Below are 110,724 nucleotides of genomic sequence, written 5' to 3'. Positions count from 1 at the left end.
TTGATGCCGGCCACGCCGCCGGCCGTGCGGCCCTGGGCACGGACGGCGGACGCCGGGAAGTGCAGCAGCTGCGCCGAGCGGGTGATGAAGACCAGTTCATCGGTCTCGTTCGCGGCCACCGCAGCACCAACCACCTCGTCCTTCGGCTTGAGCGTGACGGCTTCCCAATCGTCCCGGTTCAACGGGTAATCCGGGTTCACGCGCTTCACCACGCCGTTGCGGGTGCCCAGTGCCACTACTCCATTCAGCGGCACCAGGCCAACCAGTTTCTCGCCCTTGGACAGGGTCATGAACTCCTTCGCGGGAACCCCGCCGGCCAGGTTCGGCAGCCCGGCGGTGGAGGGCAGGGCCGGCAAATCCAGCACCTGCACGCGGATCATCCGGCCGCTGGAGGTCAGCGCGCCTATCTCGCCGCGCGCCGTGGTCTTCACCACGGAGCGGAAGACGTCGTGGCGCACCCGCTGGCCGCTTTCAGCCAGCGGGTCCTGGTCCGAGGTGCGGGCCACCTGGCCCGAGGTGGAGAGGATGGCCCAGCAGGGGTCGTCCGGGATTTCCAGCGGCAGGACGGCTTTGGCCCCCTTGCCGGTGGCGCCGGCAGCAGCGGCGGCGACGGCGGCGCCCTTCAGCGGGGAGGCAGCCTCGGATTCCAGCAGCACGGTGCGCCGCGGCGTGGCGTACTTGGCCGCTACCTCGCCCAGCTCGTCCGAGACCAGGGAACGCAGGAGCTCTTCAGAGCCCAGGATGGCTTCCAGCTCCTCGATGGCCTTGCGCAGCTCGTCCTGTTCCTTCTCCAACTCAATGCGGGAGTACTTGGTCAGCTGGCGCAGCCGCAGTTCCAGGATGTGGTTGGCCTGGATCTCCGTCAGGTCGTACACGGCCATCAGCCGCTGGCGGGCCTGAGCGGTCTCATCCGAGGACCGGATGATCTGGATGACTTCGTCAATGTCCACAATGGCGATCAGCAGGCCCTCTACCAGGTGCAGCCGGTCCTTCTTCCGGCCCAGGCGGTAAGCAGTGCGGCGGCGGACCACGCCGATGCGGTGGGCCACGTACACCTGCAGCAGTTCCACCAGGCCCAGGGTGCGCGGCTGCCCGTCCACCAGGGTCACGTTGTTGATGCCGAAGGAATCCTCCATGGGCGTGAACTTGTACAGCTGCGCCAGCACGGCATTGGGATTGAACCCGTTTTTCAGCTCGATCACCAGCCGCAGCCCGTGGCTGCGGTCCGTCAGGTCCACAATGTCGGAAATGCCCTGCAGCTTCTTGGACGTGACGGCGTCCTTGATTTTTTCGATGACCTTTTCCGGGCCCACCATGTACGGCAGTTCCGTCACCACCAGGCCGGTGCGGCGGGCGGTCAGCTGTTCCACTTCGACCTTGGCGCGGGTCTTGAAGGATCCGCGGCCCGTGGCGTAGGCATCCCGGATGCCCTCCAAGCCCACGATCCGTCCGCCGGAGGGCAGGTCGGGGCCGGGGATGAACCGCATCAGTTCATCCAGCCCGGCATCGGGATTGGCGATCAGGTGACGGGTGGCGGCAATGACTTCGCCCAGGTTGTGCGGGGCCATATTGGTGGCCATGCCCACGGCAATGCCCGTGGCGCCGTTAACCAGCAGGTTCGGGAAGGCGGCGGGCAGCACTTCGGGCTGTTCCAGCTGGTTGTCGTAGTTGGGCACAAAGTCCACTACGTCTTCATCGAGGTGGTCCGTCATGGTCAGCGCGGGGGCCGCCAGCCGGGCCTCGGTGTACCGGGCGGCGGCAGGGCCGTCGTCGAGCGAACCGAAGTTGCCGTGCCCGTCGATCAGCGGCAGGCGCAGCGCCCAGTCCTGCGCCATGCGCACCATGGCGTCGTAAATGGCCGTGTCACCGTGCGGGTGCAGCTTGCCCATTACCTCGCCCACCACGCGGGCGGACTTCACATGCCCGCGGTCCGGGCGCAGCCCCATGTCGGACATCATGTACAGGATGCGGCGCTGGACGGGCTTCAGCCCGTCCCGCGCATCCGGAAGGGCGCGCGAATAGATGACCGAGTAGGCGTATTCGAGGAACGAGCCTTCCATCTCGGTGGTGACATCAATATCGATGATGTTCTCGGCGATCACTTCGCCGGGTGCGGACTTGGAGACGGGTTGGCGCCGGGCCATGCTGTGTCGAATCCTTGCAGTGGTAGGAGGTGGGTGGCAGGAGGTGGGTGGTTGGGGACTACTCTGAGTCTATGGTGGAGCAGGGACATTACCCCGAATATTGGGAAGCCGACGTCGTGTTGCGGGACGGCGGCACCGGCCATCTGCGGCCGGTTTCCCCTGCGGACGCAGACGCGCTGCAGGCCTTCCACATGCGGCAGTCCCAAAGCTCCATCTATCTTAGGTTCTTCACCTACAAGGCCAAGCTCACCAAAAAGGAGCTTGAGCGCTTCACCAACGTGGACTACCGCAACCGGGTGGCGTTCGTCATCACCATTGGTGACGAAATTATCGGCATCGGCCGTTATGACCGCCTCGACGACCCCACCGAGGCCGAGGTTGCCTTCAACATCTCCGACGGCCACCAGGGCCGCGGCCTGGGTTCCATCCTGTTGGAGCACCTTGCCGCCGCCGCGCGGGAAAACGGCATTCGCCGGTTCTCGGCCGAAGTGCTGCCGGAGAACCGCAAGATGATCGGTGTCTTCGCCGACGCCGGGTACGAGGTGCGCCGGCATTTCGACGACGGCGTGATTGCCCTGGACTTCAACATCGACCCCACGGAGAAATCCCTGGCGGTGATGGAGGCCCGCGAGCACCGCGCCGAGGCGCGCAGCGTCGCGGACCTGCTCTCGCCGTCGTCCATTGCCGTTATCGGAGCCAGCCGCGAGTGGGGATCGGTGGGTTACCAGCTGCTGGAGCACATCATTGAGGGCGGTTTCAAGGGCTCCGTTTATGCCATCAATCCCGAGGCCTTCGAACTGGCCGGAATGATTTCCTACAGCCGGATCGCAGACGTTCCGGAAACGGTTCAGCTTGCCGTGATCGCAGTGCCGTACGACCAGGTCCTGGAGGTCGCCGACGAGTGCGCGGCTGCCGGCGTCAAGGCGCTGCTTGTGGTCACAGCCGGGTTCGGGCCCAAGGGGCCGGAAGGCCTGGCCCGGCAGCGCGCCCTTGTCCGCCGGGCCCGTGCGCACGGCATGAGGGTGGTGGGGCCGGCATCGCTGGGCCTGATCAATACCCGTCCCGAGGTAGCACTGAACGCGTCCATGGCTCCGGCGCTGCCGCGGCGCGGGGGATTGGGGTTGTTCAGCCAATCCGCGGCCATCGGGGTGCTGCTTTACGCCACTGCGCAGCGCCGCGCGCTGGGGCTGTCCTCCACCATCTCGGCCGGCAACCGGGCCGATGTGTCCGGCAACGATGCCATGCAGTATTGGGAGGACGACGCCGACACCAAGGTGGTGGCGATGTACCTGGAGTCGGTGGGCAACCCGCGTAAGTTCTCCCGCCTGGCCCGCCGGCTGGCTCGCACCAAGCCGGTGATCGTGGCGAAATCCGATGTCACCGGCCTCCAGCTGCCGCCCGGCCACGCGGTGCGGACCACCCAGGCACCGCCCGGCGCGTTGGATGCCATGCTGCGCCAGTCCGGCGTCATCCGGGTCAGCACCAATGAACAGCTGATCGACGTGGCGCAGATCGCCGTCAGCCAGCCGCTGCCCCGCGGCCGCAGGATGGCCGTCTTCAGCAACTCGGTGGCACTGGGCCGGGTGCTGGCCGACGCGTGCACCGGACTGGACCTGGAAATCACGGCACTGGAAGCCGAACTTGCCCTGGACACCGGCAGAAGCGTGGCCCTGCCGCAGCTGCGCCGGACCGTCATAGGGGTCCTTTCCGACGATGACGTCGACGCCGGCGTTGTGGCCATCCTGCCCACCCCCGGGCTCACCACCGATGCCATTGCTGCCGTGCTGGCCGAATGCGTGCAGGAGACCGGGAAACCGCTGGTGGCGGCGTTCACCGGAATTGTTGACCCGCGGGCGCACGTGGAAGGCATCCTTGCCGCCGATACCGACGTACCCGGTGAGGGTCTGCCGTGCTTCAGCAGCCCCGGTGCCGCGGTCAGCGCACTGGCGGCCGTGGTGCGGTACACCGAGTGGGCCAACCGCGACCACGGCAGCTTCGTGGAGCCGGCCGGGGTGGACACCGAGGGTGCCGCAGCTTTCATCACTTCCCTGATGGGCCGGGTCGAAGGGGACCGCCTGACCCGTTTGGACCAGGAACATACTGCCCGGCTGCTGCAGTTCTACGGGATCTCCGTGCTGCCGTCCGTCAACTTTTCCACCCCTGAGGAAGCCGTGGCCGCCGCGGACCGGCTGGGCTGGCCCGTGGCTGTCAAGACCAGGGAAGGGCATCTGCGCCACCGCCTGGATCTTGGGGGAGTGCGGCTGAACATTTCCAGCCCGGAGGCACTGCGGACCAACATTGAGCAGATGCGCGGCGCGCTGCAGCGGTACGGGGATTTCGAGATGGAAATCCAGTCCATGGCCCCCAGCGGCCAGGGGTGCCGGATCCGTGCCATTGAGGATCCGCTGCTGGGGCCGGTCATCTCCTTCGGCCTGGCCGGGGATGCCACGGGCCTGCTCGATGACTGGGCGCACGGCGTGCCGCCGCTGACGGACCGCGACGTCGCCGAGCTGGTGCGTGCCCCGCGCGCCTCCGTCAGGCTTTTCGGTTACCAGGGCCTGCCTGAGGCCGACACCCCGGCACTGGAGGACCTTATTGCCCGGCTGGCGGTCCTGAAGGACGAACATCCGCAGATTGCCTTGATCGACATCAACCCGGTGCTGGTCTCCGCCGACGGCATCACGGTGCTCAGCGCCGACATTCGGCTGGGCAATCCGCAGCGCCGCACCGACAGCGCGCGGCGGGCAATGCGGGACTGACTTTTCCCCTGTCCGCGCGCCATTTAGGCGCTGGGGGGCGGTCTGGGGGAAACTGGAAGCATGTCGCCGTTACTTTCCGCTGAACGCCGCAGCCTTGATGCTTCCATGGAACGGGCAGGTTTCTACCCGACGCTCCTGGCCGATGTGGTCCATGACGCCCTGGACGGCCGCGAACCGCTGTCCCACCTCATCCACTTGGAAACGCACTTTGAGCGCACGGAGGTACACCGCCACATCACCGTGCTGGTCCTGACCGAGGACATGCTGGTGATCACCCACGTGGATGACCAGCAGCTGGATGAAGCCGGCGAGCAGATGATGGCCCAGGTTTCCACCGAGTCCGTGCCGGTCACCCAGATCCGGTCCGTGGTGCTGGGTTACATGTACGCCCAGCCGCAGGACTACAAGCCTTCCGACCCGGTCCGTGAAATGACCCTGGCCATAGCCTGGTCCGGCGGCCAGCGGCTGGATATGGGACCTGCGGGATGTGCGGACCCGCAGTGCGAGGCCGACCACGGCTACACCGGCACCATTGCGCAGGAGGACATTGTCCTGCGTGTCAGCGCCGAGGCGGACGGGGCCCAGGCGGTGCAGAACGCCAAGGCCTTCGCCCGTGCCCTGCGCAAGGTCAATACCGACACCACCGCCGCGCCGCGCCCGTTCGACGGCGCCGACTCCCGGCAGCGGATGCCCGGTATCGGCGGCCGCTTCAACCGCGCCCACCCGCAGCGGTAAGCCAGCGGTGTCGGCTTCCACAATCCCTGAGTCCCTGCCCGCAGCACCGGCCTACGGAACCCGTTCGGTAGGCGACGTCCTGACCAGCGCCGCCGCAGTGCTGGGGGTGCCGGGCTACGAGAACCTGCTAAAGCTTCCGGCAGCCCGCCGCGTGTGTGTGGTGATGGTGGACGGGCTGGGTTTGTCTTTGTTGAAAAAGCGCGGTGGACATGCGCCCTTCCTGAAGGGGTTCCTGCCGAAGGCACGGACCCTGAGCGCATCCTTCCCCACCACCACCGTGGCTTCCCTCGCCTCCCTCGGTACCGGACTGCCTCCCGGCCGGCACGGGCTGGTGGGTTATGACGTCCTCGATCCCGGGCAGGACAAAGTGGTCAACATGCTCGGCTCCTGGGATGCCGGGGTGGACCCGCTGCAGTGGCAGCCGTATCCCACTGTTTTGGAAAAGGCCGCCGAGCATGTTTCCGTGGCCACGGTGAGCCTGCCGCGTTTCGCCGATTCCGCGCTGACGCGTGCCGCCCTGCGCGGGGGTACGTTCATTCCGGCCACGGGCGTCCATGCCCGGGTGTCCGCCGCGGTCGACGCCCTGGCCGGCGCCGACCGGATGCTGATGTACCTGTACTGGAACGAACTGGACAAGGCCGGGCACCGTTACGGTGCTGCGTCTTCCGAATGGGGCAACCAGCTCGAGGAACTGGACAGCGCCCTGAAGCGCCTGGTGGCCCGCGTCCCGGCCGGCACCCTGGTGGTGCTGACCGCAGACCACGGCATGGTGGACGTCCCGGTCTCCCAGCGCTTCGATTTCAGCGCGCAGCCGGAACTGGTGGACGGCGTCCGCCATACGGCCGGTGAGCCGCGCATGGTGCACCTTTACCTGGAGCCGGATGCCGCTGAGGGAACCCAGGACCGGCTCAAGACCGCATGGCAGGACGCGTACGGTACCCGGGCCTGGATCTTCACGCGTGACGAGGCGGTGCGAGCCGGCTATTTCGGTCCCGAGGTGGACGAGTCCGTGCTGCCGCGCATTGGGGACCTGATGGTTGCCGCGCGCGAGCCGATCGCCCTCTACGACACCCGCCGGGTGGCCGCCTCGGCGCTGGAGGTGAACGGCCAGCACGGGTCCCTGACCCGCGCAGAATGCGAAGTGCCGCTGCTGATCCTGGCTGCCCCTGAACCATCCACCCGCAAGCAGTCCCGGCCGCAGAAGGCACTTGGGTAGAAAGTAGTTATGGCAGAGCTGGTCTTTTTCTCGGGCACCATGGACTGCGGCAAGTCGACGCTTGCCCTGCAGATGGACTACAACCACAGTGCCCGGGGGCGCGGCGGAATACTGTTCAGCCGCAACGACCGGGCGGGGGAATCCATGATTTCCAGCAGGCTGGGCCTGCAGACCCCGGCCGTTGAGGTGCGCGACAGCACCGATTTCTGGGCGGAGGTCCTGCAGTGCCGGGATTCCGGGCACAACGTGGACTACCTCATTTGCGATGAGGCGCAGTTCTACAGCGCCGAGCAGGTGGAGCAGCTGGCCTACATCGTGGACGAAATGGACATTGACGTGTTCGCATTCGGTATCACCTCCGATTTCCGGACCCGGTTGTTCCCCGGCTCCCAGCGCCTGGTGGAACTGGCGGACCGGATGGAGGTCCTGCAGGTCCGGGCACTGTGCTGGTGCGGGCGCCGCGCCACCCATAACGCCCGTACTGCGGACGGTGTGATGGTTACTGAGGGGGACCAGGTGGTGGTGGGCGACGTCGAGTCCCGCACCGCCGCCGCGCCCGCTGCCGCCGTGCCCGCTGCTGGCGGGCCGCTGGATGAACCGCTGTTTGAGGATGAACCGCTGTTTGACGACATGCCGCTGTTTGACGCCGAGGAGCTGCTCGGCTCCCCGCAGGGCGCCGCGGCTTCGGCTGCCGGCGGGGGAGAGCATGCGGCCCCCGCAGCCGAACCCGCTGTGGGCTATGAGACCCTGTGCCGGCGCCACTATATGCGCCGCGTAACGGCGCAGCAGGCGGCGGCAACGGAAAGCGGAGACGCACCGGCGGACGTGTGCTCAGTGGAGCTGAAAACCGGACGGCACCGGCTGGCCTGAGGCGCAAGCGGGGGAAGTTAAGCGGGAGCACCGCCGGGATCGCATCCCGGCGGTGCAAAGAAGATACTGAACGGGCTAGTCGCCCTTGGTGCCGAACACGATCTCGTCCCAGGAAGGGACGGAGGACCGCTTGGGTTTGATGGCACGGCGTTCCGTGCCCTCGCCCTTGGCATCATCCTTACCGGCTTCCGGTTCCCGCTGGCCCCGCCCGCCGTTGGGCAGCCGGTCCCAGGGGAAGTCGCGGCCGGCGTTTTTGCGGGCCGCCGGCTCGGCGGCCGGGGCAGCTGCGGTTTCCTCCGGCGCGTCCTGCTCGGAATCCTCCGCTCCGCTTTCAGCGGCAGCAGCCTCCGGGGAAGCTGGCTCGGCTTCTTCGCGGACGTCCTCGTCCCGCCCGTTGCGGCGGCGGAAGGGGCGGGCCAGCACACTGATTTCGCGTGTTTGGCTGACACCGCCGGGAAGCGTAACGGGGTCAACCGTGTCGTCGGTGTCCGCCGGGTCCATGGCGGGCGCAAGGCTCAGCCGCCCGGTCCGGGGCCGGCGGCCGGCGTCTTCCTCGTCCTCCGGGCGTCCGTCCCGCGGATGCGCGGCAGGAACACTGCCTTTGGCCAGCAGCGCGGCCAGGGCGTCGTCGCCGTCTTCGTCGCTGCCTAGCCGCTGTCCGCGCCGGGTACGCAGCACTTCGAGGATGCTGTCAGTGTCATCGGAGGGTTCCTCCGGACTGCGCTCGGCTTCAAAGTCGAAGACACGGTCTGCGACGGCGGCCAGCCGGCGGGTGGGTACGGGAGTATCCAGGGGTTCCAGTTCGCTCAGGACCTGGGCCCAGCGGTTGGTGTTGGTGACGCTCTTGCGCAGGGGACTGAAGATCCAGCGGGCCGGAGGCTCTTCCCCGACGGCGACGCGCGATTTTTCGGTCAGCTCAAAGCGGGCCACCACGTCCCAGGTTCCGTCCGGACGGCGCCAGGCGTCCCATTCCACGGAGTCGGGATCAACACCGAACGAACGCAGCCGGTGGCGGACCATGTCCCCGAGGTTGACCGGATTCTCGCCGAAGGCGCTGCGGTAGCCGTCGTGCGTGGCGGACATGGGGGCGGCGACCTCAACAGCCTGTGCCTGCAGGGCCACGTATTCGCGTTCTGCGAGGACCGGACCTTCGTAGCGGCGGATGTGGGCCAGGTCGTGGCCGGAAAGCGCCGCCACTTCTTCGGCGCTGGCGCCGGACCGGATCCTGGACTGGATGTCCCGCGGGGTCATGCTGGGCCCGGATCCCGAGGAGGGATCGGGCTGCGGCGCGGAACGGTGCGTGGGACGAGAGGCGGCCACGCGGAGGGCTTCGTCGATTCGGAGACGGAAGGTTTCCCCGCCCTTGCCGCTTAACAGCAGATGTTCGCCACCTTCATGGACACCCACCAGCCGTAGATCCTGCATCAAAAAGTCCTCCACCCGATAGCAATTCCTTCTTGAAACAATGCCATCCCCGGCGGCGAAAACCTAAGCTTTGCGCGGGTGTGGCGCATTTCCGGCCGCCCGGCAGCGGTGCCGGGCAGGGGTGGCCGGGAAATTCGGTGGGGGCCGGTTCGCTTTTTGCTTCCCGTTAGGTAAAAATCTCTGCTTTACGGGCACAAAACAGGTATCCGTGGCGTTGATATCTCCGAGTCGCTGACACGGGTCCGGACAGCCGGTCCTGCGAGGGCTCAGGCAACGGCGAAACACCACTCAACCGGACGGTGAGATAAGACATTATGGCGACGGATTATGACGCCCCGCGCAAGACCGAAGAGGACACCGGCGAGGAGTCGATCGAAGAGCTGAAAACCCGGCGGACCGACCCGCAGTCGGCCGTCGTGGACGAGGATGAGACGGAAGCAGCCGAAGGGTTCGAGCTTCCCGGCGCCGATCTGTCCAGTGAGGAACTGCTGGTCCGGGTGATGCCTGCGCAGGCTGATGAGTTCACCTGCGCTTCCTGCTTCCTTGTCCGGCACCGGTCACAGATTGCCCTGGAGAAAAACGGAATGTTCTACTGCGTGGACTGCGAAGGATAGAACCGGTTCAGCGGTCCCCGGTGAGTGCAGCAACAAGCTTTTCGGGATGGCGGGTGGAGGTCAGCCAGTACGGGGTCCGGTCTGCCGGGTCGGTGATTTCCATCCGAACCACGGGCGAGATCCAGCCGCGGATGCACATATAGGCGGTGGCGTTCAGGGCCGGCCCGCGCTGCAGGGTGGCGTCTTCGCCGCGGAAAGCCTCCACCTTGCCGATGTAGCGGCGCTCAATCTGCGCCCGCCCCACCTGGAGGGTCTCGGGGGTTACCCGGATCAGCGGGGTGGACACAATGAGCAGCACCGCCATGATGATTGCAGCGACGACGGCGGCGGTGATTCCGGCGAAAAGGCTGATGGGGACAAACACCAGGATGCAGGCCGCGGCAAGGCCGGCGGCAATAAGCCAGATCCAAATCGAGGGGAACAGCCGTTCGGAGTAGAGCACGGCGTTGGGGGTCTTGGCAGCGGGGGATGACATACCCCCAGCTTTTCACCTTTCGCGGGGCATTTCATCCTGCGCCGTGCCGGTGGCTCCGGCCCGGGGTTCGTACAGGAAAACGCGCTAAAGTGAGTGCGTTGGTACCGGGCGGCCCGGCTCCATGCAGTGCAGCCGTGCAGCAGCGCAGTGCAGCAGCCCCCGCTGCCGTGGAAAGCAAGACAGAAGACATCCCAGAACACCTGCCAGTAGACATGGCAGAAAACACGTACGCCGAAGTGAAACCGGAGAAGCTGGTGCAAGGAGCAGGGACACCCCTGGAAGTACAGATCAAGATGCTCGACGACGGGCTGGAACCGCCGTCGTACGCGCATCCGGGCGACGCCGGCGCGGACCTTCGTTCGAGGATCGACTTCACGCTGGCCCCGGGGGAGCGGCTGCTCGTGCCCACCGGCGTCGCGCTGGCGTTGCCGTTCGGCTACGCAGCCTTTGTGCATCCGCGGTCCGGCCTGGCCACCAAGCACGGGCTCAGTATCGTGAACGCACCGGGAACGGTGGACGCCGGCTACCGCGGCGAGATTTCCGTGACCCTGATTAACCTGGACCCGGCCCGTCCGGTTAGCCTGAGCCGCGGCGACAGGATTGCCCAGCTGGTGATCCAGCGCGTGGAAACCGCCCGCTTTGTTCCCGTGGACGAGCTGCCGGACTCCGTCCGCGGCACCGGCGGGTTCGGCTCCACGGGCGGGTTCACGGCCGTACCGGCCTGATCCGGGCGGCCGCACAGCCGCCGAACCGTATCCCGTGCAGCGCGGGCGTTCCGGCAGGGTTTTTTGCGCGGACGGCTGCTGCTCGGGCTTTCCGCCGGTGAACCTGCGGACGGGCGCTTTCAAAGACTTCATTTCCCAAGAGACTTGCAGATAAGAGAGAAGGAACCTGGTTATGGCATTTGGCCGTAGGAAAACCAAGGCAGAAGAACCAGCCGGGACAGCCGCTGACAACGGCACGGCCGACGAAGGGACCGGGGATGCCGGAACCGGCGACGCCGGGCAGCCGGGCGGCACGGGGCCCTACGACCTGAGCGAACGCCCCTCCGAGGAGGGGTACATCGACCTGGGTGCGCTCCGGATTGCTGCCTCCCAGGGCCTGCAGCTGCGCCTCGAGGTTGAGGAAAAGACTCAGCGCGTTGTTGCCGTGACACTGGACCTCGAGGGGTCCAGCCTGCAGCTCCAGGCCTTTGCCGCACCCCGTTCCGAGACTCTGTGGGATGACATCCGCAGCCAGATCGGCAAGTCCGTGGGTTCGCAGGGCGGAACGGTCGATGAACTGTCCGGCACTTTCGGCACTGAACTTCTGGCCAAGGTACCGGCGCAGGCCCAGGACGGATCCAAGGGGTACCGGGTGGCACGCTTTGTGGGTGTCGACGGACCCCGCTGGTTCCTCCGCGGCGTGTTCGGCGGTCCGGCCGCCATGAACCCGGAAGCGGCCGGTCCGCTGGAGGAGGTCTTCCGGAACGTCGTCGTGGTGCGCGGCGAACAGCCGCTGCCGCCGCGTGACCTGCTGCAGCTGCGCCTGCCGCGCGATGCGTCTCCGCTGCCCCGTCCGGACGCAGGAACCGGAAAGCCCGCTGCGCCCGAGCGCGGCCCCGAAATCACGACGATCGGCTGAGCGTGGGAACTGCTTACGGTTCCACCCGCTGCATCAGCATCACCTCGCTGCCGGAACGCGGGCGCGCCTACTGCCGCGGTTACGTTTCCGCCATCACCGTGGTTCCCGCCACGGAATCTCCGCGGTTTACCGCCGTGCTGGAGGACCTGGCGGCCGAATACCGCGCCGCCGATGCGGGACCGCGCCCAAAGGTCAGCCTGGTCTGGCTGGGGCAGCGCAGGGTGCCGGGGATCGAGGCTGGAACCTACCTCGCTTTTGAGGGCATGGTTTCGGTCATCGAGGGCCGGCCCACGATCTTTAATCCGCGATACGAAATCATTGGACGCCCGGAGGCCGACGCATGATCACACCCGATCCGGACAGTCAGCCGGGCCGTGCCGACAACCAGCAGGGCCGTGCCGGCAACCAGCCGGACCTGAACCAGTTGGCTGGCCAGTACGCCGCCCGTGCCGGCGTTGAGCGCCGCAGTGACGGGCAGATTGACGTGCTGAGGTCGGTTGGCGGGGTGCGCGGCCTGGCCGAAGCTATTGTGCCCGGACTCCTTTTTACCCTGCTCTACACGGTGAGCGCGCCACTGAACGCGGCTCTCGGTGCCGCCGTGGCTGCCGCGGCGGTGTTCTCGGTGGCCAACCTGATCCAGCGGCGCCCGCTGGTGCAGTCACTCACGGGCGTGGCCGGGGTGGCCATCTGCGCCTTCGTGGCGTTGCGCAGCGGCGAGGGGGCCACATACTTCGTGCCCGGGTTCTACCTCAACGGCGCCTATATCCTGGCGTTCCTGGTATCCATCGCGGTGAAGTGGCCGGTGGCAGGGCTGCTGTTTGGCTTCATCCGCGGGGAAAACCTCGAGTGGCGGTCCGTCCCCGTGCGGATGAAGGCCTACACCTGGGCCAGCTGGATCATTGTGTCCGTCTTCGCGCTCCGGCTGGCCGTCCAGCTGCCGCTCTACCTTGCCGACAACGTGGCCGCACTGGGCACCATGCGCCTGGCCATGGGCGTACCCCTCTACGCGCTTGGGCTGTGGCTCGCGTGGGTGGTTTCCCGTCCTGCGGCCATTGTGCCCGCCGACTCCGCGGCGTCCGTGCCGGAGACCCCATCGGGGTCTTCCTCCGACCCGGAGTCCTGAGCCGCGTCCGCTGCACCGGCTGCTGACGCGCCGGTCAGGGCCGCGGGGGAGAGGATGGCCCGCAGTTCGTCCTCCGCGGCAATGGTCGTAATGAAGAAAAGTTCGTCGCCCGGTTCCACGACGTCGTCGCTGCTGGGCGTGATGGGTGCGTCGTCGCGCAGGATGGCCACCACGGTGGAATCCAGCGGCCAGTCGATGGAGCCCAGGGTGCGCCCGGTCAGGTGCGACCCGGTGGGGACAGTGAACTCCACCATGGAGGAGACCCCGGTCTGCAGGGTCAGGAGCCGAACCAAGTCACCGATCTCCACTGCCTCTTCCACCAGGGCGGTCATCAGCCGGGGTGTGTTCACTGCAACGTCCACTCCCCAGGAATCATCGAACATCCAGTCATTCTTGGGGTTGTTGACGCGGCCCACTGTCCGGGCCACCCCGAACTCGCTCTTGGCCAGCAGGGAAACCACCAGGTTCACCTTGTCGTCGCCGGTGGCCGAAACCACGACGTCGGCTTCCTCCAGGCGGGCGTCCTTCAGTGTGGTGAGCTCGCAGGCATCACCGATCAGCCACTGCGCCCCGCGCAGCCCGGTGCGCTCGGCGCACTCGGGCTTCTCATCAATCAGCAGTACTTCATGGCCGTGGGCGAGCAGCTCCTTGGCAATGGATGAGCCCACGCTGCCGGCGCCGGCAATCACAACTTTCACAGGGACTCCTTGATCGGTTCCTTGGACAGGACCTTGCTGATTTCGGCCGTCCGGTCCACGGACATCATGGCGTGCAGGACATCGCCCTGCTGGTAACTGCTGTCGGGGCGGGGGAGGATCCCTTCACCGAACCGGGTCACGTAGGCAATCCGCACACCGGCGGCAGCTTCGATGCTGCCCAGCGAACGGCCCAGCCAGCCCTCGTGCAGGGACAGTTCGCCCAGGATCAACCGGCCCGAGGACTCCCGGAAATCGCCGTTAATGCTCTGTTCGGGCAGGATCCGGCGCAGCACCTGGTCCGCGCTCCAGCGCACGGCGGCAACCGTGGGAATACCGAGTCGCTGGTAGATCTCCGCACGTCCCGGATCGTAGATCCGCGCCACTACGTGGCCCACGTGGAAGGTCTCCCGCGCCACGCGGGTGGCCAGGATGTTCGAGTTGTCGCCGCTGGATACTGCGGCAAAGGCGTAGGCCTCCTCGATGCCGGCGGCCTTCAGCGTTTCACGGTCGAAGCCGACGCCGGTCACCTTGCGGCCAGAGAAGCTTTGGCGCAGGCGGCGGAAGGCGCGCTCATCCTGGTCGATGATCGCGACCGAGTGGCCGGCCTCATCCAGGGTATGGGCCAGGCTGACGCCCACGCGCCCGCACCCCATAATCACGTAATGGGCCAACTTGCCCTACCTCGGTTTCAGTCTGGTTCCGGTGTGGTCCGGATTTGTTCGGTTTGGTCCGGTTTGGTCTGTGGTTCCGGCGTGCGTTCGCAGTGACCCGCCCGCACACGCGCGGAAATTGATTCAACGCAAGCTTAGTCCCGTCTCAGCTTCAAATAGCACAGCGCTCCGCTCTCGTGGTGAGATGGGGTTTTAGCCCCTGCAAGGAAGTAAACCTCCCCCCATGACCATTGAACTCACCATCGGTGCTCCGGCCCACGGCGGCCACTTTGTTGCCCGGCACGAAGGGCGCGTCGTTTTTGTCCGGCACGGACTGCCGGGGGAACGGGTTCGGGTGCGTCTCACGGAGTCCGGTCCGGACGCCAAGTTCTGGCGGGCCGACGTCGTTGAGGTGCTGGAGCCCGCCGCTGGCCGCAGGGAACATTTCTGGAAGGAAGCGGACGCACTGCGTGCTGCGTCACGCGGCAAGCTGCCCGTAGGCGGCGCCGAGTTCGGCCACATCGAGCTTGGGGTCCAGCGGCAGCTGAAGGCGGACATTTTCGCCGAGCAGCTGCGCCGGCTCGGCGGCACCGACCTGGTTCCCGAGGTTGAACCGGCCCTGGAAGAAAGCACCGACGGACTGGGCTGGCGTACCCGTGTCAGTTTCTCGGTGGCGCCCAGCGGCCGGCTGGCCATGCACGCCCACCGCTCGGATGAGCTGATCCCGGTGGAGGCCATGCCGCTGGCCACCGCGGACATCAATGCCCTGCAGCTGTGGGAGACGGATTTCACGGGCATGGACCGCGTGGAAGTCGCCGCTCCTGCTGCCGGCGGACAGCCGCTGGTCCTGCTGATCCCCGCACCGGGAACCCATCCGCGGACGCCGGCACGCATTGCCCAGAACCTGCCCGACGGCGTGTCCGTGGCCGCGTGGAACCCGGAAAGCCATGAGCTGACGCGCTTGAAGGGCCGCACCTGGGTGCAGGAAACGGTCCTGGGGCACGACTACCGGGTGACCGGTGCCGGTTTCTGGCAGATCCACCGCTCCGCGCCGGAAACCCTGGCCACCGCCGTATTGGACGGCCTGCAGATCCAGTCCGGCGAATCAGTCGCGGACCTGTACGCCGGTGCCGGGCTGTTCACGGCGCCCCTGGCTGCCGCTGCCGGGGAAGCCGGCAGCGTGCTCTCCATTGAGGGTTCCCCGGGCACCAGCCGGGACGCCCGCAAGAACCTCTTCGCCGCACCACAGGTGCAAATCCGCCAGGGCCGCGTGGACAAGGAGCTGCGCGATGCCGGGAACCTCGACGTCGTCCTCCTGGATCCGCCCCGCGCGGGGGCCGGAAAAACCGTTGTCAGCCAGATCGACGCCGCCGCACCACGGGTGGTCGGCTACGTCTCCTGCGACCCGGCGTCATTCTCCCGCGATTTGGGGTATTTCCGCAGCGCGGGCTGGGAACTGGACCGGCTGCGCGTTTTCGACCTCTACCCGCACACCCACCACATGGAGTCCTTCGCCGTGCTGCGAAAGGCCTGAGCGGCCTTCGCGCCGGGTCCGCAGGGCCCGGCGCGAAGCCCGTCACGGGGAGTCGTGGCGTATATCTCCTGCGGGCGTCCCTGTAAAGGCTAGGATGGGAGGCAGTTGTCCAGTCCTGCGCCGTAAAGGAAGTTTTCCGCATTGTGGGGGAAACATTTCCGCGGCAGGGGGCCTGTTGGCAGGGAAATGAACCACCGGTTTCCCTTGCCGGTCCTTTTATCCAACGGTTAGGGAAACCTAACTGGCGGGCAGTAGTGAGCTGGACAAAGATAACAAGGTGGCGAGAGGAGTCCTGTTATGACTAATGTGGACAGCTTCGGTTCCAAAGGCGTACTAGACGTCAACGGTTCCGAATATGAAATTTTCCGGCTGAATTCCGTCGAAGGCGCCCAGAGCCTTCCGTTCAGCCTCAAGGTCCTGCTGGAGAACCTGCTGCGCACCGAAGACGGTGCCAACATCACTGCGGACCACGTACGTGCCCTGGCGCAGTGGGACGCGGAAGCAGAGCCCAGCACCGAAATCCAGTTCACCCCCGCCCGGGTGATCATGCAGGACTTCACCGGCGTCCCCTGCATCGTGGACCTTGCGACCATGCGCGAGGCCGTAGCCGATCTCGGCGGCGACCCCAAGCGCGTGAACCCGCTGGCACCCGCGGAAATGGTCATTGACCACTCCGTGCAGATTGATGCCTTCGGCAACTCCGGCGCCCTCGAGCGCAACATGGAAATCGAGTACCAGCGCAACGGCGAGCGGTACCAGTTCCTGCGGTGGGGCCAGACTGCGTTTGATGACTTCAAGGTTGTTCCCCCGGGAATGGGCATTGTCCACCAGGTCAATATCGAATACCTGGCCCGCACGGTCATGACCCGCGAAGTTGACGGCGTCCTGCGCGCCTACCCGGACACCTGCGTCGGCACCGACTCCCACACCACCATGGTCAACGGCCTGGGCGTGCTGGGCTGGGGCGTCGGCGGCATCGAGGCCGAGGCAGCCATGCTCGGCCAGCCCGTCTCCATGCTCATCCCGCGCGTTGTCGGCTTCAAGCTGACCGGGGAAATCCCGGCCGGCGCCACCGCCACCGACGTAGTGCTGACCATCACCGAAATGCTGCGCAAGCACGGTGTTGTCGGCAAGTTCGTGGAGTTCTACGGCGAGGGCGTTGGAGCCGTTCCGCTGGCCAACCGCGCCACCATCGGCAACATGAGCCCCGAGTTCGGTTCCACCGCGGCGATCTTCCCGATCGACGACGTGACCCTGGACTACCTGCGCCTGACCGGCCGCTCCGAGGAGAACGTAGCCCTCGTAGAGGCCTACGCCAAGGAGCAGGGCCTGTGGCACGACCCGTCCAACGAGGTCAAGTACTCCGAGTACCTCGAGCTGGACCTGTCCACCGTGGTGTCCTCGATCGCCGGACCGAAGCGTCCGCAGGACCGCGTGGAGCTGACCAACGCCAAGACGCAGTTCCGCAACGACCTGAAGAACTACGTCCACGAGACGGTGGAAGCTGAAAACGGCACCGTTGACGAAGCCCTGGAAGAGACCTTCCCGGCCTCCGACGCGCCGTCGTTCAACGCGAACGCCACCCAGATCGAAGACCACGAACATGACCTGGTGGAGAAGGCCGACGCTCCGGCCGAACGCTCCACGAACGCGGTTCAGGTCTCCATGGCCGATGGCCGCAGCTTCGAGCTGGACCACGGTGCTGTGTCGATCGCCTCGATCACGTCCTGCACCAACACGTCCAACCCGTCGGTGATGATGGCAGCAGCAGTGCTCGCCCGCAACGCCGTCGAAAAGGGCCTTACCGCCCAGCCGTGGGTCAAGACCTCGATCGCACCGGGTTCCAAGGTAGTTACCGACTACTACGAAAAGTCCGGCCTGATCCCGTACCTGGAGAAGCTCGGCTTCTTCGTTGTCGGTTACGGCTGCGCCACCTGCATCGGCAACTCCGGCCCGCTGGAAGATGAAATCTCCACGGCCATCCAGGAAGCCGACCTCGCCGTCACTGCAGTGCTCTCCGGCAACCGGAACTTCGAAGGCCGCATCAACCCGGACGTGAAGATGAACTACCTGGCCTCCCCGCCGCTGGTAGTCGCCTACGCCCTGGCCGGCACCATGGACTTCGACTTCGAGAATGACCCGCTGGGCCAGGACGAAGCCGGCAACGACATCTTCCTGAAGGACATCTGGCCGAACCCGGTCGAGGTCCAGGAGATCATCGACGCCTCCATTAACAAGGAGATGTTCACCAACAGCTACGACACCATCTTCGAAGGCGACGACCGTTGGAAGTCCCTGCCCACCCCCGAAGGTGCAACCTTCGAGTGGGATTCTGAGTCCACGTACGTCCGGAAGCCCCCGTACTTCGAGGGCATGAAGGCACAGCCGGAGCCCGTCTCCGACATCGAGGGCGCACGCGTCCTGCTGAAGCTGGGCGACTCGGTCACCACCGACCACATCTCCCCGGCCGGTTCCTTCAAGTCCGACACTCCGGCGGGCAAGTACCTGCTGGAGCACGGTGTAGCCCGCAAGGACTTCAACTCCTACGGCTCGCGCCGAGGCAACCACGAAGTCATGATCCGCGGCACCTTCGCCAACATCCGCATCAAGAACCAGCTGCTCGACGGCGTTGAAGGCGGTTTCACCCGCGACTTCAGCCAGGCCGACGCTCCGCAGGCTGCCGTTTACGATGCCGCGATGAACTACCAGGCTGCCGGCACCCCGCTGGTTGTCCTGGCCGGCAAGGAATACGGCTCCGGCTCCTCCCGTGACTGGGCCGCCAAGGGCACCGCGCTGCTGGGCGTCAAGGCCGTAGTTGCCGAGAGCTACGAGCGGATCCACCGCTCCAACCTCATCGGCATGGGCGTCCTTCCGCTGCAGTACCCGGCCGGCGTGAATGCCGAGTCGCTGGGCCTGACCGGTACGGAGACCTTCTCGGTTGAGGGTGTCACCGAACTGAACAACGGGACCACGCCCAAGGCCGTAAAGGTCACGGCCACCCCCGAAAACGGCGACGCCATCACCTTCGATGCGGTCCTGCGCATCGATACCCCGGGTGAAGCCGACTACTACCGCAACGGCGGCATCCTGCAGTACGTCCTGCGGCAGATCTCCGCTAAGTAGCAGTACACGCACCAGCATCAGGGCCCCGATTCCCCGATCCGCCCGCAGGGGCGGAGGAGGGAACCGGGGCCCTGTTGCATTGGTACGGAACCATGCAGCACGTGCTGCGCGTTAGAGTTAACCATTGCGACGGTGGATGCAGTGCCGCCGATACCGACTCAAGGGAGGCACCCTGTTGGGACTTCTGGAAACAATCCGGGATCCTCGGGACCTCAGCAGGCTTTCGCTGACACAGCTGAAGCGGCTTGCTGAAGAGATCCGTTCGTTCCTGATCACGAACGTAGCGCAGACCGGCGGCCACCTGGGCCCGAACCTGGGTGTGGTGGAACTGACCATGGGCATCCACCGGGTCTTCGATTCGCCGCGGGACAGCATCGTCTTTGACACCGGACACCAGTCCTACGTGCACAAGATCCTTACGGGCCGCCAGGACTTCGCCACACTGCGCCAGCAGGACGGCCTGTCCGGATACCCGTCGCGCGCCGAATCGGTCCACGACATTGTGGAAAGCTCCCACGCTTCCTCCTCGCTGTCCTGGGCTGACGGTATTTCCCGTGCCCGGCAGCTCAACGGCGAAGGCGACCGGTACACCGTGGTCATGGTGGGCGACGGCGCCCTGACCGGCGGTATGGCGTGGGAAGCCCTGAACAACATAGCTGCGGACCAGCGCCGCCGCGTGGTGATTGTGGTCAATGACAACGGCCGGTCCTACGCGCCCACCATCGGCGGCCTGGCCGACTACCTCGCCTCCCTGCGTCCCACCATCGACGCCGTCCGCACCCACCACGCCTACGAAAACACCCTCGGCTGGTGGCGGGAGCGGCTGCAGCAGGGCGGTCCGGTGGGCCGTTTCACCTACCGCAGCCTGCACGCGGCAAAAAAGGGCATCAAGGACTGGTGGACGCCCCAGGGCCTCTTCGAGGACCTGGGCATGAAATACGTCGGCCCCATCGACGGACACGACATCGACGCCGTCGAACGCGCCCTGAACAAGGCCAAGAACTACGCCGGCCCGGTCATTGTGCACGCCATGACGGAGAAGGGCCGCGGATACGCCCCGGCCCGCGCACATGAGGCCGACCAGTTCCACGCCGTGGGGATCATTGATCCTGAAACCGGTGATCCGGTGGAGCCGGGCGGCAAGGAATCCTGGACGTCGGTCTTCGCCACGGAGATTGCCCGGATTGCCGATGAGCGCACCGACGTTGTGGGCATTACCGGCGCCATGCTGATCCCGGTGGGCCTGCACCGCTTTGCCGAGAAGCATCCGGATCGCGTATTCGACGTCGGTATTGCCGAACAGCACGCTCTCACCTCCGCCGCGGGCATGGCTTTCGGCGGTCTGCACCCGGTGGTGGCCCTGTACGCGACCTTCCTGAACCGGGCCTTCGACCAGCTGTTGATGGACGTTGCCCTGCACAAGGCCGGCGTCACCATTGTGCTGGACCGCGCCGGTGTTACCGGCCCTGACGGCGCCAGCCACCACGGTATGTGGGACATGTCCATGCTGCAGATTGTGCCCGGGCTGCACCTAGCTGCTCCGCGCGACGCCACCCGGCTGAAGGAGGAGCTGCGCGAAGCCGTGGCCATCTCCGATGCTCCGTCCGTGGTGCGGTTCTCCAAGGGCACGGTCGGTGCCGACGTTGAGGCCGTGGAGCGGACCGCTGACGGCGTGGACATTCTCGCGCGCCGCCCCGCGGGTGACAGCTCCAATGACGTGCTGATTGTCAGCGTGGGCGCCATGGCGGACATCGCCCTGGACGTTGCCGGCCGGCTGGGGGACCAGGGCATCAGCTCCACCGTGGTGGATCCGCGCTGGGTATTGCCCGTGCCGCGCTCCATCATCAGCATTGCCGCTGAACACCGCATCGTCATCGTGATTGAAGACGGTGTCCGCGCCGGGGGCGTGGGCTCCCGGATCCGGCAGGAAATGCGGGCGGCCGGCGTGGACACGGCCCTTAACGAAGTAGGCCTGCCGGTGGAGTTCCTGGACCACGGCAGCCGCAGCGAGGTGCTGGAGCGGGTGGGGCTCACCGCCCGGCAGATCGCCAACGACGTCGTCGCGCAGGTCCTGGGGACCAAGGTGCCGTTTGCGCGGCCGCTGCCCGGGCAGGACCTGCCCACGGGTCAGGTGCCGAAGATCCAGTAACCAAGCAGGGGTTCCGAAGGCGGGAGCCGGGATAAGGGAGAGACGCCATGACGGAAAACGTTCCAGCCCTCGCCGTCACGGGTGCCACCGGTGCCCTGGGAGGCGCCGTCGCCCGGCTCCTCGCCGAAGCCGGTGTCCGGCAGCGGCTGTTTGCCCGGCGCACTGCCCGGCTCCCCGAACTGCCGGACACTCCGGTATTCGCAGTCTCCTACCTGGACCGTGCGCAGGCGGTCAGCGCGCTGCAGGGAGTGCATACGCTCTTTATGGTGTCCGCGGCCGAAAGTCCGCACCGGGTCGAGGACCAGCAGACGTTCGTGGATGCTGCAGTGGACGCCGGAGTGGAGACCATCGTGTACACCTCCTTCATGGGTGCTGCACCGGATGCTGTCTTCACCTTGGCCCGCGACCACTACGCAACGGAGGAACACATCAAGTCCACCGGACTTGCCTATACGTTCCTGCGGGACTGCCTCTACCAGGACATCCTGCCTACGTTCGTCCAGTCCGACGGCGTCATCCGCGGTCCTGCGGGGGACGGGTGTTTCGCTCCGGTGGCACGTACGGACGTCGCCCGGGCCGCGGCGAAGATCCTGCTGGCGCCGGGGGAGCACCGGAACCGCACCTATACCCTCACGGGACCTGCGGAACTGACCATGGCGGACGTGGCGCAGGTGCTGAGCACCGTCACGGGCAGCAGTGTCCGGTTCGAGAACGAGTCCTATTCGGATGCCGTAGCAACGCGGGTCAAGAGCGGCGCGGCGCAGTGGCAGGCGGAGGCCTGGAGTTCGAGTTACGCTGCCGTTGCTGCGGGGGAACTGGCTCCCGTCAGTGCGGACGTCCTGGACCTCACCGGCACACCCCCGCTCGGCTTCGAGGATTACTTGCACCAAACCCGCCGTTAGGTACGTCTGCAGGGCTGCACCGGGGCCTGCCCACCGGATAGGGTGGAGGATATGAACGAAGGATCTATGCCGGATGTACGCCGCTTCCTCGCCGAATGCACGGTGGGTGACCTGGACGACGACGACGCAACGCCCGTAGCCGATCTGTACGGCATGTACATCATCTGGAGCGAACAGCAGGGCTTGGACCCGCTGGCGGTGCAAGCATTCTCCGCTGCCGTCCGCGAAGAAGGCATCGAGGCTGAACGCCGGCGCAGCGAGCAGGTCTATACGGGCCTGCTGCCCACCGGGGCCATTCCCATCCAGTACATCCTTGAAACCGACAAGGCCCCCAGCCCCAACAGCCCGCTGGACAGCTTCCCGGCCTAGGGACAGGGCTGGTTCGGCTGCCGGGTTGCGATTTTGCTGCCGGTTTGGGAAAAATCCTCCGCCGCGTACCGGCAGGGATTCCCAAACCGTGAGTATTTTCCCAAAGGGGAGGAAATATCCCCCCTGCCGACGGGTATAGCGTAGCTTTTATGACTTCCTACAACAGACTTGGTAATTCCGGCCTGACCGTTTCCACGGTCGGGCTCGGTTGCAACAACCTGGGCCGCCCGGGAACCCCCACCGAATCGCAGGAGGGTACCGACGCCGTCGTCCACGCTGCGGTGGACGCCGGCATTACGCTTTTTGACGTGGCAGACGCCTACGGGCGCACCCCGGGACTGAGCGAGGAAATGCTGGGCAAGGCGCTGGGCGACCGGCGCGATGAAGTAGTGCTGGCCACCAAGTTCGGCATGGACATGCAGGGCGTCAACGGTGCGGACTTCGGGGCACGCGGATCCCGGCGGTACATCGTCAAAGCTGCCGAAGCCTCCCTGCGCCGCCTGAACACGGACTGGATTGACCTCTACCAGTTCCACACGCCGGACCCGCTCACGCCCATCGAAGAAACCCTGTCAGCCTTGGATGACCTCGTCACCAGCGGCAAGGTCCGGTACATCGGGCACTCCAACCGGGCAGGCTGGCAGATTGCCGAAGCCGAGTTTGTGGCCCGGATGGGTGGCTTCACGCCGTTCATTTCCTCGCAGAACCACTACAACCTGCTGGACCGCCGGGCCGAGCTGGAAGTGACCCCCGCCGCCGAAGCCTACGGGCTGGGCGTGCTTCCCTACTTCCCGCTGGCCAACGGTCTGCTCACCGGCAAGTACAGCAGCGGCAAGGCTCCGGAAGGCAGCCGGCTCACCCACTCCCGGACCAACCTCTTGGAGAATGCGGACTTTGAGCAGCTGGCCGAGTTTGGCCGTTTCGCCGCCGAGCGCGGTCTGACCGAGGTGCAGGTGGCCTTCTCCTGGCTCGCTGCGCAGCCGTCGGTGGCGTCCGTGATTGCGGGAGCAACGAAGGTGGAGCAGGTGCGGCAGAACGCCGAAGCTGTGTCGTGGGTGCCGTCGGAGAAGGACCTTGAGGAGCTGGACCGGATCTTCCCGAAGACGCCGAAGGTTGCCTTGTTCTAGGGTCCGCCTGTTGCGTCACCTTGGTTGCCCGGAGGGTCCGGAGGGTCCGGAACGGCGGCAACGAAAATCCCTTGCTCGCAGAGCTCGCCGGGATTATTAAAGCCGCCTAACCCGGACCCTCCGGGCCTACGTGGACGGCGTCGCCTAGCCCGAACCCTGCGGGCCTACGTGGATGGTGTCGTCTAGCCGGGAGCGCCCAGGTCCTCTGGGCAGATCCGAAAGACGGGATCGCCTTCGGCGAGGCGCTGTGAGTGTTCGATGGCGTCTATGCCAATGGCCCAATTGATCCAGACCGCCAAGGCTGCCGCCGCAAGGAGCAGCAGGGACGGGGCCAGCCTTTCCCGATTCCATGGGCGGTAGCCCAGCGAGAGTATGGCTGCTGCAGCCGCCGTAACAGGCGGTACCAAGGAAAGAGCCAGGACCCACTTGCGGCGTGGAACCTGCTGACCGTAGAAGCAGGCGCTGTGTCGGGGACGCAGTTCAGACTCATACCCAAACGCCAGGAATGTAGTAAAAAGGGCCACCACCATGGCGAAGAACCCCACCGTCAGGAATGTCCCGGCGTCGATTCGTCTGCTCATGCGCAATAGTCAAGCACAGCTCCGGCCGCTCGCTGTTCGCAGGGTTCCCAGGGCGGAAAGCTCAGGCCGGCTTGGTGGCCTTGCCGTCCAGCCAAAGCGTTTCCGATTCGTCGCGGTGGGTTCCCGACGTACCCACGTGCTTCGTGCCGATTTCGGCACCGTTTTTGATGACGTGGACAATTGCCATCCCGTGGCCGCGACCGATTCCGTAGTCGGCTTGGAGCCATTCCAGGATTTCCCCGGCCTTGGTGCGTTCGCCGAAACCTTTGGCCGCCGCTGCATCCACCAGTTGGCGGGGCGTTAATCCTGTCTTGTCCTCAACCGCATCAAGGTAAGCCTGAAAGGACATTCTCTTTTACCTCTGTTCGTGTTTGCGCCGAAACTAGCGGGCGCGCTGCAGTCGGACCAGTATTACCAGGATCACCGCCGTGAGTGCCAGCAGGATCCCGGCGAGAGTCCAGCGCCATGGCGCGGACCAGGGGAGAAGTACCGTCAGCCAGCCAAGAACTGCCGTGGCAAGTATCAGCGCTACCACGCGCCGGCTTTGCCTGCGGTTTTCCTCCGACGTTCCCTTCACGGCCGGAAGGCTAGCGAAGAAGACCGTCCCTGCCCAGAGAGCCGGCGCTAAGCGGCCAGGTGCGCTGCAGGATGTCAGGCCCGCGGCAGCACACCCAGGAGCGCCGACGACAGGGCGATCCTTAGGGCGTCAGTGAGGTCTACGTGGAGGACACCCAGGGCGGGTTCCTCCGCATAGGCGGCAAGGAGGCTGGGGGGAGGCGGGACGTAGGAGGACAGTGCACCGGCAGTAACCAGTGCGATCAGGCAGAACTGCTGGGCTCCGTCCCCCAACTCTGGCAGGTGCCGGCACACGATGCCGGTCATGGCCTCGAGCCTGGCCAGGGAGGCCCGCTTGTGCCGCTTGGCCACCTCAACCGAAATGTTGTGCTCCAGGACGCCGCCCTGCGCCCCGAACAGGTCGCACAGTACCGGGCGTGCCCCCAGGGACCGGCTCAGGATTTCGGCCAGCTGATCGGCCCGCACTGCCGGTGCCGCTTCGGGCTCGATGCCCATTGAGAGCTCCTGTGCCAATTCGGTGAGCCAGGTGCCCAGGAAGTCATCGAGCAGTTCGAGCAGCACTGCTTCGCGGGAGTCGAAATAGCGCAGGACGTTGGACTTCGCCAGCCCCACCCGCCGGCTGAGCTCGTTGAGACTGACCCCGGCTACCGGCATCTCGTCCAGCATTGCCGCTGCGGTGTCCAAGATGGCCCGACGCCGGGTCTCTTTCTGCTCTTCGCTGCGCGCCCGTTGGAATGTCACGCGGCCAGCATACATTACGGACCGGCGGTCTATTGACGTGGGAATGCAGGGCGCTTACGCTCGTCCTACGTAACAGACCAACGGTACTTTAGGAGCCCCCCATGAACCTCAGCTGGAACGAGAACCACATCCCTGATCAAACCGGACGCGTGGCGATAGTGACCGGTGCCAACACCGGGCTGGGTTTTCAGACCGCCAGGATGCTCGCGGAACGGGGGGCGGCGGTGGTCCTGGCCGTACGCGACGTCGAGAAGGGCAAGCAGGCGGCTGCCCGCATCAACGGGGACGCGAGGGTTCAGGCCTTGGACCTGGGCTCACTGGAGTCGGTCCGGTCCGCTGCGGCGGCCCTGCGCGCGGACCACCCGCGGATAGACCTGCTGATCAACAATGCCGGCGTGATGTACACGCCGAAGCGGACCACCGCGGATGGCTTTGAACTGCAGTTCGGCACCAACCACCTCGGGCATTTCGCCCTGACCGGCCTGCTGCTGGACCGGCTGCTGCCGGTTCCCGGCTCGCGCGTTGTGACGGTCAGCAGTACCGGGCACCGCATCCGGGCCGGGATCCACTTTGATGATCTCCAGTGGGAGCGCTCGTATAGCCGCGTCGGCGCCTACGGCCAGGCCAAGCTGGCAAACCTGATGTTCACGTACGAACTCCAGCGCCGTCTCGAACCCCTTGGTACCACTGTCGCGGTGGCCGCCCATCCGGGCGTCTCCAATACGGAGCTCACCCGCAACACACCGGCAGCGCTTCGGGTGCCGGTCACCTGGCTCGCCCCGTACTTCACGCAGACTCCCGAGATGGGTGCCCTGCCCACCCTGCGTGCGGCTACCGATCCGGAGGTCACCGGCGGCCAGTACTACGGTCCCGGCAACCGCTCACAGACCCGCGGCTATCCGAAACCTGTCGCCTCCAGCCCTGCCTCCCATGACCAAGCGGTCCAGCAGCGCCTCTGGACCATCTCGGAGGAACTCACCGGGGTAACCTTCCCTCTGGCGCCGGCTAACCTGACCTGACCTGCGTTACGGACGCAACCGAACGCCCGATTGGACGATTAAACGAGAGCGCCGGACGGACCGGGTTAGGCGGCTTTAATAATCCCTGCGAGCTCTGCGAGCAGGGATTTTCGTTGCCGCCGTTCCGGTCCGCCCGGCGCGGACGGTAGGCGCGGGCGCCCGTTAGGGGCTAAGCAGCCACAGCCGCCTCGTGGAACTTCTTGCCATTAACCCGCTCGGACGCACCGACGCGGTCCAGATACGGGGTAATTCCGCCCAGGTGCATCGGCCAGCCGGCACCGAGGATGACACACAGGTCGATGTCCTCGGGTCCTGCCACAACGCCTTCTTCGAGCATGAGCCCGATTTCCTCGGCCAGGGCGTCCTGCGTGCGGCGCAGGACTTCCTCGGACGTGGAGGGGGTGTTGCCGAAGTCCAGCATCGCCAGGGTTTCCTCCGGGATGTACTGGTTGCCGTTTTCGTCCTTCTGCCAAATGGACTTGATGCCGGCGTCGATGATTTTCTGCTGGTTCTTGGAGACCCAGAAACGCTCGCCGAAGGCAGCGTGCAGGGATTCCTGCACGTGCTGGCCCACCGGCAGGCCCACCAGGGCGAGCAGGGTGAAGGGAGACATCGGCAGGCCCATAGAACGCAGGGCGTTGTCTGCCGTGGCGGCGTCGGTGCCCTCGTCGAAAACCTTGGTGATCTCGCCGAACATGCGGCCCAGGATGCGGTTGACCACAAACGCGGCCGCATCCTTGACCAGCACTGCGGTCTTCTTGAGCTGCTTGGCCAGCACAAAGGCGGTTGCCAGGACGGCGTCGTCGGTCTTGGGTGCGCGGACAATTTCCAGCAGCGGCATCACGGCCACCGGGTTGAAGAAGTGGAAGCCCACCACGCGCTCCGGGTGCTTGAGGTCCGCGGCCATTTCGGTGACGGAGAGCGAGGAGGTGTTGGTGGCCAGGATGCACTCGGGGGAGACCACGGCCTCCACCTCGGCGAAGACCTGCTTCTTGACCGAGAGCTCTTCGAAGACGGCTTCGATGACGAAGTCGGCGTCGGAGAAGGCTTCCTTGGAGACCGAGCCGGTAACCAGGGCCTTGGTGCGGTTGGCGGCGTCGGGGGAGATGCGCTTCTTGGCCAGGAGCTTGTCCACCTCGGCGTGTACGTAGCCCACGCCCTTGTCCACCCGTGCCTGGTCGATGTCCGTCATGACCACGGGGACCTTGAGCTGGCGGGCGAAGAGCAATGCCAGCTGGCTGGCCATCAGGCCGGCGCCTACCACGCCCACCTTGGTGACCGGGCGGGCGAGCTTCTTGTCCGGGGCGCCGGCGGGGCGCTTGCCGCGCTTCTGCACCAAGTCCAGGAAGGCGTACACGGTGGAGCTGAACTGGGGGGACTGCATCAGTTCGGCCAGGGCGTCGCACTCGGCTTCGCGGGATTCCTCGCGGGTCCAGGTCTTGCCCTTTTCGAGCAGGTCCAGCACCTTTGCCGGGGCAGGTGCGGCGTTGGAGGTCTTGGCCTCCACGAAGGCACGGCCCTTGGCGACGGCGGCGTCCCACGCTTCGCCGGCGTCGGCAGGCTCGACGGCGTTGGGCCGCTCCACCTTTTCTTCGCCGCTGATCACGCGGGAAGCCCAGGCCAGGGACTGCTCGAGGAAGTCCGCCGGCTCGAACAGTGCGTCGGCGATGCCGAGCTTGTAGGCGGCCGGACCGGCGAGGGTGCGGTTGTTGCTCAGCGGGTTCTCGATCATCACCTTGACAGCGTTCTCGGGGCCGATGAGGCGCGGCAGCAGGTAGACGCCGCCCCAACCCGGGACCAGGCCGATGAAGGCTTCGGGCAGGGCCAGTGCACCGGCGCCGGTGGACACCGTGCGGTAGTCGGACTGCAGGGCAATTTCCAGGCCGCCGCCCAGGGCCACACCGTTGATGAAGGCGAAGCTGGGAACGCCCAGGGTGCCCAGCTTGCCGTAGACGTCGTGGCCCAGGCGGGCCATGGCGTAGCCGGCTTCGATGTCGGAAATGGACTTCACAGCGGACAGGTCGGCGCCGGCCACCAGGTAGAAGGGCTTGCCGGTGACGCCCACACCCACAATTTCGCCGGCGTCGGCGCGGACCTTGAGTTCGTCCAGCTTTTCGCCGAGCTCAAGCAGGGTGTTCGGGCCCAGCGTGGTGGGGCGGGAGTGGTCGACGTCGTTGTCCAGGGTGATCAGCGCGAAGGTGCCGGCGTTGCCGGGGAGCGCGATGTCCGAGACGTAGGAGTGGGTAACAACCTCGGTGGGGAAGAGGCCCGCGAGGCGCTGGTAATCGGGAGCAGACATTACTTCGTGGCCTCCGTGGAATCGGTGTTGTAGTCGGGGTGGTTCGGGTTTTCCCAAATCACCGTGGCGCCCATGCCCAGGCCGATGCACATGGTGGTCATGCCGTAGCGGACGCTGGGGTCTTCCTCGAACTGGCGGGCCAGCTGGTTCATCAGGCGCACGCCTGAGGAGGCCAGCGGGTGCCCGACGGCGATGGCACCGCCGTAGCGGTTGACGCGGGGATCGTCGTCGGCAATGCCGAAGTGGTCCAGGAAGGACAGGACCTGGATGGCGAAGGCTTCGTTGATTTCGAACAGGCCGATGTCCTCAATGGACAGGCCGGTCTGCTTCAGCACCTTTTCGGTGGAAGGCACCGGGCCGTAGCCCATGACCTCCGGTTCGACGCCGGCGAAGGCATAGCCGACCAGGCGCATCTTCACGCCCAGGCCGAGTTCCTCGGCAGCTTCGGCGGAGGCGAGCAGCGCGGTGGTGGCACCGTCGTTCAGGCCGGCGGCGTTGCCCGCAGTGACCCGGCCGTGGGCGCGGAACGGGGTGCGCAGCTGGGCGAGGTCCTCAACCGTGGTGCCGGGGCGCGGCGGCTCGTCCACGGTGTTCAGGGTCCATCCGGTGCCGGGCTTCTTGGTGGCAACGGGCACCAGGTCAGGCTGGATCTCGTTGTTGGCGTAGGCCTTGGCGAGCTTCTCCTGGCTGGCGGCGGCGTACGCGTCGGTGCGCTCCTTGGTGATGTGCGGGAACCTATCGTGCAGGTTCTCGGCGGTGTTGCCCATGTTCAGGGCTGCCGGGTCCACCAGGCGTTCGGTCATGAAGCGGGGGTTGGGATCGGCGTCCTTGCCCATCGGGTGGTTGCCCATGTGCTCCACGCCGCCGGCGATGACGACGTCGTAGGCGCCGAAGCCGATGCCCGAGGCGGTGGTGGTCACGGCCGTCATGGCGCCGGCGCACATACGGTCGATGGCGAATCCGGGGACCGTGCGGGGCAGACCGGCCAGCAGGGCGGCGGTGCGGCCGATGGTCATGCCCTGGTCACCGGACTGGGTGGTGGCGGCGATGGCTACTTCGTCAACGCGTTCCGGAGGGAGGGAAGGGTTGCGGCGCATCAGCTCGCGGATGCACTTGACCACCAGGTCATCGGCCCGCATGCCGGCGTAGATACCCTTTTCGCCGGCTTTGCCGAACGGGGTCCGCACTCCGTCAACGAAAACTACGTCCCTGATCTGCCGTGATCGGCTTTGTGGGCTCACGTACTTACTCCTCTTTGAGATATGAAACGGAACAACGTCCGACTCGATGTTACTCATGAGTAACATAGGCCGCAAGGGACCCCCGCATTGTCGGTGGTGCGGGGCGCACCTGCCCCGGCAACAGACCCTATCGACATACCGCCGTCCAAGGAACCGTTGTACGGACGGTGCTGATACTTTGTCCGGATGGAATCCGTGGCCGACGCCGAACTGGCAGCATGGCTGGCGGTAGTCCGCTCCGGCGGCAGTTCGGAGCCCTCGCCGGAACAGATCAGGCAACTGCGGGTGCCGCGCCGCCGCCCGGCAGGTCCGGCGGTGCAGGAAGTGCGGGATCTGATGATCCCCGGAACCGTACCGCTGGCCGCCCGGTTGTACCGTCCTCACGGTTCAGCACTGCCGCTGACGGTTTTTGTGCACGGCGGAGGATTCGTCTTCGGAGGGCTGGAGTCCCATGACCGGCTGTGCCGGCGGCTTTCGCTGCTGGCCGGCACCGCCGTCCTGGCAGTGGATTACCGGCTGGCGCCGGAGCATCCCGCTCCCGCGGGGGTGGACGACGTCGTCCGGGCCCTGCGCTGGGCGGCGGACCGTCCGCCGGCGCTGGGGCCGCTGCTGCCCGGTGCCGGACTGGCCGGTGACAGCGCCGGCGGGCTTATTGCGTTCCTCGCAGCCCGCAGCTTGGCCGGTACCGCGGCCGAACCCCGCCTGCTGCTACTGGCCTACCCCAATGCAGACCTGACCCTGAGCCTGCCCGGCGTCCGCGGGAAAGGTGAGGGGTGGGGTCTTTCGGTGCGGGACCTGGCGTTCTACATCAAGCAGTGGGTGCCGGCAGCGGAACGGCTGGCGGAGTTCAGCCCAGTGCATCTTCTCCGTGCGGATCTGGCCAGGGGGCAGCACCTGCCGGTGCGGACGCTGCTGGCCACCGCAGAACACGATCCACTGCGGGAAGAGGGGCAGATGCTGGCACGCGAACTGGCCCGGGGCGGAACCGCCGTTGACTATGTTCCGCACCCGGGGCATCTGCACGGCTTCCTGACGCTGGATGCAGTGTCGCCGGCAGCCCGTACCGCAGGTGATGCCCTGCTGCTGCGGTACGGTGCGGCACTGGCTGCGGGCCGCGGCTGAAGTTCGCGGCGGAAGGATGGGCGAGCGGTCCTAGGGGAGGGTTTTTACCTGTGCGTTCTCCCGGCGCACAATCCGCCGACGCCACAGATGCACAAGGATCACGAGAACGATGGGTGGTCCAACCACTAGGCCGAATCCGACGAAAGTGCCGATCACGTATCCAACGCCTTCCCCGGCGGATTCGACGTCGGCGTCGCTCAGTTGTTGCGGCAGCGTCACCATCGCGGCAAGCAGCAAAATGCTGCCCAGCACGTAGCCGATGACCAGGAGGATCATGCTGGCGACGCGCTTGCCGGTTTCCCTCACTGGAGCGGGGGTGGAGAAGGGCTGGTAGCCGGGATACTGCTGGCCCTGGTACTGGTTAGGCCCGGGATACTGCTCGCCGGGATATTGCGGCGTCCCGTACGGCTGGGTTGGATATTGCTGGCCCGGGTACTGCTGCTGGCCCGGGTACTGCCCGCCCGGCTGCTGTTCGTTAGTGCTCACGTTTCCCCCAAATGAATCCGGCGAATGGCATCGCGCGGGTGATTGTCGGAAATGATACACACCGGAGCATACCCGGCAGGGGTTTGTCTGAACCTGAGGCCGGCGCGGCACGGTGCGCATAGATGCGGCGGTAATAAGCCGGCCGGTAAATAGGGAATCGACGGGGAAAGGAGTGTCGTTCTGGCCGCACCTTTAAGTGGTTAGTTAGGCTAAGGAAGACATTGACACAACAACTAAATCCCCCCGCGCGGACAAAGATGAGGACCCTTCCGTTTTCTTGCTGCTCCGCCGCCCGCCCCGCGCCTTGATGATGAGGCCGTAAAGGCAAAATACCCGCGGCTGCGCCTGCAGGTGTTTATGGGCATCTTCATCGGCTATGCCGGTTATTACCTCGTCCGGAACAATGTGCCGCTGGTGGGCACGATTCTGCGTGACGAGCATGGCTTCAGCGCCTTCGGGCTGGGCGTAGTCACCAACGGTGTGCTCGTGGCCTATGGCCTCAGCAAGTTCTTCAGCGCCATTGTGAGCGACCGCAGCAGTGCACGGCTGTTCCTCCCGATCGGCCTGGCGCTTTCCGCCCTGGCCAACCTGTTTATCGGCTTTGTGCCGGCGGTGGGCACTTCCGTTGCCTTCTTGGCCGTCGTAATGATCTTCAACGGATTCTTCCAGGGAATGGGGTGGCCTCCCAGTGGGCGGACCCTCGTGCACTGGTTCTCCACTTCGGAGCGCGGCTCCAAGACCGCGTTCTGGAATATCGCCCATAACGTAGGCGGTGCCGGATCCGGCGCCCTGGCCGGGGCAGCCATGGCCTGGTTCGGCGGCTGGCAGTCGGCATTCTGGTTCCCGGGCATTGTCGGCATGGTTATTGCCATTATTGCTTTCTTCCTGCTCCGGGATACACCGGAATCCGAAGGGCTTCCTCCCATTGAGGAATACCGCAATGATCCCGCTCCGGTTGAAGAGGATGCAGCGGATGAAACCGCCAGCACCTGGGAAACCGTCCGCCGCTATGTCCTGACGAACGCCACCATGGTCAAGCTGGCCCTGGCCAATGTGTTTGTGTACACCCTGCGCTACGGCGTCCTCGTGTGGGCGCCGGTGTACCTGGCGGACGTGCGCGGTGCGAGCCTGGGCGAAGGCATTGCCGGATTCTCCCTGTTCGAACTCGCCGGTATTCCGGGCACCCTGCTGTGTGGCTACATCAGTGACAAGGTGTTCCGCGGCCGCCGTTCGCCGGCGGGCATCACCTTCCTGATCGGCGTATTCCTGGCCGTAATGGTCTACTGGCTTTCGCCGGTGGAATGGCCGCTGTGGATTTCCTACGGCGCACTGGTCGTCATCGGCGGCCTGATCTACGGGCCGGTCATGCTGATCGGCCTGCAGGCCCTGGACCTGAGCCCCCGCCGGGTAGCGGGCACGGCAGCCGGATTCACCGGCCTGTTCGGCTATGTCCTCGGCGCCACGCTGGCCTCCACCGGCATCGGCCTCTCCGTGGACCACTTCGGCTGGGATGTCACCTTCATGCTGATCCTGGCGTGTGTGCTGCTTGCCATCGGGTTCATGGCCGTGACGAGGACGCCATGCGTGCCCGCCGCGCCAAAGCGCTGCAGTAGCGCAGAACGGCAGCTGGCTCACTAGCTGACACTGGCCGTGCCGCCCCTCGGGGTGGCACGGCCAGTGCCGTTTCGGGCAGCAAGCTGGTGGGACAGCACCGAACCTGCGGCACTGGTCGCCCAGGGCGGGGGCGCCGGACACTAACGCTCTGGGCGGAAAGCATGCTTAGTATTTCGTTCAGCAAGCGGTGCCTCGCTAACCTGATATTGATGAGTACCGCTAAAACTTCCCCGAAGAATGTCCGCACATCCAGCACCGCCGGTATGGTCCGTGTGCGCGGCGCGCAGGAAAACAACCTGCGCAACGTCGACGTCGACATTCCCCGCGACGCGATTGTCGCCTTCACCGGCGTCTCCGGTTCGGGTAAATCCTCCCTGGCTTTCGGTACGATCTACGCCGAGGCGCAGAAGCGCTACTTCGAATCAGTGGCTCCGTATGCCCGGCGGCTGCTGTCCCAGGGGCACACCCCCAAGGTGGAGGAAATCACCGGGCTCCCGCCCGCCGTCGCCCTCCAGCAGCGCCGCGGTGCCCCCAGTTCCCGCTCCACCGTGGGCACCCTGACCACGCTGTCGAACTCCATGCGCATGCTCTTCTCCCGCGGCGGAACCTATCCGGCAAACGCCGAGCCGGGCAGCCTGGACTCTGATGCCTTCTCGCCCAACACGGCCGCGGGCGCCTGCCGGGAGTGCTCCGGGCTGGGCATCGCCCATACCGTCACCGAGGATTCGCTGGTGCCGGACCCGTCGCTGACCATCCGCGAAGGCGCCATTGCTGCCTGGCCGGGGGCCTGGCAGGGCAAGAACCTGCGGGACATCCTCATTCAGCTGGGCTACGACGTCGACGTGCCCTGGCAGAAAATGTCCAAGAAGGACCGCGACTGGATCCTGTTCACCGAGGAACAGCCCGTCGTGATGATCACCCCGCAGCGTGACCGGGTGGCCAAACCGTACAAGGGCCGCTTCTGGAGCGCGAAGAGTTACGTTATGCACACGCTGGCTGATTCAGGCAGCGCACAGATGCGTGAACGTGTTCTCGCCTACATGGTTTCGGGCCCCTGTCCGGTCTGCGGCGGCGCCGGCCTGCGCCCGGAGGCCCTGGCCGTCACCTTCGCCGGCCGGAACATTGCCGAGCTGAACGGTGCCACCCTGGCCGAACTTGCCGAGATCATCCGGCCGACGGCGGAACTGAAGTCCGCCGGCACTGCCTCCCGTGCAGCGGCCTCCAATGAAGACACCGAGGTAGCGGTGACCATCACCCGCGACCTGCTCGGCCGGCTGGAGGTGCTGATCGGCCTTGGCCTGGGCTACCTCAGCCTCTCGCGCGCCACCCCCACCCTCTCGCCGGGGGAGATGCAGCGCCTGCGCATCGCCACCCAGCTGCGCTCCGGCCTGTTCGGGGTGATCTACGTGCTGGACGAGCCTTCGGCCGGCCTGCACCCGGCCGACGCCGAGCCGCTGCTGACCGTGCTGCAGGAACTGAAGGATGCCGGCAACTCGGTGTTCGTTGTTGAGCACAACATGGACGTGGTCCGCAGTGCGGAGTGGATTGTCGACGTCGGCCCGCAGGCCGGCGACGGCGGCGGCACCGTGCTCTACAGCGGCCCGGTTGACGGACTGGCGGAGGTAGAGGAAAGCGCCACGCGTCCGTTCCTGTTCGGCGAAGCGCAGACCGCACCGCCGGCCCGCCGCACGCCCGATGAGTGGCTGACGCTGAAAGGCATCACCCGGCACAACCTGCACGGCCTGGACGCGGACATCCCGCTGGGCGTACTCACCGCAGTCACCGGCGTTTCCGGTTCCGGCAAGTCCACCCTGGTCAGCCAGGTGCTGGCCGAAACAGTGGGCCGGCAGGTCAACGGAGCGGCTCCGGAGGCCGACGACACGGAAGACACCGAGGACGACGATCCTGGCGTGCAGGTGCGGTCCATCGCAGGGTTGGAACACCTGGACCGGCTGGTCCGGGTGGACCAGCGGCCCATCGGCCGGACTCCGCGCTCCAACCTGGCCACCTATACGGGCCTGTTCGACGCCGTGCGGAAGCTCTACGCCTCAACCGACGAAGCCCGCTCGCGCGGCTACACCGCCGGCCGGTTCTCCTTCAACGTGGCCGGGGGCCGCTGCGAGACGTGCCAGGGTGAAGGCTTCCTCGCCGTCGAACTGCTGTTCCTGCCCGGCACCTACGGACCGTGCCCCGTCTGCCACGGCGCCCGCTACAACAAGGAAACCCTTGAGGTAACGTACCGGGGAATGTCCATTGCGGACGTGCTGGATATGCGGGTGGAGTCCGCTGCGGAGTTCCTCTCCGACGTGCCGGCTGCCTCCCGCAGCCTGCAGACCCTGCTCGATGTCGGGCTCGGTTACCTGCGCCTGGGCCAGCCCGCCACCGAGCTCTCGGGCGGCGAAGCGCAGCGGATCAAGCTCGCCACCGAACTCCAGCGTGCCCGCCGCGGGCACACGCTCTACCTGCTCGATGAGCCCACCACCGGCCTGCACCCGCAGGACGTCCAACTGCTGCTGCGCCAGCTGAACCGCCTCGTCGATGCGGGCAACACCGTGGTGGTGGTGGAACACTCGATGAACGTGGTGGCTTCCGCCGACTGGGTGATCGACATGGGTCCTTCTGGCGGCGAAGAGGGCGGCCGGATCATGTGCGCCGGCACCGCCGCCGACGTCGCCGCTTGCGAGGCAAGCCGGACGGCGCCTTATCTGGCGGCGGCGCTCCAAACGCTGGGCTAGCCGGCAGCGGCAGCCGGGGCGCCCTTGCCGGCGGCGTCTCGTGCCGCAATGTAGCCGTACACCAGGCCCTGGCCGATGGTGGCGCCTGCCCCGGGGTAGCTCTTGCCAAAGACGTTCGCAGCCGTGTTGCCGATGGCGTACAGCCCCTCCAACACGGTGCCGTCCTCGCGCAGGACCCGCCCGCGGGCATCCGCGGTCAGGCCGCCGCAGGTACCCAGATCCGAGAGCACCATCTTGACGGCGTAAAAGGTCTTGCCGCTCAGGGGGCGCAGGTTCGGGTTGGGCCGGATGGTCGGGTCGCCGTAGTAGCGGTCGTAGGCGCTGGAGCCGCGGTGGAAGTCCTCGTCCACGCCGGCTGCGGCGACTTCATTGAAGCGGGCCGCCGTGGCCGTGAACGTGTCTTCTGGCACCCCGATGCTCCGGGCGAGCTCGGCCAGGCTGCCGGCCTTCGCGGCGATGCCCGCCTCGTACCATGCTGCGGGCAGCGGCGAGCGGGGGTACAGCGCGCCGGCCAGCAGATAGCTGTTGCGGTATTCCTGGTCAAAGATCATCCACATGGTGCCCACCGGGTCGCCCTGCTTCTCCCGCTCCAGCACATGCTGGCCGAAGGACATGTAGTTCTCCGCCTCGTTCACGAACCGCTTGCCGGCGTCGTCGACAATAAACGAGCCCGGCAGGGAACGCTCCGCCAGCATCACCGACGGTGCGGCCCCGGGCAGCGGCGCGACGGCGGGGAACCACCAGGCCTGGTCCAGGAGTGCGGTGCCGGCGCCGGCGTCCACACCGGCCTTGATGGCGTCACCGGTATTGCCTTCGGCGCCGAAGCTCCACCCTTCAAGGGCTGGGGACTGGTGCTTGTGCCGCAGGGCCATGTCGTGGTCAAAGCCGCCGGCGGCGAGCACCACGCCCTGGCGTGCCGTCACCGTCACCTCCGTGCCGTCCTGCTCCAGGACGGCACCGGTGACCCGGCCGCCGTCGGAAATCAGCCGGACCAGGGATGTTTCCGTCCAGACCGGGATGCCCGCCTTCAGCACTCCGGCAAACAGCCCGGCAGCGAGGGCCTGCCCGCCGGCGACATAGTCCCGTTTCAGTGCCAGTCCGCCGATTCCCTGCACCGCTCGCCTCACTGCGGTCGGGAAGCCCTTGGCCGGGACCTTGGCGAGCAGGTTCAGCCAGCGGTAGTCCTTGCCCGTGATGGGCATGGGCAGGGGTGCCTCCATGGTGCCGCCGCGGAGCCGGGCGCGTTCGGTCCCCAGCCGGTTGGCGTCAAAGGGAATACATTCACAGCTGCGGCCGATGGCGGAGCCGCCCGGCTGCTCGGGCTGGTAGTCGGAGTACTCCTTGTCCCACATAAAGCGCATGGGGGTGGTCCGGCGCAGCATGTCCACGGTGTCCGTGCCGTTGTCGAGGAAAGACTGCCAGCGTTCCCGCGGGGAGGTGTCGCCGACGACGGCGTCCACGTAGGCGGCCGCGCGGGCGGGGGAATCGGGGGCACCGGCTTCGCGCAGGATCGGGTTGTCCGGAATCCAGAACGCACCGCCGGACCGTGCCGTCGAGCCGCCCACGTAGGCGGTCTTCTCTGCGATCAGGACGGAGGACCCCAGTTCGGCGGCGGCCAGTGCAGCGGCCATGCCGGTGCCGGAGCCGATCACCAGCAGGTCCACCGTGGTGTCCTGTGCCGTTGCGGTGCGGGCGGGTGCGGATTTGGGCATTGCGGTCTCCTTTGACGGGCAAGCGTTATCCGGCACCGGGGGAGTGGTTCCCCGTCCGTTGCCGGATAACGCTTTGTGCTGAGCGGTTTCTGCACCCTAGCGCGGAACGTGGGCCGGTGCCATTTCCGTCCCTGCGTGCCGGGCATATCCAGTGAACGCGCAGCCGGTCAGTGTATGTCCTTCGGCCCCGGCTTGTCCGGCCCGTGGAACCGCACATAGCTGTACCCGATCAGGGCCAGTCCCAGGCAGCCGGAAACAATCATGGTGACGCCGGTGGCCCATCCGCCGGGCAGCCACCAGGTATCCTGCAGCGGCCACCACTTCGGTGCCTGCCGCCAGATACCCCACAGCACACCGGCTGCCGTCACCGCCAAGGCGCCGCAGACGGTTCCGGCGATCCGCGGCCAGGTCTGCACCCCCTGAGCGGCGGCCCGAAAGGCACGCACCCGGACGGGGTTCAGCCAGCGGTGGGCCCAGGCGTAGCGCAGGGACAGGACCGCAAGACCGGCGACTATCATCAGCAGGCCGGGCCCGGGGAGCACCAGGGCCGCCAGGCCCAGGACAACCAGCGTCCAGCCCGCCACCTCAATGCCCGTACGGCGCAGCCATGCCGGTATCCGTTCAGTGCGCGTCATGGACCCAGCCTTTCACATCGCCCGCCCGGGCAGGAGTGCCCGAGGGTCACGTCACGGATTCCCCTGCAGTCCGCGGCGGCTGACATAATCCTTGCCGGAAACCGGAGGGAAAGCGGTGAGTGCCAAGTGAAGTTCCAGATGGAGGCCATCGGGCAGGTGTCGTCCAGCCGCAGCGAGGTGCGGGATGACCAGTGGGACCAGGAGCGGGCCGTGATTACGCTGGATCCCGCACTGTTCACCGAGGAGGCATTGTGGGGACTGGCGGTTCAGCCATGCCGGCCGAACCGGATCGGCACCACCATTGTGCAGATCCGGTCGGTGGGCGGCCTGTCCCTGGAGGCCCGTGGCCCAGCCCGGCTGGGCCACAGAGCTGATGCGTGGCTATTGGTAATCCAGGGGCAATGGATACTGGTGCCGTGAACACCATCCTCCGCGCCTCCCGCATCAGCACACCCCGCCTGCAGTTGGATCCCCTGAGCGTTATCCATGCGGCGGAGATGGTCCCGGTGCTGGCCGGTACCAACCTCTACCGGTACATCGGCGGGGAGGCGCCCACCCGCGGGGAACTGACCGGCCGGTATGCCGCACAATCCGTCGGTGCCTCACCGGACGGGCGGGAGGCATGGCTGAACTGGATCATCCGGGAGGAAGGCGCGGCCGTCGGATTCGTGCAGGCCACCGTGGCTGTGGGCGGGCCGTGCCCGACGGCGTACCTGGCGTGGGTAGTGGGCGAACCGTTCCAGGGCCGCGGCATCGCCACTGAAGCCGCCCGGGCAGTGCTGGATTGGCTGCAGCGGTGCTCCGGCGGCCCGGTTGCCGCGTTCATCCATCCGCAGAACCAGGCCTCCGCCGCCGTCGCCTGCAAACTGGGATTGATCGCCAGCGGGGAGCTGGACGAGGACGGCGAGGAGCGTTGGGACCTGCCCGGGCACCGCACAGGGAAAAGCGCCGCCGCCCAACAAAAAAACGGCAGGTGCCGGAGAAACAGTCTCCGGCACCTGCCGTCGGTGGTGGGCGGTGCTAGTTGACCTTGACGGTCATCATGCCCTTGGGGTTGCTTTGGACCACGGTGATCTTGGTTCCGGTTCCGGCAACCACCACGCTGCCCTGCGGATTGGCGGGGTCGTAGTAGGCATTGGGATTGCTGTCATCGAAGACGGCAACACCGGGCCGGGACGGAACCTGCAGGGTGGTCATGCCGGCCGCCGTCTCGCGGTGCAGCAGGATCGGATCCGTTGCTTCCTTGCCGAACGTGGCGTCAAAGCTCTGAATGCGGTTCCGTGCCACCGTGCCGTCTGTCCAGCGCAGGGCCGTGGCGCGGGCGTCCACCGGCAGGACCAGTCCGGCACCGGGGTGCTGGCTGGTGTTGTTGTTGCGCTGTCCGGCGTTCCAGTAGGTGACCAGCAGCCCGTTCTGGTACGGGAAGTGTTCCACCTTATCCGGTGAGCTCAGTGCCCAGCCGAAGTTGTACGGGCCGGTCTGCAGGGTGGAGTCGTATCCGGCGTACTGGCGGTTTTCGGCAATGTAGTAGCGGCCGTTACCCTGGGCATCCCGAGGCAGGGTGACCACCAGCGCCTGCTGTTTCTTGGTGGCGTGGTACGACGCGCCCAGCATGTGCGTGGACTTTTGCCCCGCGGTGGCAACATCGTAGTCCAGCCAGCCCAGCTGCAGCTTTTCCCAGGCACCCATGTGGTTGGGGGTGGTGCCGATGGAATCCGTGCCGCGGCCCAGCCAGGAACCGGAACTCATCAGCGTCCAGAAACCGGTGCCGTTGTCGCCGCCGGCAGTGTCGTAGAGGTCGGGCAGGCCCAGATCGTGGCCGTACTCGTGTGCGAACACACCGAGTCCGCCGTTTTCGGGTTCGGTGGTGTAGTCGCGGATCCAGACCTTGGAATCACCGATCCGGATGCCGCCGAAGGGGTTGGTCGCCGGGCCGTCAATGCCGTAGCCTGCCTGGCCTACGGACCAGCGGTGTGACCAGATGGCCGACGTCGCTGCTCCGGCCTCCTCGCCCTCGCCTGCGTGGATGGCCTGGAAGTGGTCGATGTAGCCGTCCGGCTCATCAAAGTTGCCGTTGTTGTTGTAGTCGTACCGGTCCCACTGGTCGAAACCGGCCAGGTAGGCATCAACGTCGGCAGGAGATTTTCCGGCGGCGATCTGGGATTCGTACCAGGCGTCGGCAGCGTCCTGCACGAACCGGGTCATGTCCTCCTGGCTCTCGGTCTCGCCGTAGCTGGCCGAGTTGTACGGCACCGTAACCCAGTCGCTGACGTCGCCGTCAACGGTGTAACGGCCGCTGGACATCTCCTCGTACAGCGTCTTCAAGGACTCGCCGGCCGGATCGAAGAACATGTTCTGGTAGTGCTCACGGCCGAAATCCGGCAGCCAATAAGTCGAGTTGTCCACACTGCGGTTCGGCTGCGGAATCCCGTTGTGCTGCGGGCCCGGCGCGGAGGCGGGGAAGCGGGGGTCCACCTGGCTGCCAAAGTCAATGAGGAAAGACAGGATCTGGTCGCTGTCCTCCAGCCCGTACTCCGCCCACTGGCCCGGCGCCACCTGGACCGACTGTGATCCGCCCTGCTGCCGGACGGGCGCTTCGCCGCGGACCACTTTTTCAATGGCCTGCTGGTTGAGCGCACGCCGCTCGTCCGCCACCGGATCCGAGCGGTCATCTGCCTTGGCGGCGGTGCCGTCAGCGCCCGGAGCTCCGAAAGCGCCGCTGCTTTCCGGAGCTGCGGGCAGGACGGACGGAGCTGCAACTGCGGCCGCTGTTCCCGGCGCAAGCAGAAGGGCGCCGCTGGCAATCAGCACCGCAGCCTTCCGCGCAAAACTTTTTTCGATTGTCAAAGGATCCCCTTAGAAAATGCATGGTGCGTAAATGAGGTGAAAACAAATTACGGGCTCCTGAGGGCGGGGGAACCCGTAAAACGCCCTCTTATGCGAAGTGACCCGTAAATGGTGCGTTTTTATCTCCGGACACTTCCGAAATAGACCGAACTCCTGTAAAGGTGCTTAGGGGGAAACCTGCACGCACTATGAGGAGTTCTAAATGCTTTCATCCGCCGGTCGCCGGAATGCGGCCGCTGCAGTCACTGCAGCACTGGCAGTTACACTCGGTTCAATGACCCCGGCAGCAGCAGCGCCGCCGGACCATGCGGGGAAGGACCAGTTGGCAAGAGTGACCGTCCTGGGCACCTCGGATCTGCACGGCAACATTGAAAACTGGGACTATTTCCAGGATGCCGAGTACGACGACGCCGCCCACAACGATGTGGGACTGGCCAAGATTTCCACCCTGGTGGACTCCGTACGCGCTGACCGGGGCCGGGAATCCACCCTGCTGATTGATGCGGGCGACACGATCCAGGGCACCTCGCTGGCGGACTACTTCGCCAACACGGCCCCGATCACGGAGACAGGCGAGATCCACCCCATGGCTGCGGCCATGAACGCCATGGATTACGACGCCGCGGCGCTGGGCAACCACGAATTCAACTACGGTCTTTCCATGCTGCGCGGGTTTGAAAGCCAGCTGGCGTTTCCGCTGCTCGGCGCCAATGCAGTAGACCCGGCCACCGGCGCCCCGGCGTTCACCCCCTACATCATCAAAACGGTCAAGACCAAAGGAAACAAACCCGTGAAGGTGGGCATCCTGGGGCTCACAAACCCAGGGGTGGCCATTTGGGACAAGAACAATGTTGAGGGACAGCTCGAATTTCCCGGCATCGTTGAACAGGCCCAAAAATATGTGCCGGAAATGAAGGCACGCGGTGCTGACGTGGTAGTGGTCAGCTCGCACTCCGGAACGTCCGGTCTTTCCTCCTACGGGGACGACCTGCCGCTGGAAAACGCCTCAACCGAGCTTGCGGAAACGGTGCCGGACATTGATGCGGTGCTGGTAGGGCACGCGCACCAGGAAATCCCGGAACGCTTCGTCACCAACAAGGCCACTGGCGAGCAGGTGCTGCTCACGGAACCGCTGAACTGGGGAATGCGCCTGTCCGTTATGGACTTCGAACTGACCAAGGTGCGGGGCAAGTGGGACGTGACTGCGGCGTCGTCGTCCCTGCTGAACGCCAATACAGCGGAAGCGGATCCCGAGATCTCCAAACTGGTGGCGGAGCAGCACCGGCGCGTCATCGACTACGTGAACACGCCCATCGGCACCGCCACGCAGTCGATGCCTGCAGCCGAATCGCGGTACCGCGACACGGCGGTGATGGACTTCGTGAACTCGGTCCAGGCGCAGGCCGTGGACCGGGCGCTCGACGGCGGGCCGAACGCGGACCTGCCGGTGCTGTCCGTGGCGGCACCCTTCAGCCGCACGGCCGAGATTCCCGCAGGGCCGGTCACCATCCGTGACATCGCCGGGCTCTACGTCTTCCCGAACACCCTCTTTGCCGTCGAAATGACCGGCAGCCAGGTCAAGGACTACCTGGAGTACTCCGCCAAGTACTTTGTGCAGACACCTGCCGGCGCGGCGGTGGACCCCGCCACCCTGACCAATGCCAACGGGACCCCGGACTATAACTACGACGTCATGACCGGGGTCAATTACGACATCGATATCTCCCGTCCGGTGGGGGAGCGGATCGTGAACCTGAGCTTCAACGGGTCCCCGGTGGACCCTGCGCAGCGGTTCGCCGTGGCGACCAACAACTACCGCCAGTCCGGTGGAGGCAACTTCCCCTCCATCAGCACGGCTCCGGTGCTGGTGAACCAGCAGACGGAAATCCGCCAGCTGCTCATTGACTATGTGGTGGCCCAGGGTGCTGTGGATCCTGACGACTTTGCGCAGGACAACTGGCGGCTGGTGCGGGGCGGTGTTCCTGTATTTGAGTAGGGCTAAAGGGTCCGTTGCGGGGGCCGGAAGCGCAGAGCCGCAGTACCGCATAGACCCGCTGACCCTCCGCGAGGTCCCGGCGGACCGGGCGGCGGCCGAGGCGTGGCTGGCCGGCCCGGAAGCGGCGTCCGGGCCGGCGGCTGCTCGGATCGCGTGGCTGAGAATCCTGGGCAGGCTTACGGAGGCCGAGGGGGAGGCCCGCGCGTCATTTGCCGCAGCTGCTGCGGGTGACACGCTTCGGGACCTGCCGCTGGCCGCCGTCCTGCCCGGGATCCGGCTGGCACAGGTGCTGCAGCGGCAGGGAGACCTAGTGCAGGCGCTCCGCCTGCTCGCCCGCGTCGGGGAAGCACTGTCCCGGTCAGCAGAGTCCGCTGCGGTCCTGTCCGCAGCCGCTTTCCTGCACCAGCACCGGGGAAAGGTGCTGCTGGACGCGGGCCACCCCGGGTGGGCCCTGCGGGAGTTCCGGCAGGCTGAGCGTCTCCGCGACAAACCGGAGCTGCCGGCGGATCAGCTGGAGTCCACGCGGCAGGCGGTTTCTGCGGCCCTGCGCGCGCTCGATAAACAGCAGGCTTAGTAATTCCGGTGGGTCTGTGTCTAGCATTGATGAGGCAGAACAGGTGCGGAATATCCGAAGACCAGGGGGGAGGTTCTGCCTAATGCACTGCTAGGAAGGATCATGGTCATGATCGGATTCATCATTGCAGGCCTCATTATCGGTGCCTTGGCTCGACTCATTAAGCCCGGCCGGCAGAACCTCGGAATCATCGCCACCCTGCTGCTTGGCCTCGTAGGTTCGGTGATCGGCGGCGTGATTGCCAATCTGCTTGGCACCGGAGACATTTTCGAGCTCAATATCCTGGGCTTCATCGTTGCCGTCATCGCGGCTGTACTGCTGATCGGCGTCGCCGAGGGCATCGCCGGCCGGAGCAAGGGCCAAGGCCAGGTCCGCCGCTAGCACCGGCTGCTGCGGCAATACCGCACAAAAAACCGTCCCGTCTCCTGCGCCATTCGGCGCGGAAGACGGGACGGTTTCTGTATGCGGAGTATTAAACGGCTGTCTGCAGGATTTTTTCTTCCTGGGAAGCGGGCGTCGGTGCGGCAGTGCGACCTGCACTGCGGTCCTCAATCTCCACACTCAGGGAGAGGTAGAAGGCGAACAGTCCCTCTACGAGGGGGCCGTCTTCAAGCTGGCTGAATGCCTGATCCGCCAGGGATTCCAAGGCTGCGTCAGTCATCGTGGAGAATTCCGGGAAAAGGTCAACATGGGTGATGGGATTATGGGTCACAAAGTTTCCTAACTCAAAGGAACCATTGGCCCGCGTCTAAACCAAGGTTTCTAGCGTAACCCGTTTGACGCCCCTGTGTAAATGCGGCACGGACAACCCGGCTCCCCGCCGGATTCCGGCGGCGCGCCTGCCGGGACGGGGAAAACCGCGGGCTAGATTGGACCGATGCAAGCAGATCAGCGGGTGGAACCGCCCGAAACTGCCGGAGAACTCGAAACCCTGACCGGCTTCCTGGACTACTTCCGCGCCACCGTGGTGATGAAGGCCGCCGGACTGAGCGACGCCGAGGGCGCCAAAAGGCTGCTGCCCTCCCTGACCACCGTCTCCGGGCTGGTCCAGCATCTGACCGACGTTGAAGGATTCTGGTTCCGGGACCGGGTCGACGGGCAGCAGGACGTCCCCACCCGCTGGTCAGAGGAGGATCCCGACGGCGAGTTCCGGGTCAGTCCCCAGGGCAGCCTGGCGGGGATTATCGCCGACTACGAAGCTGCCTGCGAGCAGTCGCGAGAGGTCATGCGCCGGCACGGGCTTGAGGATCGCTGCCGGGGCGGCGGCGGCAAGCAGAATGTGCGTTGGGTGCTGGTACACATGATCGAGGAGACCGGACGGCACTGTGGACACCTGGACATCCTGCGCGAGCTGCTTGACGGCTCCACCGGTGATTAGCGGGTGCGCGTCCAGTAGCGCATGTCCACCATGGTGTCCCGCTGGCGCTGCCGTTCCCGCCGGACGGCCCGGAACCCGGCGCGCTGTGCCACCGCTTCGCTGACGGTATTTCCGGCGATGGTGCGCAGCGCTACCTTGGAGAACCCGTTGGCAAGTGCCCACTCACTCAATCCGCGGGTGGCTGCCGTTGCTGCGCCGCGCCCCCGGCCTGCAGGCAGCAGCGCGTACATCAGTTCAGGGGTGCCGTCCGCGGAACAGGAAATGCCTGCGGTGCCCAGGACATCACTGCCATCGTGCACCGAATAACGGGCAAGCAGGCTTTCCCCACGGGCTTCGGCAACACGTGTCATGCGCATTCTGGCTCGGTCATCGCTGAGGTTCGGCGGGAACAGCGTCCAGCGGATCACATCGTCGTCCATGGACAGCTCCTGTTCCAGGCGCCAGTCCGAAGGGGTGAGGATCCGAAGGATGAACCTGCCCGCCTGCAGGGAATCCGGGGTGGGCGCTAGAAGAGGCATCCGCCATTATTGCGCGTGCCGGGGACGGCACCCAACCCCTCACGGGTGCGGACTGCTCAGGCTACCGGAAATGATTCAAGCATTGCCTTCAGGCCGGCGTAGATCCCCGGTGTGTCATGGTCCACGGACACAGCGGAGGCACCGTAGAGCCCCGTGATCCGGACGGTCAGTTCACAGCCGGCCCCAGCCTGCTCGAGCGTGTATTCGAGTACTCCCGGCGCCTCGGCCGCCACTCGTTCGTTCCATTGCGGGTTGAAGGTCAGGGCCAGCCGCACCGGCGGTTCCGCCGTCAGGACGGTCCCGGAAAACAGGGCTTCGCCGTCGTGATTCATAACGTATGTGCTGCCTTCAGCCAGGGACCCGTTCAGGACCGAACCCCGCATCCAGTGCCGGGGGATACCGGTGGCCGTCAGCTCATCCCAGACGCGGGCGGGGGAGCAGGCGATGCGGGTCCGGTAAATCGTGGCTGAGGTATCGGTCATGGTGGGCCCCCTTGGCTTCGTGGCGCGGATCCGCAGCCGTGTCTGCGGCGACGATAAACCATCCGGCCCCGCACCGCTATCCCCTTGGCTACGCCTGTGGACGGGACGCGGGAGCGGCGGCAGTACCGCGCAGGACGGCGTCGGTGTGGTCCAGGTGCGCACCAGATGCCGCGACCTCCACTTCCAGGCCATCTGCGGCGTAGTCGCCCACCAGCACATAGGGGCCAAAACGGAGTGATTCGATCAGTGTCGGGGGACGGCGGGAGACAGCCGTGGCATTGGACAGCTGCAGCAAACCACCTTCACCGGTGTCCTGACCGGCCGCCGCTGCCTGACCGGTAATACTCATACGGCCTGAATACGGGATAACGACGGCGCGTTTCCACCGGGAAGAGTATCCGGGACGGCTGTCCGCAACTACCCGGAGCCAGCAGTTAAACTCTCCGCGCTCTAGGAAACGGCGCGTGCGGCGCCTTGAGCCAAGAATCCACGACACCCAGCTCGGTAAAAACATCAGTGCGGCAAGCCACCAGGGCATTTCCCGGAGTACAAAGGTGGAAAGAGCCCATATGAACGCAGCGTAAAGAAGCGCGGCGAGGACCAGGGCGAGCGTTCCGTTTCGACTGGGCACCCGCCGAGTCCAGCGCAGGGACGCGGCCCTGTCAATGCGTGAATGCCGGTACTACCGGCGCCGGGTCCGGGACGAGCCCTGCTGCTCCTCCGCCGAGGCAGGTTCCTTCTCCTCAAGCGGGTCCGGATCCAGGAAGGCCACGGTGAGCACCGCGGCAGTTTCGCGGATCTGCCATTCCCGGGCGCCCAGTTCGCGCAGCGCCGCGCTGACGGTCTCCAGGTTGATTTCGGCCGGTGGCCGCCAGGCCAGCCGGCGCAGGTGGTCCGGAGTCAGAAGGTTCTCCAGTGGCAGGTTCAGCTTCTCCGCCAGTGCGGTCAGGCGTGGTTTGGCGGTCTGCAGCCGGGCGGCCGCCGCGGGATCGTTCTTGGCCCAGACGCGCGGGGGCGGCGGTGCATGCGTGGGGATGTGCAGTGGGGGCAGATCCTCGGTGGAACGCGCAGCGGAAATGCAGCGCAGCCAGCGCGGCGCTTCCTTCTGCGCTGCCCGGCCGTGGAAGCCGGGGGTCTTGAGCAGCTGCGGCACGGTGGTGGGCATGGCCCGGGCGGCGGCAACAATGGCGGAATCCGGGATCAGGCGGCCCGGTGCGGTGTCCCGCAGCTCGGCCAGGTGCTCGCGTTCGGTCCACAGTTCGCGGACAGCCGCCAGCTGGCGTCGGTCGCGCAGCTGGTGCATGCCGGATGTGCGGCGCCACGGATCAACACGCGGCGGTGCCGGCGGTGCCGTGCGGATGGCTTCGAACTCTTCCTCAGCCAGTTCGAGCTTGCCGGCTTCCTTCAGCACCCGGATGAGTTCGATGCGCAGCTCGGCGAGGACTTCGACGTCGAGCGCCGCGTAGCGCAGCCACGGTTCGGGCAGCGGACGCGTGGACCAGTCCGCTGCAGAGTGCTCCTTGGCCAGCGAGAAACCAAGCAGGTTTTCGATGACGGCGGCAAGGCCCACCCGCGGCAGGCCGGCCAGGCGCGCAGCGAGTTCGGTGTCGAAAAGCCGATCCGGCCACATGCCCAGGGCGGAGAGGCAGGGCAGGTCCTGGGCGGCGGCGTGCAGGATCCACTCGACGCCGCGCAGGGCGTCGTTGATGATGCGCAGGTCGCCGAAGGCTTCGGGATCAATCAGCCAGGTGCCCGCACCTTCACGGCGGATCTGGACCAGCATGGCCCGCTGGCCGTAGCGGAAACCAGATGCTCGTTCGGCGTCGACGCCGGCAGGCCCGGTACCGGCGGCCAGTGCCGCGGCAGCCCGTTCCAGGCCGCGCTGGGAGTCGATGACCAGGGGCACCCCGTCCCTCGGTGTTTCCAGGACCGGAACCGGCTGCGGCTCCGGCGGTTCACCCGTTTCGACAGGTGCGGTGCTGGACGGGTTTTCGGTGCTGCCGGGTATGTGCGCGGTCATAAGGATTCCATTCTACCGAGGAAGGCGGCGGCCGCGGACAGCAGCGGCGGGCCGGCAGCTAGCTGCGGCGCCGGCAGCTAACTGCGGCGCCGGCCGGGGAGCGGAGTGACGCCGTCGGGCAGCGGCGGCAGTCCCGCGAAGGTGCACACCATGTCGGACCAGGCCTCCAGGTGGGACTGCACGTTTGCGTCGGCCGGGGTCCAGGAGGCCCGGAGTTCAATGTCGATCGAGTCGTCGCGGCCTTCCAGCGTCCCGTAGCTCTCGGACAGCACGCGGGTGGCTGTTCCGCCGGCCATGGAATAGCGGGCGCCGTGCTGTTCCAATGCCTCGACCAGCCAGGTCCAGGCCACTGAGCCCAGGAGCTGGTCATTGCCCATGTCCGGTTCCAGCTCGGCCCGGATGTACGTGACGATACGGAAAGTGCCGTTCCAGACCGGGGAACCGGCCGGATCGTGCAGCAGGATGAACCGGCCCGTGGCCAGTTCCAGCTGCTCGGGTATCTGCAGGGCAGCGGGGCCGTGCAGGCTGGTGGGTCCGGCGGGGCCGGGGGCCAGCACTTCGGCGCCGAGGGAAACAGCGTACGGGGCCAGGCGGGTGGGTGCCGGGATCTCCTCGAGCTTCAGCTCCGCCCGGCACGCGGCCCGGCGCATGGCGCCGAGGGCCGTCAGGAAATCCGGGGGCACCTGGGACAGGTCACCTATTGCACTCACCTCCGCAGACTATGGCCTGCGGAACACTGCGGCCGGGGCAGGCTCGCCGGTGTGGCCGTTTCGTTACCTCCCGTCCAGCCGCGCGGGGCGGCCGGACGGCAGGTAACCGGGGGTCAGTGCGCGGCCAGCGGTGCCGGGTCGGCGGCGACTTCGCGGGCGATTGCTTCGGCAAACGCATCGATATCGGCTTCGGATGTGTCGAAGGTGCACATCCAGCGCACCTCGCCGGTGGACTGGTCCCAGTCGTAGAAGCGGAAGTCACCGCGCAGGCGGTCGGCGACGCCGGCCGGCAGCTTTGCGAACACCGCGTTGGACTGCGTGGGCTGGGTGATTTCCACGCCGTCGATCTTCTCCACGGCGGCGCGCAGCCGCTGTGCCATCGCGTTGGCGTGCGAGGCGGAGCGGAGCCACAGGTCCGTGCCGTACAGGGTCACGAACTGTGCGGAAATGAACCGCATCTTGGAGGCCAGCTGCATGTTCATCTTGCGCAGGTAGTCCAGCCCGGGGGAGGCCTCGGGGTCGAAGGTGATGATGCATTCGCCGTACATCATGCCGTTTTTGGTGCCGCCCAGGGACAGGATGTCCACTCCGGCGTCGGCGGTCATTTCCTTGAAGGAGACACCCAGGCTGGCGGCGGCGTTGCCCAGCCGGGCGCCGTCCATGTGCAGCTTCATGCCGCGGGCGTGGATGTGGTCGGCGATGGCGGCGATTTCCTCCACCGTGTACAGGGTGCCGAGCTCGGTGGACTGGGTGATGGACACGGCCAGCGGCTGGGCGCGGTGCTCATCGCCCCAGCCCCACGCTTCACGGTCAATCAGGTCGGGGGTGAGCTTGCCGTCCCCGGTGGGGATACCCAGCAGCTTCATGCCGCCGATCCGCTCGGGGGCGCCGTTTTCGTCTACGTTGATGTGCGCCGTCGTCGGGCAGATCACCGCGCCCCAGCGCGGCAGCAGGGACTGCAGGGCGGTGACGTTGGCGCCGGTGCCGTTGAAGACGGGGAAGGCGCGGATGCGGCTGCCGAACTGGTCCGTAAGGACCTCACGTAGCCGTGCGGTGTAAACGTCTTCACCGTAGGCCACCTGGTGGCCCTGGTTGGCGGCGGTCAGTGCGGCCAGGATTTCCGGATGGACACCGGAGTAGTTGTCGGAGGCGAAGGCCCGGATGGTGGTGTCGTGCAGGGGGAGAATGTCAGTCACGGTTCCTAGTATCTCTTACGTTGCAGTTGTGCAGGTCACTTTCCGGAAGGACCGTTGGACAGCAGGATCCGCTGTCCGTTGATTTCGGCGGCGTCCTGCTCGAAGAGCCGGACGGCGGCGGCGGCCAGGTCCCGGACATCGGTGTATCCGGGGAACTTCCGCTCCGGTGCCGCCGCGCGCTGCGCATCATCCACCAGTGCCTTGACCACGAATACGACGGCGGCAGAGTGCTGGGGCGCCGGATGCTCCTTGTTCCCGGCCTGGGCCTGCGTGAAGCCCTGCGCAATGGCCCGTACCCAGGCTTCGGCAGCGGCCTTGGCGGCGGCATAGCCGGCCCCGGCTGCAGTGGGGGAGTCCACTGCAGTGGAGGACACAATGGCCAGCCGGCCGTCCGGGGAGGCTTCCAGCTGGTCGTAGAAGCTCCGGCTGACGTTGCGCAGGGTCCGCAGGATGTTGGTTTCCAGGAAGTCCCAGTCCTGCTCTGCCTGCGTGCCGATGCCGGTGCCGGCGCGCCAGCCGCCCACCAGGTGGATCAGTCCGTCGATCCCGCCGTAGGTTTCCTGCATGTCGCTGGCCAGGGCGGCGACCTCCTCGGCGTCGTCGAGGTTGCAGGTGCGCAGATCGGCGTCGTAGAGGCGGAAGAGGGTGTTTTCCAGCCGGGCGGCGTCTCGCCCCACGGCCACCACCTTGGCCCCGGCGGCGTTCAGGGCCTCGCATACCGCGGTGCCCGACGCGCTCCCGGCACCGGCCACCAGGACCGTCCGGCCTTTCAGGGCGTTGGAGTCTTCTGCTGGCGCGGTGCCGGGTTCAGTGTTCATCCGGGGAGGTCTCCTGAGGTGCCGGTGATCCCGGCGGTGGATTCGATCACCGGGGCCATCTTCTTGGACAGGGCTTCATAGAACATGGACAGCGGGAACTCGTCGTCGAGCACCTGGTCGGTCAGCCCGCGCGGCGGGCCGTCCAGCGGCAGCGCCTGCGGACCCTGCGCCCAGACCGACGCCGGGTTCGGCGTCAGCGTTCCTGCCACCAGATCGTACGCCGCCAGCCAGTGCGCCGTCTTGGGCCGGTCGATGGATCGCCAGTACAGTTCCTCGATTTGGGCACCGAGCCGGACGACGACGTCGGCGGTTTCTTCCCAGTCGATGCTCAGCTTGCCGTCGGTCCAGTGCAGCACGTGGTTCTGGTGCATCCAGGCGAAGAGCAGCTGGCCGCCCAGTCCGTCATAGTTGCGCACCCTGCTGCCGGTGATGGCGAAGCGGAAGATGCGGTCAAAGATGACGGCGTACTGGACCAGCCGGGCGTGCCGGCGGGTTTCCTCCGGTGCGTCCTCGTTGCGCTGGATTTTCACTGCTTCTCGGAAGGCGGTGAGGTCGCAGCGCAGTTCCTCCAGGGAGTAGAGGAAGTAGGGCATGCGCTGCTTGATCATGAACGGATCAAAGGGCAGGTCCCCGCGCATGTGGGTGCGGTCGTGGATGAGGTCCCACATGATGAAGGTTTCCTCGGTGAGCAACTGGTCCTGCAGGAGTTCGGCGGCCTCGGCAGGCAGCTGCAGCGAGGTGATGTCCGCTGCGGCGGCGAGCACCTTGCGGAAGCGGGCAGCCTCCCGGTCCGCGAAGATGGCGCCCCAGGTGAAGGCCGGGGTTTCCCGCACGGCCACGGTTTCCGGGAAGAGCACCGCGGAGTTGGTGTCGTAGCCGGGGGTGAAGTCCAGGAAACGGATCGGGACGAACAAGCCGTTCGAGTATTCGCCCGCCTCGAGCTCGGCGACGAACTCAGGCCAGATGACCTCGATCAGCACGGCTTCCACCAGGCGGTTGGAGCTGCCGTTCTGCGTGTACATGGGGAACACGACCAGGTGGGACAGGCCGTCGGTGCGGTACTGCTGCGGGGCGAAGGCTATCAGCGAATCGAGGAAGTCGGGTTCGGTTTCCAGGCCGGCAGCTACCCAGCGCTCGAAGTCGGCCACGACCAGGCGCAGGTACTCGGCGTCGTGCGCGAAGGCCGGGGCCAGTGCGTCAACGGCGGCGGTGATGGTGCCGATGAGCTCGGCCGCGGCGGCGTGGTGTTCCGACTCGATGGAGCCGTTCTTGTTCTGCAGCGGCTGCAGGTCCGTGGCGGCCTGCTTCAGTGCATGCCAGGCATCCGTGTCGGCCGGGTTGGAGCCTGCCGCCGGTACGGCGGCGATGTCCGGGCGGGACAGGGAGGAGAAAACGGGGGAGGACATAGCTGGGACCTTCCGGGAAGGAGCCGTCCCGTTGAGACCGGGTGGCAGCTGGACTAGATAGCCGACAGCATACTCACGAATTCCTAACGCTTACCTGAACCAGGAGCACTGATTAGCAAGACTTATGCATGGTCGGATGTGTCCGGGGTCACACCCGCAGTTTTGCTTCTGTTCAGCTCCCCGGCAAGTTGGCGCTATCTATCCTCAGTAGGCATCTCGGGGATGGCGCTTTCCATTCGTTCGGGCGTCCAATATTCCAGCGCCGCCTCGCCGGGTTCTGCCGCATGGACTGTGGAGAGCCCGCAGGGGTCGGGGTCGGCGGGCGTGGCTGGTTCGGCCGTGTCATCGGCGGGTGCGGGTCCTGCGGGCGTGGCTGGTTCGGCCGGCACTGCGCCTGTGCTGCTCGGGCACCCGGCCTGCCGGGCAGGTTGGACCGCCGAGGTGCCCGACGGTGCGGAATTGCCGGCTTCCTCCGATAGTGCCGGCGCGGGGTCGGAAGAGCCTCCGCAACCCATCAGCACAAGCGGGGCGGCCAGAAGAACCGCGCCTGCTGCCCTCGCTTTTCGTGTCATGTGGGCAGGCTAGCCTAGTTGGCTGCGACCGGGGCGCGTGCGTCGCAGCTTTCGTACAGTTGATGCTGCCTGCGCCTTGTCCGGCCAGCCTGTGCTGTACAGAAGGCACGGGTGCGGAGGCGCGTGGCTCCTAGTAGCCGCGGCTGCTGTTCGGCGATTCGGTGCCGATGACGGTCAGCGAAACTTCGGGGTGGTTCTTCTCCACCCGGCGCAGCGCCCACACATCGTTGAACACGGCGACGTACGCGCCGTCGGTACGCACCAGGACCTCGGCGCCGTGGACGTTGGAGAGGATCTCCGCGGCATCGGCCGTGGTGAGCCGGGCCAGGGAGTAGGAGAGCTGTTCGTAGCGCATGGGGGCGTTGAAGTCCTGCGTCATGCGGTCTTCGACCACCTCGAACTGCATGGGGCCGACGGCGGCCAGTACGGGAGCCTGGTCACCGCGGCGGTCCGAACGCAGCACCTGGATGATGCCCTCGTGTTCGAGCTGGTCGATGCCGCGGCGGAACTGCTTGTACCGGCTGGGGTCCTGGGAGCGGGCCACGCGGAAGTGCTCGGGGGAGAAGAACGGGATGGGCGGGTACTCCACCGGCTCTTCGACGTAGAGGCTGTCGCCCACCCGCAGCGCGGAGGCGTTGACCAGCCCGACGACGTCGCCCGGGTACGCCTGGTCGATCACTTCGCGTTCGCGGCCGAACAGGTGCTGGGCGTACTTGGTGGCGAAGGTCTTGCCGGTGTTGGAGTGCGTCACCACCATGCCGCGTTCAAAAACGCCGGAGCACACGCGGATGAAGGCCACGTGGTCGCGGTGCGCGCGGTTCATGCCGGCCTGGACTTTGAAGACGAAGCCGGAGAAGGGCGCTTCGACGGGGCGCAGGCCGCCGTCCTTGTCTTCGCGGGCCGAGGCTGAGGGGGCCAGGTCCACCAGGGTGTCCAGGATCTGCTTGACGCCGAAGTTCAGCGCGGCGGAGGAGAAGAGGATGGGGGTGGCCTTGGCGTCCAGGAACGCGTCGCGGTCGAACTCGCGGCCGTCGATGACCAGTTCGGCCTCGTCCAGGGAGTCGGTCCAGACATCGCCTTCGCGCTCCAGGGCCTGTGCCGGGGTGAAGTGCTCTTCCTTGGCCAGGGAGGCGCCGGAGTTCTGCCGTTCAAAGTGGACGTATTCGTCCTTCTGCAGGTCCCAGACGCCGCGGAAATCGCCGGCAATGCCCACGGCCCAGGTCAGCGGCATGGGAGCCAGGCCGGTGCGTTCGGTGATCTCGTCCATCAGTGCCAGCGGGTCCAGGCCGGGGCGGTCCCACTTGTTGATCACGGTGATGATGGGCAGGTTCCGGGCACGGCAGACCTCGAACAGTTTCATGGTCTGGGTTTCCAGGCCCTTGGCCGCATCCACGAGCATCACGGCGCAGTCCACGGCGGCGAGCACCCGGTAAGTGTCCTCGGAGAAGTCGGCGTGGCCGGGGGTGTCCAGCAGGTTGATCACGGTGTCGCGGTAGGCGAACTGCAGGGCCGTGGAGCTGATGGAGATGCCGCGGTCCTTTTCCATCTGCATCCAGTCGGAAACCGTCTCGCGGCGGTTTTCCTTACCGTTGGTGGCACCCGCCGTACCAATAACGCGGGCGTGCAGGGCCAGCGCTTCGGTGAGCGTGGACTTGCCGGCGTCGGGGTGGGAGATCACCGCGAAGGTGCGCCGGCGGGCGGACTCCTTGACGATCTCCTTGGTGGCGGTGGCGCTGACGGTGGTGGAAACCTGTTGTGACACTCCGCTGCTTTCAGACTCTGTGGGTTGGAACTGCTGGGGGACTTGTGTCCGCGCCCGACAGTCAGCTGCTCAGAACACAGCTTTCTCATTCTACCCGCCCCGGTCCGGCCGCTCTGACGGGTGTACCGGTGCGGCGCGGCAGCAGGGGAACTGCGGCCAGCAGGCAGGCGGCGCCCATGGCGGCAACCAGAACCTGGTACGGCAGGACGCCGATCAGGATGGCAGCAAGCAGCGACGCGGCAACCTGGGGGAGGTTGGTCATGACCTGGGTGACTGCGGCGGTTCGCCCCTGCATGTCCAGCGGTGTCGCTTCCTGTCGCAGCGTCACGAAGGCGATGACCAGCCAGGAGACACCTGCGCCCACCGCAGCAGCTCCGGCCAGGACCAGCGGCAGAACGGTAAGTGCGGTGGCCAGCACGCCGCCCGCGAGCAGGAGGGCACCGGAAACCATGCACCGGCGCAATCCGAGACGCCGGATCACCCCGCTTGCCGTGAGTCCGCCCAGAATAGCCGTGCCCCCCTGCACGCCCAGCAGCACGCTCAGGAATTCCGGCGGCCGGCCCAACCCCTGTTCCACGGTGGCGAAAACCGTCACGTTGAGGATTCCGGTTGCGCCCATGGCAATTCCCAGGGACAGCAGGGCCCGGCGGAGCAGCGGGTGCCCGCGCAGGAAGGAGATGCCCGCCGTCGTGCTTTTCCAAAACGTCTCGTCCTCCGCCTTGACGTGGACCGTTTCGGCCAGCTTCAAGGTTGCCAGGACCAGTGCGGCCACGATGAAGCACCCGCTGGACAGCAGGACAACGGTGTCCATTCCCCACAATGCAAGCATCCCTGCCCCCACCAGCGGAGAAACAATGCGCAGTCCTTGGTCGATGCTGCTGAGTACGCCGTTTGCGGGGGCCAGGAGGCGGATCTCCAGCAGGTCGCGGAGCAGTCCGGATTGGGCGGCAGCGGTGATGTAGGAGGAAATGGCGTAAATAAAAATCACCGTATAGACCAGCCAAACGCTGCCCGCACCGCGGACCGCCAAAAGTGTCAGGACCACGCCGCCGGCAGCAAGGTTGGTGAGGATGAGCAGCGGCCTGCGCCGGTTCCGGTCTGCCAGCCGCCCGGTGAAGGGTGCCAACAATGCGGGGAGGCCGAGTGCGGCGAACACCAGGCCGGCGGCGGCGTCGCTGCCGGTGAGCTGCTTGACCCAGATAGCCGCTGTCAGGAACAGGACTGAGTCGCCGAAGTTGGAGAAGACCCAGGCCAAGGCCAGCCGGCGGAAGCCCGGCACCCGCAGCACGTCCCGGTTGGTGCCGACGGTCGTTGGGGCAGTGTTCCTTCCTGTCCCGGTGCTCATTCCTGCCCCGGATCGATGTTCAGCACGGAGAACAGGCGCACCGGGACAGCACCTTCGGGGCGTTGCCCGGGATCCTCCCAGCGGCCTTCGAAGCGACGGGTCAGGTTCCATACTTCTTCGCGCAGCTGCCGGATTTCCTCATGCGTGGCGTAGGTACGGGCCTCGTAGACCGTTGAAACGTCCAGATCCTCCGGCGGCAGCCCGGGGGAGCGGTGCAGCCAGTCCTGGATCCGCACGGCCTGCCGTTCCACCTCCAGGGCAGCCATGGCGGAAACGGCATGTGCCGAGCCGGGCTGGCCCGGATCAATGACGTGGGACCGGTGCCGGGAAACCGGCCGCCACGGCTTTTCGCGCCCCGGCTGCTCGACCTGTTCGATGTAACCGTGCCGGGCAAGCATGCGCAGGTGATAGGAGCAGCTGGCCACGGATTCTCCGATGACTGCGGCGCACTGTGTGGCAGTGGCGCTGCCGGCGTCGTCGAGGTAGGCCAGCAGCTCCAGCCGGACCGGATGCGCCAGTGCGCGGATGTGTACCGGGTCCGAGACCACCTGTTCGCCCGGCACGCCGGGTGTTGCCGGGGCTGTGCTGCTTCCCTTGCCAGTGGCGGGCTCGCGGTCTTGTTCCATGGGGTGAGCCTAAATGCTAAAGAAACCTTTAGCAAGGGTTCTTTAGATAGGAATCCGGATCCGTACACTGGGCGGCGCCCAAGGACGCCGCGGATTCGTACCGCTGGTACGGGACGCGCGGCGTCGAAGTCTTCTAATGTGGTGCACGGCACGTACGTGCTCTCACCCGCCTTACAACGACGAAAGGCCCTCCAATCATGGCTGAAGCGTTCATCATCGACGCCGTCCGCACGCCCGTCGGCAAGCGCAACGGGGGACTGAGCAAGATCCACCCGGCCGATCTTGCCGCCCACGTGCTTGCCGAGACGGTCCGCCGCAGCGGCATCGATTCCGAGGAATATGACGAGGTCATCCTGGGCGCCATCGACCAGGTCGGTCCGCAGGCCATGGATATTGCCCGCACTTCCTGGCTGGCGGCCGGGCTGTCGGAGCGGGTTCCGGGCACCACCGTGGAGCGCCAGTGCGGCTCCGGCCAGCAGGCAGTGTCCTACGCGGCGCAGGCCGTGATGAGCGGCACCAGCGACCTGGTGATTGCCGGCGGCGTGCAGAGCATGTCCTCCGTGCCGCTGTCCTTCGCCAACAGTGCCGCCAAGGAACTGGGCTTCCCGAACCCGTTTGCCGGATCGGTCGGCTGGGAGAAGCGCTACGGCAACCAGCAGGTCTCCCAGTTCATCGGCGCAGAGATGATGGTGAAGCAGTGGGGGCTGAGCCGGGAGGAGATGGAGGACTTCGCCGTCGAATCCCATGTGCGTGCCATTGCGGCACAGGCCGAGGGCCGCTTTGACCGGGAGATCCTGCCGATGAACGGCGTTACCGCGGACGAAGGTCCCCGTGACCCGAACCGGGCCAAGATTGCCACCCTGGCACCGCTGGCCGAAGGCGGCTCCCTGACCGCAGCTACCTCGTCCCAAATTTCCGACGCCGCCGCCGTCCTGCTGCTGGCCTCCGAGGATGCAGTCCGCCGCTATGGGCTCAAGCCACGCGCCCGCATCCACTCCATCTCCGCCCGCGGCGATGACCCCATCATGATGCTCAGCGCCCCCATCGAGGCCACCCGGCACGCGCTCAAGCGCACCGGGATGAGTATCGGGGACATCGATCTGTTCGAGATCAACGAAGCCTTCGCCTCCGTGGTGCTGGCCTGGCAGCGGGAGCTCGGGGTGGACATGGCCAAGGTCAACGTCAACGGCGGCGGCATTGCCCTGGGCCATCCGATCGGAGCCACAGGTGCCCGGATCATGACCACCCTGCTGCACGAGCTGGAGCGCACCGGCGGCCGCTACGGGCTGCAGACCATGTGCGAAGGCGGCGGGCAGGCGAACGTCACCATCATCGAGCGGCTGGACGAGGGCTTCCGGCTGTAGGCAGGCTGCGCAGGCGCGGCCCGGTTGGCCGGTGCCGCCGGTTAGACGGCCCCGCCGCTCAGGCGGGGCCGTCCACGGGGTACCCCGAGGCGTAGGCGACCCACTGTCCGGCCCCTGTCTCCGGGCACTGCTCGAGCATGGCTCGTTCAGTGACCTGGTAGTCCGCCGGTGCCTGCCGATACATCACCTTCACCAGGTCGATGTCCCGGTCCACGCGTCCGTCCTTCCACAGCACGTCATAGCGGAAGGCCCGGACCGGCCGGCGCCGCCACAGTGAAGGACGCATATACGCGGTGGCGCGGAAGGCTAAGGGAATGGGGTCGCGGTCATTGGCTGGCACGGCACCATGCTTACACAGGTGGTCCGCCGGCCGGGCGCCGCCCGCCGGTCCGCCGTCCAAACCGCAGATCCAGCAGGAACACTGCCGCTGCTCCGGCAACATACGCCGGCAGGTCCCAGGCGTTGAACGTGGTGCCCAGCACCAGGCGCAGCGGCGGCCACTGCGCACCCCACCGGGCAGGGTACGGGGTGAGCTGGAACAGCTCGATCAGCATGCAGACCACGACGGCGGCGCCCGCCAGCCGCCAACGCCGCGCCCCGGGCAGGAGAAAGGCCAGCAGCAGGTACATCAGCGCTGCATACAGGATGCCGCCGGACGCGTCGCCCAGCAGTCCCGGCAACCCGGTGCGGGCAAACAGGCCCAGCGCCAGGACAACGACGGCGGCGCAGGCCACGGCGGCGCGGCGGCGGGAAGTCCGCGGCGGGATGTTCGGGTGCGGGGTGCTCGGGTCTATGGGGACGGCGCGGGAGGTTCGGGATACCCGGGGGCCGGTGGATGAAGTGTCGATGCCGTCACAGTACCCAAAGATTTCCGTCCAAAGATGAGCCCGTCCGGGACCGCGCCCTCATCGAAAAGGCAAAAATTACCGGTTATCCGGCGAAAAACGGTAATTTTTGCTTTCTCGATCGAGGCAACGGCTATTTGTGCCTTTTCGGCTCACATGAGTCCGGCGGCCCAGCGCAGCCGCAGGCTTTCCTCCAGTTCCTGCTCCGCGATCCGCCGTTCAATGGCGGTCAGCTGTTCCTCCAGCCGCGGAATCCACCGGTTCTCCACGGCGCGCTGCCGGGTGCGCGTGGCGGCCAGTTCCTCCGAGACCAGCAGCAGCGCCCGCTGGCTCGCGGCCGCGGCTACGGCAGCTTCCAACGCAGTCCGGTGTGCCGCCGCAGCGTAGGCCAATGCGGAGCTGCCCCCGGCCGGCGGCGCCGCAGGAACCGTGCAGGACGCATCTTCGGGATAGGAAATACCCATCGCCCCGCCCCAGCGGACCGTGGCCAGCGCGGTGTCCGACGGCGCTGCCTCCGCCAGACGGTCAGCCCCGTCCAGCGCCGTGGTCCGCCGCAGCCACACGGCAGCTTCCCGGGCCAGTTCCTCCCAGGCCAGCCGCTCGGCGTCGGCCCTTTCCGCCAGCCCGTCGATGGAACGCTGCAGGATGCGCTGCTTGCGGTCCAGCAGTTCCGCACCGCGCCGGGCGGTGGCCAGCCGGCGCTGAACTTCGGCACGCTCTGCCCGGCTTCCCCCGGACCGGAACCCGCTCACGGCTGCACGCCGCTCACGGCTGCGCCCCGCTCACAACCGGGCCCCGTCCACGGCCCCGGGCAGGTACCGGTCCAGGAACTCGCCGGAAAGCATGGTCAGTTCCCGCCGGGGCAGCAGGGACAGTGCCTGCCAGGCCAGATCCAGGGTCTGCTCCAAGGTGCGCAACTCGTCGCGGCCCTGGTGGAGCAGTTCCTTTTCCACCACGGAGCGGAACTCTATGTAGGCCTTGTCGGTCTCACTCAGTGCGGCCGCTCCCACCAGTTCAGCGAGCTCGGACGCGGACCGGGCCCGGGCCATCGCGGACAGGACCTGCGCGGCCACGTCGAGGTGGTCCTCCCGGGTCCGGCCTTTACCCGCACCGCTGCGCATGAGCCGGGACAGTGAGGAGAGCACATCCACGGGCGGGTAGATCCCGCGGGCGTCGATGTCGCCGTCGAGCACTATCTGCCCCTCGGTGATGTAGCCGGTAAGGTCCGGCACCGGGTGGGTGATGTCTCCGGCGGGCATGGTCAGCACCGGAACAATGGTGACCGAGCCTTCCCGTCCCCGCACCCGGCCGCAGCGTTCGTACAGGGTGGCCAGGTCGCTGTAGAGGTAGCCCGGGTACCCGCGCCGGGCCGGGATTTCCCGCCGGGCAGCGGAGACCTCGCGGACCGCCTCCGCATAGCTGGTCATGTCCGACATCACCACCAGCACGTCGGCGCCGTCGTCGTAGGCCAGCGACTCGGCAAGGGTCAGTGCAATCCGGGGCGTGAGGATGCGTTCAATCACCGGATCGTCGGCGGCGTTGAGCAGCAGCACCAGTTCTCCGGCGGACGAACGTTCCTCCAGCCGGTCCCGGATGTAGGCGATGTCTGCGTGCGTCATGCCCATCGCGGCGAACACCACCCGGAAGGCACGGCCGGAGGAGGTGGTGGCCTGCGCGGCGATCTGCGTGGCCAGGGTCAGGTGCGGCAGCCCCGGGATGGAGAAGATAGGCAGCTTCTGCCCGCGGACCAGGGTGGTGAGGGCATCCACCACGGAGACCCCGGTGATCACCGGATCCTGCGGCGGTTCCCGGTAGACGGGGTTCAGCGGCCAGCCGCCGACAGGAGAGGAATGCTCAGCGGTCACCGGAGGGCCGCCGTCGAGCGGTTCCCCGCGGCCGTTGCAGACCCGGCCCAGCCAGTCCGTGCCCACCGGCACCGCGAGGGGCCGGCCCTGGAAGCGGACTTCCACCCCGCCCAGGGACATGCCCTCGGTGCCCTCCAAGACCTGCAGAGTGGTCTCGTCGCCGTCGATCTCCAGGACCAGGGCATGGCGCTCGGCCCCGCCGTCCACCGAAACGTTGGCGAACTCGTCCCAGCCCACGCCCTGGGTGTCCCCAAGGACCAGCAAGGGGCCGCGTAGCTCGCGCACGTCGCTGTGGCCCAGCCGAGCCGCGTGGCTGCTCTCGTTAGCCATGGGCGTCTCCCGCCGTTGGTTGGGGTTCCGGCGCCGGTTCCGGCGCCGGGGACGGTGCGGAGGCGGGCACGGCGTCCGCGGGGGAGGCCGGGGCCTGCTCCAGGTCCGCCGCCAACTGCCGGACAAACGCCCGGCCCCGCTGCTGCACGCCTTCGGCGTCCGTGGGACCGGTGTCCTCCCGCAGCCGCAGCACCGGGGTGAAGTCATAACGGTCGACGTCGGCCGGCGGCACTCCGCGTCCCACCAGCGTCTGGCAGGTGTCCACCACGTCCAGGACTGTTTGCAGCAGGGCGGCCCCCTTGGCTTCGGAGCTGTAGCCGTCATTGGGGCTCAGCGCGTTCTGTAGCAGCACTCCGTCGCGCAGCAGGCGCCCGCCCAGCAGCACCATCTGCTCGTGTCCGGGCAGGGAACCGGCCCCGATAATCTCGGCCAGCGCGGTCAGCCGGTCCGCTTCGGCCAGGAGCAGGGAAGCCTGCGCCCGCCGCTGCGCCCACTGCGGGTCCCCGTGGGCGGAGCACCAGCGGCCCAGCGACTCGGCGTCGCGGGAGAAGGAGCCGCGCCAGCTGACCGCGGGATAGTGCCGGGAGTAGGCCAGGTCCCGGTCCAGCAGCCACAGGGACCGGACAAAGCGCTGGGTGCCGGTGGTGACCGGTTCGCTCATGTCCCCGCCGGGAGGGGAGACCGCGCCGATCACGGTGACCGACGCCGTCGCCCCGCCCAGGGTGCGTACCCGGGCGGCCCGCTCGTAGAAGGCGGCGAGCTCACTGGCCAGGGACGCGGGGTAGCCTTCCTCGGCGGGCAGGTCCCCGTTGCGGTTGGCGAACTCGCGCAGGGCTTCGGCCCAGCGGGAGGTGGAGTCGGCAATCACCACCGCGTCGTAGCCCATGTCGCGGAAGAACTCGGCCACGGTCACGCCGGTGGCAATGGAAGCTTCCCGGGCCATCATGGGCATATTGGAGGTGTTGGCAATGATGACGGTCCGGTCAATGAGTTTGCCGCCGGTCCGCGGGTCATCGAGCCCGGAGAGCCCGTCCAGCACGTCGGCCATCTCGTTGCCGCGCTCGCCGCAGCCCACATAGACAATCACATCTGCGTCGGACCACTTGGCAATCTGCTGCAGGGTCAGGGTCTTGCCCGTGCCGAACCCGCCGGGCACCGCGGCTGCTGATCCGCGGGGCAGGGGGAAGAGCAGGTCAAGGACCCGTTGGCCGGTCTGCAGCGGCACCACGTCGGTGATGCGCTCGCCGAAGGGACGCGGGGTGTGCACCGGCCACCGCTGGGCCAGCGGCACCTCCACCGTGCCGATCCGGGCCACGGCTTCCAGCGGGCGGACCTTCCCCTCGGCCAGCCAAGTCACTTCCCCGGACACGGCAGGGGGTGCCAGCACCCGGAATTCCACCGTTCCGGCCTCGGGCACGGTGCCCAGCACCTGCCCGCCGGTCACGGTCTCGCCCACGGCCACCGACGGCGCGAACTCCCACTGTGTGTCCAGCACCGCCGGATCCTCGGCCGAGCCCTGCCGCTGCTGGGTCAGCCAGAGCGGGGCCGAGGAAAGCGGGCGCAGCAGCCCGTCAAAGACCGTGCCCAGCAGGCCCGGTCCCAGCAGCCCGGCGAGCTGGTGTCCGGTGCGCACCGCGGGGTCGCCGGCTTTCAGCCCGCCGGTGTATTCGTAGGCCTGCAGGGTGGCTTCGTCACCGTTGATGGATACGGCCTGGGCGGCAATGCCGTCCGGACCGATGTTGACCACCTCGAGCATGGACAGGCCGGGGAGTCCGCTGATTTCCACCAGCGGTCCGCTGACCCGGGTGATCCGGCCGCTGTCCGCCGGACGGGAAGCGCCGGCGGCCGGCACCGGAGCGGCCGGCCCGGGTGTTGCCGCCTCCGTTGTTAACGCTTCCGATGCAGCCGGCTTCCTTACCCGTCGTCCCATAACCTGCGCACCTCCCCGGCGTGGTCATCCATGGCCTGCAGGGCCAGAGCGGGCAGCGACAGGTCCAGGCGCCTGGAACCGGCGCTGCCGGTCACGCCGCCCTTGTAGCTCTCCGTCACAGAGGCCATCGGTCCCAGCAGCCGGTCCGCCTCGGCGGTGAGCCTGCGGAGGATTTGCGGATAGCGCGGGTCCCGGCGGAGTTCACGGGCCTGCTCCAGCACCTGTGCCTGCAGGAGGGAGCGCAGGTGTTCCTGCTCGGCCAGCACGGTCCGGCGTGCCTGCCGCCGGGCCCGGGCGGAGGACGCTGCCGCCTCGGCGCGTGCGGCCTCGGCCCCGTCCCGCCGTGCCGCGGCCAGGATGCCGTCAGCTTCCGCCTGTGCCCGGGACATGGTGTCCGTTGCCTGCTGCCGCGCCGCCGCGATTGTCCGGGCTGCGGCAGTATCCGCGTCCTGCGCCAGCGCCTGCCGCACTGGTGCCAGGGCGGCGTCTGCCCCCTGCAGCAGCCGGCTCATGAGGGCAGCACCATGGTCAGCGGGGACAGGGGATTCTCCCGTTCGACGACGAGGTGCCCGGCGGCGTCGGGGGTCAGCAGCACCACCGCCACGGAGTCCGGCAGCCGGAACCAAGCCGCACGTACGTCTGCCGCACCGGCGGCGGGATAGAGCAGTGCGCCGGCTAGCCGGTAGCCCTGCAGCAGGGCGGCACTACCCAGCGCGGCCACGGTGCCCTCGCGGCGGCTCATGCCTGCCCGATGAGGATGATCGAGATGATCAGCCCGTAAATGGCGATGCCTTCGGCAAGGCCCACCACCACCATGGCCCGGCCGAAAATTTCCGGCCGCTCACTCATGGCCGCCAGCGCCGCGGACCCGGTGTAGGCCACCGCAATGGCCGCGCCGATGGAGGATCCGGCCACGGCAATGGCCGCTCCCAGCAGGGCGGCGCCGCTGCTGTCGCTGCCGTCCGTGGCCGCCGCGACGGCGGTGGCGGCAGCTCCGCCGTCGCCCGCTGTGGCCGGGACGGCGTTCAGGGCGGCGACGAGCAGTGCCAAGGCTCCGCCCATCAGCACGGCGTTGAAGCCGAGCAGGGCGCGGACGCCGGCCCGGCGGCGGCGGCGGCGCATGAGTACGACGGCGCCAATGGTAATCACTACGGTTAGGACAAGGACCAGCGGAAGGCTGGCAAACCAGGGATTCACGGCAGGTGCCTTTCAGCAGGGGCGAGGGACGGGCTCCAGGGCCGGAAGCGGCGGCCTTCTTCGGAGAAAACACGCGAGAACAGTTCGTAGTACTCCAGCCGCAGTGCCTGGATTCCGGCCACCAGTCCCTCCAGGGCGAACGTGAGCACGTTGCCGAGTACGAACATCAGAATGGCCGGGATGATCCGCCAACCCGGTTCCCAGATAGCGGTGGTGGCCTGCCACACGACCATCATCAGCGCGGCGTGGGTGAGGCCGAAGGCCGCCAGCCGGGTGAAGGAGACCAGGTTCGACGCCAGCTGGACCACGGTATCCACCAGCTCCACCGTGGCCTGCAGCCCGCCCGTGGCCCCGCCGCCCGATTCGGCGAACAGTCCGATGAAGATAAAAACCAGGGCGACCAGGGCCGCGACGCCGGCAAACACCAGGATCACCCCGCTGCCGGCCAGCAGCCCCCAGGCCACCAGCCCGATCGCGGCGAACAGCAGTGCGCCGGCCAACCCTGAGCGGGCGTACAAGGCATAACCCCAGCCGCCCTCCCGCACCCGGTTGATGGTGCCCAAGGCGTAGGAGCCGGCCAGCAGCACCGCACCCAGGACCAGTGCGGCGACGATCAGCGGAATAGGTTCCTCCAGGGGTTCCAGCCAGAGCACCGGCAGCACGCCGGTGGGGCCGAAGAACTCCCCGTACAGGACCCCGAAGAACACCGCCATCACGCCGGCGCCGGTGATGAACAGCCAGGTGCGCCGGTAGCGCTCCAGCCAGGGCACGTTCAGGAACCGGATCAGCAGCCCGGCAATCACCAGCAGCAGGCCCTGCCCGGCGTCGCCGAACATCATCCCGAACATCACCACGTACGCCACCCCCGCGATGCGGGCCGGATCCAGATCGGCGTACGGGACGGTGGTGTAGGTGTCCACCAGCAGGCGCTGCAACGGCGGGACTTTGCGCGGCGTGCCGGTGCCGGTGAGCTGGGTAGGCGGCTGCACACCGCGCGGGTGGCGCAGCGGGACGGCGGCGGCGCCGTGCGGTTCCAGTGCAGTGCGCAGTTCCGGCAGCTGCCGGGTGGGGGACCAGCCCACCAGGGCGGCCACCGGTCCGTGCACAACGGCGGCCTCCGCGGCCCGGTCCAGTTCCTCCGGACCGTCGCCGGGTTCGTAGGGGAGGTCCAGTTCGACGGCGCCGCTGGCCGCCACCTCGGTGAGCGCGGCACCCTGGGACTCCAGCGGCCAGACCAGGGCAATGCGCTCCATCCGCAGGGGGCTGAGGGTTTCACGCCACGGCATCAAGCACCTCGCTTCCGCCGGTTCCGGCAGCCGCGGCGGCCAGGGCGGCCCGGACGCGCCAGGCATCGGCTGCCAGTACGGCCATGGCGCCCAGCACCACATCGGGTCCGGGCAGGCCGGCCCGGAGCAGGCCGAATCCGTCGGTTTCCACCTGCGCGGCCAGCTGCGCTTCGGCCCGCCAGAGGCCCTGCGGGTCCTGTGTGGCGCTTAGGGCCCGTCCGGCGGCCGGGCTCAGGGACACCGCGAGTTCGGGCAGCGAGGCGGCATCAGTCCATCCGGTGCCCAGCAAGGGCCGCAGCAGGGAGACCAGCCGGTCCGGGGGGCGGGTCCGGTCCACCAGGAGCAGCCGGGCGGCCAGCAGGACTGCGGCGGACACCGCCCACGGCCGGGCACCTGCGGCGGCGCCGGCCAGCCGGCGCAGCCACACGGCGGTGAGGATGTCCGGGAGCTGGGCTGCCGTCCCGGGGTCGCCCCAGGGGCTGGCGGCCAGCATGGCGTGCAGTGTTTCGGGGGATTCGGCGGTGCGCAGCCGGGGCCAGGCCGTAGCCAGACCGCCCAGATCGTAGAGCGGAGCAGGCGCCATGTCGGTTCCCGCGGGCAAAGTGCCGGTGTGCAGGGCAGCAGCCAGGGCAATGATGTTGTCCGCTTCGAAGCGGGCGGCGGCGGCCCGGATCAGCGGGGTTCCGCCGGCGGGAAGCCAGCCGGCCAGGACGCGCAGCTGCCACAGGACGGTGCGTCGGGTGGCGTGCTGGGCGTCGCCCAGGGAGCGGGCTGCGGTGAGGTCGGGGCCGTACACAGAGTCGGCCAGTGCCTCGGCGGCGGTGGGAAGACTGGCCATCGCGGCAACTTCCCGGCAGGTACCGGCACCGACCCGGCGCTGGGCCATGGACCGTGCCCGGACGGAGGCCGCCACCCAGTCCGCGCGCATTAGCTGCTGTCCGTTCCGCGCCCGAGCAAATCCGAGACGAGGTCGGCCACAATCGCGCCGGCCAGTTCGGGTATCCGGGATTCGCCCCGGCGGCGCAGCTCGGCTGCCTGTTCGCGGGCCCGGCCGAGCATGTCTTCGTCTGCCCGGGCAGCGTCGGCGGAAACCCGGGCGGCGGCGTCGGCCCGCACCGCTGCACTGTCCATGTGCGCCTGCTCCACCAGGGTCGCGGCCTGGAGACGGGCGGCAGCCACGGTGGATCCGGCGTCGGCTTCGGCCTTGGCCGTCAACTGCTGCCCGGCCGCGATGGCGGAGTCCAGGGCCTCGAAGACGGGAATCAGTTCAGCGGCCGGTCCCTGGTCATCGACGGCCGGAACTCCGGCGGGCCCGGCCGGACCGGGTGCACCTACGGGGCGGAAACGGTCCAGCAGGCTGTTGCGTGCCATGCGGCACCTCCCTGAGCGGAGGATGGGTGGACTGCTCGGGCGGGCTAGTCTCCGGTGGCCTCGGCCTCGGAGTCCTCTCCGTGCCGGACTATGTCGCCCTCGGTGAAGAGGATCCCTTGGGCTATTTCACGCCACAGGGGAGTGCGGCGGAGCAGGAACTCCAGTTCCATGCTGAAGTGCTTGAACTCTTCGCCGAGGGAATCAAGCATGATGGCCCGGGACTGGGCGTCGGGTTCAACGGCCATCCGCTGCACGTACCAGCCAATGGCTTCGGCTTCTTCACTTAGGCTGGCGCACATGCGGGTAAAGGTGCGGGTTTCCGCGGGAAGTTCAGACGGCGGCTCATGGTACTGATCTGTGCCCATTTGCATCTCCTCAGGACCGGTGGTTCCGCACCCTCTGAGCGGTGAGCGGAACGTTTCCCCCGTCCATCGAGGTTACGTTTGGGTCCGGCCGGAAACAATGGTCGGGCGGGTTCAGCGGCCCAACCGGGCGTAGGCGCCTGCAAAGTGGACGAGCGGGTCCGCCTCGTCGTCGGCGGACGCGCGCCGGCCCATGGATACCACTTCGCCCACGATGAGCAGGTGGGTGGCCGCCGTCGTCACCTGCGTGGTGCGTACCTCGAACCAGGCAACGGAGCCCTCAATCACGGCGGCGCCGGTTTCCGGTCCGCGGCCGTAGTCAACCTGGTTGAGCAGCCCCTCCAGGGGCGAGCCGGGGCTGGCGAGCCAGTTGGCGGTGCCGCGCAGCCGTGCCGGCAGCAGGCTCAGGGCCCAGCTGCCGGCATCGACGACGGCCTCTGCGATGCGGGCCTCGGCGTAGAGACTCACCAGCAGGGTGGGCGGGTCGTAGGAGACGGAGAGGAAACCGCTGACGGTGGCGGCATAGTCACGCCCGCGCAGCCGGGTGGAGACCACGCCGACGCCGGAGGCAATGTCCGCGCTCAGCTCCCGGTACCGGTTCGTTGCCTCGTCCGGGATGTCCGGCCCCTTCACGGGGTCGGCCGGGAAAACTCCGTACTCCAACGCCGGTCCTTTACGGTTCGGTGGTGCTGCCGGCGCCGTCGCCCGGTACCAGCTTCACCGAAATGGAGTTGATGCAGAACCGCTGGTCGGTGGGCGTATCAAAGCCTTCGCCCTCGAACAGGTGGCCCATGTGCGAGTCGCAGTTGGCGCAGCGGACCTCAATGCGGTCCATGCCCATGCTGCGGTCGTGCAGGTAACGGACCTTGCCCTCGGCCAGCGGGGCGAAGAAGGACGGCCAGCCGCAGTGCGAATCGAACTTCTCGTTGCTGGTGAACAGGTCGCTGCCGCAGGCCCGGCACTGGTACACGCCGGCGGTCTTGGTGTCCCAGTATTCGCCGGTGTAGGGCCGTTCGGTGCCGGCCTTGCGCAGGACGGCGAATTCCTCGGGGGACAGTTCCTCGCGCCACTGCTCGTCGGACTTTTGCACCGGGATGGTCCCGGCGTTCTCTTCGGTAGTCATATCCGCGTCAACGCTTAAGAGTCGCCAATAAATCCCGAGCCGCTGTACAGGTGCAGTACCGGCACGCCCAGCCGGTCCTGGGCCTCGTTGGCCCAGTCGGTGCGGAAGGTGTCTTCGATGGCGTGCGGGGTGGTGATAACCACCACCTGGTCCGCCTGCGTACGCTTGGCGGTTTCGACGACGGCGGTCACCGGCTCCTCGCCGGTGACCGTGCCGGTGGCTTCCAGGCCGGAGGCCTGCATCAGTTCCAGCGATTCGGCCAGTTCGGTGACGGCGGCTTTCACCTCGTCGGCCTTGGAGGGCCGGTCACCGGTGAGGTTCTTGAACGCGGCGGAGAATTCCAGCAGGCTCAGGTTGTCCAGCACGTCCACCAGCAGGTTCCGGCCCGGATCGGCCGGGACCAGCACCTCAAAGCGGGTGGGGGTATCACCGGCCAGGGCACGCAGGTTTTCAATGTCGCCGGGAACCAGCGATTCTTCGGTCAGCACCACAATTGTCGAGGTCATGGCCACCAGCCTAATATGCCCGCCGCTCCGGCACGGCTCGGCGCGGCGCGGCCTCGATGCGCGGCAGGGCGTCAGCGTCGGTAAGAATAGTCTTATGGCTATCTCCGTTCCTACTGAAGTTCCTGCCGGTTCTGCTGCGGTACGCTCCGTGGTTCCCTGGGTCCGCTGGACCGCTTTCGGGGCCGGAATAGGTGCGGTGGCATCAACTGCGGTGGTGGCGGCGGCGTCGGGCCTGGGCGTTTACTTCGCCCGCCAGGTGGTGACCCCGGCACGCACCCGCGACTCGAACCTGGAGATCCTGGCCGTGACCGAGAGCGAGCACGGACGCCAGGTCATCCTCCCGGCCAACGCGGATACCACCGTGGACGGGACATACAGCCTGTACTTCGACAACGGCGAAGGGCACGCCCGGATCGGTGCCATCCGCTCCTACGTGCCGCGTGAGGGCACCGTGCAGCGCGACGTCGAAGAGGTCTACAGCGGTGACCTCACCAAGGCCCGGCGCGGCTGGTGGAGCGGTTCCATTTATGCCTCGCCGGCCGCCGTCGGGATGCCCGAAGAAGAAGTGCAGATCCCGCTGGAGAACGGGACCGCTCCGGCCTGGTTGGTGCGCACCCCCGGGGCGGAGACCTGGGCTGTCATGGTCCACGGCCGGGGCGCGCGGCGCACCGAGTGCCTGCGAGCTGTGCGCACCGCGCGTGAAGCCGGGCTGAGCAGCCTGCTGATCTCCTACCGCAACGACGGCGAGGCCCCTTACGCAGCGGATGGCCGCTACGGTCTGGGGCACACCGAATGGCACGACGTCGAGGCCGCCATCCGGTACGCGCTGGAGAACGGTGCCAAGGATGTCGTCCTGTTCGGCTGGTCCATGGGCGGGGCGATCAGCCTGCAGGCTGCAGACCGATCACCGCTGAGCCGCTACATCCGCGCCATGGTGCTGGACGGGCCGGTGATCAACTGGGTGGATGTGCTGGCGCACCACGCCAGGGTGAACCGGATTCCGGCGCAGGCCGGGCGGCTGGGACAGTGGCTGATCTCCAACGCCGCCGGCCGGGCGCTGACCGGACTGGCCGCTCCGCTGGACCTCAAGAGCATGGACTGGGTCACCCGCGCAGAGGAAATCCGGATCCCGACCCTGATCCTACACAGCAAGGATGACGACTTCGTGCCCTACGGTCCGTCAGCCGAATTGGCGGAGAAGAACCCGGAAGTCATCACTTTCGAGCCCTTCACCCAGGCCGGACACACCAAGGAATACAACGTGGATCCCGAACGCTGGGAGCGTGTGGTGCTGGGCTGGCTGAACAGCGCCCTGGGCCGCACCCGGCACCCCGCGGAGCACCGTACGGAGGAATAGCCGGGGAAGTAGCGGGGGATCGGGGACCGGGCTCCGAGCCCCGGCGGCCCGGGCCCCGGGGCAGCCGGCTTAGTGCGTTGTTCCCGCCAGCGGTGCGCGGTAGCGCACCTCAGCTAGCGGCGATCCGTTGAGGACTTCGGTTCTGGCGGCGCCGTCCGGGACCAGCCCCATCCGTTCATAGAAGCGCCGGCCGCGGACGTTTGTCTCCAGCACCCACACGCTGACCTCCGTGTGCTGGCTGCCGCGCAGCTGATCCAGTGCTGCCTCCCAGAGACGGCGCCCTAATCCGGTGCCCACGTCGTGTGCGCGCAGATACAGGGAGGTGACCTCTCCGGTTTGCGGGCCGGCGTCGTGGTCGCGGCTGGTGCCTGCGTGGGAAAACCCGACCATTTCCGGGCCGATCACGGCCACGTGCGGCTGCGGGACGGTTCCTTCCCGGACCAGCCGTGTCCAGCCTTCGGCCCTGCGGCCGGCATCCATCGCGTCCAGCACGGTGTCCGGCATCAAACCGCGGTACGCCCACTGCCATGCAGCGACATGCACTGCACCGAGGGCCGGCATGTCGGTTTCGGTGGCGCGGCGTATCTCAGCGGTAGGCATCCGTGTATTCAACAATGGAAAAGACCATTAGCGCCAGTGCGGTCCGTCAGGCGGCGTCCGGCGCGGCCTCGCGCGGAGGAAAGCGCGACGACGGCGCTGCCGGCCACCACGGTTACTCCTCTGCGGCGGGAGCCCTGTTCTCGGGATGCACGGCCAGGAAGATGGAATACCTGGTGCTGTCCGCTTCCTCTTCGGCTTCGGCTTCCTCCGCCTTGAGCTCCTCCAGGATGCCCATTACCCGGTCCACGAACCGGTCATGCCCCGCCTTGGTGAGGCGGACCCCCAGCCGGGAAATCATGACCTCCGCCGACGCCGGGACCTGCCCCATTTCATCGACGAAGGCACCGACTACTGCGCCGCGAACATCGAGATCATGCCCGTCCAACTCCAGTTTCCAGGACTTTTCCGTGGCCAGATAGGGAACTTCATAGGCTCCGCTGGGCCCGGACCGGCCCTCTTGCGCCTCGAGGAAACCCGCGGAGACGAGCTTGCGGACGTGGTAGAGCACCGTTGCGGGATTGGCCCCCAGCCGGGTGGCGATTTCCTTGTTGGTCAGCTGCTCCTTGAGGCACAGCCGGAGGATCCGGAACCGTATTGCGGAGGCGAGGGCCTTGGCTTCTTCCTCGCTGGCCGGCCGCCGCGGGGCCTGGCGGCTCTCTTTCGTCATGCGGGCAGAATATCAGAGGGCTATTGACAAAACTCAATCGATTGCACAAAGTCAATCGCATGACGACGGAGAAGAGTGCCGCGACGGAGAAGAGTGCGGTGACGGAGAAGAGTGCGGTGACGGAGAAGAGTGCGACGACGGAGAAGAGCGCAGCAGAGGTCACGGAGAGTAGCCCCGCAGGCAAGGGCGGCCGGGGGATCCTGCGGGAGCACGACTTCCGCAACCTCTTCTACTCCACGGCGCTGAGCAGATTCGGGCAGGAGATCTCCGGCCTGGCACTTCCGCTGGTAGCCGTCCTGTCATTGGACGCCAGCGAACTGGAGGCAGGCGTGCTTGCTGCCGTGAGCACCGTGGCTTTCCTGCTGGTCGGACTGCCCGCCGGGGTTTGGGTGGACCGGCTGCGCTACCGGCACGTCCTGGTCTCTTCCGACGTCATCCGTTCTGTGGTCCTGCTGACCATTCCGCTGGCCTGGTGGCTGGGGGCGCTGTCCATCTGGCAGCTCTACGCCGTGGCCCTGGTGACCGGAATCTTCAGCGTGTTCTTCGACGTGGCGTACCAGAGCTACCTTCCGCAGCTGATTGGCCGCAGCAGGCTGGTGGAAGGCAATGCCAGCTTGGAGACCGTGCGATCCGTCGCCCAGCTGGGCGGCCCCGCTGCGGCCGGGCAGCTCATCGCATGGCTTACCGCCCCCTTCGCCGTGGCCTTGGATGCCCTGGCCATGGGGCTGTCAGCGCTCTTCGTTTTCCGGATCCGGAAGCCGCAGGCCCGGCCGGTGCGGGATCCCGGTTCCAAGCTCGGTGCCGACATCGCGGAGGGCCTTCGTTTTGTCCTGGGCAACCCGCTGCTGCGCGCCGTCGCCGGATCCAGCGGCCTGTTCAACTTGGCCTTTTCCGCCTACATGGCGATGCTGATCTTTTTCCTGCCCCGCGATTTGGGGCTGGGCTCGGGGCAAATGGGAATCGTGTTCTCGCTGCTGGGTGTGGGCGGCCTGCTGGGTGCGCTGGCCGCGAAGCGTGTGACCGCATGGCTCGGCGAAGGCCGCTCCATCTGGATGTCGGTAGCGGCAACGGCGCCTTTCGCGCTGCTGTGGCCCGCAGCCAGCCAAGGCTGGACGGTCTGGCTCGGAGCAGCGGGCCTAGGGGTCGCAAGCTGCGGCACCGTTGTCTACAACATTGCACAGGTCAGTTTCCGCCAGCGGCTGACTCCCGACCGGCTGCTCGGCCGGATGAATGCCACCATGCGGTTCCTGGTGTGGGGAACCCAGCCTGTAGGAGCGGTTCTGGGCGGGGTTTTGGGCCAGGTCTACGGAGCGCGGCCGGCCCTTTGGATTGCCGGGGTCCTCGCGTGCCTCGCGTTCCTGCCGCTGGTCCTGTCACCGCTGCGCGCAATGCGGGACCTGCCGGACGGTCATCAATAGCCGGGCACCCGGCGTCGGGCCTGTATCTTCGGTGGAAAAGCAGCACCAATGGGGGAGCCAATGCCGAAGAGTAACCAATGCTGAATCATGACCGGGCCGGAATGCCTGCCGACTTTTTCCGGGCTTGGAACCAGGGCCTGCATCCGGACCTGTACGAAATCGAGAACCGTGCCCTGGACCGGGAGAAGTATGTATGGGCGGCCCTGTCCCGTCTCGCGCCTTGGGCGGGCCGCATCATCCTTGACCTGGGCTGCGGCACCGGGTTCTGGCTGCCCCGGTATGCGGAACAGGCGGCCTCGGTGATCGGCGTCGAACCCGATCCGGAGCTGCTGGCAGCGGCACGGGCACGGGCCGGCGGCGCCTCAGTGCTGCATGGTTCGGCGGAGCACATCCCGCTTCCGGACAGTTCGGTGGACTTAGTCCATGCCCGGTTTGCGTACTTTTTTCCGTCGCCTCAGAATGACTGCTCGGCTGGGCTGGCGGAGGTCCTGCGGGTGCTGCGGCCCGGCGGGTCCCTGGTGGTCATCGACAATGACCAGGACGACGGCGAGTTCGCGGACCTGCTCGAGGCGGCCAACGCGGCAGCCGGCCAGGGCGAGGGCGACTACATCGCGTCCTGGTGGGCGGAACACGGTGCATCAACCACGCGGGTGATGAGCAGCTGGACCTTCGACCGCCCGGAAGAGCTGGCCGACGTCGTGCGGATGGAGTTCCCGAACGGTACCGCCGACGCGTGGCTGGAAGCCGATCCGCAGCGGTCCCGGCTCAGTTACGGCTACGCCCTGCACCATCTGCGGAAGGGCTAGGCACCGGCCGCAGCCCGAGACAGGCGGCCCTCAGGCCGGGGCGGCCGCGATGGGGGCCGAGACGGCGTGCGTGAGCCGGATCAGGTCAAACGGGGAGAGGCCGATCTGCAGGCCGCGCCGGCCGCCGGACACATACACGGTGTCCAGCAGCTCGACGCGCGAGTCGATGCCGGCGGGAGAGGCGTGCTTCTGGCCCAGCGGGGATATCCCGCCCACCACGTAGCCGGTGCGCTTCTCCGCCTCGTGGCGATCCGCCATCACGGCTTTGCGGGCACCCATCAGCGCGGCGAATTTCTTCAGGTCCAGGTTCAGCGCCACCGGCACCATGGCCACGGCCAGGTGTCCGCCCAGATCCACCATCAGGGTTTTGTACACGGATTCCGGCGGCAGCTGCAGCTTCTCCGCCGCTTCCAGCCCATAGGAGGGAGCACCGGCGTCGTGCTCGTAATGACGCACGGTGTACGGAACCTTGCCGTGGTCCAGCAGACGCGTGGCCGGGGTCGCGCTCCGGCCCGCGTTCTTGTCCCGGTTGCCCGCCATGGTGCTGCCCTCCTGCTGTGCCGGTGAAACTGCTGTGCCGGTGAAACCTACGCCTGGTTCAGCTTTTCGTGTTCAGCGAGCCGGCGCTTGATACGTCCCAGCATGGCGGACATCCCGCGCATGCGCAGCGGGGTGATGGCCCGGGTGAGCCCCAGCCGGTCCGGAACATCGGCCGGCACGGCCAGGATCTGCGCTGCCGGCAGTCCGTTCAGGCCTTCGTACAGGACGCTGGCGAACCCGCGGGTGGTGGGTGCTTCCGGCGGCGCCTTGAAGAACAGGGACACCAGGTGTTCGGGGGAGTCGTCCACATCCAGGCTGAGGAACACCGGCGACTGGCATTCCACTACCTGCTCCATCAGTTCGGGCCGGTCGGCGATTTCCGCGGGCAGCTCGGGCAGGCTGCGGGAGAATTCCAGCAGCAGTTCCAGCCGCTCGGCTTCCTCCATTGCCTGGAAGTCGTCGACGATTTCGGCCAAGGAGTCCGGGATGGCGGTTTCGGGTGTTGCGGTCATGGGGAAATCTCTCTTTATGCGGTGGAAATCAGCGGGGTGCGTTGCCGGGTTCTTCACCGCGGGCAATCGGCACGCGCACGGCGTTGCCCCACTCGGTCCAGGACCCGTCGTAGTTGCGTACGGACTCGAAACCGAGCAGGTGCTTCAGGACAAACCAGGTGTGGCTGGAACGTTCGCCTATGCGGCAGTAGGCCACGACGTCGTCGCCCTCCTGCAGGCCCGCCCCGTCCTTGTAGAGGGCCTCGAGCTCGTCGCGGCTGCGGAACGTGCCGTCTTCGGCGGCGGCCTTGCCCCACGGCACGGACTTCGCGGTGGGAATATGCCCGCCCTTCATGGCGCCCTCATCCATGTAGTCGGGCATGTGCGTGCGTTCACCGGTGTATTCGGCGGGGGAGCGCACGTCGATCAGCGGTCCCTTGCCCAGGTGGCCGACGACGTCGGGCAGGAACGCGCGGATCTGTTCGTCGCGGCGCTCCACCACGGGGTAGTCGGTGGGCTGCACGGAAACCTTGTCCGTGGTCATGGGGCGGCCTTCGGCAACCCACTTGTCCCGGCCGCCGTCGAGCAGGCGGACATCCTCGTGGCCGAACAGGGTAAAGACCCATAGGGCGTAGGCGGCCCACCAGTTGCTCTTGTCGCCGTAGAGGACCACGGTGGAGTCGCGGGTGATGCCCTTGCGGGACATGAGCTGCGCGAAGGCCTCGCCGTCCACGAAGTCCCGGGTGTCGGCGTCGTTGAGGTCGGTGTGCCAGTCGATCTTGCGGGCGCCGGGGATATGGCCCGTTTCGTAGAGGAGGATGTCCTCGTTGGATTCCAGGACCACCAGGTTATCCGGCTTGTCCAGGTGTTCCGCCAACCAGTCCGTCGACACCAACCGCTCCGGGTGGGCGTAGGCGGCGAACTTGGGGTTGCTGTCAGCGGCGATCGACATACGCAAAACTTCTTTCCTAGGCTTTTGAATATTGGCTCCTTCTAAGCCTAACGACGCCGGGAGGCGAAAACTTCCAATGCCCGTCTAACCCGGGGACGTCCCGGTCGGGAGGCGCAGTGCCGGACGGCCGGTGGGGACGCGCAGCGCCAGCACTGCAACGGCAGCGCCGACGACGGCGAACACGGCCTCCAGCGGCTGGAACTCGACGTAGGCGGTTTCCCAGGCTTCCAATCCGATCAGGCTGAGGCCGGCCGCCACTCCCAGCGGCCGGGCTGACCGGTGGCGGCGCAGCTGGAGGATCCCGGTGGCCAGGTATCCGCCGCCGCACCCGGCGGCCAGGAGCAGGCCGGGCAGCCGCCAGTCCGTAAACGGGGTCCGCCGCAGCACATGCGGATCCGCGTGGAGGAACGCGCCGTCGGGCCGGACGGCCAGCAGGATTCCGCCGCCGAGGGCAGCAGCGGCTGTGCCGAACTCCAGGCCTATCAGGGTCCGTTCAGCGCGGATGCGCGGGCTGTCCGCATTTGGGCTCGCGGTGCGCCGACGGGTCATGTGTCGAGTATTGGCTGCGTTTCGGCCGGCGTCCAGACATGACGGAGGGCAACGTTCCGGCCCTGTCTGGCCGACCCAACGTTCCGATTCTGCCTGGCCGGCCGCAGGTGTGCCTCGAGAGTCGCTCCGGCCCGAAAAAAGGGGGACGGTAATGCTTGCATCCCACCTCACCGCCGGGGCACGGGCAGTGTGGGTGCTCGCGGTGCTTGCCTTCCCGTTCGCCGGCCCGAGCCTATGGTTCCCGATCGGTCGCCGCGCCAATACCCTAGGCCGTGAGCCGAGCCCCAACCGGCCAAGCAGTAGCACTGTGCGCAGCTCCAGGCACGGAGGCAGCTAGAAGCAGGCGGTGAGTAGTATGCACTGCAAGGTGAACTACTGCGACCGCGGAGGCTGCGATGACACATGGTTCGGTCCGTACCGGCAGGAAGCCCGGCGAAGCGCCGTTACGGATCCTGTGCGGCAGCCTGACGCTGGGGCTGAGCCTGATATGCGTGTATGCAAGCTTCAGCCGGGCGATCCAGGGGACCGGCGGCGAAGCCGTCACTTCCTGGATCTTCTTTGCGTGGGGCTGCGCCACGGCCATCGGTGGGGCATGGGTCATAAGAGGCCGGTCGAAAGGTCAACCGATCGTTTTCGCGCGGGACCGCAAGCGACTCATACTTGTTGCTTCACTGGCCATTTCAGTTGCAGGCATGCTGATAGTACTCGCCGTCCAGTTCTCGACGACTGGTGATGAAGAATGGCCTTTCCTGCTGCAGACGATGTTCGCAGTCCTCTTTGCTTCCGTGTTGTTTCTGCTCTTTGAGCGAGAGGACTCCAAGGAGCAGACTGCGCCGAAGCCGTTGACGGCGGCGGGACGGCGGAAAGCCAGACGTTTGCTGATCGTGATGGTTCTGGTCGGAGTATTGACGTTGACTGTCGGCCTCGCCGCAGGCGTCCAGACCGATAGCTGGTGGGAAGAAGGGCTCAGTCGGTTAGGTACTGCACTTTTGGCAGCAGCTGCAGTGCTCGGGTACCGGCTAAAGACGAACCGTTGAAGTGCGATCACGGCGTCCCGACGGCGTCGAGTTTCGCTGGAGACGTCGCTGCGCGGTGGCGTGTCTCGGACCTCAGCCCCAGGTACGTGCCGGTGATGATGAGTGCGGCACCGGCGATGCCCGGCAGCGGAAGGGCTTCCCGGCCTATGGTAATTCCGATGAGGACGGCCCAGACAGGTTCGGTTCCCATCAGGAGGCTGGCCCGCGACGCCGAGGTCTGTTGAATGGCCCAGGTTTGGACGAGGAAAGCGAACACGCTGCACGCCAGTCCAAGGTAGAGCACGCCCATCCATTCGCCTGCATCGAAACTGTGCACCGCGTGAAGCACACCTTGGTGGTCGGCTGCGCTATATACGACGGCGCAGACCGCACTTTGCATCAGGGTCAGATTCAGTGCGCTGTGACCGCGTCCCCGGGTGAGGCCGGAGACGGCGGTGACGTGGATGGACCGTACGACGGCTGCGGCCAGCACGAGCAGATCCCCAAGGGTCGGAGCAGCGAATCCGTCACCAGAGACAAGCAGGCACACTCCCACCACCGCAACAACCCCCGCCACGAAGACCATGCGCGGCAGCGGCACGTGGAAGGCAATGCTCTCCGTGACGGGGGTAAACACAATGACGAGACTGATGATCAACCCGGCGTTTGTGGCGCTGGTGCCGGAAATACCCTGGGTTTCCAGGAGAAGTACCGCGGCCTGTGTCAGGCCCAGGACCACGCCGACGAGCGTCTCGCGGCGACCGGGCCGACGGCGGTTCCCGACCAGCCAGATGAGTGCCAGGGCCAGCGTGGTGATCAGGAAGCGCAGGGAAAGGATGACGGTGACGCCGACTGTCTCGGTGAGGGTTTTGGCGGCAAGATAACTGCTGCCCCACACGACAGCGACCATCAGGAGTAGGAGATCCACCCTGCGCGCAGAAAGTAGCGAAAACAACAGGCGTCGCGGTTCAGTCCGGATTCGCCGGGCGGGCTGGATTCGCCGGGCGGGACGCGGGGAGGGGAAGGTCACCTGACCAGTCTTATGGGAATGGAAAGATAAGACGAGAGGGCATTTGATGAACTGATGGTTTAGGTTTTCCTTATGGATCTGCATCAGTTACAGCTGCTTCGGGAATTGGGTGAGCGAGGCAGCCTTGCCGCAGTTGCCCGCGCGCTCCATGTCTCCGCATCCGCCGTGTCGCAGCAATTGGCGGCGCTGCAGCGCCGGGCAGAGGTTCCCCTGACCGAGCGGCGGGGACGGAACCTTGTCCTGACCGGCGCCGGCCAGGCCCTGGCCCGGGCCGCCGTTGATATCAGCGTCGCCATGCGTTCTGCCGAGCAGGCCGTCAGCCATTACCTCCAGGACCCCCGCGCGACGGTGAACCTGTGCGCCTTCAACAGCGCCGGCCTGACCTACTTCGGGCCCCTGCTTCAGGCGCTGTCCGGTGAGGATAGCCCGCGGCTAATCTGCCATGACCGGGATGTGGGCCAGGAAGACTTTCCCGCCCTGGCCGCCGATTACGACGTGGTCATTGCCCACCGCCTTGAGCACAGCCCGCCATGGCCCGAATCCATCACCGTCCTGCCGCTGGTTCGGGAGCCCCTCGACGTCGCAATGTCAGAGACACACCCTCTCGCCATTGAGCCAAGCGTCAGCGTCGCCGACCTCATCACTGAAGAATGGGTGTCAGTCCAGGACGGCTTTCCGCTGACGTCTGCCCTGCAGGCACTTGCTGTTCACGCCGGGCAACCCCTTAATATCACGCACCGGATCAACGAGTTTTTCATTGCGGCAGCGATTGTCTCCGCCGGTTCTGCCGTCTCGCTGATGCCGCGCCACACCGCAGCCCCGCCGCCAGGCAGCGGGATTGTCCTCAAACCGATCCACGACCTGCCGCTGGCACGGCGCGTGGATATCCTCTGCCGGCCTGAAGCACTCCAGCGGGTGGCAGTCCTGCAGGTCGTTGACGCCCTTCGACGGATTCCGTTCTCTAACTAGCTGCGTCGTACCAGCGCAGAACCCGCAAGGCTCTCAGGGTGTTCCACCGGCTTGGCGTGCCATCCGGTCCTTCGAAACGAAAGTGGACTGCGCCGGGGTGGGTATTCTCCAACAGCCACCGTCCATCCGGCTGGCGTTTCGCACGGATATGGTCGATCGCTTCAGCCAGCCGCGGATCGGCTGGTCCGCCGCGCAGGGCGAAGTAGCTCGCCGCCTTGAGCAGGTCATAGTGCCCGCGAGGAGGATAGGAGAACTGAAGCCATCGCGGGTCCACCACCTCGCCGGTGCGCAAGGACCGGAACAGGGAGCGTTGAAGCAGGTACTCCTCGCCGTCATGGCGTGCCCGGTGGACCTCGTCGGATCCACCGGTGTGCCGCTCCCACCGCAGTAAAGCGTCCACCACATCAAGGGTGCTGGAAAAGGATCCTGGTGCCGGACGTGTCTCGGCCCAGCAGTTCCAGCCGCCGTCGGGCATCTGGTCCGCAAGGAGCCGCTGCACCACCGGCTCGACGTCGACGCCCAAGTAGATGCCGATCAGGATAGTGCCGGCATTGATGCAGCAGTCGACTTCCCCGGCGAAGAACGGCAATCCGTCGTATTCCCACCTGCAGTTGTCGGCGACCAGCTGCGCTGTCTCCTGCATCACCGCGCTGTCCGGTGGTACGCCCAGATGGCACAGGTCCAGCAGCACCGGGTAGGTAGCGGTCCACGGTTGCTCCGGCTCTCCGCCCGGTTGCACGCCCGGTTGTGCGCCCGGCGTCGGTTCCGCAAAGGCGGCAGGGAACGGCGGCGGTGGTTCCCCGCCGGCCAGGGCCCGCGCCGTACTCTCGGCGAACGCCGCGGTATCCGGGAAGCAGGCCCCGTCCGCCCACCGTCCGTCAGGGGCACGCCTTGCGAGCAGCCCGGCGCCCCACCCTGCGTGCTCCACCCGCGCCCGTTCAGCGTCCACCTCATCCTGGGAGGCGTCGAGAAGGTCGCGTAACACCTGCCACCGGATGGCCGGATCGCCTTGCAATAACCACTCCACGACCGGATCATCCGTTCGCGGCGCCCGTGAGGGATCGGCTTCGTACTTCTTTGGCGAAGATTCCACGGCGGAATCGTATTCGAAGGCGATCACGCAATAAAGAGCCCAAGGCATCGGGCTTCGCACGGCAGGCCGTGCAAATCTCATTCACGGGCGCGTTGGCGTATCGTTTGCAGGGCGGCGAAATGCCGCCACCCAAAGAGCATCAGAACCGGCAGACCTTGCCGGCCGGGCACGAAACGGACGGACAGCACGCAGTGGCACAACTGGAGCACCTGACAGAACGGACTCCCCAGGTATCCGTAAACGAACTGCTGCAGGGATTCTTCCCCTCACCGCGGTTCGGCAGCGTGTCCTTTGATTCCTACCGCCCCGATCCGTCGCAGCCATCACAGGCAAAAGCCGTGGACGCCATGCGCTCCTTTGCCGCCGACGTCGACACCCCCGAGCCCAGCGGTTTCCGGAAGTTCTTCGGCGGCAAAAAGCCCGAGACCAAGGCCGGGTTCTACCTCGACGGCGGATTCGGCGTCGGCAAGACCCACCTCCTCGCCTCGCTGTGGCATGCGGTGGAGGGCCCCAAGGCCTTCGGCACGTTCGTGGAATACACCAACCTGGTAGGCGCACTGTCCTTCCGCAAAACGGTGGACGCCCTGAGCACCTACAAGCTGGTCTGCATTGACGAGTTCGAGCTCGATGATCCGGGAGACACCGTGCTCATGTCCCGGCTGATGCGGGAACTGGCCGACGCCGGCGTCAAGCTCGCAGCCACGTCCAACACCCTGCCGGGCTCGCTGGGGGAGGGACGCTTTGCCGCCGTCGACTTCCAACGCGAAATCCAGGTCCTGGCCGACCAGTTCGATGTAGTCCGCATCGACGGTGAGGACTACCGCCACCGCGGCCTGCCCGAGTCCCCGGCGCCGCTGGACGACGCCGAGCTGGAGCAGCGGATGGAGTCCGAGTTCAGCGGCAAGACCGTGGCAGCCGATGACTTCTCCGAGCTGATCGCGCACCTGTCCAGCGTCCACCCCAGCCGCTACCGGCAGCTGATCGACGGTGTCGACGCCGTCGTCTGGCGGAACGTACAGACCATCACCGAGCAGTCGGTGGCGCTGCGCTTCGTGGTCCTCGCGGACCGGTTGTATGACAAGGACGTGCCGATCCTGGCCAGCGGCGTGCCGTTTGACCAGCTGTTCACGAAGGAAATGATGGCCGGCGGGTACATGAAGAAGTATTTCCGTGCAGTCTCCCGCCTGACCGCACTGGCCCGGGAAGGTCAGACCGGCGAGGATTCCTAGCAAGATTCCCAGCAATTAAACGCGGAAGCGCCGGTGCCGCCTCGCGGCGGGACCGGCGCTTCTTGTCGTGCTCGTAAGACTTACTGGACCGGAGGGGTTTGTCCGGGACCGTTGCCGGTTCCCGGCTCCTTGCCGCGGTTGGTCTTATCAACCGCTTCGGAAACCTTGCTCTGGAGGCCATCAATCTTGCTGGAGTACTTGTGGCCCGTCTTCTGGTCCACGAAGTTGCCGGCCTGATCGATTCCGCCCTTGATCTTGTCGGCGTTCTCGCCCACAAATCCGGCGGCCTTACCCTTCAGCTCTCCGGCCCTGCCCTTGAGCTCGTCAAATACAGACACGGATCACCTCCTTTCACAGGGGAAACCCGCTCGTTTCCCGTTCCCCTCCATGGTAGGCCGTGGCGCTGAAGGGGCCAAGGGTTTCTTTTGTGGGCGCAATTTTCATCCGCGGCGCCTAGCGGGGGGTGGACTCACGGCGGGGGAGGGGGATCGGCAGGGTCGACAGGCCGGCTCAGACGGTATGCCTTGTGTACAGCTGATGCGGGCAAATGCTGCTTCAGGGGGCGTCTGCTGTACGGGAGATGAGGCCGGCACCGCATCTGCTGTACACAAGGCACAGCAGTGCGGACACAGCGCAGGGATTGGCACCCCTCGGAAGCGCTTAAACGAAAGAAGGAACAGGCGAAAACCTGTTCCTTCTTTTCCGGCCTGAAAACCGGGGGAGAGCGGACGACGGGATTCGAACCCGCGACATCCACCTTGGCAAGGTGGTGCTCTAGCCAGCTGAGCTACGTCCGCAAATGTAGACAGTCGAAACTGTCCGTGCGCGATACTGGGATCGAACCAGTGACCTCTTCCGTGTCAGGGAAGCGCGCTACCGCTGCGCCAATCGCGCCCGGCTGCCCGGCCCGTTCAGGATTACTCCTGGAAAACCAAAGGCAGCAGGGAGAGCGGACGACGGGATTCGAACCCGCGACATCCACCTTGGCAAGGTGGTGCTCTAGCCAGCTGAGCTACGTCCGCAAGAAAGCACTGAAAACAGTACTGTCGTGCGCGATACTGGGATCGAACCAGTGACCTCTTCCGTGTCAGGGAAGCGCGCTACCGCTGCGCCAATCGCGCCCATAAATGGGTTTTGCTGCAATCCACTGTGGAGGTGGGGACGGGATTCGAACCCGCGTATACGGCTTTGCAGGCCGCTGCCTCGCCTCTCGGCCACCCCACCGTAACCGCCGCGTGAAGCTTTGGCTGTCCGCCTCCGGGAGAACCAGGAGCGGCTTGTACAGTGACTTGCGAGCGGACGACGGGATTCGAACCCGCGACATCCACCTTGGCAAGGTGGTGCTCTAGCCAGCTGAGCTACGTCCGCATTGAAGAAGTTAGGGGTTATTTGCCTCGGAACGCTTGCGCTTTCCGCGGCGAACCCCCGCTTTCCAACGAAGAAAAACTCTATAGGACGTTTGCGGGTTCGTCCAATCGGCACTGGTTGCGGTGCGGTTCCGGAGACGGTTTGGACTCCCGCCGGATCTGGGCTAGGCTCTTTACTCGTTGGAGTGCTTACGGGCACACCGGCAGGCAACAGAACAAGAAACAGACAAGAAGTAGAAAAAGAACAGCAAAAGCTGGGCGATTGGCGCAGTGGTAGCGCGCTTCGTTCACACCGAAGAGGTCACTGGTTCGAACCCAGTATCGCCCACCAGCACAGGCCGTCACTTTCCTTACGGGAAGGTGGCGGCCTTTTTGTGTCTGGGCGCTTCCATAGCCCGTCCGGCAGGCGCATGCTGTGCAGTCGGAACAGAAACCTGGACCACTGGACACCACCGGGACGAAGGGGCGCGATGCCGCAGCCGATGCCGCAGCCGGAGACCAGCCAGCTGGAAAATCTCCTGAAGGGGCTGCTGGCCACGCCAACTGCCCGCCTGCCCTATCAGGACAATGTGCTGCTGCGTTCCTATGTCCTCCAACGGCCCGCGGGCAACGTGATCATCTACAACTCGCCCGGGATCGGCAGCGCGCATCAAGCCATTGAGGAGCTGGGCGGTGCAGTCCGGCTGCTGATCAATCACGCCCATGAAGCCATGTACGGCGCTCCGGGGCTGGATGTGCCGGTATATGTGCACTCCCGAGACCGGGCCGAGGTGGCTTCCGCCATGGAGGTAGCTGGCGTGTTCGAGGACCGGCAAATGATCGACGGCGACCTGGAAGTGATTCCGACACCGGGCCACACAGCCGGCACCGCCAGCTATTTATGGGACAGCGGCAACGGTCGGTTCCTGTTCACCGGAGATTTCCTCTGGATTGAGCACGGCGAATGGAAGGCCGTGGTCCTGGACCCCTCGCTGCGGCAGGCCTACCTCGACAGCCTGGCACTGGTCCGTGAGCTCGATTTCGATGTCCTCGTACCGTGGGGGACCACCGACGACGGCCCTCCGTTCGCATTGGCCGGCACCAGGGCGGAGAATCGCAGCCGGGTGGACGCAGTGATCAACCGCGTTCGGGCCGGGGGCACACGGTAAAGGCCGGCTGCAGGAGGCGGCCCGGACACACGGTCCGTCCCGGCAGTCCTGCGCCCGGAGTGTCACCGCCGGGTGGCAGACTGGAAACATGACTGAACCAGCATTGGCACACGCTACCGAATACGGACGGATGTACTCGCGGTCGCTCTCGGAGCCGCCCACGGTGCCCTCTATTACTACGGTGATCGCCCAGGGCTCCACCTCCCTGGACGGCTGGCACAGTTACATGGCGGCCTCCGCCGTCGTCAAGGATCCCAAGCTCAGTGCCGCCCTGGGGAACCCTTCCGCGCTGCGCGGCGTGGTCAAGGACGCTTCCTCCGCCTCTGAGCGCTACCGCGACGCCGCGGCCGAGCGGGGCACACGCGTGCACTTCTACGCCGAGCAGGTTGCCCTTCGGGCCCTGGACCGCGCGCATGAGTTGGAACGTGCCAGGGAAGACCTGGCCTCGCGCGGCGAGCACCAGTTCGCGGACCGGTTCGATGAGTGGTGGAAACTCTACGAGGTCCAGCCCATCGCTCCCGAGATCACCGTCTGGAACGCCGAGGTTGGTTACGCCGGGACCCTGGACCTGGTGGCGCGGATCGGCGGACGGCTGTGCCTGATCGACTACAAAACCAAAAAGACGGACCGGGACGGCCAGGTGAAGCCGCTGGATGACAAGGTGGTGATGCAGCTGGTGGCAGGCATGAAGGCGCAGGAATCCCTGGTCGACGCCGGCGCCGGCATCTGGGAGCCCTGGGCTTACGGACAGGAACCGCTGCTGCTCGGCGTCGCCGTGGGGCAGACCGAGGTGCGGCCCATGCGCGCCAACCCCGCAGTACTGCCGCAGCACTGGTTCAAGTTCTGCGCCCTGCGGCGGGTCTGGCAGACCAGCATGGATGCCATCGGGGCGGGCCGGGCGCTGCTTCCCGTGCCGCCGCCGCCGGTTGGTGCGCACGCTGCTCCGGCACCGGAGGCCCCCATCCAGCCCTCGGCCGTCCCGGCGGGCGGCGGAGCCAACTAGACTGGATTCGATCCCAAGCAGCAACAGTAAGGAACGAACACCCGATGGCCATCCTCACTATCCGCACCCTCGGCGACCCGGTCCTTCGGACCCGGGCCGAAGACGTCACCGATTTTGGCCCGGAACTGGCCAAGCTGGTAGCGGACATGGAGGAAACCATGGAGGACGTCGACGGCGCCGGCCTGGCCGCGCCGCAGGTGGGAGTCAGCCTGCGGGTTTTCACCTACCGTGTGGACGGTCAGTCGGGCCACGTGGTCAATCCCGTCCTGGAACTGAGCGAAGACCGGCAGGAAGAGCAGCTGGAGGGTTGCCTGTCCATTCCCGGCCTCGGCTACCGGGCACCGCGCTTCCGCTGGGCCCGCGTCACCGGAGTAGACCTGCACGGCAACCCGATCAGCATCGAGGGCGAAGGGTTGCTTGCCCGCTGCTTCCAGCACGAAACCGATCATCTGAACGGCTCCCTGTACATTGACCGGCTCGAGGGCGAGGACCGCAAGGAAGCACTGCGTGCCATCCGCCAGCGTGAATACGACGCCGTGGCCGCACGCACCGTCAGCGAGCGTGCGCAGAGCGTCGGGTCCTCCTTCGGCGGGGGTTCGGTTGGTGCTGGCTCCTTTGGCGGCGGGTCCTTCGGGTCCGGCGCCAAGGCAGGGGCCTAGTCCGCGTGGCGCTTCGAGTTCTTTTCGCCGGCACCCCGTCGGTGGCCGTGCCGTCCCTGGATGCCCTCGTAGAGGCGGGGTTCGACGTCGTTGGCGTCCTGACCCGGCCCGACGCACCGCTGGGCCGCAAGAAAGTCCTGACCCCGTCGCCGGTGGCCGCCCGTGCCCAGGAGCTGGGCCTGCCGGTGATCCGCGCATCCAAGGTGGACGATGAAGCCATTGCCGCCATCGCCGCCCTGGAGCCCGACGTCGCAGCCATTGTTGCTTACGGCGCCCTGGTTCCGGCCCGGGCCCTGACCGTGCCGCGGCACGGCTGGATCAACCTGCACTTTTCCTTGCTGCCGGCCTGGCGCGGAGCCGCTCCCGTGCAGCACGCCGTGATTGCCGGAGACGATGTCACCGGTGCCTCCACCTTCCTGCTGGAAACCGGTCTGGACACCGGCCCGGTGTACGGCACCATGACCGAAACCGTCCGGCCGGAGGACACCAGCGGAGACCTGCTGGAACGGCTCTCGCACTCCGGTGCGGTGCTCCTGGCCCAGACCCTCAGCGCCGTGGACGCCGGTGCCGCCGTCGCCGTCCCGCAGCAGGGTGACATCACCCTGGCTCCCAAGCTGACCATCGATGATGCCCGCGTGGACTGGCAGCAGCCCGCCCTGGCTATCCGCCGAAGGATCAACGGCGTCACCCCCGAACCCGGCGCCTGGACCGGCTGGGACGGCGCCCGGTTCAAGATCGGCGCCGCAGCCCTGCGCCCCGACGTCACCGACCTGCTCCCCGGCCAGGTCCGATTCAGCGGCGGCGGCAGCGCTGCCGCCCTGGTGGGCACCGGATCGCACGCCCTGGAACTGCTGCGGGTACAGCCTGCGGGCAAGAAAATGATGCCGGGGGCCGACTGGGCCCGCGGCCTCGCCAACCGTGAGGACGTGGTCTTCGAATGACCTCCCAGAATTCCCGTAACGAAAAGGGCCACGAACGCCGCCGCGCCGCCGTGAAGACCCGCACCGCCGCAGCACCCGGCCAGCGCACCCGTGCTGCCGATCCCGCCCGGCTGGTGGCCTTCGAGGTGCTTCGCGCGGTTTCCGGTGAGGACGCCTATGCCAACCTGGTGCTGCCCAAGAGCATCCGCAAGCACCGCCTGGACAAGCGCGACGCCGGGTTCGCCACTGAGCTGGCCTACGGCGCGCTGCGCGGCCAGGGCACCTACGACGCCATCCTGGCCAAGTGCGTGGACCGGCCGCTGGAACGCCTGGATCCCGCAGTGCTTGATGCCCTGCGGATCGGCGTCCACCAGCTGCTCGCGATGCGGGTGCCGGCCCATGCTGCCCTGGACCAGACCGTGGGCCTGGCCCGCGCCGTCATCGGCGCCGGACCTTCCGCCCTGATCAATGCCGTGCTGCGCAAGGTTTCGGCCCGCAGCATGGAGGACTGGGTCCAGCTGCTCACCGAAGGTGAACCGGACGCCGTGAAGCGCTCCGCCATTGAACACAGCCACCCGGAATGGATTGTCCGCGCCCTGCGCCAGTCCCTGGTGGCGCACGGGCGCAGCGTGGACGAAATCACTGACCTGCTGCGTGCCGACAACGACGCGCCCGTAGTGAACCTGGTGGCCCTGCCCGGCCTCGGAGATCTGGACGAAGCCCGGAAAGCCGGCGCCGTGGACGGGGAACTCGTAAAGGATTCCGCGCTCTTCTCCGCCGGCGACGTCGGGCGCCTGGACTCTGTGCGCGCCGGCACCACGCGGGTGCAGGACGCCGGCTCCCAGCTGGTGGCCCGGGCCCTGGCCGAACTGAAACTCGACGGTTCCTCCATCGATGAGGACGGCGTGGAGAAGTGGCTGGACATGTGTGCCGGCCCCGGCGGCAAAGCCGCGATGCTAGCGGCCCTGGCCCACGAACAGGGCGCCGTCCTGCTGGCCAACGAACCGGCCCCGCACCGTGCCCAGCTGGTTCGGCAAGCCCTGGAAGCCGTACCGGGGGAGACCTGGAACGTACGCACCGGGGACGGCCGCACCATTGCCGAGGACTACCCCGAAACCTTTGACCGGATCCTGGTAGACGCTCCCTGCACCGGACTGGGCGCCCTGCGCCGCCGGCCCGAGTCGCGCTGGCGCCGCCAGCCCGGCGACGTCGGCGAACTGGGCATCCTGCAGCGCGAACTGCTGACCACCGCCGTCGACGCCGTGAAGCCCGGCGGTGTGGTGGCCTACGTGACCTGCTCCCCGCACCCGGCCGAAACCACCGCCGTCGTCTCCGACGTGATGCGCAAGCGCAACGACCTCGAACTGCTCGACGCCGGTGCCGCCCTGGATGCGGTCAGCCTGCCCGGTGCGCTGGAGGCCGGACATGAGTCCACCGCCCAGCTGTGGCCGCACATCCACGCGACCGACGCCATGTTCCTGGCGCTCATCCGCCGCAAGATCTAGCCAGCCGCCGCAAGATCCAACCAGTCCTAGCCAGGGAGACACACGTGAGCAAGTGCTGCATCAACCCGAGCATCCTCTCGGCCGATTTCGTCAATCTTGAAGCCGAGCTGGAGCGGATCAGCGCTGCCGACGCCGTCCACGTGGATGTGATGGACAACCACTTCGTACCGAACCTGACCATCGGTCTGCCCGTGGTGGAGCGGATCCAGCAGGTGTCCAAGCTGCCGCTGGATGCTCACCTGATGATTTCCGACGTCGACCGCTGGGCACCGCTGTATGCGGAGGCGGGCCTGGCCTCGGTCACGTTCCATGTGGAGGCCTCGACGGCGCCCATCAAGCTGGCACGCGACCTGCGGGACCGCGGTGCCAAGGCCGGGATGGCGCTGCGCCCGGCCACCCCGGTGGAACCGTACCTGGACATGCTGCCCGAACTGGACATGCTGCTGATCATGACGGTGGAGCCGGGCTTCGGCGGGCAGAAGTTCTTGGACGTCACCCTGCCCAAGATCCGCCGTGCCGCTGACGCGGTGCGCGGGTCCGGCCTGCCGCTGGCCATCCAGGTGGACGGGGGAATCTCTGCGGAAACCATCGAGCGGGCCGCCGAGGCCGGTGCGAATGTCTTTGTGGCCGGGTCCGCCGTCTACGGATCAGGTGATCCTGCTGACGCTATCCGTAAACTGCGCGCTTCGGCCGAAGCAGCTGTGCAAGAATAGTTCCTAACAAAACGTGCTCCGGGGTCGGTGTAATTCCGAACCGGCGGTTATAGTCCGCGACCCGCACTGCTGAACCGAGTTTCTCGGGGAAGCGGTTCGGTTGAATCGGTGAAATTCCGATACCGACAGTTAAAGTCTGGATGGGAGAAGCACGTGCAGTTTGTTGTTCCGCCGGCTTTGCCGACCCTGAAAGGGGACCCGTTTCGGGATCCCCGCGCAAGGGTCCGTTCCGGGTCCCGCTGAGCGGGTCCGGCGCGGATTTTGGCCACATTCGGGTTGCCCTGCCGGCGATGCACCCACTGCCGTACGCCTGTCGTACCCCCCCCGGAGCAGCAGCTTAGGGATAAAGGACGACATGGATTTTCTGCGGTGGCTCTTTGACGCACAGATACCGGTGGGCTCAAGCTCGCTGCTGGTGCGAGAACTTCTCGGCAACATTTTCGGACTGCTCAGCGCCCTCGGCGGCATGCGGCGCAAGGTCTGGGCCTGGCCCGTGGGCATCGTAGGCAACTTGCTCCTGCTGACAGTGTTCCTGGGCTCCATCTTCGGCGACGCCGACACCGCCACGCTGCTGGGCCAGGCCGGCCGGCAGATCATGTTCGTTGCTGTCTCGATCTATGGCTGGCGGCGCTGGCAGCAGAGCAAAACCAACGGCGACGCCGCCGTGACCCCGCAGTGGGCCTCCGGCCGGGAGCGGATCGGGCTGGTGGTCATCATGTTGCTCGGCACCGTGGCCCTCACTCCGGTCTTCGCCCGCCTGGGCTCCTACGAACCGGTCTGGGCCGATGCCTGGACCTTCGTCGGCTCACTGCTGGCCACTTACGGCATGGCGAAGGGCTGGGTGGAGTTCTGGCTGATCTGGGTGGCTGTGGACATTGTGGGTGTGCCATTGCTCTTCAGCGCCGGTTACTACGCCACCGCCTTTATGTACCTCTTCTACGGCGGCTTTACCCTGGCCGGCTTCTTTGTATGGTGGAAGGCTAAAAAGAACGAAAAGCCCCAGGTGGAAGTCCTGATGCCTGATCCCCGGACACGCTGACCATGCGCCCCGAAGACTTCACTGCGGGCGAAGTTGCCGCCATGGATGAAGCTTTGGACCTGGCTGCGCGCGGCGTCCGCGGCGCCAATCCACTGGTGGGGGCCGTGATTCTCGACGCCGACGGTGCCACCCTGGCGACCGGTTACCACCGCGGGGCCGGAACTCCGCACGCCGAAGCCGATGCCCTGGCCAACGCCCGCGCAGCACGCGCAGACGTCACCGGCGCCACCATGGTGGTGACCCTGGAACCCTGCAACCACACCGGCCGCACGGGGCCCTGCTCTCAGGCAATCATCGACGCCGGCCTGCGCCGGGTGGTGTTCGCCGCACCGGATACCAGTGATGCCGCGGCTGGGGGAGCGGAGGCCCTGCGCGCGGCCGGTATCGAGGTGGCCTCCGGACTGGGTGCCGGTGCTGCCGCGGAGTTGAACGAGCGCTGGATTGCGGCTGTGGTGGAGCGCCGGCCGTTCGTCACGGTCAAGATCGCCCAAAGCCTGGACGGGCGGATTGCCGCAGCGGACGGCACCAGCCAGTGGATCACCGGCCCGGAGGCCCGGCGAGACGGTCACGCACTGCGCTCCCGGGTGGACGCCGTCCTGGCCGGCACAGGCACGGTCCTGGCCGATAACCCCCGGCTGACTGCCCGCATCCCGGACGGCATCCCGGACGGCACCGCAAACGACACAGACGCGCAGCGGCAGCCGCTGCGCGTCGTCGTCGGCCGCCGTCCGATCCCCGAAAACGCGGCGGTCCGCGGGACCGACGGGCGGTTCCTCCAGCTGGCCCTGCACGATCCCGCGGCGGTAGCCGCGGACCTGTACGGGCGCGGGGTGCGGCACCTGCTGGTGGAAGGCGGCGCCATCCTGGCCAGCGCGTTCCTGCGTGCCGGGCTGGTGGATGAACTGGTGGTCTACACCGCACCGCTGCTGCTGGGCGCGGGCACGGATTCGCTGCAGGGCATCGGTGTGCAGACCCTCGGCCGGGCGCCGCGCTGGCGCTGGGACTCCGCTGCCGGCGGTGCCGTGGCGCACCTTGGCAGGGACCTCCGGCTCCGGCTGCAGCCTGCTACGGCCATTTCCGAAGAATCGGAGGACGCATAAATGTTTACCGGCATAGTTGCTGAACAGGGCAGCGTGGTTTCCCTGGCACAGAATCCCGACGGCGACGGCGCGGTCCTGGTGATCACCGCGCCCAAGACGGGTGCCGGGCTGGGATTGGGCGGCTCGATTGCCGTCAACGGCGTCTGCCTCACGGCCACCGAAATCCGCGGCGGCGCGATCAGCGTGGACGTGATGGGCGAAACCCTGAAGCGCACCACCGTTGGTGATCTGGAACCCGGCGCGAAGGTGAACCTGGAACGCTGCGTTCCCGCCGGCGGCCGGCTGGACGGGCACGTGGTGCAGGGGCACGTGGACGGTGTGGGCCGGCTGCTCGAGCGGGAACACTTGGGCAGCTGGGACCGGCTGCGCTTCGCGGTGCCTGCCGGGCTCGCGAAGTACATCGCGGAGAAAGGTTCCCTTGCCGTAGACGGGGTGTCCCTCACCGTTACTGCCGTCAGCGGCGCCAACGCGGAACAGCACTGGTTCGAGGTAGGGCTGATTCCGACCACGCTGGCCGAAACCGGATTGGGTGCCCTGTCCGTGGGCAGCAGGGTGAACCTGGAAGTGGACGTGCTGGCCAAATACGCCGAGCGGCTGCTGGCCTTCGCCAATCCCCGGCCTCCAGCGTATTCTGCCGCCGAGCCGGCATCGGGGGACGCTGCGTCCGGCGATGCTGCGTCCGGCGATGCTGCGAAGGAGGGCTAAGTGGGCGCCGCTGACACTGACATTGTCCTGAACCCTGTGACGGAGGCGGTGGAGGCGATCGCTGCCGGGCGCGCCGTCGTCGTGGTGGACGACGCCGACCGTGAGAACGAGGGCGATATTGTTTTTGCCGCCCAGCACGCCACCCCCGAACTGACGGGGTGGACCGTCCGGTACAGTTCCGGCGTGCTCTGCGTGCCGCTGCCCGGCAGTTATGCGGACCGGCTCGAGCTGCCGCCCATGACGGACGTCAACCAAGACGCCAAAGGCACCGCGTATACCGTCTCCTGCGATGCGGCCGAGGGCACCAGTACCGGGATCAGCGCGTCGGACCGGGCGCTGACCGCCCGCGTACTGGCCAACCCGGTTTCGGTTCCCGGCGAACTGCACCGTCCCGGACACATGTTTCCACTGCGTGCGGCCGACGGCGGGGTGCGGGAGCGGCGCGGCCACACCGAAGCCGCTGTGGAACTCGCCCGCCTGGCTGGCTGCACTCCGGTGGGCGTGATTGCCGAACTGGTGCACGACGACGGCGGAATGATGCGCCTGCCTGCGCTGCGGGACTTTGCGGATGCCCACGGTATTCCGCTGATCTCCATCGAGGACCTGGTGCAGTACCTGCACGCACGGATGGGGGAGGACTCATGAGCGAAGCAGCAGCCGAACAGCCGGTGGTACCCGGACCCGGGGTGCATCTGCCCACCGCGTTTGGGGACTTCACCGCCACCGCCTGGACCGACACACGCACCGGCGTCGAACATATGACCCTGACTGCGCCCGGGACGGAAAATTCCGGTCCGCTGGCCGAAGGTGCTCCGCTGGTGCGGCTGCACTCGGAATGCCTCACCGGCGATGTGTTCGGCTCCTACCGCTGCGACTGCGGGGAACAGTTGGAGCAGGCCATGGAGCTTATTGCCCTGCACGGGGGAACCATTGTGTACCTCCGCGGTCAGGAAGGCCGGGGGATCGGCCTGGCGAACAAGCTGCGGGCGTACGCACTCCAGGAAGCCGGTGCTGACACAGTGGAAGCCAACGAGCAGCTCGGCCTGCCCGTGGACGCCCGCGACTACCAGGCCGCTGCCGACATCCTGCTCCAGTTGGGCCTGCACCGGATCCGGCTGCTGACCAACAATCCCGCCAAGCAGGACTGGATGCGCCGTTTCGGCGTGGATGTTGAGGCCATGGTTCCGTCCGAGGTACCCATCCGTGCGGAGAACGAGCGCTATCTGCAGACCAAGCGGGACCGGATGGACCACCACCTAACCTTGCTGCGCACCAAACCAGTGCAGCAGAGCTGAATTTCTTTCCCCCGACCCAAGGAGCACCTCATCATGAGTGGACACGGCGCACCCGCCACCGACCTCAGTGGCATCCGCCTGGCCGGAGTACCCGTTCGGCTGGCCATCGTTGCTGCCAGCTGGCACACCGAAATTATGGACGGCCTGATTGCCGGAGCGCTGCGCGCTGCGGAGGATGCCGGCCTGGGGCCGAAGCTGATCCGGGTGCCGGGCAGTTTCGAACTTCCCGTCGCAGCCGCACGGCTGGCTCCGCACTTTGACGCGGTGGTGGCCCTCGGCGTCGTTATCCGAGGCGGCACTCCGCACTTTGACTACGTGTGTTCTGCGGCTACCACCGGGCTTACTGACGTCAGCGTCACCACCGGCACTCCGGTGGGGTTCGGCGTGCTGACCTGCGATACCGAGCAGCAGGGGCTGGACCGGGCCGGGCTGCCCGGTTCTTCCGAGGACAAGGGCTACGAAGCAACCGCGGCTGCGGTGCTGACCGTCGCGGAGCTGCGCGGGGCCGGGGTGTAGGGTCCGGGGTCTAGGGTCCGTCGCGCCTGGAACGTGTTACCGACAGAACGGGCGTTAACCAACTATGGCGTGCCACCCGGTAAAGGTGGCACGCCATAGTGGTGCAGCTCCTAGCAGGAGCCGAAACGTTGGTTAGACGTGGTCGTTGTTGCGGCGGTTGCCGGACTTGGCCAGGCCGCGGGCCACCATGAAGCCGACGGTGAGCCAGGTGATGTACTGCATGGCCTGGCTGGCGTTGAATGCGTCGACGCCGTTTTCGCTGGCGTTGTCACCCACAACTGCTGCGGTGATGATCGTGGCGATGACGGCCAGGACGTAGAGGACGAATTCGAGGGTCCGGACCGAAACCTTGATGTCGTTCTCGTTGGTGTGGTGGACGGTGTTCGTGTTGTTACGGGTTTCCGTAGCCATGTGTGTCTCCTGAAGTATTGGTGAGAGCGGCCGTGGTGGCCATGTGAACTGTGATTCCTCTTCTGGAACCATGTCGACAACTTCTCTACGCTGTAGACACTAGCTGTAGACTCACAAATAAGCAAGCTTGCTGATTATCAGCAGCCTGACCATGAGGAGAGCGGATGCTGTATGGAGACTCCACGGAAACCGCACACAGGCTCGCATAAAGCGCGCCTGAACCGTGAGCTGGTGCTGAACGCGGCGTTGGAATTGGTGGATGCCGAAGGGCTCGCGGCCCTCACCATGCGGAGTCTCGCCCAAAAGCTCGGCTGTGATCCCATGAGCATTTACCGGTACGCAAAGAACCGCGCGGCGTTGCTGGACGGGGTCGCCGAAACAGTCATGAACGAGCTCGACGTCTTCCCTGACGATCCCGACTGGCAGGCGCAGTTGCGGCGCAACGCGCATAATGTCCGGTTTCTGGCCCTGAAACATCCCCATACCGTGCCGCTGCTGGTCACCCGGCCACTGTCCATCCCGTTGGGACTGCGTCCGCTGGGGACGCTTCGCCCATTGGAAGAGATTCTGGCGCTGCTGACCAGGGCCGGTTTCACGCCTGCCGACGCGCTGCACGTCTACCGGGCGTACTACGGATTTGTTTACGGACATATCCTCAATGAGCTGCAGGAGCTCGTAGTGGACCCGGAGGAAAAAGAAGCAGTCCTGCGCCTCGGCTTGTACCGGCTGCCTGCCAAGGACTTTCCGAACCTTAGGACGCTGGCGCCGGATTTGGCCGATTACGACGGCGAGGCGGAGTTGGACCAGGGGCTGGACATCCTGCTGACCGGGCTCGCCGCCCAATTGCTGGGCGACGCCGGGGATTAGGGTTGAGGGCAGGGCAAGGAAGGACACAGGGGAACGCATTTGGGATCAATGGATGACATGCTCGGGCCGGGCGAGGTTCGGGAGCTGCACGACGTACTGGCGTCGGCTGTTCCGTCAGTTCAGTGGGCGGCCGTGCTCGCGGCGGGCGAGCGGCTGGAGCCGTTGTCGTTGCGGGGACGCACCGACGTCGTCGCGGATGCACTGGTGGATGCATTGGGTTCCTATCCGGCTGCCGCTTCAGCGTTCCGCATGGGTCTTGCTAATCCGGCGTTCACGGGGTGGATGCTCTGGCCCGTAACCGAAGCCGCGGTAACTTTGGCCCTGCGCTCCGGTGAGGATGAGGACTTCGACGACGCGCTGGCCCTGCTCGCAGAGCTCACACCGCGGTTGACCAGCGAATTCGCCATCCGGCGGCTGCTGCGGGAGCAGCCGGAGCGGGCACTGGGGATCATCCGGACGTGGACCGCCCATCCGGACCAGCACGTTCGCAGGCTGGCCAGCGAAGGCACTCGTACGTATTTGCCTTGGGCCGTTCGCGTTCCGCAGTTGACGGCCCGGCCTGAGCTGACGCTGCCGATCCTGGATGCGATGCACAATGACCCCGAGATCTATGTCCGCCGGTCGGTGGCCAACCACACCAATGATTTGGCCCGGCATGCCCCGGACCTGGTGCTGGAGACGGCAGCGCGGTGGCAGCAGACCGGCACACCCGGCAGCACCTGGGTGGTACGGCACGCGTTGCGCACCCTGATCAAAAAGGGCAATCCCGGGGCGCTGGAGCTGATGGGCTTCGCTCCGGCGCAGGTGAGCATCAGCGACCTGCACGCCGAGTCAGAGAAGGTGGCACTGCCTGGCGAGCTGGCCTTCGGGTTCCTGCTCACCAATACCGGGGACGTGCCCGCGAAACTGGCTGTGGACTACGCGGTGCACTATGTGAAAGCCAGCGGCTCGACCGCTGAGAAGGTTTTCAAACTGACGACCGTTGAGCTTGCGGCGGGGGAATCCCGGAAGCTGACCGGCCGGCATGCCTTCCGGCAGATGACGACGCGGCGGCACTATGCCGGTGTTCACGCTCTGGAACTGCAGGTCAACGGTGTGCGGCACGGTCGGCTGGAGTTTGACGTCAGTATCTGAAGTCGTGTCGGATTACAGTCCGGCCGCAGGCGACGGCGTCGTTTGCCGGGAACCCCGATTGCTATGCGCAAACCAGCCCTGTGGGCATAATGGCTGGTGATACGGCCCCGGCGACTGACAGGACCAGCAGAATGCCCGCTCAGGCAGCGACCACAATGGTGAAATTCGTCGAGCGTTCGCCGGGCTGGCTGCGCTGGGGCGGCGGTGCCCTGCTGCTGAGCGTCGGCGTCGTGCTCTCCATCGGGGCGGTGAGCGATGGGTACTGGATTGTTCTCGTACCCGCGGCGGGGATGGGACTCGCAGCGATTTGGTGGTGCGTGTCCGCCAAGATCACCGCCGCCGTCGAGGGGCAGACGGTTCTGCTCTCCGGTCCGTTCTGGAAACGCAGCCTGCAGTTGGGTGAGCTGCACGATGTCGAGGTCAGCGGTGACAGCGGCATGAATCCGGGGCTTGTGAACTGGCCGGTTGTTTCTTTGGAACGCGGAACGCTGGTGCGGCTGAACATGGGCGGCAGTGCGGTAGTTTCGTTTGTCAGCGACGGGCGCCGCTACCAATTTGTCCTGTCCAGCCACCACTTCGCGCAGCGGTTGGCTGCAGCTTTGGTCGGGTAGCTGTGGCCTTTTGGGGCCTGCCCTGTGTAGCGGCAGCTGTATGGGCGTTTCATGCCGGGTTGCTCATAGCCCATCGCCGGGAAGCATGGATCACCTTCTGTGTGCTTCTGGTCGGCCTGCCGGTGACGGCCGTCCTGTGTTTCGCCTGGTCACAGGCCGACCATGCTGCGTATGTGGAGGCTTACGGAGAGAACGGAATCGGCGGTGGGTTCTTCCCCATGCTGCTCGCTTTTGAGGCTGTGGGAACGTGGTTTGTGCTGGCCTTCGCGGAGATCATTCTCCGCATGGTTTTGCCGCCGACCGGGCGGGCAGGTGCGGCTCCAGCTAAGGAATCACGTAAGCCTGTGGCGTTGCCTGAACCCGAGTTATAGAGTGCGGCGATGACTTCCCAGACAGAACCTTCCGCTGCCTTGGATCCACCCCCTGACGTGGTGGCAGCCCTTATAGAGAAAGTTGCGTCGACTCCGTGGCCGGAAGACCCGGAGCAGTGCGGCCCGTACCTGGCGCGTCTGGGCTGTACCGCGGATGCCGCACTGCCGTTCCGGGAGGAGGACCTGCCGGGAGAAGAAAGGGGCTGGTTGCATTTTCCCGGCGGCGAAAGGGGTGTGTGGTCTGCCGTGGACGGGAAGCTGGAAAGCCTCGGCTTTTTCTTTTATCCGGGTCGGCTGGGCTCCCGTGCCCTGTGCGAGTTCGGGTTTGATGCCCTGCATTCGCGGCTTAACGCAGCCTATGGTCCCCCTATCGATGAAGGCGCGTATCCGAACGGCCACCGGTCCGGAGTGTGGCATGCGGGGGAGACCTCGATCGAGCTATACGCCCACGTTGAACTGGCCCCCGTGCTGCAACTGGGCCTGGGGAACCGGCAACGCATCCGTGTTCACGAGGAAGCCCGCTGGCACCGCGCCTGACCCGATTGCGCCGGATCGAACCGCGGCTAAGGCAGACGCGGCAGAGGCAGCCGTGCCCCCATAGTGGATGCGCAGATATCCCCGGGAATGGCTCTCGACGTTGTGCCGCCCGGACGTTGTGCCGCCCGGACGTTGTTGCCGCCCGGACGTTTTGCCTAGAACGGCGGCACGGCGTCCAACAGGTTTTTGGCCTGTCGGTCTGCGTTTGAGGGTGAATGGGCTAGCTCGAGAAATGGTTCAGTCCGATAGATCCGTCCGCTCGGCGAGGTCCACTCCATCACGCCCGGTTCGGGCTGGGACGCTTTCCAGAATCCCAGTGTTTTGAACCGGTGGTGCCGGCGGCACAGGTGAGCGAGGTTGCCATGATCCGTGGGACCTCCGGCCGCCCAATCCGTAGTGTGGTCAATTTCCGAGACCGCAGTGCTGACCCGGCATCCCGGGAACCGGCAGGTCCCATCCCGGGCACGCAACCAACGGGCCAGCCCGGCCGGGACTTTCCGCCGCCTGCCCACGCCCAGAATTTCCCCGGTGTCCGGGTCCTGGACGAGGCCGGTCCAGCGGGTCGCGTTGCGGGCGAGCCGGCGGGCTGCTTCGGCACTGATGGGCCCGTAGCCGTGCAGTTCGGCTGGGTCTTCGTTGGCGCCGAAGAGTGTTTCCGCGTTGATCAGGACCATGATTTCCGCTCTGGGCAGGATGCCTGATTTGTCGACACTGGATTTATCGGCGTCCTCGTCAGCGATGGCATCCTTGTTGTCCGCTTGGCTGGGTGCCGCTGAACCGAGACCGCCCATAAGCAACTGGGCCAGAATGTCCGAGCGCAGCTGGTCCGTGGTCCGGGAATCCCCATCAGACTGTTCACCGCGGGCCGCAGTGCTCAGGGCAGTGTAGATCTGTTGTGCTTCCGCGGCACGAAGATGCGCGGACAGGCAGGACATCCCGTCTTCTTCCCGATCCAGAGTGACCTGGCGCTTCTCGAACGCAGTGAGGTGCCGGACCTCAATGGTTTGCGGGTACTTCTTCTCCCGCAGCCGGCGGGCCTTGGCGGAAAACTGGGACCGGGTCTGACCTTCTGCGGCCTTCAGCAGAGCAGCTTCGAACTCTGGCAACTCGGCGGCAGGAACACTTTCGCACTGGTCCAGCACCACCTGGGCATGCCCGTAGCTCAGGCGCCCGTCCTGCAGCGCCTCCAGTGTGGCCGTATGGGCGCCAGATAGGAGGCCGGCTTCGAACATCAACCGCTGCGCGGTGCCGTGCGGTGTGTGCAGGAGGGCGGCACACTCGGCTGCCGCCAGTGTGAAAGCCATCCCGGGTTCCACCCGTCCGGTCGCGCCCGCGTAATCCTCCCGGAAAATGGTTTCCATCCGGTTCAGCAACCGGGCCCGCTGCGCCTCCGCCCACGCGATCAGGTGTGCGACCCGGACCAGGACTTCACCGGTTGCCTGGTTGTCGAAGGATTCGAGGTTCTGCAGAGCCAGCATCCCGCTGAAACCGTCGGGAAAGTCAGTGGCGGTTCCGCTGGTACGACCTCCGTCGTCGTCGGCAGTATGCGAACCCGGATCGGCCCGAAATACAGCTAGTGTGCAGGCCGTGCCGGACCCACTCTTGGTAGCGGTTTGAGCTGAGGCCGTCTGGTGTTCAGTTCCTGATTCTTCGGCTATCCGTTCGGTGTTTCCGAGCTGATCCATGCCCTAAGGATTTCAGCCGGCACTGACATTTCCGGGCCCAAAACTGGCCTAACCGGCCCAACCAAGCACCCTCCAAATACGCGTCTTTCCGGGTCGACTACTTGCTTGCCGTTCAGCCCTCTGGAATGGCTTCCAGGCGATCAGAACACACGTGCTGACGGCGTTTTCCAACCTCGCTCCGGCCGGAGCCGACGCCGTCAACTAGGCGCGCCCGAGAACCCCACCGGTCCCTGTGCGCTGCCGGTCCGCGTGGGCACGGGCCTTCATCCGGTTGCCGCAGACGGCCATGGAACACCACTTGGCGGTGCCGGGCCGGCTCCGGTCGATCAGATACAGGTTGCATTCCTCGTTCGCGCAGTGACGCAGGCGGCCCGGTGCCGTTTCCTGGACCCGGGACCACGCCAGCGCGGCCCGGAACGCCAGCCGCTCGTCCTCCGGTGACCGCATCTCCCAATCCAGTCCCTGGGCGGTGGCCCGCGGAACCAGGACGCCTCCTTCCAGCGCCGCTGAGAGGCGTTCGACGGCGCCGTCCGTTCCCCGCACGATGTCTTGGAGGCATTCCCGCATCTGTCGCAGATGCTCCACTTCGGCGGCAGATCCGTTGCCCCCGAACCGCACGGAAAATTCTCCGCCGGCGGCCCCCGCAAGCTCATCCGCAGGACGCCCGGATACAACCGGGGTGCTGTTCAGCAGTACCAGCAGCAGTTCCTCGTCCTCGACCATCGGATTCCTTTCAAGCGGATTGTGTTGCACGTCATCCATGCTAGCGTCTTCCTAACCAGTAAAACAATTGAGAGGGGTTAGCTCATGGCTACCGTCCACCACCGCAGTGTTTCCGTCAACGGCCACAACGTGTTTTACCGTGAGGCGGGGCCGCAGGATGCTCCGGTCCTCCTGCTCCTGCATGGGTACCCGAGCAGCTCGCACATGTTCCGCCACCTCATTCCCAGGCTTGCTGAGCAGTACCGCGTCATTGCTCCGGACCACATCGGCTTCGGCCTGTCCTCCGCGCCGTCCGTTGGGGAGTTCACGTACACCTTTGAGGCACTTGCCAAGGTGACGCAGGGCTTCCTCGAGGAACTGGGGGTGGAGGCATACACGGTCTACACCCAGGACTACGGTGCACCGATCGCCTGGCGGCTGGCTTTGGCCAACCCGTCAGCGGTGCAGGGCGTGATCTCGCAGAACGGCAATGCTTACGAGGAAGGCTTTGTCCCGGACTTCTGGGCCCCGATCTGGAACTACGGTGCCGACCCTTCCCCCGAGAATGAGGAAGCACTGCGTCCGGCCCTTGGCCGCAAGGCCGTGGAATGGCAGTACACACACGGGGTTCCCGACCCCACCACCGTTGATCCGGACGCATGGGAGCATGACCTCGCCCTCTTGGCCCGTCCGGGCGTCGATGAAGCGCAGCTGGCCCTGTTCGGGGACTATTCCACCAACCGGGCGCTGTATCCGGAGGTCCACGAATGGCTGCGCTCCAGCCAGGTTCCGGTCCTCGCCGTCTGGGGCAGGAACGATGAAATTTTCGGCCCGGCGGGCGCGACGGCGTTCCTTGACGACGTCCCGCACGCGCGTGTGGAACTGCTCGACGGCGGCCACTTTCTGCTGGAGTCGCACCTGGACGACGTCGCGCGCATCATTTTGGATTGGCGTTCCGGGTTCTAGCGGTCCACGGTGGAGGCAAACCGAGCAGTACCGATGCCATAGAGGCCGCCAGCCGGCAGCCAGAGCCCGCAGACCTGCCCCTAACCAGCAGCCGGACCGGAGCGGCGTTCCGGTACGTTCAGCAGCGGCAGCGTCCGGTTGACCATGGGCCCGATCAGGATGGCGAAAGCCACCGTACCGATGCCCACCGTGCCGCCCAGGAACCAGCCGACCACCAGGACAATGACCTCTATGCCGGTGCGGACCACCCAGACCGGCCATCCCAGGCGGCGGTGCAGGCCGGTCATGAGTCCGTCGCGGGGGCCTGGTCCCATCCGGGCCCCGATGTAAAGGCCGGTGGCTACCGCCAGCAGCACGAGGCCGCCGGTGAACAGGAGTATCTCGCCGGGCAGTTCAGTCTGCGGGTCCAGCAGCAGCAGCCCGACCTCCGCGCTTGGCCCTACCGCCAGCGTGTTCACCACGGTGCCGACCCCGGGCCGCTGGCGCAACGGGATCCACAGCAGCAGGACGCCGATGCCGATCAGGTTGGCAACCAGGCCGAAAGGCAGCCCGGACTGCAGCGACGTGCCCTGCCCCAGGACATCCCACGGAGAAACGCCCAGCCCGGCGCGGATCATCATGCTGATCGAAAAGCCGTAACAGAACACGCCTATCAGCAGCTGCAGCACGCGGCGCACAAAGTTCCAGGACATAGAGGAAAGCGAACCCTAAAAAGGGCGCGGGACCAAACCGATCCCACTGTGTGTCGTCCCGCTCAGCTCTGCGGGCTGCTGCCGGGGGGTTCCTGGCCGCTCGGACCCACCGAAGCGCTCTTCGGATTCCGGATTCCCAGCAACGCGATCACGGCGGCAGCAAAGAACAGCCCCGCCGTCGCCAGCGCCGTTTGCCGGAAGCCGGCATATCCCAGCGCACCGCCCGAAATGGTGCCCACCAAAGCCACGGCCACCAGCCCGGCCACCCGGGACACGGCGTTGTTCACGGCCGAACCGATTCCGGCCTCCTCACCGCGCAGCGCGCCGAGCACTGCCGCGGTCAGCGGAGCGACCATCACGCTGAGCCCGACGCCGAAGAGCAGCAACCCGGGCAGCAGCTCGGTGAGCAGGTTCACGGGCGGCTGTACGGTAAGCAGCAGCAGGAATCCGGCACCGCAGATTGCCGGACCGGCCGTCATAAAAAGCCGCGGTCCGTACCGGCCGGAGAGCTTCCCGAAGTAGGTGGAGAACAGCAGCATGGCCACCGGCAGGGGCAGCGAAATGAACCCGGCCTCAATGGCACTGAACCCGGCAGCCTCCTGCACAAAGACCGTCACCGCAAAGGAGCCGAGCGAGATGGCCCCGTACGCTGCGGCGGTCACCAGGTTCCCGTAACGGAAGTTCCGGGCCCGGAACAGGGACAACGGCATCATGGGCGCCGGGGCGCGTGCCTCGCGCAGGAAAAAGAGCACCAGCGCCGCGGTGCCTGCAACCAGGGGTACGACGACGGCGGGATCGGCCCAGCCGATACGTTCCTGTTCGATGAGGGCATAGACGGGACCGGCGAGGCCGGCCACGGCCAGCAGCGCACCGGGAAGATCCAGCGAAGTGCGGCGCAGCCGGCCGGTGTTCTGCAGTTTGGAAGTGAGCAGGAGCGTTGCCGTCACCGGCAGAACGTTCACCGCGAAAATCCAGCGCCAGCTGGCCCAGTCCACCAGCACTCCGCCCAGCAGCGGGCCGATGATGGCGGCGGTACCGGTCCACGCCGTCCACTGGCCGATGGCACGGGCGCGCGCCTCGTCCCGGTACGCCGTCGTAATCAGTGCAAGGGATCCGGGGACCAGGAGGGCGCCGGCCATGCCCTGGACTGCACGGGCGATGATCAGTACTGCGGGGCTCCACGCCAGCGCGCACGCCAGGGATGCGGCGCCGAATCCGAGCAGCCCGAGCCGCAGGATCCGCAGCCGGCCGAAGGTGTCCGAAAGGGAACCGGCCAGCAGGATCAGCGCACCGAGGGTCAGCAGATATGCGTTGACGGTCCACTGCTGCGTGACCAGCCCGCCGCCGAGCTCTGTACCGATGGCGGGCAAAGCCACGGTGACGATGGAACCGTCGAGGAAGGCAACGAAAGAGGAGAGGATCGCCACGGCCAGGAGGCGGGTGTTCCTGTTGGCTTTCGTACCGGGCATACGGCCTCCGTTCGACGTTGCAGCGCCGCGCACTTCCCGGGACAGCCTAGCCCGGGATGCTGCGGAACGGCACCGGATAACTCCATTGGAAATGCTGTTAGGGTTGTGTCCGCTCCCGGGAAACCCACGTGCGCCGGGCAAATGGGGGAAGGTATATAAGCGTGTCTGAAAATGGAAAGATTACCGCAGCGCAGCCGAGCGAAAAGCTAATTCCAAAGGTAGGAAACACCAACTGGTTGGCGGCGCTCATCGTGGCACCGCTAGCGGTCATGGTGGGAGCCGGCATTGGTGGAGATAATTCCTCAGGTGATGCAGCCGATGCCTGGGCCGTGGTTGCCATGTCCATGGCGCCCGTATTCCTGGTGACCATGGTCATTTTCATTGTTAAGATATCCGCCCTGCGCGGCAAGGTTTCCGCTGCGGCTTACCGGATAGGTGAATCCCTGAGCCGGGATTACGGCATCACTGTCACCAAACCTAAAACGCTTATCCTCCAGCACAATTCGAAACCCCTGTTGAATCCGCACCTCATTCCCGCGGTGGACGCGTATGGCCGGCCGGTCACGATCTCCATCAGTGCCGATCCCACCGGCTCCCGGGTGATCCCCACGTTCGTTGACGCGGCCGGGTTGCCCGTCCAAACGCACACCCCGTAAGCGAAAGGTCTCGGCATGCCATTAACCCGGCGGAAGTCCGCCGTTGTCCCCAGTGAACGCCTGATTCCGCAGATCGCGAATGTGTGGGGCGCGCTGGCCTGGGCGTTCCTGCCCGCACCAGTGGTGCTGTTAATCGGCTGGTCAATCAGCGGCGCGCTGGGCAGCGGTGATGAGCTGGTGGACGCCCTCGGTGTGGCAGCCATGTTCCTGGGGTTTGCCAACTTCCTCCGCATAGTGATGTCCAACCGGCGCAAGGTCGCCGCTGCCGCTTACGGAATTGCCGTAAACCTGCACCGGGACTACGGCATCGCAGTGCACCGCCGGGTCGCCCTGGTTCTTATGAACACGGCGAGCTGCAAACTGCAGCCGGATGCCTTTGATGCCGTCGACGAGAACGGGCGGGCACTCTTCATGAAACTGGGCCTGGATACGACCGGTACAAATGTTGTCCCCACCATTATTCTTATCGACGGAAAGTCGACCGGCGAGCAGGGGTATACCCCGGAAAAGGCTCGGCCGGCGGTTATGCCGGATCTTCCAACCCGTTTAGCTGAAAGGTTTTACAACATGACTGAAAAGACCGTTTCTGCCGAACCCGGCGAAAACCTCATCCCTAAAGTACCCAACCTGAACTGGCTGCTGTTCGCCATGGTTGCCGTGATTGCAGGCGCTGTAGTGACCGGCATAGCCATGGATGGAAGCACGGGAGGCATGGTGGATTTCCTGATGATCCTGATGCTGGCGATGCTCCTCGCATTTGTTGTCCTGTTCATTATTCTGATGGTCAAGTCCGTACAGGTTCGGGGCAAGGTGGCCGCGGCCAGTTACCGGCTCGGGGAATCATTGGTACGGGACTACGGCATTACCGTCACCAAACCCAAGCAGCTCATCCTGCATGACAAGGCCAAGCCCCGGATCACTCCGTACACCCTGGCCGCCACGGACACCTACGGACGGCAGCTGACCCTCACCGTGAGTACCGACCCCACGGGAACCCGCATTGTCCCGACCGTTGATTCCGTGGACGGCCAGCCGGTACAAACCGCGCTTTAACTCTTGGAGCGGGAGCGGCCGTCAGCAGGGCTGTCTGGGCGCCCCGAGGTCCAGGGGCTTGAGCATTGAAGAGAATCCCCGCTGCCGGGACCCGGGGCAGAAGTCCAACGTGCCTTCGTATTCGACGTGCAGCACCGCCTTGCCGGCGTCGGTGAAGGGCTGGTACGCCTCGCACTCCGCGTACCGGACGCATTCCTCGTTGACCGCGAAATCGAAATCGTCGACCAGCGCGGGAATCTGGTCCAGGTCATTCTTCAGGGCCACGGACAGTCCGCGGTCGTGGGCCAGGCCGGCAACGGCACGGTTGTACGCCAGCTGGTCCTCGGCAGTCAGCGGGAAGCCGGTGTCGTTGCGGTAGCCGTCCACGTTGTCGGGTTCGACGGCGTTGAACCCCTTGGCTGCGCAGGTATCCATGCGGGCCGCCATGATCGGCAGCAGCACGTCCGTTTGCCGGATGTCCAGCCACTGTTCGTCCGGCCAGCCGTCCATCGTTTTTCCGCGGACCGTGTCCGGAAAGTTGCCGGCATCGGGACGGAAATCCTCCCGGGAGCCGACGGACAAATAGCAGACCAGGTGGCGGCCCTTCGCCTTCAGCGCCGCGGTTTGCTCAACCGTGGTGGTTTCGTAGTCCACGTCGAAAATGTCTGCGTCAACATCCAGGTCCAGGCTGCCGCTGAGCTGCCACTGCCAGCTGGCTCCCGGCGACGGCGCCCAGTACGACGACGGGACAGATGACGACGCCGCCGACGCCGCCCCGGCCGGCGCTGGCGCGGTGGGCGCGGAACCGGAGGACGCGCCGTCGTCGGAAGTGCAGCCGGCGAGGCTGCCGGAGAGAAGTACCGCACCGGCGATTACGACGGCGCAGGCCGCCCTGGTCCGGGCCGGCCCGGCCCGGCGGGTGGTCCAGGCCTCAGCCGGCACTGATAACCGCGCGGCAGCTGCGTAGGAACGATGCGGCCAGCGCTTCGCCGTCGTCGAGGTACCCGGCGACCATCGCCCCGTCGCGCAGCAGCATCAGATCTTCGGCAACGGCCTTGGGATCGGCGGGGGAGAGAGGGCGGACAATTTCCGCAAAGGCGTCCTTGCACCAGGCGCGGTGCTCACTGACGGTTTTCCGGACGGCGCTGGCGGGGTCCGGATATTCAGCAGCAGCATTGATGAACGGGCACCCCCGGAAACCCGCTTCGCAGGACATCTTGCCCAGCTGGTCGGCGATGAGCTGGAGTGTCCTGTCGGCGTCGCCGTCCGCGTGTTCCATGGCCGCGCCGATTCCCTCCCGCTCAATCCGGGCCCTCAGTTCCAGATGGGCGACCACCAAGTCATCTTTGCTCTTGAAATGCCGGTAGAAAGTCACCTTTGTGGTGCCGGTCCGGGCAATGACCTTTTCAACGCTGACGGAACGCAAGCCATCGGCATAGAACAGCTCGGTGGCGGCCTCGATGAGGCGATCCCTCATCGATACCTTCACAGTCTCCGCCATGAGTTTTCCTTCCGTTGCCCTTGTGCCGCTCCGTGATCAAGACTACAGTCCTTCGAAGTAGAGTGACTAGTCATTCTACCAACGGTTCCATCAGTCGTACCGGCGGACCTTCCTGCGGGAAGCACCCGTCGGACCGGCGCGGCCGCTATCGAGGTCGAGGTGTCCCCTGACCCATCAAGAGACACCCCTTCGAACCCCACAACAGAACGGAACACCATGACCACCGCCAACGCACACCCCGCCACCGCACACCCCGCCGGCACCGTCGGACCGGCCCTTCGGAAGCTGTACTTCGTCCGCTTCGGATTCGCCGTCCTCTGGGCAGTCCTCATTGCGCTGACGGCCACCACCATCGGCCCGCTCAGCATCGCACTGCTCATCCTTTACCCGCTGTTCGACGTCGGGGCAGCCGTCGTCGACCACCGCGCCTCCCGAGCCACCCGGCCGGGACCACTGCTCGTCGTCAACATGGCGCTCAGCCTCCTGACCGCTGTTGCGCTCGGTTTCGCCGTCACCTCCGGACCGGCCGCAGTCCTGGTTGTCTGGGGCGCCTGGGCCATCACCGCGGGTGCGGTCCAACTCGTCGTAGCCATTAGCCGTCTGCGGTTGGGCGGGCAGTGGCCCATGATCCTCAGCGGCGGCATCTCCACTCTTGCGGGCACCGGGTTCATCCTGATGTCGGGCGGACCCTCGTCATCCCTCACCGGCGTCGCCGGGTACGCAACTCTCGGCGGCATCTTCTTCCTGCTCTCCGCGATCCGGCTGGGACGCACCGCCAAGGCGGGCGCATGATGGCCGGGACTAGTACGGACGTCATCATCATTGGCGCCGGACCGGTCGGGGAAAATGTAGCCGACCGCATCGTCTCCGGCGGGCTGAGCGCCGTAATCGTGGAAGCCGAGCTGGTCGGCGGAGAATGCTCCTACTGGGCGTGCATGCCTACCAAAGCGCTGCTCCGGGACGCCGCCGCGCTCCGTGCCGTCCGGCAGCTGCCCGGTGCCGCCGCGGCGGTGACTGGGGGACTCGACGTCGACGCCGTGCTGGAGCGTCGTGACCGGTTTGCCTCGGACTGGAACGATGATGGCCAGGTTGCCTGGCTCCGCCAGGCCGGCATGGGGCTTGTCCGGGGCCGGGGGCGTATCAGCGCCCCGCGGACCGTCGAAGTCACCGGCGGGGACGGTACCGTCAGTACTATTACGGCCCGGCACGCCGTCGTCGTCGCCACGGGCACCAGCGCGGCCGTTCCGCCGATTCCGGGACTGGCGGACGCTGCTCCCTGGACCAGCAGAGAGGCCGTGTCGGTGAAGAAAATTCCGGAACGGCTTGCCATCATCGGAGGCGGTGTTGTTGGCACGGAAATGGCAACCGCCTTCAGCGCATTGGGCGCGTTCGTGACGCTGATTGCGCGCGACGGCGTACTCCCCAGGGTGGAGCCGTATGCCGCCGAGCACGTCGTTGCGTCCCTTCAGAGCAGCGGCGTACAGGTAATGGCGGGAACAAGCCCCACCGGGGTCACACGGGATCCCAGTGGAACCGTGCAGATCACCCTGGCGGGCGGCGAGGTCATCAGTGCGGACGAGGTCCTTGTTGCCACGGGGCGCCGGCCCAACACCGGCAATCTCGGACTTGAACAATTCGGACTCCCGGACTCCGGCTGGCTGGAGGTCGATGAGACCCTGCGGGTGACCGCTCCCGGGGGCCACGTGCCCGACGGCGGGTGGCTATACGCCGCGGGAGACGTCAACGGCCGGGCGCTGCTCACCCACCAGGGCAAGTACCAGGCCCGTGCGGCGGGGGACGTGATCGTGGCACGGGCAACCGGCGCCCCGGTTGAGGACTTCGCATGGGGGCGCCATGCAGCCACCGCCGATCTCCTGGCCGTTCCGCAGGTCATCTTCACTGACCCGGAGATCGCCTCCGCCGGACTCACCCTGGCCGCGGCCGCCGACGCCGGACTGCGGGTCCGTTCTGTGGAGTACGACCTGGGTTCCGTTGCCGGCGCATCCCTGCATGCCGACGGTTATGCCGGCCGCGCAGGCATTGTCATCAACGAGGACACCAACACCATTGTCGGGTTCACCGCCGTCGGATCCGACGTGGCAGAGCTGGTGCACGCCGCGACCATCGCCATCGCCGGAGAAGTACCTCTAGACCGGCTCTGGCATGCGGTGCCGGCCTATCCGACGATGAGCGAGCTCTGGCTTCGGCTGCTGGAAATCGCAGGACGGTAGACAACCGCCCGGCCCGCCCGCAAACTTCCGCCATCACCACAACCACCCCACGAAAGGAAAGAACATGCCCACGAAGATCACCTTCATCATCGACAACCCCGCCGACCCCGGAGCCTTCGAGTCCGCCTACAAAAGCATTGAAGGCAACGCAAAGCAGCTTCCGAAGCTGCGCCGGTACGAGGCCGGGAAGGTTTGGCCCAAGGAAGACGGCTCGCCCACGCCGGCCCACCGGACCCTGGACCTGTATTTCGACAGTTATGAGGATGCCTCTGCAGCCGTGAAGACCGCTGCGGCTGCCGATACGTTCGGGCAGTTGACCGCCACGGGCACACCGTTCAGGGCGCTGTTCTCCGACGTATCGGAAGGCTAGGCGTCGAAGGAGGCTGGACATCCAAGAAAGCCGGACAGCGAAGAAAGGTGAGGAGTCCCCGTGAGGCCGGGAGCAATGTCCCGGCCTCACGGGGACTTTGTCTTGGCCAGGCGCGCGGAAACATTCGCCGGCGGCCCCAGCCACGGGTTGGGCATGGAACGGTCCGTGACAAAGGCATGCCCGGCACCGCGGTGGCCCGCTGCCAAACGGATGCCGGCGATCCGGGCCGGGTCACAGCTGTGCACCAGGTGCCAGAGCCGCGCCGGAGGCACGTTCTGTGCCCAGGCGGGGTGACGGAAGCGGGAGTAATCTTCCGCGGTTCCCTCGAACACCGAGGTCACATTGAACAGCCGCACGTGTCCCGGCGTCGGAAAGACTCCGGGGTTCGCAGCGAGGAACCGGATGCCGGCAGCCCGGGCCGACGCCGCATACACGGTGCACCGGCCAAGGCTGCCCGATCCGGAGGGAAGTTCGTCGAACATAATCCCGTCCAGGCCGTAGATTCGCTGCCAGGCAAGCACGTCCAGGGCGACGTCCGCCGGCGGGCGCTGGCCGTAGTTAACCGCGACGTACCCCAGGAGCCGGGTGGATCCCAGTCCGGCAATCGCTTCCGGATAGTAGGCATCGTCTTCTCCGCCGGGTCCGTTGTGGACGTTGACGACGGCGAAGGAGACGTTTTGTCCGGCCAGCCACGCCCATTCCCGGGGCCCTTCCGCCGGGTGGATGTACCACGGCAGCGCCAGTCGGGGTGCCCTCACGCGTAGGTCCGCGGATCCGCCACGAGCGCCAGCAGGACCACGATTCCCGCAAGCAGGAAAGCTGCGGCCGCCAGGATGCCGGCTCCGCTGCTGACCAGCAGCCACAATGCGGCCGCAAGGCAGGCAGCAGCGGCAAACAGCACACCGCGCCGGGGCTGTCCGAACGCGCTCAGGGCCGTGGAGATAGTGGCCAGGGCGCTGAAGATGGCGGCTACCACCACCGTGGCGGCCGCCCTGTTGTCCTCCACCAGGAAGAGGACCACCACGGAGGACACCGCTGCCGAGATCACCACAATCGTGGCGGAGATGGCCAGGGTCAGCAGCCAGGCGTTCCACGCTGCGTTCCGAAGCAGCGGTGTCCGCTGGGAGGACCACTGGAGCCGCTGGCGCATCAGTACCAGCGCGGGATCGGTGGCGGCGGCAGCAACGACGGTGGCCGCCACCAACGCGGTGCCTTCCCACGCGGGCAACCGGGTCAGGGCCAAGGTCAGGGCTGCCGCAAGGAAGCCGGCCTGGGCGGCGGGGGCGACGGCGCTTCTGCCGTCTTCCCATCGGGGCCGGCGGCCCTCCGGGTTGGAGCGGAGATGGATGGCGAGCAATGCCGTTACTGCCGCCACCACCAGCAAGGCGGTGCCGGGCACAATGACGGCCGCGGCAGTGGAACGGAGCGCCAGCATGGTCGCCACAATCGAGACGGCACACGCCAGGACCGTCAGCAGGAACCAGGAGCGGCCCAGGATCACGAGCATGGAAACAACACAGGAGTACCAGCACCAAACCATCAGAAGTGCGGCCATGGTGGCATCATGGCCGGGAAGGATCAGGGAGACCCCCACGTAGCAGGCGAGGGCGGCCATGATCAGCAGAGTTGCCCCGGTGCCGCGGGCGACGCCGCGTTTCAGCTGCCCGGCGCCGGCATAGGTCCAGACAATCCCGGAGACGGCCTGCCCGATGATCCACGCGCCGATGCCGGCTACGAGGACCTCCCTGGTGTTGGCGGCAAGGACCGTAGCGGTGAGACCGCCCAGCACTGCCCCCAAGATGAGGACAATGGCCCGCCGGACGGATTGGAGCAGGTCGTCCCGTCCGAGCCATGGCTCGGCGGTTGCCTGCGTGGTGCCGCGTTCCTGCACCAGGGAGGAAGCGTAGTCGAACACGTCCTTCGCTCCATGGCGCTGGCGCACGGTGCGGTCACTGAGCCCGGACGCTTCCAGCCGAGCCGTGATCTCAAAGGTGTCCACGGCGTCGTAGGCCATCAGGTTGTTCTCAAGTTTCGGGACGGCTGAACCCGCTGCGGGCACAATGACAGTGTCGGCGC

General features: G+C 66.5%; 114 protein-coding genes, 7 tRNA genes, 1 pseudogene and 1 riboswitch (2 of these 123 only partly in view). Of the genes and pseudogenes, 56 read left to right on the top strand and 66 right to left on the bottom strand.

The features are described 5' to 3' along the window. Positions 1–2,144, bottom strand: the 5' portion of a protein-coding gene (locus LJ754_RS10630; RefSeq protein ID WP_227926535.1) for a DNA gyrase/topoisomerase IV subunit A. The gene continues 358 nt to the left of window position 1, outside the view; the window shows 2,144 of its 2,502 coding nt (coding positions 1–2,144); it begins with the start codon at positions 2,142–2,144; its stop codon lies off the left edge, out of view. A 71-nt stretch (positions 2,145–2,215) separates the two neighbouring features. On the opposite strand from LJ754_RS10630, the gene LJ754_RS10625 reads away from it, so the two are divergent. The 4 genes from LJ754_RS10625 to LJ754_RS10610 are packed head-to-tail and all read left to right on the top strand — an operon-like array spanning position 2,216 to position 7,724. After that, positions 2,216–4,903: a bifunctional acetate--CoA ligase family protein/GNAT family N-acetyltransferase gene (locus tag LJ754_RS10625; protein ID WP_227910929.1), complete on the top strand. Its 2,688-nt coding sequence runs from the start codon at positions 2,216–2,218 to the stop codon at positions 4,901–4,903. 60 nt (positions 4,904–4,963) lie between these two features. After that, on the top strand, positions 4,964–5,638 hold the full coding sequence (locus tag LJ754_RS10620; protein WP_227910930.1) for a DUF5998 family protein: 675 nt from the start codon (positions 4,964–4,966) through the stop codon (positions 5,636–5,638). A gap of 7 nt (positions 5,639–5,645) precedes the next feature. Next, a complete protein-coding gene (locus tag LJ754_RS10615) occupies positions 5,646–6,854 on the top strand; it encodes an alkaline phosphatase family protein (protein ID WP_227926534.1) in 1,209 nt (402 codons plus the stop codon). Positions 6,855–6,863: 9 nt separating this feature from the next. Then, positions 6,864–7,724 carry a thymidine kinase gene (locus LJ754_RS10610; protein ID WP_227926533.1) on the top strand — a complete coding sequence of 287 codons (861 nt, stop codon included), beginning with the start codon at positions 6,864–6,866 and terminating at the stop codon, positions 7,722–7,724. A 75-nt stretch (positions 7,725–7,799) separates the two neighbouring features. On the opposite strand, the gene sepH is transcribed toward LJ754_RS10610, so the two are convergent. Further along, positions 7,800–9,149, bottom strand: coding sequence for a septation protein SepH (sepH, locus tag LJ754_RS10605; RefSeq protein WP_227910933.1), 1,350 nt, complete (start codon positions 9,147–9,149; stop codon positions 7,800–7,802). Positions 9,150–9,463: 314 nt separating this feature from the next. Here sepH and LJ754_RS10600 point away from each other — a divergent pair, with 314 nt between their 5' ends. Continuing rightward, on the top strand, positions 9,464–9,763 hold the full coding sequence (locus tag LJ754_RS10600; protein ID WP_227910934.1) for a DUF4193 domain-containing protein: 300 nt from the start codon (positions 9,464–9,466) through the stop codon (positions 9,761–9,763). Positions 9,764–9,770: 7 nt separating this feature from the next. Here the strand turns inward: LJ754_RS10600 and LJ754_RS10595 are convergent, their stop codons facing one another. Next, a complete protein-coding gene (locus LJ754_RS10595) occupies positions 9,771–10,238 on the bottom strand; it encodes a DUF3093 domain-containing protein (protein WP_227910935.1) in 468 nt (155 codons plus the stop codon). A 212-nt stretch (positions 10,239–10,450) separates the two neighbouring features. Here LJ754_RS10595 and dut point away from each other — a divergent pair, with 212 nt between their 5' ends. The 4 genes and pseudogenes from dut to LJ754_RS10575 all read left to right on the top strand — a co-directional run. Beyond that, positions 10,451–10,963: a dUTP diphosphatase gene (dut, locus tag LJ754_RS10590; RefSeq protein ID WP_227910936.1), complete on the top strand. Its 513-nt coding sequence runs from the start codon at positions 10,451–10,453 to the stop codon at positions 10,961–10,963. A gap of 172 nt (positions 10,964–11,135) precedes the next feature. Continuing rightward, the gene (locus LJ754_RS10585) at positions 11,136–11,861 is read left to right on the top strand and encodes a DUF3710 domain-containing protein (RefSeq protein WP_227910937.1); all 726 of its coding nucleotides are present in this window, start codon (positions 11,136–11,138) and stop codon (positions 11,859–11,861) included. Positions 11,862–11,863: 2 nt separating this feature from the next. Next, complete coding sequence (locus tag LJ754_RS10580; RefSeq protein WP_227926532.1) at positions 11,864–12,205, top strand: hypothetical protein; 342 nt, start codon at positions 11,864–11,866, stop codon at positions 12,203–12,205. After that, positions 12,202–12,849: pseudogene (locus LJ754_RS10575) on the top strand (DUF3159 domain-containing protein); the annotation flags it as partial. The gene LJ754_RS10580 and the pseudogene LJ754_RS10575, both read left to right, overlap by 4 nt. Before the next feature lie 14 nt (positions 12,850–12,863). Here the strand turns inward: LJ754_RS10575 and LJ754_RS10570 are convergent. Beyond that, positions 12,864–13,682, bottom strand: a complete 819-nt coding sequence (locus LJ754_RS10570) for a potassium channel family protein (RefSeq protein WP_227926531.1) — start codon at positions 13,680–13,682, stop codon at positions 12,864–12,866. Beyond that, entirely contained in the window at positions 13,679–14,353 is a 675-nt protein-coding gene (locus tag LJ754_RS10565; RefSeq protein ID WP_227910940.1) for a potassium channel family protein, read from the bottom strand. The genes LJ754_RS10570 and LJ754_RS10565 overlap by 4 nt, the downstream gene beginning before the upstream one ends. Before the next feature lie 223 nt (positions 14,354–14,576). Between LJ754_RS10565 and LJ754_RS10560 the strand changes: the two genes are divergently transcribed. From LJ754_RS10560 to LJ754_RS10535, 6 genes are all read left to right on the top strand, one after another. Next, positions 14,577–15,866, top strand: a complete 1,290-nt coding sequence (locus tag LJ754_RS10560; protein ID WP_227926530.1) for a class I SAM-dependent RNA methyltransferase — start codon at positions 14,577–14,579, stop codon at positions 15,864–15,866. Positions 15,867–16,163: 297 nt separating this feature from the next. After that, entirely contained in the window at positions 16,164–18,989 is a 2,826-nt protein-coding gene (locus LJ754_RS10555) for an aconitate hydratase (RefSeq protein WP_227926529.1), read from the top strand. 175 nt (positions 18,990–19,164) lie between these two features. Beyond that, positions 19,165–21,138 (top strand): 1-deoxy-D-xylulose-5-phosphate synthase, encoded by a 1,974-nt coding sequence (gene dxs, locus LJ754_RS10550; protein ID WP_227926528.1) that lies wholly within the window; start codon positions 19,165–19,167, stop codon positions 21,136–21,138. Positions 21,139–21,185: 47 nt separating this feature from the next. Beyond that, the gene (locus LJ754_RS10545; protein WP_227926527.1) at positions 21,186–22,040 is read left to right on the top strand and encodes an SDR family oxidoreductase; all 855 of its coding nucleotides are present in this window, start codon (positions 21,186–21,188) and stop codon (positions 22,038–22,040) included. 51 nt (positions 22,041–22,091) lie between these two features. Next, positions 22,092–22,409: a hypothetical protein gene (locus tag LJ754_RS10540; RefSeq protein WP_227926526.1), complete on the top strand. Its 318-nt coding sequence runs from the start codon at positions 22,092–22,094 to the stop codon at positions 22,407–22,409. Between the two features lie 149 nt (positions 22,410–22,558). Further along, positions 22,559–23,536 carry an aldo/keto reductase gene (locus tag LJ754_RS10535; RefSeq protein WP_227926525.1) on the top strand — a complete coding sequence of 326 codons (978 nt, stop codon included), beginning with the start codon at positions 22,559–22,561 and terminating at the stop codon, positions 23,534–23,536. A 182-nt stretch (positions 23,537–23,718) separates the two neighbouring features. Here the strand turns inward: LJ754_RS10535 and LJ754_RS10530 are convergent, their stop codons facing one another. The 4 genes from LJ754_RS10530 to LJ754_RS10515 form a co-directional block, all read right to left on the bottom strand. Next, positions 23,719–24,117 (bottom strand): hypothetical protein, encoded by a 399-nt coding sequence (locus tag LJ754_RS10530; RefSeq protein ID WP_227926524.1) that lies wholly within the window; start codon positions 24,115–24,117, stop codon positions 23,719–23,721. A gap of 61 nt (positions 24,118–24,178) precedes the next feature. Beyond that, complete coding sequence (locus LJ754_RS10525) at positions 24,179–24,466, bottom strand: DUF4287 domain-containing protein (protein ID WP_227926523.1); 288 nt, start codon at positions 24,464–24,466, stop codon at positions 24,179–24,181. A 33-nt stretch (positions 24,467–24,499) separates the two neighbouring features. Further along, entirely contained in the window at positions 24,500–24,694 is a 195-nt protein-coding gene (locus LJ754_RS10520) for a hypothetical protein (RefSeq protein ID WP_227910949.1), read from the bottom strand. Between the two features lie 74 nt (positions 24,695–24,768). Further along, positions 24,769–25,434: a TetR/AcrR family transcriptional regulator gene (locus LJ754_RS10515; RefSeq protein ID WP_227926522.1), complete on the bottom strand. Its 666-nt coding sequence runs from the start codon at positions 25,432–25,434 to the stop codon at positions 24,769–24,771. Positions 25,435–25,535: 101 nt separating this feature from the next. Between LJ754_RS10515 and LJ754_RS10510 the strand changes: the two genes are divergently transcribed. After that, complete coding sequence (locus tag LJ754_RS10510; RefSeq protein WP_227926521.1) at positions 25,536–26,453, top strand: SDR family NAD(P)-dependent oxidoreductase; 918 nt, start codon at positions 25,536–25,538, stop codon at positions 26,451–26,453. A 169-nt stretch (positions 26,454–26,622) separates the two neighbouring features. On the opposite strand, the gene LJ754_RS10505 is transcribed toward LJ754_RS10510, so the two are convergent. Continuing rightward, positions 26,623–28,752, bottom strand: a complete 2,130-nt coding sequence (locus LJ754_RS10505) for a 3-hydroxyacyl-CoA dehydrogenase NAD-binding domain-containing protein (RefSeq protein WP_227926520.1) — start codon at positions 28,750–28,752, stop codon at positions 26,623–26,625. Then, a complete protein-coding gene (locus tag LJ754_RS10500; RefSeq protein WP_227910953.1) occupies positions 28,752–29,993 on the bottom strand; it encodes a thiolase family protein in 1,242 nt (413 codons plus the stop codon). Before LJ754_RS10500 ends, LJ754_RS10505 begins: the two co-directional genes overlap by 1 nt. A gap of 186 nt (positions 29,994–30,179) precedes the next feature. Here LJ754_RS10500 and LJ754_RS10495 point away from each other — a divergent pair, with 186 nt between their 5' ends. Further along, positions 30,180–31,115 (top strand): alpha/beta hydrolase fold domain-containing protein, encoded by a 936-nt coding sequence (locus LJ754_RS10495; protein WP_227926519.1) that lies wholly within the window; start codon positions 30,180–30,182, stop codon positions 31,113–31,115. A gap of 30 nt (positions 31,116–31,145) precedes the next feature. Here the strand turns inward: LJ754_RS10495 and LJ754_RS10490 are convergent, their stop codons facing one another. After that, the gene (locus tag LJ754_RS10490; protein WP_227926518.1) at positions 31,146–31,601 is read right to left on the bottom strand and encodes a hypothetical protein; all 456 of its coding nucleotides are present in this window, start codon (positions 31,599–31,601) and stop codon (positions 31,146–31,148) included. Positions 31,602–31,958: 357 nt separating this feature from the next. On the opposite strand from LJ754_RS10490, the gene LJ754_RS10485 reads away from it, so the two are divergent. Beyond that, positions 31,959–33,239, top strand: a complete 1,281-nt coding sequence (locus tag LJ754_RS10485; protein ID WP_227926517.1) for an MFS transporter — start codon at positions 31,959–31,961, stop codon at positions 33,237–33,239. A gap of 185 nt (positions 33,240–33,424) precedes the next feature. Next, the gene (gene uvrA, locus LJ754_RS10480) at positions 33,425–35,950 is read left to right on the top strand and encodes an excinuclease ABC subunit UvrA (RefSeq protein ID WP_227926516.1); all 2,526 of its coding nucleotides are present in this window, start codon (positions 33,425–33,427) and stop codon (positions 35,948–35,950) included. Here the strand turns inward: uvrA and LJ754_RS10475 are convergent. Continuing rightward, entirely contained in the window at positions 35,947–37,662 is a 1,716-nt protein-coding gene (locus LJ754_RS10475) for a 3-ketosteroid-delta-1-dehydrogenase (protein ID WP_227926515.1), read from the bottom strand. The two genes, uvrA and LJ754_RS10475, sit on opposite strands and share 4 nt — an antisense overlap. Positions 37,663–37,829: 167 nt before the next feature. Further along, positions 37,830–38,297, bottom strand: coding sequence for a PGPGW domain-containing protein (locus LJ754_RS10470; RefSeq protein WP_227910963.1), 468 nt, complete (start codon positions 38,295–38,297; stop codon positions 37,830–37,832). A 126-nt stretch (positions 38,298–38,423) separates the two neighbouring features. Between LJ754_RS10470 and LJ754_RS10465 the strand changes: the two genes are divergently transcribed. Both LJ754_RS10465 and LJ754_RS10460 read left to right on the top strand, forming a co-directional pair. Beyond that, on the top strand, positions 38,424–38,717 hold the full coding sequence (locus LJ754_RS10465; protein WP_227926514.1) for a hypothetical protein: 294 nt from the start codon (positions 38,424–38,426) through the stop codon (positions 38,715–38,717). Further along, positions 38,714–39,325 (top strand): GNAT family N-acetyltransferase, encoded by a 612-nt coding sequence (locus LJ754_RS10460; RefSeq protein WP_227926513.1) that lies wholly within the window; start codon positions 38,714–38,716, stop codon positions 39,323–39,325. The genes LJ754_RS10465 and LJ754_RS10460 overlap by 4 nt, the downstream gene beginning before the upstream one ends. Here LJ754_RS10460 and LJ754_RS10455 read toward each other — a convergent pair. Continuing rightward, positions 39,318–41,144: an immune inhibitor A domain-containing protein gene (locus LJ754_RS10455; protein ID WP_227926512.1), complete on the bottom strand. Its 1,827-nt coding sequence runs from the start codon at positions 41,142–41,144 to the stop codon at positions 39,318–39,320. The two genes, LJ754_RS10460 and LJ754_RS10455, sit on opposite strands and share 8 nt — an antisense overlap. A 274-nt stretch (positions 41,145–41,418) precedes the next feature. On the opposite strand from LJ754_RS10455, the gene LJ754_RS10450 reads away from it, so the two are divergent. From LJ754_RS10450 to LJ754_RS10440, 3 genes are all read left to right on the top strand, one after another. Next, the gene (locus LJ754_RS10450; RefSeq protein WP_227926511.1) at positions 41,419–43,140 is read left to right on the top strand and encodes a bifunctional metallophosphatase/5'-nucleotidase; all 1,722 of its coding nucleotides are present in this window, start codon (positions 41,419–41,421) and stop codon (positions 43,138–43,140) included. Continuing rightward, complete coding sequence (locus tag LJ754_RS10445) at positions 43,133–43,714, top strand: hypothetical protein (protein WP_227926510.1); 582 nt, start codon at positions 43,133–43,135, stop codon at positions 43,712–43,714. Before LJ754_RS10450 ends, LJ754_RS10445 begins: the two co-directional genes overlap by 8 nt. 102 nt (positions 43,715–43,816) lie before the next feature. Next, on the top strand, positions 43,817–44,095 hold the full coding sequence (locus LJ754_RS10440; RefSeq protein WP_442860125.1) for a GlsB/YeaQ/YmgE family stress response membrane protein: 279 nt from the start codon (positions 43,817–43,819) through the stop codon (positions 44,093–44,095). Positions 44,096–44,186: 91 nt separating this feature from the next. Here LJ754_RS10440 and LJ754_RS10435 read toward each other — a convergent pair whose 3' ends face one another. Next, entirely contained in the window at positions 44,187–44,426 is a 240-nt protein-coding gene (locus LJ754_RS10435; protein ID WP_227926509.1) for a hypothetical protein, read from the bottom strand. Positions 44,427–44,591: 165 nt separating this feature from the next. On the opposite strand from LJ754_RS10435, the gene LJ754_RS10430 reads away from it, so the two are divergent. Continuing rightward, a complete protein-coding gene (locus tag LJ754_RS10430; RefSeq protein ID WP_227926508.1) occupies positions 44,592–45,092 on the top strand; it encodes a DinB family protein in 501 nt (166 codons plus the stop codon). Here the strand turns inward: LJ754_RS10430 and LJ754_RS10425 are convergent. From LJ754_RS10425 to LJ754_RS10375, 11 genes are all read right to left on the bottom strand, one after another. Beyond that, the gene (locus LJ754_RS10425) at positions 45,089–45,610 is read right to left on the bottom strand and encodes a GNAT family N-acetyltransferase (RefSeq protein ID WP_227926507.1); all 522 of its coding nucleotides are present in this window, start codon (positions 45,608–45,610) and stop codon (positions 45,089–45,091) included. The genes LJ754_RS10430 and LJ754_RS10425 overlap by 4 nt on opposite strands. Before the next feature lie 56 nt (positions 45,611–45,666). Continuing rightward, a complete protein-coding gene (locus LJ754_RS10420; protein ID WP_227910978.1) occupies positions 45,667–46,092 on the bottom strand; it encodes an SRPBCC domain-containing protein in 426 nt (141 codons plus the stop codon). A gap of 88 nt (positions 46,093–46,180) precedes the next feature. Further along, positions 46,181–46,441 (bottom strand): hypothetical protein, encoded by a 261-nt coding sequence (locus LJ754_RS10415; RefSeq protein ID WP_227926506.1) that lies wholly within the window; start codon positions 46,439–46,441, stop codon positions 46,181–46,183. A 333-nt stretch (positions 46,442–46,774) separates the two neighbouring features. Next, positions 46,775–48,112, bottom strand: coding sequence for an HRDC domain-containing protein (locus LJ754_RS10410; protein ID WP_227926505.1), 1,338 nt, complete (start codon positions 48,110–48,112; stop codon positions 46,775–46,777). Between the two features lie 77 nt (positions 48,113–48,189). Further along, the gene (locus tag LJ754_RS10405; RefSeq protein ID WP_227926602.1) at positions 48,190–48,813 is read right to left on the bottom strand and encodes a DUF3000 domain-containing protein; all 624 of its coding nucleotides are present in this window, start codon (positions 48,811–48,813) and stop codon (positions 48,190–48,192) included. 122 nt (positions 48,814–48,935) lie between these two features. Then, positions 48,936–50,018, bottom strand: coding sequence for a threonine aldolase family protein (locus LJ754_RS10400; protein ID WP_227910983.1), 1,083 nt, complete (start codon positions 50,016–50,018; stop codon positions 48,936–48,938). Positions 50,019–50,053: 35 nt separating this feature from the next. Continuing rightward, complete coding sequence (locus tag LJ754_RS10395) at positions 50,054–50,836, bottom strand: SDR family NAD(P)-dependent oxidoreductase (RefSeq protein WP_227926504.1); 783 nt, start codon at positions 50,834–50,836, stop codon at positions 50,054–50,056. After that, entirely contained in the window at positions 50,833–52,242 is a 1,410-nt protein-coding gene (locus LJ754_RS10390; protein ID WP_227926503.1) for a DUF6421 family protein, read from the bottom strand. Before LJ754_RS10390 ends, LJ754_RS10395 begins: the two co-directional genes overlap by 4 nt. Positions 52,243–52,944: 702 nt before the next feature. After that, positions 52,945–54,576, bottom strand: coding sequence for a peptide chain release factor 3 (locus LJ754_RS10385; protein ID WP_227926502.1), 1,632 nt, complete (start codon positions 54,574–54,576; stop codon positions 52,945–52,947). Positions 54,577–54,661: 85 nt separating this feature from the next. Further along, positions 54,662–55,921 (bottom strand): MFS transporter, encoded by a 1,260-nt coding sequence (locus LJ754_RS10380; protein ID WP_227926501.1) that lies wholly within the window; start codon positions 55,919–55,921, stop codon positions 54,662–54,664. Then, positions 55,918–56,547, bottom strand: a complete 630-nt coding sequence (locus LJ754_RS10375) for a winged helix-turn-helix domain-containing protein (protein ID WP_227926500.1) — start codon at positions 56,545–56,547, stop codon at positions 55,918–55,920. Before LJ754_RS10375 ends, LJ754_RS10380 begins: the two co-directional genes overlap by 4 nt. A 197-nt stretch (positions 56,548–56,744) precedes the next feature. Between LJ754_RS10375 and LJ754_RS10370 the strand changes: the two genes are divergently transcribed. Further along, complete coding sequence (locus LJ754_RS10370) at positions 56,745–57,911, top strand: acetyl-CoA C-acetyltransferase (RefSeq protein WP_227926499.1); 1,167 nt, start codon at positions 56,745–56,747, stop codon at positions 57,909–57,911. A gap of 58 nt (positions 57,912–57,969) precedes the next feature. On the opposite strand, the gene LJ754_RS10365 is transcribed toward LJ754_RS10370, so the two are convergent. From LJ754_RS10365 to LJ754_RS10295, 15 genes are all read right to left on the bottom strand, one after another. Continuing rightward, entirely contained in the window at positions 57,970–58,251 is a 282-nt protein-coding gene (locus tag LJ754_RS10365; RefSeq protein WP_227926498.1) for a hypothetical protein, read from the bottom strand. 10 nt (positions 58,252–58,261) lie between these two features. After that, entirely contained in the window at positions 58,262–58,645 is a 384-nt protein-coding gene (locus LJ754_RS10360; protein ID WP_227926497.1) for a ribosomal maturation YjgA family protein, read from the bottom strand. A 263-nt stretch (positions 58,646–58,908) separates the two neighbouring features. Beyond that, complete coding sequence (locus LJ754_RS10355; RefSeq protein WP_227926496.1) at positions 58,909–59,508, bottom strand: V-type ATP synthase subunit D; 600 nt, start codon at positions 59,506–59,508, stop codon at positions 58,909–58,911. A gap of 30 nt (positions 59,509–59,538) precedes the next feature. Next, positions 59,539–60,951, bottom strand: coding sequence for a V-type ATP synthase subunit B (locus LJ754_RS10350; RefSeq protein ID WP_227926495.1), 1,413 nt, complete (start codon positions 60,949–60,951; stop codon positions 59,539–59,541). After that, positions 60,944–62,881, bottom strand: a complete 1,938-nt coding sequence (locus tag LJ754_RS10345; protein WP_227926494.1) for a V-type ATP synthase subunit A — start codon at positions 62,879–62,881, stop codon at positions 60,944–60,946. The genes LJ754_RS10350 and LJ754_RS10345 overlap by 8 nt, the downstream gene beginning before the upstream one ends. Then, positions 62,866–63,393: a hypothetical protein gene (locus LJ754_RS10340; protein WP_227926493.1), complete on the bottom strand. Its 528-nt coding sequence runs from the start codon at positions 63,391–63,393 to the stop codon at positions 62,866–62,868. The genes LJ754_RS10345 and LJ754_RS10340 overlap by 16 nt, the downstream gene beginning before the upstream one ends. Then, on the bottom strand, positions 63,390–63,623 hold the full coding sequence (locus LJ754_RS10335; RefSeq protein WP_227911002.1) for a hypothetical protein: 234 nt from the start codon (positions 63,621–63,623) through the stop codon (positions 63,390–63,392). The genes LJ754_RS10340 and LJ754_RS10335 overlap by 4 nt, the downstream gene beginning before the upstream one ends. Next, the gene (locus LJ754_RS10330) at positions 63,620–64,078 is read right to left on the bottom strand and encodes an ATP synthase subunit C (protein ID WP_227926492.1); all 459 of its coding nucleotides are present in this window, start codon (positions 64,076–64,078) and stop codon (positions 63,620–63,622) included. The genes LJ754_RS10335 and LJ754_RS10330 overlap by 4 nt, the downstream gene beginning before the upstream one ends. Further along, on the bottom strand, positions 64,075–65,364 hold the full coding sequence (locus LJ754_RS10325; protein WP_227926491.1) for a V-type ATPase 116kDa subunit family protein: 1,290 nt from the start codon (positions 65,362–65,364) through the stop codon (positions 64,075–64,077). The genes LJ754_RS10330 and LJ754_RS10325 overlap by 4 nt, the downstream gene beginning before the upstream one ends. Then, positions 65,351–66,292, bottom strand: a complete 942-nt coding sequence (locus LJ754_RS10320; protein ID WP_227926490.1) for a V-type ATPase subunit — start codon at positions 66,290–66,292, stop codon at positions 65,351–65,353. Before LJ754_RS10320 ends, LJ754_RS10325 begins: the two co-directional genes overlap by 14 nt. After that, positions 66,292–66,735 (bottom strand): hypothetical protein, encoded by a 444-nt coding sequence (locus tag LJ754_RS10315; protein ID WP_227926489.1) that lies wholly within the window; start codon positions 66,733–66,735, stop codon positions 66,292–66,294. The genes LJ754_RS10320 and LJ754_RS10315 overlap by 1 nt, the downstream gene beginning before the upstream one ends. Positions 66,736–66,779: 44 nt before the next feature. Further along, positions 66,780–67,100, bottom strand: a complete 321-nt coding sequence (locus LJ754_RS10310; protein ID WP_227911014.1) for a ferritin family protein — start codon at positions 67,098–67,100, stop codon at positions 66,780–66,782. Positions 67,101–67,211: 111 nt separating this feature from the next. Further along, entirely contained in the window at positions 67,212–67,760 is a 549-nt protein-coding gene (locus LJ754_RS10305; protein WP_227911016.1) for a flavin reductase family protein, read from the bottom strand. A 10-nt stretch (positions 67,761–67,770) separates the two neighbouring features. After that, a complete protein-coding gene (msrB, locus tag LJ754_RS10300) occupies positions 67,771–68,220 on the bottom strand; it encodes a peptide-methionine (R)-S-oxide reductase MsrB (RefSeq protein ID WP_227911018.1) in 450 nt (149 codons plus the stop codon). Between the two features lie 14 nt (positions 68,221–68,234). Then, positions 68,235–68,726 carry a hypothetical protein gene (locus LJ754_RS10295; protein WP_227911019.1) on the bottom strand — a complete coding sequence of 164 codons (492 nt, stop codon included), beginning with the start codon at positions 68,724–68,726 and terminating at the stop codon, positions 68,235–68,237. 94 nt (positions 68,727–68,820) lie between these two features. Between LJ754_RS10295 and LJ754_RS10290 the strand changes: the two genes are divergently transcribed. Next, on the top strand, positions 68,821–70,083 hold the full coding sequence (locus tag LJ754_RS10290) for an alpha/beta hydrolase family protein (protein ID WP_227926488.1): 1,263 nt from the start codon (positions 68,821–68,823) through the stop codon (positions 70,081–70,083). 69 nt (positions 70,084–70,152) lie between these two features. Here LJ754_RS10290 and LJ754_RS10285 read toward each other — a convergent pair whose 3' ends face one another. Then, positions 70,153–70,683, bottom strand: a complete 531-nt coding sequence (locus tag LJ754_RS10285) for a GNAT family N-acetyltransferase (protein ID WP_227926487.1) — start codon at positions 70,681–70,683, stop codon at positions 70,153–70,155. 112 nt (positions 70,684–70,795) lie between these two features. Further along, positions 70,796–71,350 carry an ArsR/SmtB family transcription factor gene (locus tag LJ754_RS10280; RefSeq protein ID WP_227926486.1) on the bottom strand — a complete coding sequence of 185 codons (555 nt, stop codon included), beginning with the start codon at positions 71,348–71,350 and terminating at the stop codon, positions 70,796–70,798. Positions 71,351–71,409: 59 nt separating this feature from the next. Here LJ754_RS10280 and LJ754_RS10275 point away from each other — a divergent pair, with 59 nt between their 5' ends. Together LJ754_RS10275 and LJ754_RS10270 are read left to right on the top strand one after the other, a co-directional pair. After that, positions 71,410–72,768 (top strand): MFS transporter, encoded by a 1,359-nt coding sequence (locus LJ754_RS10275; RefSeq protein WP_227926485.1) that lies wholly within the window; start codon positions 71,410–71,412, stop codon positions 72,766–72,768. Between the two features lie 77 nt (positions 72,769–72,845). After that, on the top strand, positions 72,846–73,574 hold the full coding sequence (locus LJ754_RS10270; protein WP_227926484.1) for a class I SAM-dependent methyltransferase: 729 nt from the start codon (positions 72,846–72,848) through the stop codon (positions 73,572–73,574). A gap of 30 nt (positions 73,575–73,604) precedes the next feature. On the opposite strand, the gene ybaK is transcribed toward LJ754_RS10270, so the two are convergent. The 4 genes from ybaK to LJ754_RS10250 form a co-directional block, all read right to left on the bottom strand. Then, complete coding sequence (gene ybaK / locus LJ754_RS10265) at positions 73,605–74,114, bottom strand: Cys-tRNA(Pro) deacylase (protein WP_227911033.1); 510 nt, start codon at positions 74,112–74,114, stop codon at positions 73,605–73,607. A 47-nt stretch (positions 74,115–74,161) separates the two neighbouring features. After that, a complete protein-coding gene (locus LJ754_RS10260; protein ID WP_227911034.1) occupies positions 74,162–74,626 on the bottom strand; it encodes a SufE family protein in 465 nt (154 codons plus the stop codon). Between the two features lie 28 nt (positions 74,627–74,654). Further along, a complete protein-coding gene (locus tag LJ754_RS10255) occupies positions 74,655–75,557 on the bottom strand; it encodes a sulfurtransferase (protein WP_227926483.1) in 903 nt (300 codons plus the stop codon). Between the two features lie 84 nt (positions 75,558–75,641). Next, entirely contained in the window at positions 75,642–76,106 is a 465-nt protein-coding gene (locus LJ754_RS10250) for a hypothetical protein (protein WP_227926482.1), read from the bottom strand. Between the two features lie 395 nt (positions 76,107–76,501). Here LJ754_RS10250 and LJ754_RS10245 point away from each other — a divergent pair, with 395 nt between their 5' ends. Continuing rightward, complete coding sequence (locus LJ754_RS10245) at positions 76,502–77,143, top strand: hypothetical protein (RefSeq protein WP_227911038.1); 642 nt, start codon at positions 76,502–76,504, stop codon at positions 77,141–77,143. A gap of 7 nt (positions 77,144–77,150) precedes the next feature. On the opposite strand, the gene LJ754_RS10240 is transcribed toward LJ754_RS10245, so the two are convergent. After that, positions 77,151–78,050: a DMT family transporter gene (locus LJ754_RS10240; RefSeq protein WP_227926481.1), complete on the bottom strand. Its 900-nt coding sequence runs from the start codon at positions 78,048–78,050 to the stop codon at positions 77,151–77,153. Between the two features lie 174 nt (positions 78,051–78,224). Between LJ754_RS10240 and LJ754_RS10235 the strand changes: the two genes are divergently transcribed. Continuing rightward, positions 78,225–79,121, top strand: coding sequence for a LysR family transcriptional regulator (locus tag LJ754_RS10235; RefSeq protein WP_227926480.1), 897 nt, complete (start codon positions 78,225–78,227; stop codon positions 79,119–79,121). Here the strand turns inward: LJ754_RS10235 and LJ754_RS10230 are convergent. Further along, entirely contained in the window at positions 79,114–80,214 is a 1,101-nt protein-coding gene (locus LJ754_RS10230) for a hypothetical protein (protein ID WP_227926479.1), read from the bottom strand. The genes LJ754_RS10235 and LJ754_RS10230 overlap by 8 nt on opposite strands. A gap of 191 nt (positions 80,215–80,405) precedes the next feature. Between LJ754_RS10230 and zapE the strand changes: the two genes are divergently transcribed. Beyond that, positions 80,406–81,443, top strand: a complete 1,038-nt coding sequence (gene zapE / locus LJ754_RS10225; protein ID WP_227926601.1) for a cell division protein ZapE — start codon at positions 80,406–80,408, stop codon at positions 81,441–81,443. An 80-nt stretch (positions 81,444–81,523) separates the two neighbouring features. Here the strand turns inward: zapE and LJ754_RS10220 are convergent, their stop codons facing one another. The 7 genes from LJ754_RS10220 to LJ754_RS10190 all read right to left on the bottom strand — a co-directional run bounded on the left by LJ754_RS10220 (position 81,524) and on the right by LJ754_RS10190 (position 82,811). Continuing rightward, positions 81,524–81,781, bottom strand: coding sequence for an antitoxin (locus tag LJ754_RS10220; protein ID WP_227911046.1), 258 nt, complete (start codon positions 81,779–81,781; stop codon positions 81,524–81,526). A gap of 385 nt (positions 81,782–82,166) precedes the next feature. Continuing rightward, a tRNA-Gly gene (locus LJ754_RS10215) sits at positions 82,167–82,240 on the bottom strand. Between the two features lie 25 nt (positions 82,241–82,265). After that, a tRNA-Val gene (locus LJ754_RS10210) sits at positions 82,266–82,337 on the bottom strand. 54 nt (positions 82,338–82,391) lie between these two features. After that, positions 82,392–82,465: transfer RNA gene (locus tag LJ754_RS10205), tRNA-Gly, on the bottom strand. Between the two features lie 27 nt (positions 82,466–82,492). Then, a tRNA-Val gene (locus LJ754_RS10200) sits at positions 82,493–82,564 on the bottom strand. A 29-nt stretch (positions 82,565–82,593) separates the two neighbouring features. Next, positions 82,594–82,667, bottom strand: a tRNA-Cys gene (locus tag LJ754_RS10195). 70 nt (positions 82,668–82,737) lie between these two features. Beyond that, positions 82,738–82,811, bottom strand: a tRNA-Gly gene (locus tag LJ754_RS10190). A 255-nt stretch (positions 82,812–83,066) separates the two neighbouring features. On the opposite strand from LJ754_RS10190, the gene LJ754_RS10185 reads away from it, so the two are divergent. From LJ754_RS10185 to ribH, 13 genes are all read left to right on the top strand, one after another. Next, a tRNA-Val gene (locus tag LJ754_RS10185) sits at positions 83,067–83,141 on the top strand. Positions 83,142–83,280: 139 nt separating this feature from the next. Next, positions 83,281–83,958, top strand: coding sequence for an MBL fold metallo-hydrolase (locus tag LJ754_RS10180; RefSeq protein WP_227926478.1), 678 nt, complete (start codon positions 83,281–83,283; stop codon positions 83,956–83,958). Between the two features lie 88 nt (positions 83,959–84,046). Continuing rightward, positions 84,047–84,961, top strand: a complete 915-nt coding sequence (locus LJ754_RS10175; RefSeq protein WP_227926477.1) for a PD-(D/E)XK nuclease family protein — start codon at positions 84,047–84,049, stop codon at positions 84,959–84,961. A 44-nt stretch (positions 84,962–85,005) separates the two neighbouring features. Beyond that, positions 85,006–85,620, top strand: coding sequence for a peptide deformylase (def, locus tag LJ754_RS10170; protein ID WP_227926476.1), 615 nt, complete (start codon positions 85,006–85,008; stop codon positions 85,618–85,620). 5 nt (positions 85,621–85,625) lie between these two features. After that, positions 85,626–86,561, top strand: a complete 936-nt coding sequence (gene fmt / locus LJ754_RS10165) for a methionyl-tRNA formyltransferase (protein WP_227911054.1) — start codon at positions 85,626–85,628, stop codon at positions 86,559–86,561. After that, positions 86,558–88,045, top strand: coding sequence for an RsmB/NOP family class I SAM-dependent RNA methyltransferase (locus tag LJ754_RS10160; protein WP_227926475.1), 1,488 nt, complete (start codon positions 86,558–86,560; stop codon positions 88,043–88,045). The genes fmt and LJ754_RS10160 overlap by 4 nt, the downstream gene beginning before the upstream one ends. Positions 88,046–88,089: 44 nt before the next feature. Next, positions 88,090–88,758, top strand: a complete 669-nt coding sequence (gene rpe, locus LJ754_RS10155) for a ribulose-phosphate 3-epimerase (protein ID WP_227926474.1) — start codon at positions 88,090–88,092, stop codon at positions 88,756–88,758. A gap of 10 nt (positions 88,759–88,768) precedes the next feature. Continuing rightward, a riboswitch (FMN riboswitch) is annotated at positions 88,769–88,914 on the top strand. Positions 88,915–89,113: 199 nt separating this feature from the next. After that, positions 89,114–89,797 carry a nicotinamide riboside transporter PnuC gene (gene pnuC, locus LJ754_RS10150; RefSeq protein ID WP_227911059.1) on the top strand — a complete coding sequence of 228 codons (684 nt, stop codon included), beginning with the start codon at positions 89,114–89,116 and terminating at the stop codon, positions 89,795–89,797. Positions 89,798–89,799: 2 nt separating this feature from the next. After that, the gene (gene ribD / locus LJ754_RS10145) at positions 89,800–90,897 is read left to right on the top strand and encodes a bifunctional diaminohydroxyphosphoribosylaminopyrimidine deaminase/5-amino-6-(5-phosphoribosylamino)uracil reductase RibD (protein ID WP_227926473.1); all 1,098 of its coding nucleotides are present in this window, start codon (positions 89,800–89,802) and stop codon (positions 90,895–90,897) included. Continuing rightward, complete coding sequence (locus LJ754_RS10140) at positions 90,898–91,602, top strand: riboflavin synthase (protein ID WP_227926472.1); 705 nt, start codon at positions 90,898–90,900, stop codon at positions 91,600–91,602. Further along, complete coding sequence (gene ribB / locus LJ754_RS10135; protein WP_227926471.1) at positions 91,603–92,247, top strand: 3,4-dihydroxy-2-butanone-4-phosphate synthase; 645 nt, start codon at positions 91,603–91,605, stop codon at positions 92,245–92,247. Then, the gene (gene ribA, locus LJ754_RS10130) at positions 92,244–92,897 is read left to right on the top strand and encodes a GTP cyclohydrolase II (RefSeq protein WP_227926470.1); all 654 of its coding nucleotides are present in this window, start codon (positions 92,244–92,246) and stop codon (positions 92,895–92,897) included. Before ribB ends, ribA begins: the two co-directional genes overlap by 4 nt. Positions 92,898–92,930: 33 nt before the next feature. Then, positions 92,931–93,413 (top strand): 6,7-dimethyl-8-ribityllumazine synthase, encoded by a 483-nt coding sequence (ribH, locus tag LJ754_RS10125; protein ID WP_227926469.1) that lies wholly within the window; start codon positions 92,931–92,933, stop codon positions 93,411–93,413. A gap of 132 nt (positions 93,414–93,545) precedes the next feature. Here the strand turns inward: ribH and LJ754_RS10120 are convergent, their stop codons facing one another. Next, positions 93,546–93,824 carry a hypothetical protein gene (locus LJ754_RS10120; RefSeq protein WP_227911072.1) on the bottom strand — a complete coding sequence of 93 codons (279 nt, stop codon included), beginning with the start codon at positions 93,822–93,824 and terminating at the stop codon, positions 93,546–93,548. A gap of 171 nt (positions 93,825–93,995) precedes the next feature. Between LJ754_RS10120 and LJ754_RS10115 the strand changes: the two genes are divergently transcribed. The 5 genes from LJ754_RS10115 (at position 93,996) to LJ754_RS10095 (ending at position 97,344) form a co-directional block, all read left to right on the top strand. Continuing rightward, on the top strand, positions 93,996–94,691 hold the full coding sequence (locus tag LJ754_RS10115) for a TetR/AcrR family transcriptional regulator C-terminal domain-containing protein (protein ID WP_227926468.1): 696 nt from the start codon (positions 93,996–93,998) through the stop codon (positions 94,689–94,691). Positions 94,692–94,739: 48 nt separating this feature from the next. Beyond that, the gene (locus LJ754_RS10110) at positions 94,740–95,825 is read left to right on the top strand and encodes a DNA alkylation repair protein (protein ID WP_227926467.1); all 1,086 of its coding nucleotides are present in this window, start codon (positions 94,740–94,742) and stop codon (positions 95,823–95,825) included. Between the two features lie 131 nt (positions 95,826–95,956). Next, on the top strand, positions 95,957–96,436 hold the full coding sequence (locus LJ754_RS10105) for a hypothetical protein (RefSeq protein WP_227926466.1): 480 nt from the start codon (positions 95,957–95,959) through the stop codon (positions 96,434–96,436). A gap of 59 nt (positions 96,437–96,495) precedes the next feature. Continuing rightward, positions 96,496–96,807 carry a hypothetical protein gene (locus LJ754_RS10100; protein WP_227911081.1) on the top strand — a complete coding sequence of 104 codons (312 nt, stop codon included), beginning with the start codon at positions 96,496–96,498 and terminating at the stop codon, positions 96,805–96,807. 9 nt (positions 96,808–96,816) lie between these two features. Further along, positions 96,817–97,344: a hypothetical protein gene (locus LJ754_RS10095; RefSeq protein WP_227926465.1), complete on the top strand. Its 528-nt coding sequence runs from the start codon at positions 96,817–96,819 to the stop codon at positions 97,342–97,344. 155 nt (positions 97,345–97,499) lie between these two features. Here LJ754_RS10095 and LJ754_RS10090 read toward each other — a convergent pair whose 3' ends face one another. Both LJ754_RS10090 and LJ754_RS10085 read right to left on the bottom strand, forming a co-directional pair. Further along, on the bottom strand, positions 97,500–99,029 hold the full coding sequence (locus LJ754_RS10090) for an HNH endonuclease signature motif containing protein (protein WP_227926464.1): 1,530 nt from the start codon (positions 99,027–99,029) through the stop codon (positions 97,500–97,502). A gap of 201 nt (positions 99,030–99,230) precedes the next feature. Then, positions 99,231–99,791 carry a CGNR zinc finger domain-containing protein gene (locus LJ754_RS10085; RefSeq protein ID WP_227926463.1) on the bottom strand — a complete coding sequence of 187 codons (561 nt, stop codon included), beginning with the start codon at positions 99,789–99,791 and terminating at the stop codon, positions 99,231–99,233. A 45-nt stretch (positions 99,792–99,836) separates the two neighbouring features. Between LJ754_RS10085 and LJ754_RS10080 the strand changes: the two genes are divergently transcribed. Then, positions 99,837–100,697, top strand: coding sequence for an alpha/beta fold hydrolase (locus tag LJ754_RS10080; protein WP_227926462.1), 861 nt, complete (start codon positions 99,837–99,839; stop codon positions 100,695–100,697). Between the two features lie 80 nt (positions 100,698–100,777). Here the strand turns inward: LJ754_RS10080 and yczE are convergent, their stop codons facing one another. Then, complete coding sequence (gene yczE, locus LJ754_RS10075; protein WP_227911098.1) at positions 100,778–101,389, bottom strand: membrane protein YczE; 612 nt, start codon at positions 101,387–101,389, stop codon at positions 100,778–100,780. Positions 101,390–101,451: 62 nt separating this feature from the next. Then, the gene (locus tag LJ754_RS10070) at positions 101,452–102,858 is read right to left on the bottom strand and encodes an MFS transporter (RefSeq protein ID WP_227926461.1); all 1,407 of its coding nucleotides are present in this window, start codon (positions 102,856–102,858) and stop codon (positions 101,452–101,454) included. 161 nt (positions 102,859–103,019) lie between these two features. Here LJ754_RS10070 and LJ754_RS10065 point away from each other — a divergent pair, with 161 nt between their 5' ends. Continuing rightward, positions 103,020–103,514 carry a hypothetical protein gene (locus tag LJ754_RS10065; RefSeq protein WP_227926460.1) on the top strand — a complete coding sequence of 165 codons (495 nt, stop codon included), beginning with the start codon at positions 103,020–103,022 and terminating at the stop codon, positions 103,512–103,514. 15 nt (positions 103,515–103,529) lie between these two features. Beyond that, positions 103,530–104,567 carry a hypothetical protein gene (locus LJ754_RS10060; RefSeq protein ID WP_227926459.1) on the top strand — a complete coding sequence of 346 codons (1,038 nt, stop codon included), beginning with the start codon at positions 103,530–103,532 and terminating at the stop codon, positions 104,565–104,567. Positions 104,568–104,588: 21 nt separating this feature from the next. Here LJ754_RS10060 and LJ754_RS10055 read toward each other — a convergent pair whose 3' ends face one another. Then, positions 104,589–105,488, bottom strand: coding sequence for an endo alpha-1,4 polygalactosaminidase (locus LJ754_RS10055; protein WP_227926458.1), 900 nt, complete (start codon positions 105,486–105,488; stop codon positions 104,589–104,591). Next, a complete protein-coding gene (locus LJ754_RS10050) occupies positions 105,478–106,047 on the bottom strand; it encodes a TetR/AcrR family transcriptional regulator (RefSeq protein WP_227926457.1) in 570 nt (189 codons plus the stop codon). Before LJ754_RS10050 ends, LJ754_RS10055 begins: the two co-directional genes overlap by 11 nt. A gap of 216 nt (positions 106,048–106,263) precedes the next feature. On the opposite strand from LJ754_RS10050, the gene LJ754_RS10045 reads away from it, so the two are divergent. The 3 genes from LJ754_RS10045 (at position 106,264) to LJ754_RS10035 (ending at position 108,648) form a co-directional block, all read left to right on the top strand. Next, positions 106,264–106,839, top strand: a complete 576-nt coding sequence (locus LJ754_RS10045; protein ID WP_227926456.1) for a hypothetical protein — start codon at positions 106,264–106,266, stop codon at positions 106,837–106,839. Further along, a complete protein-coding gene (locus LJ754_RS10040; protein WP_227926600.1) occupies positions 106,839–108,278 on the top strand; it encodes a dihydrolipoyl dehydrogenase family protein in 1,440 nt (479 codons plus the stop codon). The genes LJ754_RS10045 and LJ754_RS10040 overlap by 1 nt, the downstream gene beginning before the upstream one ends. Positions 108,279–108,342: 64 nt before the next feature. Then, entirely contained in the window at positions 108,343–108,648 is a 306-nt protein-coding gene (locus LJ754_RS10035) for an EthD family reductase (RefSeq protein ID WP_227911113.1), read from the top strand. 86 nt (positions 108,649–108,734) lie between these two features. On the opposite strand, the gene LJ754_RS10030 is transcribed toward LJ754_RS10035, so the two are convergent. Beyond that, entirely contained in the window at positions 108,735–109,406 is a 672-nt protein-coding gene (locus LJ754_RS10030; protein ID WP_227926455.1) for a spherulation-specific family 4 protein, read from the bottom strand. Next, positions 109,403–110,724, bottom strand: partial view of a hypothetical protein gene (locus LJ754_RS10025; RefSeq protein ID WP_227926454.1) — the 3' portion only. The gene runs 4 nt beyond the window's last position; only the last 1,322 of its 1,326 coding nucleotides appear in the window; its start codon lies beyond the right edge, outside the window; it ends in the stop codon at positions 109,403–109,405. Before LJ754_RS10025 ends, LJ754_RS10030 begins: the two co-directional genes overlap by 4 nt.

It is taken from the genome of Arthrobacter sp. zg-Y40 (assembly GCF_020731535.1).
GTDB lineage: Bacteria > Actinomycetota > Actinomycetes > Actinomycetales > Micrococcaceae > Arthrobacter_B.
The sequence above is the reverse complement of the archived record's forward strand: the minus strand, read 5'-3'. Positions and strand labels throughout refer to the sequence as shown.

Coding starts and splice junctions, on each gene's coding strand:
- LJ754_RS10625 (WP_227910929.1), top strand. CDS start 2,216: ATGGTGGAGCAGGGACATTACCCCGAATATTGGGAAGCCGACGTCGTG.
- LJ754_RS10620 (WP_227910930.1), top strand. CDS start 4,964: ATGTCGCCGTTACTTTCCGCTGAACGCCGCAGCCTTGATGCTTCCATG.
- LJ754_RS10610 (WP_227926533.1), top strand. CDS start 6,864: ATGGCAGAGCTGGTCTTTTTCTCGGGCACCATGGACTGCGGCAAGTCG.
- sepH (WP_227910933.1), bottom strand. CDS start 9,149: ATGCAGGATCTACGGCTGGTGGGTGTCCATGAAGGTGGCGAACATCTG.
- LJ754_RS10600 (WP_227910934.1), top strand. CDS start 9,464: ATGGCGACGGATTATGACGCCCCGCGCAAGACCGAAGAGGACACCGGC.
- LJ754_RS10595 (WP_227910935.1), bottom strand. CDS start 10,238: ATGTCATCCCCCGCTGCCAAGACCCCCAACGCCGTGCTCTACTCCGAA.
- dut (WP_227910936.1), top strand. CDS start 10,451: ATGGCAGAAAACACGTACGCCGAAGTGAAACCGGAGAAGCTGGTGCAA.
- LJ754_RS10585 (WP_227910937.1), top strand. CDS start 11,136: ATGGCATTTGGCCGTAGGAAAACCAAGGCAGAAGAACCAGCCGGGACA.
- LJ754_RS10560 (WP_227926530.1), top strand. CDS start 14,577: ATGACCATTGAACTCACCATCGGTGCTCCGGCCCACGGCGGCCACTTT.
- LJ754_RS10555 (WP_227926529.1), top strand. CDS start 16,164: ATGACTAATGTGGACAGCTTCGGTTCCAAAGGCGTACTAGACGTCAAC.
- LJ754_RS10545 (WP_227926527.1), top strand. CDS start 21,186: ATGACGGAAAACGTTCCAGCCCTCGCCGTCACGGGTGCCACCGGTGCC.
- LJ754_RS10540 (WP_227926526.1), top strand. CDS start 22,092: ATGAACGAAGGATCTATGCCGGATGTACGCCGCTTCCTCGCCGAATGC.
- LJ754_RS10535 (WP_227926525.1), top strand. CDS start 22,559: ATGACTTCCTACAACAGACTTGGTAATTCCGGCCTGACCGTTTCCACG.
- LJ754_RS10530 (WP_227926524.1), bottom strand. CDS start 24,117: ATGAGCAGACGAATCGACGCCGGGACATTCCTGACGGTGGGGTTCTTC.
- LJ754_RS10525 (WP_227926523.1), bottom strand. CDS start 24,466: ATGTCCTTTCAGGCTTACCTTGATGCGGTTGAGGACAAGACAGGATTA.
- LJ754_RS10510 (WP_227926521.1), top strand. CDS start 25,536: ATGAACCTCAGCTGGAACGAGAACCACATCCCTGATCAAACCGGACGC.
- LJ754_RS10505 (WP_227926520.1), bottom strand. CDS start 28,752: ATGTCTGCTCCCGATTACCAGCGCCTCGCGGGCCTCTTCCCCACCGAG.
- LJ754_RS10495 (WP_227926519.1), top strand. CDS start 30,180: ATGGAATCCGTGGCCGACGCCGAACTGGCAGCATGGCTGGCGGTAGTC.
- LJ754_RS10485 (WP_227926517.1), top strand. CDS start 31,959: ATGGGCATCTTCATCGGCTATGCCGGTTATTACCTCGTCCGGAACAAT.
- uvrA (WP_227926516.1), top strand. CDS start 33,425: ATGAGTACCGCTAAAACTTCCCCGAAGAATGTCCGCACATCCAGCACC.
- LJ754_RS10475 (WP_227926515.1), bottom strand. CDS start 37,662: ATGCCCAAATCCGCACCCGCCCGCACCGCAACGGCACAGGACACCACG.
- LJ754_RS10470 (WP_227910963.1), bottom strand. CDS start 38,297: ATGACGCGCACTGAACGGATACCGGCATGGCTGCGCCGTACGGGCATT.
- LJ754_RS10450 (WP_227926511.1), top strand. CDS start 41,419: ATGACCCCGGCAGCAGCAGCGCCGCCGGACCATGCGGGGAAGGACCAG.
- LJ754_RS10440 (WP_442860125.1), top strand. CDS start 43,817: ATGGTCATGATCGGATTCATCATTGCAGGCCTCATTATCGGTGCCTTG.
- LJ754_RS10430 (WP_227926508.1), top strand. CDS start 44,592: ATGCAAGCAGATCAGCGGGTGGAACCGCCCGAAACTGCCGGAGAACTC.
- LJ754_RS10425 (WP_227926507.1), bottom strand. CDS start 45,610: ATGCCTCTTCTAGCGCCCACCCCGGATTCCCTGCAGGCGGGCAGGTTC.
- LJ754_RS10420 (WP_227910978.1), bottom strand. CDS start 46,092: ATGACCGATACCTCAGCCACGATTTACCGGACCCGCATCGCCTGCTCC.
- LJ754_RS10415 (WP_227926506.1), bottom strand. CDS start 46,441: ATGAGTATTACCGGTCAGGCAGCGGCGGCCGGTCAGGACACCGGTGAA.
- LJ754_RS10410 (WP_227926505.1), bottom strand. CDS start 48,112: ATGACCGCGCACATACCCGGCAGCACCGAAAACCCGTCCAGCACCGCA.
- LJ754_RS10395 (WP_227926504.1), bottom strand. CDS start 50,836: ATGAACACTGAACCCGGCACCGCGCCAGCAGAAGACTCCAACGCCCTG.
- LJ754_RS10390 (WP_227926503.1), bottom strand. CDS start 52,242: ATGTCCTCCCCCGTTTTCTCCTCCCTGTCCCGCCCGGACATCGCCGCC.
- LJ754_RS10380 (WP_227926501.1), bottom strand. CDS start 55,921: ATGAGCACCGGGACAGGAAGGAACACTGCCCCAACGACCGTCGGCACC.
- LJ754_RS10375 (WP_227926500.1), bottom strand. CDS start 56,547: ATGGAACAAGACCGCGAGCCCGCCACTGGCAAGGGAAGCAGCACAGCC.
- LJ754_RS10370 (WP_227926499.1), top strand. CDS start 56,745: ATGGCTGAAGCGTTCATCATCGACGCCGTCCGCACGCCCGTCGGCAAG.
- LJ754_RS10350 (WP_227926495.1), bottom strand. CDS start 60,951: ATGGCTAACGAGAGCAGCCACGCGGCTCGGCTGGGCCACAGCGACGTG.
- LJ754_RS10345 (WP_227926494.1), bottom strand. CDS start 62,881: ATGGGACGACGGGTAAGGAAGCCGGCTGCATCGGAAGCGTTAACAACG.
- LJ754_RS10340 (WP_227926493.1), bottom strand. CDS start 63,393: ATGAGCCGGCTGCTGCAGGGGGCAGACGCCGCCCTGGCACCAGTGCGG.
- LJ754_RS10335 (WP_227911002.1), bottom strand. CDS start 63,623: ATGAGCCGCCGCGAGGGCACCGTGGCCGCGCTGGGTAGTGCCGCCCTG.
- LJ754_RS10325 (WP_227926491.1), bottom strand. CDS start 65,364: ATGCCGTGGCGTGAAACCCTCAGCCCCCTGCGGATGGAGCGCATTGCC.
- LJ754_RS10320 (WP_227926490.1), bottom strand. CDS start 66,292: ATGCGCGCGGACTGGGTGGCGGCCTCCGTCCGGGCACGGTCCATGGCC.
- LJ754_RS10315 (WP_227926489.1), bottom strand. CDS start 66,735: ATGGCACGCAACAGCCTGCTGGACCGTTTCCGCCCCGTAGGTGCACCC.
- LJ754_RS10310 (WP_227911014.1), bottom strand. CDS start 67,100: ATGGGCACAGATCAGTACCATGAGCCGCCGTCTGAACTTCCCGCGGAA.
- msrB (WP_227911018.1), bottom strand. CDS start 68,220: ATGACTACCGAAGAGAACGCCGGGACCATCCCGGTGCAAAAGTCCGAC.
- LJ754_RS10295 (WP_227911019.1), bottom strand. CDS start 68,726: ATGACCTCGACAATTGTGGTGCTGACCGAAGAATCGCTGGTTCCCGGC.
- LJ754_RS10290 (WP_227926488.1), top strand. CDS start 68,821: ATGGCTATCTCCGTTCCTACTGAAGTTCCTGCCGGTTCTGCTGCGGTA.
- LJ754_RS10285 (WP_227926487.1), bottom strand. CDS start 70,683: ATGCCTACCGCTGAGATACGCCGCGCCACCGAAACCGACATGCCGGCC.
- LJ754_RS10280 (WP_227926486.1), bottom strand. CDS start 71,350: ATGACGAAAGAGAGCCGCCAGGCCCCGCGGCGGCCGGCCAGCGAGGAA.
- LJ754_RS10275 (WP_227926485.1), top strand. CDS start 71,410: ATGACGACGGAGAAGAGTGCCGCGACGGAGAAGAGTGCGGTGACGGAG.
- LJ754_RS10270 (WP_227926484.1), top strand. CDS start 72,846: ATGCTGAATCATGACCGGGCCGGAATGCCTGCCGACTTTTTCCGGGCT.
- ybaK (WP_227911033.1), bottom strand. CDS start 74,114: ATGGCGGGCAACCGGGACAAGAACGCGGGCCGGAGCGCGACCCCGGCC.
- LJ754_RS10260 (WP_227911034.1), bottom strand. CDS start 74,626: ATGACCGCAACACCCGAAACCGCCATCCCGGACTCCTTGGCCGAAATC.
- LJ754_RS10255 (WP_227926483.1), bottom strand. CDS start 75,557: ATGTCGATCGCCGCTGACAGCAACCCCAAGTTCGCCGCCTACGCCCAC.
- LJ754_RS10250 (WP_227926482.1), bottom strand. CDS start 76,106: ATGACCCGTCGGCGCACCGCGAGCCCAAATGCGGACAGCCCGCGCATC.
- LJ754_RS10245 (WP_227911038.1), top strand. CDS start 76,502: ATGACACATGGTTCGGTCCGTACCGGCAGGAAGCCCGGCGAAGCGCCG.
- LJ754_RS10235 (WP_227926480.1), top strand. CDS start 78,225: ATGGATCTGCATCAGTTACAGCTGCTTCGGGAATTGGGTGAGCGAGGC.
- LJ754_RS10180 (WP_227926478.1), top strand. CDS start 83,281: ATGCCGCAGCCGATGCCGCAGCCGGAGACCAGCCAGCTGGAAAATCTC.
- LJ754_RS10175 (WP_227926477.1), top strand. CDS start 84,047: ATGACTGAACCAGCATTGGCACACGCTACCGAATACGGACGGATGTAC.
- def (WP_227926476.1), top strand. CDS start 85,006: ATGGCCATCCTCACTATCCGCACCCTCGGCGACCCGGTCCTTCGGACC.
- LJ754_RS10160 (WP_227926475.1), top strand. CDS start 86,558: ATGACCTCCCAGAATTCCCGTAACGAAAAGGGCCACGAACGCCGCCGC.
- pnuC (WP_227911059.1), top strand. CDS start 89,114: ATGGATTTTCTGCGGTGGCTCTTTGACGCACAGATACCGGTGGGCTCA.
- ribD (WP_227926473.1), top strand. CDS start 89,800: ATGCGCCCCGAAGACTTCACTGCGGGCGAAGTTGCCGCCATGGATGAA.
- LJ754_RS10140 (WP_227926472.1), top strand. CDS start 90,898: ATGTTTACCGGCATAGTTGCTGAACAGGGCAGCGTGGTTTCCCTGGCA.
- ribA (WP_227926470.1), top strand. CDS start 92,244: ATGAGCGAAGCAGCAGCCGAACAGCCGGTGGTACCCGGACCCGGGGTG.
- ribH (WP_227926469.1), top strand. CDS start 92,931: ATGAGTGGACACGGCGCACCCGCCACCGACCTCAGTGGCATCCGCCTG.
- LJ754_RS10120 (WP_227911072.1), bottom strand. CDS start 93,824: ATGGCTACGGAAACCCGTAACAACACGAACACCGTCCACCACACCAAC.
- LJ754_RS10115 (WP_227926468.1), top strand. CDS start 93,996: ATGGAGACTCCACGGAAACCGCACACAGGCTCGCATAAAGCGCGCCTG.
- LJ754_RS10110 (WP_227926467.1), top strand. CDS start 94,740: ATGGATGACATGCTCGGGCCGGGCGAGGTTCGGGAGCTGCACGACGTA.
- LJ754_RS10105 (WP_227926466.1), top strand. CDS start 95,957: ATGCCCGCTCAGGCAGCGACCACAATGGTGAAATTCGTCGAGCGTTCG.
- LJ754_RS10095 (WP_227926465.1), top strand. CDS start 96,817: ATGACTTCCCAGACAGAACCTTCCGCTGCCTTGGATCCACCCCCTGAC.
- LJ754_RS10090 (WP_227926464.1), bottom strand. CDS start 99,029: ATGGATCAGCTCGGAAACACCGAACGGATAGCCGAAGAATCAGGAACT.
- LJ754_RS10085 (WP_227926463.1), bottom strand. CDS start 99,791: ATGGATGACGTGCAACACAATCCGCTTGAAAGGAATCCGATGGTCGAG.
- LJ754_RS10080 (WP_227926462.1), top strand. CDS start 99,837: ATGGCTACCGTCCACCACCGCAGTGTTTCCGTCAACGGCCACAACGTG.
- yczE (WP_227911098.1), bottom strand. CDS start 101,389: ATGTCCTGGAACTTTGTGCGCCGCGTGCTGCAGCTGCTGATAGGCGTG.
- LJ754_RS10070 (WP_227926461.1), bottom strand. CDS start 102,858: ATGCCCGGTACGAAAGCCAACAGGAACACCCGCCTCCTGGCCGTGGCG.
- LJ754_RS10060 (WP_227926459.1), top strand. CDS start 103,530: ATGCCATTAACCCGGCGGAAGTCCGCCGTTGTCCCCAGTGAACGCCTG.
- LJ754_RS10050 (WP_227926457.1), bottom strand. CDS start 106,047: ATGGCGGAGACTGTGAAGGTATCGATGAGGGATCGCCTCATCGAGGCC.
- LJ754_RS10045 (WP_227926456.1), top strand. CDS start 106,264: ATGACCACCGCCAACGCACACCCCGCCACCGCACACCCCGCCGGCACC.
- LJ754_RS10040 (WP_227926600.1), top strand. CDS start 106,839: ATGGCCGGGACTAGTACGGACGTCATCATCATTGGCGCCGGACCGGTC.
- LJ754_RS10035 (WP_227911113.1), top strand. CDS start 108,343: ATGCCCACGAAGATCACCTTCATCATCGACAACCCCGCCGACCCCGGA.